This window comes from Streptomyces sp. NPDC085927, from assembly GCF_044540975.1.
Taxonomy (GTDB): domain Bacteria; phylum Actinomycetota; class Actinomycetes; order Streptomycetales; family Streptomycetaceae; genus Streptomyces; species Streptomyces hirsutus.
In genome coordinates this window covers 424,491-538,278 of sequence record NZ_JBITSN010000002.1, presented here as the reverse complement: position 1 = coordinate 538,278, position 113,788 = coordinate 424,491, and the positions used below count along the sequence as shown (strand labels likewise).

The 113,788-nt window shown below is 71.7% G+C and carries 95 protein-coding genes, 5 pseudogenes and 1 riboswitch (2 of these 101 only partly in view); of the genes and pseudogenes, 52 read left to right on the top strand and 48 right to left on the bottom strand.

Annotation, left to right across the window (positions count from 1 at the left end; all coding sequences use genetic code 11):
* Nucleotides 1-446: the final stretch of a glycosyltransferase 87 family protein gene (locus ACIF80_RS07400; RefSeq protein WP_399800515.1), read on the top strand. Its footprint begins 832 nt before the window's first position; 446 of the gene's 1,278 nt are visible here — the last part of the coding sequence; the start codon falls outside the window, past its left edge; its stop codon occupies nt 444-446.
* 89 nt (nt 447-535) lie between these two features.
* Here ACIF80_RS07400 and ACIF80_RS07395 read toward each other — a convergent pair whose 3' ends face one another.
* The 5 genes from ACIF80_RS07395 to ACIF80_RS07375 form a co-directional block, all read right to left on the bottom strand.
* Nucleotides 536-1,741, bottom strand: a complete 1,206-nt coding sequence (locus ACIF80_RS07395) for a hypothetical protein (protein ID WP_399800513.1) — start codon at nt 1,739-1,741, stop codon at nt 536-538.
* A gap of 105 nt (nt 1,742-1,846) precedes the next feature.
* Complete coding sequence (locus ACIF80_RS07390) at nt 1,847-2,866, bottom strand: NlpC/P60 family protein (RefSeq protein ID WP_399800510.1); 1,020 nt, start codon at nt 2,864-2,866, stop codon at nt 1,847-1,849.
* Between the two features lie 266 nt (nt 2,867-3,132).
* Nucleotides 3,133-4,200, bottom strand: a complete 1,068-nt coding sequence (locus ACIF80_RS07385) for an NlpC/P60 family protein (protein ID WP_388433099.1) — start codon at nt 4,198-4,200, stop codon at nt 3,133-3,135.
* Between the two features lie 328 nt (nt 4,201-4,528).
* Nucleotides 4,529-5,878 (bottom strand): NYN domain-containing protein, encoded by a 1,350-nt coding sequence (locus ACIF80_RS07380; protein ID WP_399800507.1) that lies wholly within the window; start codon nt 5,876-5,878, stop codon nt 4,529-4,531.
* Nucleotides 5,879-5,941: 63 nt separating this feature from the next.
* The gene (locus ACIF80_RS07375) at nt 5,942-6,181 is read right to left on the bottom strand and encodes a hypothetical protein (RefSeq protein ID WP_042165845.1); all 240 of its coding nucleotides are present in this window, start codon (nt 6,179-6,181) and stop codon (nt 5,942-5,944) included.
* 156 nt (nt 6,182-6,337) lie between these two features.
* Here ACIF80_RS07375 and ACIF80_RS07370 point away from each other — a divergent pair, with 156 nt between their 5' ends.
* The 3 genes and pseudogenes from ACIF80_RS07370 to ACIF80_RS07360 all read left to right on the top strand — a co-directional run.
* On the top strand, nt 6,338-7,072 hold the full coding sequence (locus tag ACIF80_RS07370; RefSeq protein ID WP_399800505.1) for a rhomboid family intramembrane serine protease: 735 nt from the start codon (nt 6,338-6,340) through the stop codon (nt 7,070-7,072).
* Nucleotides 7,069-7,350, top strand: a complete 282-nt coding sequence (locus ACIF80_RS07365) for an Lrp/AsnC family transcriptional regulator (protein ID WP_055596069.1) — start codon at nt 7,069-7,071, stop codon at nt 7,348-7,350. The genes ACIF80_RS07370 and ACIF80_RS07365 overlap by 4 nt, the downstream gene beginning before the upstream one ends.
* A gap of 482 nt (nt 7,351-7,832) precedes the next feature.
* A pseudogene (locus ACIF80_RS07360) lies at nt 7,833-8,531 on the top strand (glycerate kinase); the annotation flags it as partial.
* On the opposite strand, the gene ACIF80_RS07355 reads toward ACIF80_RS07360, so the two are convergent.
* The 6 genes from ACIF80_RS07355 to ACIF80_RS07330 form a co-directional block, all read right to left on the bottom strand.
* On the bottom strand, nt 8,486-9,916 hold the full coding sequence (locus ACIF80_RS07355) for an aminotransferase class V-fold PLP-dependent enzyme (RefSeq protein ID WP_399800502.1): 1,431 nt from the start codon (nt 9,914-9,916) through the stop codon (nt 8,486-8,488). The pseudogene ACIF80_RS07360 and the gene ACIF80_RS07355 overlap by 46 nt on opposite strands.
* Before the next feature lie 202 nt (nt 9,917-10,118).
* A riboswitch (SAM riboswitch) is annotated at nt 10,119-10,235 on the bottom strand.
* Between the two features lie 106 nt (nt 10,236-10,341).
* Entirely contained in the window at nt 10,342-11,406 is a 1,065-nt protein-coding gene (trpD, locus tag ACIF80_RS07350; protein WP_399800499.1) for an anthranilate phosphoribosyltransferase, read from the bottom strand.
* A 173-nt stretch (nt 11,407-11,579) separates the two neighbouring features.
* The gene (locus ACIF80_RS07345) at nt 11,580-13,241 is read right to left on the bottom strand and encodes a cytochrome bc complex cytochrome b subunit (RefSeq protein ID WP_399800497.1); all 1,662 of its coding nucleotides are present in this window, start codon (nt 13,239-13,241) and stop codon (nt 11,580-11,582) included.
* Nucleotides 13,238-14,296 carry a Rieske 2Fe-2S domain-containing protein gene (locus tag ACIF80_RS07340; protein ID WP_399800495.1) on the bottom strand — a complete coding sequence of 353 codons (1,059 nt, stop codon included), beginning with the start codon at nt 14,294-14,296 and terminating at the stop codon, nt 13,238-13,240. Before ACIF80_RS07340 ends, ACIF80_RS07345 begins: the two co-directional genes overlap by 4 nt.
* Nucleotides 14,293-15,105, bottom strand: coding sequence for a c-type cytochrome (locus tag ACIF80_RS07335; protein ID WP_399800492.1), 813 nt, complete (start codon nt 15,103-15,105; stop codon nt 14,293-14,295). The genes ACIF80_RS07340 and ACIF80_RS07335 overlap by 4 nt, the downstream gene beginning before the upstream one ends.
* Before the next feature lie 79 nt (nt 15,106-15,184).
* A complete protein-coding gene (locus ACIF80_RS07330; protein ID WP_399800490.1) occupies nt 15,185-15,796 on the bottom strand; it encodes a heme-copper oxidase subunit III in 612 nt (203 codons plus the stop codon).
* 201 nt (nt 15,797-15,997) lie between these two features.
* On the opposite strand from ACIF80_RS07330, the gene ACIF80_RS07325 reads away from it, so the two are divergent.
* Nucleotides 15,998-16,399 (top strand): hypothetical protein, encoded by a 402-nt coding sequence (locus ACIF80_RS07325; RefSeq protein WP_399800487.1) that lies wholly within the window; start codon nt 15,998-16,000, stop codon nt 16,397-16,399.
* A 15-nt stretch (nt 16,400-16,414) separates the two neighbouring features.
* Here the strand turns inward: ACIF80_RS07325 and ACIF80_RS07320 are convergent, their stop codons facing one another.
* From ACIF80_RS07320 to coxB, 4 genes are all read right to left on the bottom strand, one after another.
* Nucleotides 16,415-17,689, bottom strand: a complete 1,275-nt coding sequence (locus ACIF80_RS07320; RefSeq protein ID WP_399800484.1) for an Ig-like domain-containing protein — start codon at nt 17,687-17,689, stop codon at nt 16,415-16,417.
* Nucleotides 17,690-17,850: 161 nt separating this feature from the next.
* Nucleotides 17,851-18,249 carry a cytochrome c oxidase subunit 4 gene (locus ACIF80_RS07315; RefSeq protein WP_399800481.1) on the bottom strand — a complete coding sequence of 133 codons (399 nt, stop codon included), beginning with the start codon at nt 18,247-18,249 and terminating at the stop codon, nt 17,851-17,853.
* On the bottom strand, nt 18,246-19,982 hold the full coding sequence (gene ctaD / locus ACIF80_RS07310; protein ID WP_399800479.1) for a cytochrome c oxidase subunit I: 1,737 nt from the start codon (nt 19,980-19,982) through the stop codon (nt 18,246-18,248). The genes ACIF80_RS07315 and ctaD overlap by 4 nt, the downstream gene beginning before the upstream one ends.
* Nucleotides 19,979-20,938: a cytochrome c oxidase subunit II gene (gene coxB, locus ACIF80_RS07305; RefSeq protein WP_399800476.1), complete on the bottom strand. Its 960-nt coding sequence runs from the start codon at nt 20,936-20,938 to the stop codon at nt 19,979-19,981. The genes ctaD and coxB overlap by 4 nt, the downstream gene beginning before the upstream one ends.
* Nucleotides 20,939-21,308: 370 nt before the next feature.
* Here coxB and ACIF80_RS07300 point away from each other — a divergent pair, with 370 nt between their 5' ends.
* Nucleotides 21,309-22,739, top strand: a complete 1,431-nt coding sequence (locus ACIF80_RS07300; RefSeq protein ID WP_399800474.1) for a cysteine desulfurase/sulfurtransferase TusA family protein — start codon at nt 21,309-21,311, stop codon at nt 22,737-22,739.
* A 110-nt stretch (nt 22,740-22,849) separates the two neighbouring features.
* Here the strand turns inward: ACIF80_RS07300 and ACIF80_RS07295 are convergent, their stop codons facing one another.
* A complete protein-coding gene (locus ACIF80_RS07295; RefSeq protein ID WP_399800472.1) occupies nt 22,850-23,824 on the bottom strand; it encodes a carbohydrate kinase family protein in 975 nt (324 codons plus the stop codon).
* Nucleotides 23,825-23,954: 130 nt separating this feature from the next.
* Between ACIF80_RS07295 and ACIF80_RS07290 the strand changes: the two genes are divergently transcribed.
* Nucleotides 23,955-24,164 (top strand): hypothetical protein, encoded by a 210-nt coding sequence (locus ACIF80_RS07290; RefSeq protein ID WP_399800470.1) that lies wholly within the window; start codon nt 23,955-23,957, stop codon nt 24,162-24,164.
* Between the two features lie 882 nt (nt 24,165-25,046).
* A complete protein-coding gene (locus tag ACIF80_RS07285) occupies nt 25,047-26,597 on the top strand; it encodes a hypothetical protein (RefSeq protein WP_399801233.1) in 1,551 nt (516 codons plus the stop codon).
* Between the two features lie 123 nt (nt 26,598-26,720).
* On the opposite strand, the gene ACIF80_RS07280 is transcribed toward ACIF80_RS07285, so the two are convergent.
* Nucleotides 26,721-27,077: an iron-sulfur cluster assembly accessory protein gene (locus ACIF80_RS07280; RefSeq protein ID WP_055574575.1), complete on the bottom strand. Its 357-nt coding sequence runs from the start codon at nt 27,075-27,077 to the stop codon at nt 26,721-26,723.
* 394 nt (nt 27,078-27,471) lie between these two features.
* Between ACIF80_RS07280 and nadA the strand changes: the two genes are divergently transcribed.
* Nucleotides 27,472-28,656 (top strand): quinolinate synthase NadA, encoded by a 1,185-nt coding sequence (gene nadA / locus ACIF80_RS07275; protein WP_399800467.1) that lies wholly within the window; start codon nt 27,472-27,474, stop codon nt 28,654-28,656.
* Nucleotides 28,657-28,739: 83 nt separating this feature from the next.
* Here the strand turns inward: nadA and ACIF80_RS07270 are convergent, their stop codons facing one another.
* The 5 genes from ACIF80_RS07270 to ACIF80_RS07250 all read right to left on the bottom strand — a co-directional run bounded on the left by ACIF80_RS07270 (nt 28,740) and on the right by ACIF80_RS07250 (nt 35,505).
* The gene (locus ACIF80_RS07270) at nt 28,740-31,880 is read right to left on the bottom strand and encodes an efflux RND transporter permease subunit (protein ID WP_399800464.1); all 3,141 of its coding nucleotides are present in this window, start codon (nt 31,878-31,880) and stop codon (nt 28,740-28,742) included.
* Between the two features lie 238 nt (nt 31,881-32,118).
* Nucleotides 32,119-32,805 carry a response regulator gene (locus ACIF80_RS07265; protein ID WP_399800461.1) on the bottom strand — a complete coding sequence of 229 codons (687 nt, stop codon included), beginning with the start codon at nt 32,803-32,805 and terminating at the stop codon, nt 32,119-32,121.
* A gap of 49 nt (nt 32,806-32,854) precedes the next feature.
* Nucleotides 32,855-34,120 carry a sensor histidine kinase gene (locus ACIF80_RS07260; RefSeq protein WP_399800458.1) on the bottom strand — a complete coding sequence of 422 codons (1,266 nt, stop codon included), beginning with the start codon at nt 34,118-34,120 and terminating at the stop codon, nt 32,855-32,857.
* 223 nt (nt 34,121-34,343) lie between these two features.
* On the bottom strand, nt 34,344-34,655 hold the full coding sequence (locus ACIF80_RS07255) for a hypothetical protein (protein ID WP_399800456.1): 312 nt from the start codon (nt 34,653-34,655) through the stop codon (nt 34,344-34,346).
* Nucleotides 34,656-34,719: 64 nt separating this feature from the next.
* On the bottom strand, nt 34,720-35,505 hold the full coding sequence (locus ACIF80_RS07250; RefSeq protein WP_399800454.1) for a PspA/IM30 family protein: 786 nt from the start codon (nt 35,503-35,505) through the stop codon (nt 34,720-34,722).
* Nucleotides 35,506-35,776: 271 nt separating this feature from the next.
* Here ACIF80_RS07250 and ACIF80_RS07245 point away from each other — a divergent pair, with 271 nt between their 5' ends.
* Nucleotides 35,777-36,412 (top strand): DUF3043 domain-containing protein, encoded by a 636-nt coding sequence (locus ACIF80_RS07245; protein ID WP_399801231.1) that lies wholly within the window; start codon nt 35,777-35,779, stop codon nt 36,410-36,412.
* Nucleotides 36,413-36,537: 125 nt separating this feature from the next.
* Nucleotides 36,538-37,257 carry a class I SAM-dependent methyltransferase gene (locus ACIF80_RS07240; RefSeq protein ID WP_399800451.1) on the top strand — a complete coding sequence of 240 codons (720 nt, stop codon included), beginning with the start codon at nt 36,538-36,540 and terminating at the stop codon, nt 37,255-37,257.
* Between the two features lie 94 nt (nt 37,258-37,351).
* Here the strand turns inward: ACIF80_RS07240 and ACIF80_RS07235 are convergent, their stop codons facing one another.
* Entirely contained in the window at nt 37,352-37,564 is a 213-nt protein-coding gene (locus ACIF80_RS07235; protein WP_042173605.1) for a hypothetical protein, read from the bottom strand.
* 162 nt (nt 37,565-37,726) lie between these two features.
* On the opposite strand from ACIF80_RS07235, the gene ACIF80_RS07230 reads away from it, so the two are divergent.
* Nucleotides 37,727-38,926 carry a bifunctional adenosylcobinamide kinase/adenosylcobinamide-phosphate guanylyltransferase gene (locus tag ACIF80_RS07230; protein WP_399800449.1) on the top strand — a complete coding sequence of 400 codons (1,200 nt, stop codon included), beginning with the start codon at nt 37,727-37,729 and terminating at the stop codon, nt 38,924-38,926.
* A 52-nt stretch (nt 38,927-38,978) separates the two neighbouring features.
* On the opposite strand, the gene ACIF80_RS07225 is transcribed toward ACIF80_RS07230, so the two are convergent.
* A complete protein-coding gene (locus ACIF80_RS07225; RefSeq protein ID WP_399800447.1) occupies nt 38,979-40,094 on the bottom strand; it encodes a methyltransferase domain-containing protein in 1,116 nt (371 codons plus the stop codon).
* A gap of 265 nt (nt 40,095-40,359) precedes the next feature.
* Here ACIF80_RS07225 and cobT point away from each other — a divergent pair, with 265 nt between their 5' ends.
* Nucleotides 40,360-41,535 (top strand): nicotinate-nucleotide--dimethylbenzimidazole phosphoribosyltransferase, encoded by a 1,176-nt coding sequence (cobT, locus tag ACIF80_RS07220; RefSeq protein ID WP_399800444.1) that lies wholly within the window; start codon nt 40,360-40,362, stop codon nt 41,533-41,535.
* A gap of 43 nt (nt 41,536-41,578) precedes the next feature.
* Here cobT and ACIF80_RS07215 read toward each other — a convergent pair whose 3' ends face one another.
* Nucleotides 41,579-42,343 (bottom strand): hypothetical protein, encoded by a 765-nt coding sequence (locus tag ACIF80_RS07215; protein ID WP_399800442.1) that lies wholly within the window; start codon nt 42,341-42,343, stop codon nt 41,579-41,581.
* A gap of 60 nt (nt 42,344-42,403) precedes the next feature.
* On the opposite strand from ACIF80_RS07215, the gene ACIF80_RS07210 reads away from it, so the two are divergent.
* Complete coding sequence (locus ACIF80_RS07210; RefSeq protein ID WP_399800439.1) at nt 42,404-43,195, top strand: adenosylcobinamide-GDP ribazoletransferase; 792 nt, start codon at nt 42,404-42,406, stop codon at nt 43,193-43,195.
* A 38-nt stretch (nt 43,196-43,233) separates the two neighbouring features.
* On the opposite strand, the gene ACIF80_RS07205 is transcribed toward ACIF80_RS07210, so the two are convergent.
* Entirely contained in the window at nt 43,234-44,064 is an 831-nt protein-coding gene (locus tag ACIF80_RS07205) for an endo alpha-1,4 polygalactosaminidase (protein WP_399800437.1), read from the bottom strand.
* Nucleotides 44,065-44,316: 252 nt separating this feature from the next.
* Between ACIF80_RS07205 and ACIF80_RS07200 the strand changes: the two genes are divergently transcribed.
* The 7 genes from ACIF80_RS07200 (at nt 44,317) to ACIF80_RS07170 (ending at nt 55,319) form a co-directional block, all read left to right on the top strand.
* Entirely contained in the window at nt 44,317-45,864 is a 1,548-nt protein-coding gene (locus tag ACIF80_RS07200) for a leucyl aminopeptidase (protein WP_399800434.1), read from the top strand.
* 359 nt (nt 45,865-46,223) lie between these two features.
* The gene (gene lpdA / locus ACIF80_RS07195) at nt 46,224-47,612 is read left to right on the top strand and encodes a dihydrolipoyl dehydrogenase (RefSeq protein ID WP_399800432.1); all 1,389 of its coding nucleotides are present in this window, start codon (nt 46,224-46,226) and stop codon (nt 47,610-47,612) included.
* 60 nt (nt 47,613-47,672) lie between these two features.
* Entirely contained in the window at nt 47,673-49,496 is a 1,824-nt protein-coding gene (sucB, locus tag ACIF80_RS07190) for a 2-oxoglutarate dehydrogenase, E2 component, dihydrolipoamide succinyltransferase (protein WP_399800429.1), read from the top strand.
* Between the two features lie 395 nt (nt 49,497-49,891).
* Nucleotides 49,892-50,515, top strand: a complete 624-nt coding sequence (locus ACIF80_RS07185; RefSeq protein WP_055607884.1) for a GntR family transcriptional regulator — start codon at nt 49,892-49,894, stop codon at nt 50,513-50,515.
* Between the two features lie 370 nt (nt 50,516-50,885).
* A complete protein-coding gene (gene aceE, locus ACIF80_RS07180) occupies nt 50,886-53,588 on the top strand; it encodes a pyruvate dehydrogenase (acetyl-transferring), homodimeric type (protein ID WP_399800427.1) in 2,703 nt (900 codons plus the stop codon).
* A 94-nt stretch (nt 53,589-53,682) separates the two neighbouring features.
* Nucleotides 53,683-54,747 (top strand): helix-turn-helix transcriptional regulator, encoded by a 1,065-nt coding sequence (locus ACIF80_RS07175; RefSeq protein ID WP_399800425.1) that lies wholly within the window; start codon nt 53,683-53,685, stop codon nt 54,745-54,747.
* Between the two features lie 53 nt (nt 54,748-54,800).
* A complete protein-coding gene (locus ACIF80_RS07170) occupies nt 54,801-55,319 on the top strand; it encodes a DUF4240 domain-containing protein (RefSeq protein ID WP_399801229.1) in 519 nt (172 codons plus the stop codon).
* A gap of 15 nt (nt 55,320-55,334) precedes the next feature.
* On the opposite strand, the gene ACIF80_RS07165 is transcribed toward ACIF80_RS07170, so the two are convergent.
* A complete protein-coding gene (locus ACIF80_RS07165; RefSeq protein WP_399800422.1) occupies nt 55,335-56,171 on the bottom strand; it encodes a peptidoglycan recognition protein in 837 nt (278 codons plus the stop codon).
* A gap of 308 nt (nt 56,172-56,479) precedes the next feature.
* Between ACIF80_RS07165 and ACIF80_RS07160 the strand changes: the two genes are divergently transcribed.
* Nucleotides 56,480-57,664, top strand: coding sequence for a MarP family serine protease (locus ACIF80_RS07160; RefSeq protein ID WP_399800419.1), 1,185 nt, complete (start codon nt 56,480-56,482; stop codon nt 57,662-57,664).
* A gap of 45 nt (nt 57,665-57,709) precedes the next feature.
* Here the strand turns inward: ACIF80_RS07160 and ACIF80_RS07155 are convergent.
* Nucleotides 57,710-58,183: pseudogene (locus tag ACIF80_RS07155) on the bottom strand (GNAT family N-acetyltransferase); the annotation flags it as partial.
* 70 nt (nt 58,184-58,253) lie between these two features.
* Here ACIF80_RS07155 and ACIF80_RS07150 point away from each other — a divergent pair.
* On the top strand, nt 58,254-59,156 hold the full coding sequence (locus tag ACIF80_RS07150; protein WP_399800417.1) for a TIGR01777 family oxidoreductase: 903 nt from the start codon (nt 58,254-58,256) through the stop codon (nt 59,154-59,156).
* A 257-nt stretch (nt 59,157-59,413) separates the two neighbouring features.
* Nucleotides 59,414-60,808: an NAD(P)/FAD-dependent oxidoreductase gene (locus ACIF80_RS07145; protein ID WP_399800415.1), complete on the top strand. Its 1,395-nt coding sequence runs from the start codon at nt 59,414-59,416 to the stop codon at nt 60,806-60,808.
* Nucleotides 60,809-60,945: 137 nt separating this feature from the next.
* Here the strand turns inward: ACIF80_RS07145 and ACIF80_RS07140 are convergent, their stop codons facing one another.
* Nucleotides 60,946-62,412, bottom strand: coding sequence for a regulator (locus ACIF80_RS07140; protein WP_399801227.1), 1,467 nt, complete (start codon nt 62,410-62,412; stop codon nt 60,946-60,948).
* Between the two features lie 406 nt (nt 62,413-62,818).
* Between ACIF80_RS07140 and lipB the strand changes: the two genes are divergently transcribed.
* The 4 genes from lipB to ACIF80_RS07120 all read left to right on the top strand — a co-directional run bounded on the left by lipB (nt 62,819) and on the right by ACIF80_RS07120 (nt 66,080).
* Nucleotides 62,819-63,616, top strand: a complete 798-nt coding sequence (lipB, locus tag ACIF80_RS07135) for a lipoyl(octanoyl) transferase LipB (RefSeq protein ID WP_399800413.1) — start codon at nt 62,819-62,821, stop codon at nt 63,614-63,616.
* A gap of 150 nt (nt 63,617-63,766) precedes the next feature.
* On the top strand, nt 63,767-64,732 hold the full coding sequence (gene lipA, locus ACIF80_RS07130) for a lipoyl synthase (RefSeq protein ID WP_399800410.1): 966 nt from the start codon (nt 63,767-63,769) through the stop codon (nt 64,730-64,732).
* A gap of 272 nt (nt 64,733-65,004) precedes the next feature.
* The gene (locus ACIF80_RS07125) at nt 65,005-65,208 is read left to right on the top strand and encodes a hypothetical protein (protein WP_381215988.1); all 204 of its coding nucleotides are present in this window, start codon (nt 65,005-65,007) and stop codon (nt 65,206-65,208) included.
* Nucleotides 65,209-65,378: 170 nt separating this feature from the next.
* Complete coding sequence (locus ACIF80_RS07120; protein ID WP_399800407.1) at nt 65,379-66,080, top strand: DUF4191 domain-containing protein; 702 nt, start codon at nt 65,379-65,381, stop codon at nt 66,078-66,080.
* A 105-nt stretch (nt 66,081-66,185) separates the two neighbouring features.
* On the opposite strand, the gene ACIF80_RS07115 is transcribed toward ACIF80_RS07120, so the two are convergent.
* Complete coding sequence (locus tag ACIF80_RS07115) at nt 66,186-66,653, bottom strand: RDD family protein (RefSeq protein ID WP_399800405.1); 468 nt, start codon at nt 66,651-66,653, stop codon at nt 66,186-66,188.
* Nucleotides 66,654-66,918: 265 nt separating this feature from the next.
* On the opposite strand from ACIF80_RS07115, the gene glnA reads away from it, so the two are divergent.
* On the top strand, nt 66,919-68,328 hold the full coding sequence (gene glnA, locus ACIF80_RS07110) for a type I glutamate--ammonia ligase (RefSeq protein ID WP_399800402.1): 1,410 nt from the start codon (nt 66,919-66,921) through the stop codon (nt 68,326-68,328).
* A 457-nt stretch (nt 68,329-68,785) separates the two neighbouring features.
* On the top strand, nt 68,786-69,046 hold the full coding sequence (locus ACIF80_RS07105; RefSeq protein WP_399800399.1) for a hypothetical protein: 261 nt from the start codon (nt 68,786-68,788) through the stop codon (nt 69,044-69,046).
* Nucleotides 69,047-69,291: 245 nt separating this feature from the next.
* Here ACIF80_RS07105 and ACIF80_RS07100 read toward each other — a convergent pair whose 3' ends face one another.
* Nucleotides 69,292-69,603, bottom strand: coding sequence for a hypothetical protein (locus ACIF80_RS07100; protein ID WP_399800397.1), 312 nt, complete (start codon nt 69,601-69,603; stop codon nt 69,292-69,294).
* Between the two features lie 232 nt (nt 69,604-69,835).
* Between ACIF80_RS07100 and ACIF80_RS07095 the strand changes: the two genes are divergently transcribed.
* From ACIF80_RS07095 to ACIF80_RS07060, 8 genes are all read left to right on the top strand, one after another.
* Nucleotides 69,836-70,195 carry an arsenate reductase family protein gene (locus ACIF80_RS07095; protein ID WP_399800395.1) on the top strand — a complete coding sequence of 120 codons (360 nt, stop codon included), beginning with the start codon at nt 69,836-69,838 and terminating at the stop codon, nt 70,193-70,195.
* A gap of 115 nt (nt 70,196-70,310) precedes the next feature.
* On the top strand, nt 70,311-70,985 hold the full coding sequence (locus ACIF80_RS07090) for a hypothetical protein (RefSeq protein WP_399800393.1): 675 nt from the start codon (nt 70,311-70,313) through the stop codon (nt 70,983-70,985).
* Nucleotides 70,986-71,437: 452 nt separating this feature from the next.
* On the top strand, nt 71,438-72,475 hold the full coding sequence (glnII, locus tag ACIF80_RS07085; protein ID WP_399800391.1) for a glutamine synthetase: 1,038 nt from the start codon (nt 71,438-71,440) through the stop codon (nt 72,473-72,475).
* A gap of 389 nt (nt 72,476-72,864) precedes the next feature.
* On the top strand, nt 72,865-73,551 hold the full coding sequence (locus ACIF80_RS07080) for a winged helix-turn-helix domain-containing protein (RefSeq protein ID WP_399800388.1): 687 nt from the start codon (nt 72,865-72,867) through the stop codon (nt 73,549-73,551).
* 69 nt (nt 73,552-73,620) lie between these two features.
* Complete coding sequence (locus ACIF80_RS07075) at nt 73,621-74,670, top strand: SDR family oxidoreductase (RefSeq protein ID WP_399800386.1); 1,050 nt, start codon at nt 73,621-73,623, stop codon at nt 74,668-74,670.
* A 187-nt stretch (nt 74,671-74,857) separates the two neighbouring features.
* On the top strand, nt 74,858-76,114 hold the full coding sequence (locus tag ACIF80_RS07070) for a sensor histidine kinase (protein WP_399801224.1): 1,257 nt from the start codon (nt 74,858-74,860) through the stop codon (nt 76,112-76,114).
* The gene (locus tag ACIF80_RS07065) at nt 76,099-76,752 is read left to right on the top strand and encodes a response regulator (protein WP_399800383.1); all 654 of its coding nucleotides are present in this window, start codon (nt 76,099-76,101) and stop codon (nt 76,750-76,752) included. Before ACIF80_RS07070 ends, ACIF80_RS07065 begins: the two co-directional genes overlap by 16 nt.
* 224 nt (nt 76,753-76,976) lie before the next feature.
* A complete protein-coding gene (locus tag ACIF80_RS07060) occupies nt 76,977-78,572 on the top strand; it encodes a DUF1996 domain-containing protein (protein WP_399800381.1) in 1,596 nt (531 codons plus the stop codon).
* Nucleotides 78,573-78,719: 147 nt separating this feature from the next.
* Here the strand turns inward: ACIF80_RS07060 and ACIF80_RS07055 are convergent, their stop codons facing one another.
* On the bottom strand, nt 78,720-79,199 hold the full coding sequence (locus ACIF80_RS07055; protein WP_399800379.1) for a hypothetical protein: 480 nt from the start codon (nt 79,197-79,199) through the stop codon (nt 78,720-78,722).
* Nucleotides 79,200-79,328: 129 nt separating this feature from the next.
* Here ACIF80_RS07055 and ACIF80_RS07050 point away from each other — a divergent pair, with 129 nt between their 5' ends.
* From ACIF80_RS07050 to ACIF80_RS07040, 3 genes are all read left to right on the top strand, one after another.
* Nucleotides 79,329-81,362, top strand: a complete 2,034-nt coding sequence (locus tag ACIF80_RS07050) for a hypothetical protein (RefSeq protein WP_399800377.1) — start codon at nt 79,329-79,331, stop codon at nt 81,360-81,362.
* An 87-nt stretch (nt 81,363-81,449) separates the two neighbouring features.
* Nucleotides 81,450-82,169, top strand: a complete 720-nt coding sequence (locus tag ACIF80_RS07045) for a TetR/AcrR family transcriptional regulator (protein WP_399800374.1) — start codon at nt 81,450-81,452, stop codon at nt 82,167-82,169.
* Entirely contained in the window at nt 82,166-82,621 is a 456-nt protein-coding gene (locus ACIF80_RS07040) for a hypothetical protein (RefSeq protein WP_399800372.1), read from the top strand. The genes ACIF80_RS07045 and ACIF80_RS07040 overlap by 4 nt, the downstream gene beginning before the upstream one ends.
* 24 nt (nt 82,622-82,645) lie before the next feature.
* On the opposite strand, the gene ACIF80_RS07035 is transcribed toward ACIF80_RS07040, so the two are convergent.
* From ACIF80_RS07035 to ACIF80_RS07005, 7 genes are all read right to left on the bottom strand, one after another.
* Complete coding sequence (locus ACIF80_RS07035) at nt 82,646-83,014, bottom strand: 5-carboxymethyl-2-hydroxymuconate Delta-isomerase (protein WP_399800369.1); 369 nt, start codon at nt 83,012-83,014, stop codon at nt 82,646-82,648.
* Nucleotides 83,015-83,079: 65 nt separating this feature from the next.
* Nucleotides 83,080-88,506 carry a pullulanase-type alpha-1,6-glucosidase gene (gene pulA / locus ACIF80_RS07030; RefSeq protein ID WP_399800367.1) on the bottom strand — a complete coding sequence of 1,809 codons (5,427 nt, stop codon included), beginning with the start codon at nt 88,504-88,506 and terminating at the stop codon, nt 83,080-83,082.
* Nucleotides 88,507-88,713: 207 nt separating this feature from the next.
* Nucleotides 88,714-90,087, bottom strand: a complete 1,374-nt coding sequence (locus tag ACIF80_RS07025) for an alpha-amylase family protein (RefSeq protein WP_399800364.1) — start codon at nt 90,085-90,087, stop codon at nt 88,714-88,716.
* A 190-nt stretch (nt 90,088-90,277) separates the two neighbouring features.
* Nucleotides 90,278-90,970, bottom strand: coding sequence for an HNH endonuclease (locus tag ACIF80_RS07020; protein WP_399800362.1), 693 nt, complete (start codon nt 90,968-90,970; stop codon nt 90,278-90,280).
* Between the two features lie 44 nt (nt 90,971-91,014).
* On the bottom strand, nt 91,015-92,391 hold the full coding sequence (locus ACIF80_RS07015; RefSeq protein WP_399800359.1) for an AAA family ATPase: 1,377 nt from the start codon (nt 92,389-92,391) through the stop codon (nt 91,015-91,017).
* Between the two features lie 89 nt (nt 92,392-92,480).
* Nucleotides 92,481-92,666, bottom strand: a complete 186-nt coding sequence (locus ACIF80_RS07010; RefSeq protein ID WP_399800356.1) for a DUF397 domain-containing protein — start codon at nt 92,664-92,666, stop codon at nt 92,481-92,483.
* On the bottom strand, nt 92,663-93,511 hold the full coding sequence (locus ACIF80_RS07005) for a Scr1 family TA system antitoxin-like transcriptional regulator (protein WP_399800353.1): 849 nt from the start codon (nt 93,509-93,511) through the stop codon (nt 92,663-92,665). Before ACIF80_RS07005 ends, ACIF80_RS07010 begins: the two co-directional genes overlap by 4 nt.
* Nucleotides 93,512-93,630: 119 nt before the next feature.
* Between ACIF80_RS07005 and ACIF80_RS07000 the strand changes: the two genes are divergently transcribed.
* Nucleotides 93,631-93,915, top strand: a complete 285-nt coding sequence (locus tag ACIF80_RS07000) for a hypothetical protein (protein WP_399800350.1) — start codon at nt 93,631-93,633, stop codon at nt 93,913-93,915.
* A gap of 71 nt (nt 93,916-93,986) precedes the next feature.
* Here the strand turns inward: ACIF80_RS07000 and ACIF80_RS06995 are convergent, their stop codons facing one another.
* The 4 genes from ACIF80_RS06995 to ACIF80_RS06980 form a co-directional block, all read right to left on the bottom strand.
* Nucleotides 93,987-95,681 (bottom strand): glycoside hydrolase family 13 protein, encoded by a 1,695-nt coding sequence (locus ACIF80_RS06995; protein WP_399800347.1) that lies wholly within the window; start codon nt 95,679-95,681, stop codon nt 93,987-93,989.
* Nucleotides 95,682-95,846: 165 nt separating this feature from the next.
* The gene (locus ACIF80_RS06990) at nt 95,847-96,764 is read right to left on the bottom strand and encodes a sugar ABC transporter permease (RefSeq protein ID WP_399800344.1); all 918 of its coding nucleotides are present in this window, start codon (nt 96,762-96,764) and stop codon (nt 95,847-95,849) included.
* A 13-nt stretch (nt 96,765-96,777) separates the two neighbouring features.
* The gene (locus ACIF80_RS06985; protein ID WP_399800343.1) at nt 96,778-97,782 is read right to left on the bottom strand and encodes a carbohydrate ABC transporter permease; all 1,005 of its coding nucleotides are present in this window, start codon (nt 97,780-97,782) and stop codon (nt 96,778-96,780) included.
* 97 nt (nt 97,783-97,879) lie between these two features.
* Nucleotides 97,880-99,151, bottom strand: coding sequence for an extracellular solute-binding protein (locus tag ACIF80_RS06980; protein ID WP_399800340.1), 1,272 nt, complete (start codon nt 99,149-99,151; stop codon nt 97,880-97,882).
* A gap of 473 nt (nt 99,152-99,624) precedes the next feature.
* Here ACIF80_RS06980 and ACIF80_RS06975 point away from each other — a divergent pair, with 473 nt between their 5' ends.
* Nucleotides 99,625-100,659: a LacI family DNA-binding transcriptional regulator gene (locus ACIF80_RS06975; RefSeq protein WP_326752298.1), complete on the top strand. Its 1,035-nt coding sequence runs from the start codon at nt 99,625-99,627 to the stop codon at nt 100,657-100,659.
* A 324-nt stretch (nt 100,660-100,983) separates the two neighbouring features.
* Here ACIF80_RS06975 and ACIF80_RS06970 read toward each other — a convergent pair whose 3' ends face one another.
* Both ACIF80_RS06970 and ACIF80_RS06965 read right to left on the bottom strand, forming a co-directional pair.
* Nucleotides 100,984-102,189, bottom strand: a complete 1,206-nt coding sequence (locus tag ACIF80_RS06970) for a PP2C family protein-serine/threonine phosphatase (RefSeq protein ID WP_399800337.1) — start codon at nt 102,187-102,189, stop codon at nt 100,984-100,986.
* Nucleotides 102,186-103,793: an ATP-binding protein gene (locus ACIF80_RS06965; protein ID WP_399800334.1), complete on the bottom strand. Its 1,608-nt coding sequence runs from the start codon at nt 103,791-103,793 to the stop codon at nt 102,186-102,188. The genes ACIF80_RS06970 and ACIF80_RS06965 overlap by 4 nt, the downstream gene beginning before the upstream one ends.
* Before the next feature lie 108 nt (nt 103,794-103,901).
* On the opposite strand from ACIF80_RS06965, the gene ACIF80_RS06960 reads away from it, so the two are divergent.
* Together ACIF80_RS06960 and ACIF80_RS06955 are read left to right on the top strand one after the other, a co-directional pair.
* Entirely contained in the window at nt 103,902-104,672 is a 771-nt protein-coding gene (locus ACIF80_RS06960; protein ID WP_399800331.1) for a response regulator, read from the top strand.
* A 176-nt stretch (nt 104,673-104,848) separates the two neighbouring features.
* Complete coding sequence (locus ACIF80_RS06955) at nt 104,849-105,925, top strand: phosphatase PAP2 family protein (protein WP_399800329.1); 1,077 nt, start codon at nt 104,849-104,851, stop codon at nt 105,923-105,925.
* A 182-nt stretch (nt 105,926-106,107) separates the two neighbouring features.
* On the opposite strand, the gene ACIF80_RS06950 is transcribed toward ACIF80_RS06955, so the two are convergent.
* On the bottom strand, nt 106,108-109,110 hold the full coding sequence (locus ACIF80_RS06950) for a bifunctional [glutamine synthetase] adenylyltransferase/[glutamine synthetase]-adenylyl-L-tyrosine phosphorylase (protein ID WP_399800327.1): 3,003 nt from the start codon (nt 109,108-109,110) through the stop codon (nt 106,108-106,110).
* A 152-nt stretch (nt 109,111-109,262) separates the two neighbouring features.
* On the opposite strand from ACIF80_RS06950, the pseudogene ACIF80_RS06945 reads away from it, so the two are divergent.
* The 4 genes and pseudogenes from ACIF80_RS06945 to ACIF80_RS06930 all read left to right on the top strand — a co-directional run.
* Nucleotides 109,263-109,358 (top strand): annotated as a pseudogene (locus ACIF80_RS06945) (pyridoxamine 5'-phosphate oxidase family protein); the annotation flags it as partial.
* A gap of 53 nt (nt 109,359-109,411) precedes the next feature.
* Nucleotides 109,412-109,858: a VOC family protein gene (locus tag ACIF80_RS06940; RefSeq protein ID WP_399801221.1), complete on the top strand. Its 447-nt coding sequence runs from the start codon at nt 109,412-109,414 to the stop codon at nt 109,856-109,858.
* Between the two features lie 188 nt (nt 109,859-110,046).
* A pseudogene (locus tag ACIF80_RS06935) lies at nt 110,047-110,921 on the top strand (helix-turn-helix domain-containing protein).
* On the top strand, nt 110,918-111,133 hold the full coding sequence (locus tag ACIF80_RS06930; protein WP_399800324.1) for a DUF397 domain-containing protein: 216 nt from the start codon (nt 110,918-110,920) through the stop codon (nt 111,131-111,133). Before ACIF80_RS06935 ends, ACIF80_RS06930 begins: the two are co-directional and overlap by 4 nt.
* 45 nt (nt 111,134-111,178) lie before the next feature.
* Here the strand turns inward: ACIF80_RS06930 and ACIF80_RS06925 are convergent.
* Nucleotides 111,179-111,355, bottom strand: a pseudogene (locus ACIF80_RS06925) (glutamine synthetase); the annotation flags it as partial.
* A gap of 192 nt (nt 111,356-111,547) precedes the next feature.
* Here ACIF80_RS06925 and ACIF80_RS06920 point away from each other — a divergent pair.
* The 3 genes from ACIF80_RS06920 to ACIF80_RS06910 are packed head-to-tail and all read left to right on the top strand — an operon-like array spanning nt 111,548 to nt 113,269.
* Nucleotides 111,548-112,219, top strand: coding sequence for a hypothetical protein (locus ACIF80_RS06920; protein WP_399800321.1), 672 nt, complete (start codon nt 111,548-111,550; stop codon nt 112,217-112,219).
* Nucleotides 112,220-112,229: 10 nt separating this feature from the next.
* Entirely contained in the window at nt 112,230-112,643 is a 414-nt protein-coding gene (locus ACIF80_RS06915; protein WP_399800319.1) for a phage holin family protein, read from the top strand.
* Nucleotides 112,619-113,269, top strand: a complete 651-nt coding sequence (locus tag ACIF80_RS06910) for a DUF3618 domain-containing protein (protein ID WP_399800316.1) — start codon at nt 112,619-112,621, stop codon at nt 113,267-113,269. The genes ACIF80_RS06915 and ACIF80_RS06910 overlap by 25 nt, the downstream gene beginning before the upstream one ends.
* Nucleotides 113,270-113,365: 96 nt before the next feature.
* Here ACIF80_RS06910 and ACIF80_RS06905 read toward each other — a convergent pair whose 3' ends face one another.
* Nucleotides 113,366-113,788 carry the 3' portion of a glutamine synthetase family protein gene (locus ACIF80_RS06905; RefSeq protein ID WP_399800315.1) on the bottom strand. Its footprint extends 939 nt past the window's final position, so 423 of the gene's 1,362 nt are visible here — the last part of the coding sequence; its start codon lies off the right edge, out of view — the gene reads right to left on this strand; the stop codon is at nt 113,366-113,368.

Sequence of the window (113,788 nt, the reverse complement as noted above, 5' to 3'; positions counted from 1 at the left end):
GGGCGGCGCTGGCCTGGCTGCTGCTGTGGCGGCTGACGGCCCGCCGTTTCGAGCCGCACACCTTCGTCGACGCCGCGTTCGTGGCGGTGCTGATGTTCACCGTCACCAGCCGGGTGATCAGCCCGCAGTACGTGGTGTGGCTGGTCGGGCTCGCCGCGGCCTGTCTGTGCCACCGGGCGAGCCGGATGCGGGTGCCGGTGGCCCTGGTGCTGGTCGCGTCGTTCGTGACGGTGCTGGAGTTCCCGCTGTGGTTCGCGCACGTCGTGGCCAGTGACGCGCTCGGGGTCACCCTGCTGTTCGTGCGCAACGGCCTGCTGGTGGCGGCCACGTTCCTGGCCGCCCGCACGCTGTGGCGCTCGACGGTCACGCACGGGCTTCCGGCCGGTCCGGCCGGCCCGGCTCCCGCTCCGGAGGCCCGCGCCGCGAAGGCGCCGGTCTCCCCCTGACCCTCCCGCCGGTCCTGCCCCTGTGCCTGCCCCTGTGCTTGTCCCTGTGCCTGTGCCTGCGCCTGTCCCTGGTCCTGTGATCCGGGTCCTCAGCCGAACTGCTCGCGCAGGTAGCCCTGCCAGCGCGTGGTGAACTCCTCCGGTGTGGTGCCGAGGACCCGCTGCATCGCGTCCTCCACCGCGCCGTCCCGTTGCCCGTGCGCGCCCACGGCCCGGTAGAAGGCGCCGAGCCGTTCCTCTCCCCAGTGCTCGGCGACGAGGCGGCAGGCCATCCAGCCGCTCTCGTAGGCGCGGGCGAGGCCGTCGGTGTCGGCGGTGAAGCCGAAGTCGTCGTCGGCCGGCAGCCCGGAGGGCACCTCGCCGTGACTCACCGCGCGGGCGAGCTCCGGTGCCACCTCGGCCGGGACGTGGTCGCCGCCCCGGTAGCCGACCCAGTCGGCGAAGCCCTCCGACAGCCACAGCGGGGTCGCGGCGGTGGTGTGGGCCCGGGTGGCGACGTGGGTGGTCTCGTGGGTGACGACGACCTGCCGGCCCGAGTCGCCGAGCAGGCCGAAGGCGTCCGGGTTGACGACGACCCGGTCCGCGGGCGCCCGGGCGTCGGCTCCGGTCTCGCCGGTGGTGACGGCCGCGATGCCCCGGTAGGAGGAGGCGGGCGAGCCCAGCAGTCCCGCCATGTCCTCCAGGGACCCCGGGACCAGGACGACGACCCGCCGCGCCCAGCGCGGTCCCCACGCGTCCGACACGGCGGGCACCGCCCGGTCGGCCAGCGCCGCGTAGTCGCGCAGCTTCACGTCGGTCTGCCCGACGCCGAGCACCAGGCTCCGTTCTCCGTGCACGGCGCGCACCGCGCCCTGGTCCCACAGTTGGCGGCCGGACTTCCCGGCCGGCCGGTCGGAGACGACGGTCCACCGGCCGTCCTCGTCCCGGCTCAGGCGCAGGGTGCGGGCGGTGGTGACGGGGGCCCGGTCGTAGCCCTCGACGCGGTAGCCGAGGTCGGCGTCGACGGTGGCGGTGTCGCCGGTGCGGTGCACGGCGTTGACCCGGTAGCTCCAGTCGGCCAGCGGCACCTCGCGCAGACTGTCGTATCCGGCCCGGGTGCCGGTACGGGCGTAGGCGGCGGCGTCCTCGGCGAGGACGGCGTCGGCCCGCCGGTCGAGCAGGGCCTGCACCTCGGCGCGGGCACCGTCGACGGCCGGCCCTCCGCCGCACGCGACCAGGGCGACGAGCAGGGAGACGAGCAGCAGGCACCGCACCGCCGCCACCGGCTCCCCGGGCACCCACCTTCGATCAGCCATCCTTGTGAGGGTACGGGCGCCGGGCCATTCGGGTCAGACCGCCTGGAGCGACGGCCCCGGCCGGCCCCTCGCGACCGGCCGGCCCGTCGGGGCCGCCCGTTCCGGTCAGACCCTGGTGACCGACGAGACGGGCATCATCCCGACCGGGTCGTAGCGGACGGGGGCACCGGGATAGGGCGCGTGGATCACCTGGCCGTTACCCATGTACATGCCGACATGACTGGCGTCGGCCCGGTAGACGACCAGGTCGCCGGGCCGGACCTGGGAGAGCGGGACCTGCGTGCCGGCGTACCGCTGGGCCTGCGAGGTCCGTGGGAGGGCGACCCCGGCCTGTGCGTACGACCACTGCATCAGGCCGGAGCAGTCGAACCCGAAGGGCCCGTTGGCGCCCCAGGCGTAGGGCTTGCCGAGGGCGGAGCGGGCGGCGGCGACGGCGGCTGCCGTACGGCCGGAGAGGGCGGTGACGCCGTCCGGGCCGGGCAGGTCCGCGCCGCGTCCGGAGCGGGTGGCCCTCTCGTGGGCGGCCCGCTCGGCGTCGGGGAGGGCGTTGATCAGCCACCGGGCCCGGGCGAGCTTGCGCTCGACGGTCTTCTTGTGGGCGGCGACCGCCTTGCGGCTGCGGTCCAGCTCACCCAGCTTGCGGGAGGTCTCCGTACGGTCCTGGTCCAGGGTGCGCACGGCTTCCTGGAGCCGCTTCAGCTCGCCGGCCCGGCGGGCGGTGAGCCGGTCGAGCACCGAGGCCCGCTCGAGGTAGTCCTCGGGGTCGTCGGAGAACAGCAGCGCGAGGGACGGGTCGAGTCCGCCGGAGCGGTACTGGGCGCCGGCCAGCGAACCCAGCGACTCTCGCATGCCGTTGACGCGCTCCTGCTGCCGGGCGATCTCGTCCTGGGCGGCGTTGACCTGCTCCCGCAGGGTGTCCGCGCGCTCGTCGGCCTTGTTGTACGCCTCGGTCGCCCGCTCGGCCTCCGCGTAGAGGCGGTCCACCTCGGTCCTGGGGTCCTCGTGCGGGGTGGCCGTGGCCGGTACGGCGCCGAGGGCGGCTGCCGCCACGGACAGGAGGCCTACGGCGACGGTGGTGCCCCGGTCGGGACCCGGGGACGGTGCAAGGCGGCGATGGGACCCCACGGGGAACCGCGCTCCTTCCGCTGACGGACGGGGAAACGCGGGAGACAGTAGCCGTGGGGCGGGCGGCCGACCCATGGCCTCGGCGGCCACACACGGTGACGCCCCGCCTCCGACGCAGGTCACAGGCGGGGCGTGGGGCCGGGCGGCGGTCGCGCGATTCCCCCGAACGGGGGCACGCGTCCGGGTCCGGAAGCGGTCGGGAGCGGTCGGGCAGGACCGGTGCGCGCCCTGAGCCGGCCCCGGCCGGGGCCGGCTTCGGCGGAACGTCAGACGCGGACGCCGAACATGAACGGGCCGCCGATGGTGTTCATCGACTCGTAGCGGACGACGGTGCCGCTGCGCGGGGCGTGGATGACCTGGCCGTTGCCCGCGTAGAGACCCACGTGGTGCAGGTCGTTGAAGAAGAAGACCAGGTCGCCGACCTGGAGCTGGCTGGCCGAGTAGATCTTGGTGCCCGCGCCGGTCTGCGCCTCGGAGGTACGCGGGATGGAGACGCCGGCCTGGGCGTAGGCCCAGGAGGTGAGGCCCGAGCAGTCGTAGGAGGACGGGCCGGTGGCGCCGTAGACGTACGGGGTGCCGAGCTTGCTCTGGGCGGCGGCGAAGGCGGCGCCGGCGCGGCCGGAGCCGCTGCCGACCGAGGCGGAGCTGCCGGTGTCGGTGCTGGTGGCCTTGAGGACCTCCCGCTCGCTGGCGCGGGTGGCGCGCTCCTCCTCCTCGGCGAGCTGTGCCTTCTCCTCGGCGGTGAGGGTGTTGAGCAGCTTCTGCGCGGCACCGAGCTTGTTCTGGACTTCCGTCTTCTTCTTGCCCAGTTCGGTGCGGGTGGAGGAGAGGTCCTTGAGCTTCTCGGAGGCCTCGGAGCGCTGCTGGGCGAGCTCGCGCTGCTTCTCCTGGATCTCCTTGAGCGCGTCGACCTGCTGGGTGCTCAGCTGGTCGAGGGCGGACGCCTTGTCGAGGTAGTCGTCCGGGTCCGCGGAGAGGAAGAGCTGGAGCGAGGGGTCGATGCCGCCGCTGCGGTACTGGGCGCTGGCCATCGAACCGAGGCCGTCGCGCAGCTCGTTGAGCTCCTGCTGGCCCTTGGCGACGTTGTCCTGGATCGTGGAGATCTCCTTCTGGAGCTTCTCCTGCTTCTCCTTGGCGCCGTTGTACTTCTCGGTGGCCTGCTCCGCCTGCTGGTAGAGCTTGTCGACCTTGGCCTTCACCTCGCCCTTGCTCGGCTTCTCGCTGGGGGCCGCGTTGGCGGCCTGCGAACTCAGGACGACGGCAGCTGCGGCAGCGGTGGTGAGCACTGTGACACGTGCCCGGTTCGGCTGCTTGGGACGACGGTGGGACGCCACGGAGGCGAGCTCCTTCTTCCTCCAGCCGCCTACCGAGACGCCGGTGGGCGGGGCCTCCGCCGTCGCCACCCCATGTGAACGATCACCCGAGCGGAGGTTCGAGCCCCGACCCTAGTGATTCTCTTGTGATCAGTTCAAATCCCCGGACATGAATTCTCGGTCACAGTATGTTTCTTTGCCTTCAACTCACCTGCAGTGACGCTTCCTTGACACTACGTTGCGTCAATACCGCGTCAATCCGGGCAATCGGCGGGTATGTTGCGGTTGGGTCTTACGTTCCGGATGGGGCGTACCGCGCTTTGCGCCCCGCGGGGCCGGCGCGGGCCCTCTAGGCCCGGGAGAACCGCTTCAGCAGGACCGCGGAGGCGACCGGGCGGGCGCCCGCGCGGGCGACTCCGTCGGCGACCTCGCGGTCGGTGGAGACGACGATGACGGGCCGCCCCGGCGGCTCGGCGCGGACCAGCTGGCGGATCAGTTCGTCGGCGGTGACGCCCGGCTTGGAGAACAGCACACGCACCCCGCGCGGCGGCGCGAGCAGGACGGGAGCGGCCAGTTCGGCCCCGTCGAAGACGCAGGTCACCTCGGCGCCGGTCTGCGCGGCGAGCTGGGCGAGTTGGCCCAGGATCCTCAACCGCTGCTTCTCCAGGGGCATCTGGGGATAGCCGGTCTTGGTCACGTTGTAGCCGTCGACGACGAGATGCGCCTGCGGCAGCGCCAGCAGCTGGTCGAGGATGGCCGGGTCGCCCTCGGACAGCGCGCGGGCGGCGATGTCCTTGGGGGACATGCTGCCGGGCTCGACGGCGTCCACGGTCTCCGCGGGCCGGACGGACACGGGAGGCAGCGCGAGTTCGCGACGGAGCCCCTGGGCGGCGTCCAGTACGGTGTCCAGGAGCAGCCGTACCCGCATGTCCTCGACGCTGCGCCCCTCGCGGGCGGCCCGCCGGGCCGCCTCCAGAGCGGCCTCCGACTCACCGAGGCGCGCCTTGAGCCGCCGGGACTCGCTCTCGGCGGCGGACACCTGGGCCTGCCCGTCCGCGCGGACGGCGTCCATCTCGTTCTGCAGCTTGCGCAGCGCGGCCGCACCGCGCTTGACGTCGCTGAGCGCGGACCGCAGCTTGCGGTGCAGGGAGTCGGCTTCCTTCCTGGCGGCTTCCAGGTCGGTACGCAGCCGCTCGGTCTCGGACCTGGTGTGCTCACGGGCACGGGCGAGCTCCCCGCGCAGCCGTTCCAGCTCGGCCCGGGTCTCCTCGTCGGCACGCTCGGCGTCGGCCCGCTGGGCCTCCTCGCCGGCGGCGGTCACCAGTTTCACCCAGCCGGGAGGCCGCATGACATAGGCCGCGGCCGCCACGTCCAGCGGGTCCGCGGCCGGGGGCGGGGAGCCTGAGTCGAGGGCGCCGGCCAGTTCCGGCTGGGCCTCTCTCAGCCGCTCCCCGATGCGCTGGCGGAACAGCGGCTCGGTCTCCAGGGCGGCGGCCATCGCGTTGCCGGCGAACTTGGCGCGGCGGGTCGGGGTGAACCGGGCGTACTGCCTGAGCTGGGCGGGCAGCTCGGAGACGGTCAGTCCGCCGAAGCCGTCGGAGACGAGCTGGACGACCCGGCGGCGCACGCCGTCGGGCAGCGGACGGTCGAACACCTCGGCGGTGCCGTCCTCCGACCCTCCGTCCGCGGTCTCCACCATCGGTCACACCCCATGCCTGTGTCCGACCCCGCGTACGGGGTCCCCTGGGCGGGGCCCGCTCCCTCAGGAGCCGGCGCCCGGCCTGTCGACGAGTTCCACCTGATCCACGGCGTTGCACCAGCGGCACCGCACCGACTCGATCGTCTCACCGAGGACCTCGCGCTCCTCGACCTTCGGCTCTCCCGCCAGGTCGAGGTGGACGTACTCCACGACCTTGGACGAGCGGGTCACGTCGAAACGGGTCAGGTTGCCGCAGAGGGTGCAGCGCCACCGCGTCGAGGCAGTCGGCAGGGGAACCGTCATCGTGGCTGTTCGCCTTCCTTCCAGTGTCCGTGACGCGGCGGGCACCCGGCGCGTCTGGCACGTAACCCTACGGCCTGGCGGGTCTTCGCCGCCCGCCCGTCCACGGCGGCGAGGCGGTCTGTGCTGGTGCGTCCGGTTACGTCATGCTCTGTGTTCATGATCCGTAACTGGGGCGCGGCGGCGGCCGGGGTGCTGAGGCGCCCGTCGGCACCGGTGACCCACACCCTCATCGCCGTGTGCTGCCTGGTCTTCCTGATCGGGCCGGCCTCGGGACTCGATCCGGGGTACGGGACCGGGGACGAGCTGCTCGCCGCGCAGCGCGGCTACTTCCGCCACTGGGGGGTGATTCCCGCAGACGTGTTCGAAGGGTCCCCGTGGAGCGCCCTCACTCCGGCCACGGCCCTGTTCGTCCACGGCAGCTGGGTGCATCTGCTCGGCAACATGCTCTTCCTCCATGTCTTCGGGACGATGACCGAGGCACGCATGGGCCGCCTGCGGTTCACCCTGTTCTACGTCGGCTGCGGGTACCTCGCCCTGCTCGGGTACGCCGTCGCCAACGCGGACTCCGAGCAGTCCCTGGTCGGTGCCTCGGGGGCGATCTCGGGGATCCTCGGCGCGTTCCTCCTCCTGTTCCCCCGGGCGCGGGTGACCAGTCTGCTGCCGTTCCTGTTCTTTCTGCCGGTGCGCTTCCCGGCGTGGGTGGTGCTGCCGTTCTGGGTGGTGCTGCAGTGGCTGGCGGCGGGGCAGGCCTCCGACGGGCCGGGGGTGGCGTATCTGGCCCACCTGGTGGGCTTCGGGCTGGGCTTCTGCTGGGCGTGGGCGCGTTTCACGGGGGCGACTACAGTGAGGAGCGCACCGGCTCCGGCCCCCGAGGGAGAGAACCAGCAGTGATCACCGCGATCGTCCTCATCAAGACCAGCGTGGACCGGATCCCCGAGATCGCGGAGCGGATCGCCGCGCTGGACAGCGTCAGCGAGGTCTTCTCCGTCACCGGGACCTACGACCTGATCGCCATGGTCCGGGTCAAGGAGCACGAGGACCTGGCGGAGGTCATCCCGGGCCGGATCAACAAGATCCCGGGCGTGGAGGGGACGGACACCCACGTGGCGTTCCGCACATACTCGCAGCACGACCTGGAGGCCGCGTTCGCGATCGGCCTCGACAACTGACCGGCCCGGACCGGGAGGGCCCGCGCGGCGGGAGTGCCGGGACGTCCGAGGCGTCCCGGGCAGCCGCGAAGGGCCGAAGGTGAAGAGTTCTTCATCCGGGGCTCATCCATGCCGTCCGGTCCGGCCCGCAGGATCGGTTCCATGGTTTTTACTCGCCGGATGGCGGCCCTGGCCGTCGTCGTACTGATCCCGCTGGGTGTCGCCGCGACCAGCTACGCGCTCTCCGACAGCCCCGCGCAGCCCACGGTCCCCTCCGCCGCCAGCTCCCGCAGTCCTCCGTCCACCCCTCACCCCGCCCCCTCGGCCCGGCCCGGAAAACTTGCTCACCCCACCCAACGAGCACCACCCGCCAAGGTCACGCATTCGGCAGGCGAACCCCCATTCCCCTCTCCCGGCAGGACAGCACCCACTCCCGGCCGTGACCCTGCACCCACCGATACCCGCCCGAACACACCCGTACTCAGTCAAGCTCAGCAGTTCTCAACCCCTTCAACGTGCTGTGCGGGGAGCGGGGCGTGGCCCGGGTGTTCGGCCCGCAGAAGGGTGCGACCCCGGCGCAGGTCGAGGAGTTGTCGGCGGGACTGGAGAACTGGGCACGGATCCTCACCCGCGACCTCGGCGTCACCGGCACCGATCTGCGGCTGGCCCCCGGCACGGGTGCCTCGGGCGGTCTGGGCGCCGGTCTCGCGGCGCTCGGCGCCCGTCTGCTGCCCCGCTTCGACGTCCTGCTCGACCATCTCGACCTGGACGCCCGGCTGGCCCGCGCCGACCTGGTCGTCACCGCCGAGGGCGCCCTGGACCACCAGACACCGCGCGGGAAGGTCCCGGCGGAGGTGGCCCGCCGCGCCAAGCTGTACGGGCGGCCGGTGCTCGCCCTGGCCGGGACGCTCGGCGAGGGCGCGCACGACGTGCCGGGCGTGGACGCCTTCCACGGCATCCTCCCCGCCCCGATGCCTCTCGCCGAGGCCCTGGCCCGCGGCGCCGAACTCCTCACCGACGCCACGGAACGCGCCTTGCGCATGATCGTCCTGGGCACTCGCCTGCCCTCCCCCGCTGCCCCCGCCGTCCCCGCTGCCCCCGCCGTCCGGCAGGCGGTACCCGGCAGGACGCACGTACCGGGGCGGGCGACCGGGGCTCAGGCGGAGGTGTCGGGCACGCAGCGGCCGTCGACCGTCCGGTAGCTCCAGCGGGCGCCGCCGCGCACGAGTTCCCGGACGGCGCGGACGAAGCGCTCCACGTGTTCGTCCGGCGTGCCCGCGCCGAAGCTGACGCGGATCGCGTGGAGGGACGTCTCGCCGGGCGCCGCCTCGGGGGCGCCGCACTCGCCCCGGCCCCGCGGATCGGCGCCGAGCAGGGCGCGCAGCAGCGGGTGGGCGCAGAACAGCCCGTCCCGTACGCCGATGCCGTACTCGGCGGAGAGGGCCGCGGCGAAGTGGGAGCTGTTCCAGCCGTCGACGACGAAGGAGAGCACGCCGACGCGCGGCGCGTCGTCCCCGAACAGGGACAGGAACCGCACCTCGGGCACGTCCGCGAGCCCGTCCCGCACGGCGCGGATCAGCCGTTCCTCGTGGGCGGCCAGTGTGCCGAACCCGGTCTCGGCGAGCGCCTTGCAGGCCGAGGCGACGGCGTAGGCGCCGATGACGTTGGGCGAGCCGGCCTCGTGGCGGGCGGCGCCGTCGTGCCACTGGACGTCCACTCCTCCGTCCTCGCGCCGGGCGACCTTGCGGCTGGCGCCGCCTCCCGCGAGGTAGGGCTCGGCCTCCCGCAGCCAGTCGGCACGGCCGGCCAGGACGCCGGCGCCGAACGGGGCGTACAGCTTGTGCCCGGAGAAGGCGACCCAGTCGACGTCCAGCTCGCGCAGGCTCACCGCGTGGTGCGGGGCGAGCTGGGCGGCGTCCAGGACGATCCGGGCGCCGTGCGCGTGGGCGGCGGCGGCCAGCTCGCGCACGGGCCACAGCTCGCCGGTGACGTTGGAGGCGCCGGTGACGCAGACCAGGGCGGGGCCATTGGGGCCTCCCCTGCTCGAGCGAAGCCGAGAGCTTGGGGAAGAGTCGCGGGCGGCGAGGGCGTGTTCCAGGGCCCGGACGGCCTGCTCCGGGCTGTCCGGGGCGTCGAGGAAGGTGACGCGGGCACCGCGCCAGGGCAGCAGGGCGGCGTGGTGCTCGGTCTCGAAGACGAAGACCTGGCAGTCCTCCGGGAGGACGGCGGCGAGCAGGTTGAGCGAGTCGGTGGTGGACCGGGTGAAGACCACCTGGTCCCCGTCGCGGCAGTCGAGGAACCCGGCGACGGTCCGGCGGGCGTTCTCGAACAGCTCGGTGGAGAGCCGGGAGAGGTGTCCGGCGCCGCGGTGGACGCTGCCGTAGTAGGGCGCGTACGCGGCCACGTCGTCCCACACGCGCTGGAGCGCGGGGGCGCTGGCGGCGTAGTCGAGTGCGGCGTAGGTGACCTCTCCGCCGGTGACGAGCGGAACGGTGACGTCCCTACCGAGCACGGGCAGCGGGGGGCAGCCGGACGGGGCGGCGGCGGCAGGGGCGGTGGAGACGGCGGCGACGGTGGAGACGGACATGGCTGAACTCCCGTGGAAGCAGGCGGAATCACCACGCGAGCGCGCACGGCTCGAGCGTGGGAGAAGGTGGGGAAGGATCTGCGGAGGCGGGGCCTGCGGCCTCGAAGGGCACGTCAGAAGCGCCCTAACGCATTCGCTTGCTCAACGGAAGGCTCCCTCGAACGACCAGGACCCCTGGTGTCTCACTCGATCGAGTGCGAGGGGTCCGCGCTTGCCGTGAGCCCTGCTGCTCACGGCCTGGTCCTCACCCGGGGCACCCCGCCACGGACGGAGGGTTGCCGGACAGCCGGCCGGGGCCTGATGGCTGTCGCTCATGACCTGGTTCCACATCCTGCCACACGGGCCCGCGGCACGCGCAAGGCGCGGTCCGGATCCTGGACGGACCGGACCGCGCCCTCACACCCGCCGTACCGCTCGGACGCGGCTCACGCGTTGCTGACCAGCACCCAGCGCTCCAGGACCCGCCGGGCGGCGCCCGAGTCGATCGACTCGGCGGCCTTGGCCATCCCTGCCCGGAGCTGCTCCGCCAGCGTCCCGGTGCCCGGTTCGAGCGCCACCAGCGCCGCCGCCGAGTTCAGCAGCACCGCGTCCCGCACCGGGCCGTGCTCGCCGTCCAGCACCCGCCGGGCGACCTCCGCGTTGTACGACGCGTCGGCGCCGCGCAGGGCCTCCAGCGGCACGGTCTCGAGGCCGACGTCCCTCGGGTCGAAGCGCTCCTCGGTCACCTTTCCGTCCCGGACCACCCACACCGTCGAAGGCCCGGTGGTGGTCAGCTCGTCGAGGCCGTCGTCGCCGCGGAACACCAGCGAGGAGTGGCCGCGGCCGGCGAACACGCCGGCCATGATCGGGGCCATCCTCGGGTCGGCGACCCCGACGGCCTGGGCCCTGACCCGGGCGGGGTTGGCCAGCGGGCCCAGGAAGTTGAACACCGTCCGGATGCCCAGCTGGCCTCGCGCGGCCGCCACATGGCGCAGCGCCGGGTGGAACTTCACCGCGAAGCAGAAGGTGATCCCGGCCTCCTCGGCGACCTCGGCGACCCGCCGCGGGGACAGCTCCAGGTTGACGCCGAGCTTCTCCAGGACGTCGGAGGCGCCGGACGCGGAGGAGGCGGCCCGGTTGCCGTGCTTGACGACCTTCGCCCCGGTGCCGGCGATGACGACGGAGGACATCGTGGAGATGTTCACCGTCCTGGCGCCGTCACCGCCGGTGCCGACGATGTCCACGGTCTCCCCGGGCACCTCGATGCCGATGGCGTGGTCGTACATCGCCCGGACGCAGCCGGTGATCTCCTCGACGGTCTCGCCCTTGGCCCGCAGGGACACGGCGAACCCGGCGATCTGCGCGTCGGTGGCCTCACCGCGCATGATCAGGTCCATCGCCCAGGCGGTGTCGTCGGCGGACAGGTCGTGGCCGTCGAGCAGGCCGTTCAACAGGGCGGGCCAGGAGCGGCCCGCCGCGGTGTTGCCTCCTGCGGGGGTCACAGCGCTCATCAGCCGCTCCTGGGTCCTCGACGTCTTCGGCAGACGGATGGGTAGGGGGTTCGTCCCCACCCTATCGATCCCGGGGCACGACGAAGGGCCCCCGTCCGGTCCTCGGACGGGGGCCCTTCGCAGTCGTGTGGCGACTCGGTTGCCTTGGGAAGGCGGTTGAGGCGGTGCGGGGATCAGTGGTGGCCGTGGCCGCTCGTGATCTCCTTGTACTCCTCGACGGTCGGCTTCGGAATCTGGGACTCCTCGCCGTAGTAGCCCTTGCTGAGCTTGGCGCGCAGCTTCTCGAGCGGCTTCACCTTGCGCTCGACACCGTTCTCGTCGACGAGCGGGCCGATCTCGGCCGGCTTGTACTGCTCGTGCGCCGTGAGGGTGTGCAGCTGCTCCTGGCTGAGCGGCTCGTGGACCTCGATGAACTCACCGTGCGGCAGGCGCTTGATGATGCCCGACTCGCGGCCGTGCAGCACCTTCTCCTTGTCCCGGCGCTGGAGGCCGAGGCAGATCCGCTTGGTGATGACGAACGCGACGACCGGTCCGGCGAAGAATCCGATCCGGACGAACCAGGTGACCGCGTTGATCGAGAGGTTGAAGTGCGTGGCGATGATGTCGTTGCCGCCACCGATCAGCATGATCACGTAGCCGGTGACCCACGCGACACCGAGCGCCGTCCGGGTCGGGGCGTTGCGCGGACGGTCCAGGATGTGGTGCTCGCGCTTGTCCCCGGTCACCCAGGACTCGATGAACGGGTAGAGCGCGATCGCCGCGAGGAAGACCCCGAAGAGCACGAGTGGGATGAAAACGCCCAGGACCAGCGTGTGGCCCCAGAAGTTGATCTCCCAACCGGGCATGGCACGGACCAGGCCCTCGGCGAAGCCCATGTACCAGTCGGGCTGGGCTCCGGTGGAGACCATGTCCGGCCGGTAGGGGCCGATGTTCCAGATCGGGTTGATCGTCGCGATCGCCGAGACGATGGCCAGCACACCGAAGACCAGGAAGAAGAAGCCTCCGGCCTTCGCCATGTACACCGGCAGCAGCGGCATGCCCACGACGTTCTTGTTGGTCTTGCCGGGACCCGCGAACTGCGTGTGCTTGTGGTAGAAGACCAGGATCAGGTGCGCCACCACGAGACCGAGCATGATGCCCGGCAACAGCAGGATGTGGATCGAGTAGAACCGGGCGACGAAGTCGTCCCCCGGGAACTCTCCGCCGAACAGGAACATCGAGATGTACGTACCGACGATCGGCACGGACAGGATCGCGCCCTGCGTGAAGCGGACACCGGTGCCGGAGAGCAGGTCGTCCGGGAGCGAGTAACCGGTGAAGCCGGTGAACATGCCGAGGACGAACAGCAGGAAGCCGAACAGCCAGTTGATCTCACGCGGCTTGCGGAACGCGCCGGTGAAGAAGACGCGCATCATGTGCACGAACATGCCGGCGAGGAAGACGACGGCCGCCCAGTGGTGGATCTGCCGGATCAGCAGACCGCCGCGGATGTCGAAGCTGATGTCGAGCGTCGACTTGTACGCCTCACTCATCAGCTGGCCCTGCATCGGGATGTAGCTGCCGTGGTACTCCACCTCGTTCATCGAGGGGTGGAAGAACAGCGTCAGGTACACACCCGTGAGGATGATGATGAGGAAGCTGTAGAGGCAGATCTCACCCAGCATGAACGACCAGTGGTCGGGGAAGATCTTGCGCATGTTGGCCTTGGCCAGGGAGTAGATCCCCAGCCGGCCGTCGGCCCAGTCTGCGACCCTTTCACCGGCCGGGGCCTTCCCGCGGGAGCGGCCCGGCCCCTCGGCGCCGGACGGATTCGTGGTGCTGGTCGTGGTACTCATCCGCGCTCCCAGAAGGACGGACCGACGGGCTCTTCGAAGTCGCCGAGCGCTTCGAGATATCCCTCGTCGTTCACACCGATACGCAGCTGCGGCAGGGCGTGACCGGCGGGGCCGAAGATGACCCGGGCCCCGTCGGAGAGGTCGAAGGTGGACTGGTGGCAGGGGCACAGCGCGTGGTGCGTCTGCTGCTCGTACAGGGAGATCGGGCAGCCGACGTGGGTGCAGATCTTCGAGTACGCGACGATGCCCTCGTGCGACCACTCGAGCTCGCGCTTGTCCTTGATGTTCTCCGGCTGGATACGGACGATCATCAGGGCGGCCTTGGCGATCTCGTTCATGAACCCGTGCTCGTGCGGGTCCAGGCCCTCGGGCTGGGCGAAGGTCAGCGAGCCCACGATGATGTCGGACGGCCGCATGGGCTCGTTCGTGTTCATGTTGACGAGCAGCTTGCCCTTTTTCCACGCCGTGTGGCGGAGCTTGGTCTCGGGCAGCGGACCGAGGTCGCGCAGCAGGACCACGCCGGAGAGCGGGAACAGGGCCAGCGCGCCGAACATCGTGTTGCGGATCAGCTTGCGCCGTCCGATCACGGACTCCTTCGCGCCCTGGCGGAAGTCGTCCATGACCTTCTCGCGGACCTCCGGCGAGGCGGCGACCGGGTGCCGCTCGTCGGCGATCTCGTGGTCCGACATCAGCGTGCGGGCCCAGTGGACCGCGCCGGCGCCGATGGCGAACAGAGCGATGCCGAGGGTCATGCCGAGCGCGAAGTTCAGCGCGCCGATGTGACCGAGCGGGAAAACATAGATCGACTTGTCGTTCGGGATCGCCACGAACGAGACGATGAAGCCGACAGTGGCCAGCATCGACAGCGTGAACAGCAGGGCGACCGTACGCTCGGACCGCTTGGCGGCCCGCTCGTCGATGTCCTGCACCCGCGGCTCGTGGGGCGGCAGTCCCGGGTCGGCGAGCGGGTTCTTCTCGTCCGCGACGCGCACCGCGCCGTACGCGGTGTCCTGCCCTGCGGGCAGTTTCTCTTCGGGATTCTCTTGGGTACTCATGACTTCCTGGCCTTTGCGGTCCGAGCTGCAACCCACACGGCTACGGCGATGCAGGCACCGAGTCCGAAGATCCAGCCGAAGAGGCCCTCACTGACCGGACCGAGCCCGCCCAGCGACATACCGCCGCGACTCACGGTCTCATCGCCGTTCACCGTCTTCACGTAGGCGATGATGTCCTTCTTGTTCTGCTCCGACAGCGAACCGTCGGGGAAGGAGGGCATGTTCTGCGGACCGGTCAGCATGGCCTGGTAGATGTGCTTGGGGTCCACGCCATCGAGGTTCGGGGCGTACTTGCCGTGCGTGAGCGCACCGCCCTTGCCGGTGAAGTTGTGGCACTGCGCGCAGTTGTTGCGGAACAGCTCACCACCCTTGGCGATGTCGGCGCCCTCGGGGCCGTACTGCTCCTCGGTGGGAACGGCCGGGCCGGCGCCCAGGGAGGCGATGTACGCCGCCAGCTGGTCGATCTCGGCCTGGGTGTAGACGACCTTCTTCTTCGGAAGCTGCGCGGCCTGCGAGGTGGCGGCCGGCATACGGCCGGTGGCCACCTGGAAGTCGACGGCCGCTGCGCCCACGCCCACGAGGCTCGGACCGTCGGTGGTGCCCTGCCCCCCGGTGCCGTGGCAGCTGGCACAGCCGACCGCGTAGAGCTTCTTGCCCTCCTCGATGGTGAGGGATTGGGCGGTTTCGTCGGCCTGCGCCTTGCTCGCGGGTGCGAGCACGGCGTACAGCCCCCCGGTGCATGCCAGCGCGAGGAGCAGAACGACGAGCGCCGCCAACGGGTGGCGTCGTCGTGCGGAGAGCTTTTTCACGGATTACCCCGGTGTCAGGATCTTCTGCGTCGATGCTTCTGGTGGGTGCGCTTCTTCGAGCGCGCGGATTCGGGTCCGCCTACTTGATCATGTAGATCGTGGCGAAGAGGCCGATCCAGACGACATCGACGAAATGCCAGTAGTAGGACACGACGATGGCTGCCGTCGCCTGGTCATGGGTGAACCTCCGAGCCGCGTAGGTCCGGCCGAGGACGAACAGGAAGGCGAAGAGACCTCCCAGCACGTGCAGGCCGTGGAAGCCGGTGGTCAGGTAGAAGACCGAGCCGTAGGGGTCCGAGGAGATGGAGAGCCCCTCGTGCTTGACCAGCTCGGTGTATTCGAGGACCTGACCACCGACGAAGACCGCGCCCATGATGAACGTGACGATGAACCACGCCCGGAGCTTCTTCACGTCCCCGCGCTCGGCGGCGAAGACGCCGAGCTGGCAGGTGAGTGAGGAGAGCACCAGGATCGTGGTGTTCGTCAACGAGAACGGGAAGTTCAGGGCGTCGGCCTTCTCCGACCAGAAGTCGGGTCCGGTCACCGATCGCAGGGTGAAGTACATCGCGAAGAGGGCCGCGAAGAACATCAGCTCGGAACTCAGCCAGATGATGGTTCCGACGCTGGTGAGGTTCGGTCGATTGACCGACGGGTGCGCGTGCCCGGTATCTACTGTCGTTGCTGTCGCCACGCCGACATTATGTCGGTCGCTTATCCCGCCCTCACCCCGGGGGGTGCCGTTCGGTGTGTTCGCCCGTCGTGTACTGCCCGTATGGCCCATCGAAGTGATGTCCGAACCAGTGTTGACCAGCTGCCGGAAGGGGTAGCATCCGCGCCATCGGCACCGCTGGTGCCGGACGATGCCGTGCCCCCTCGGAAGCGTGGAGGAACAATGCAGGCGACCGCCACGGTGCTGGTCTACAGCGACAACTCAGGCACCCGGGAGCAGGTGCGGCTCGCCACCGGCCGGCGGCCGGCCCCGGACGTGCCCGTCGTGGAGTTCGTGGAGTGCGCGACCCTCCCGGCCGTCCTCGAGGAACTGGAGCGGGGCGGGATCGACGTCTGCGTCCTGGACGGCGAGTCGTCGCCGGTGGGCGGCATGGGCGTGTGCCGGCAGATCAAGGACGAGATCTTCGAGTGCCCGCCGGTACTGCTGCTCATCGGCCGGCCCCAGGACGCCTGGCTGGCCACCTGGAGCCGTGCGGAGGCCGCTGTGACCCTGCCGGTGGAGCCGGTGGAGTTCGCCTCGGCCCTGGCCTCCCTGCTGCGCCGGAAGCACGCCCTGAGCGTTTAGGGCCCGTCCGGCGGGTCAGGCCGGCTGGGGGCGCAGGCGGGCCTTCTCCTCGGGAGCGGGACCGGACCCGGCGCCGCCCGTCAGGGCGCTGCCCTCGCGCCATTGCTCCCAGCTGAGGTTCCAGTCGCCGAAGCCGTTGCCGAAGGGCTCCATGGTGGCGCCGCCGGAGTTGACGACCTCGACCAGGTCGCCCTGGTTGAAGGTGTCGAAGAACCACTCGGCGTCGCCGGTGCTCATGCCGACGCAGCCGTGGCTGACGTTGTCGTAGCCCTGGGAGCCGACGGACCAGGGGGCGGCGTGCACGTACTCGCCGCTCCAGGTCACCCGGGTGGCGAAGTGGACGGGCATGTCGTACGACTCGGCGGAGCCCTCGGCTATGCCGATGGTGGTGCTGAGCATGCGTACGAGGCGTTCCTTGGCGAGGACGACCTTGACGCCGTTGCGGGTCTCGAAGCCGGGCTTGCCGGCGGTGACGGCGATCTTCCTGATCTCCTTGCCGCTCTTGTAGACCGTCAGCCGGTGTGCGGCGACGTCGGTGACGGCGATGACCTGGTCGCCGGTGGTGAGGGTCAGTGGTGCGGCCTTGCCGCCCTTCAGCCGGTCGCCGATCCTGATGCCCTCCAGGGTGCTGCGCATCCTGACGGTGGCGTTCTCTGGCCAGTACCCCCTCGGGCGGAAGTGGAGCTTCTTGTCGTCCACCCAGTGCCAGGCGCCCTCCACCGCGGGCGTGGAGGACACCTTCAGGCCGCGCTCCACGACGGCGCGCTGGGCGGGGTCCTGGACCGGCGCGCTCAGCTCGGCGGTGAGCGGCTGGCCGACGCCGTAGGTGCCCGCTCCGGGGCCGAAGGTGACGCCGAGGCTCTTGGCACCGCTGCTCTTGGTGGCGGTGGACTTGCCCGTGGTGAAGGTGAGGACCTTGCGGCCCCGGGCCCCGTCCTCGTCCTCGGTGCTGACCCGGACCGTGTAGTCGGTGTCGGCGACGAGTGGGGAGGTGCTGTGCCAGCGGCTGCCGTCGGCGTCGAGTTCGCCCGCCACGTGGCGGCCCGCGGCGTCCACCGCCGTGACGTCGGTGATGCGCCCGTCGGAGTACTCGGCGACGATCTCCAGGGGCGTGTCCGGGTCGGCCTTCTTGCCTTCGGAGAGGCCGGTGAAGCTGATCCGGTCCGCGGCGTCGTAGGGCTCGGCGGCCAGTGGGTCCCCGCCGGAGGAGCAGCTGAGGACGCCCGCACCGAGGGCGATCACCAGCAGCGTGCAGCCGACGACAGTGCGGTTTCGGGGAGCACGTCTCATGGCCTCACGCTAGGGAGCCTCGTCAACTGCGGCACGCCGTAAGACTCGAACGAGTGACATTCTTTGGGCCGGACGCGCCGCAGGGCCCGGACCCTCCTGAGGGAGTGTCCGGGCCCTGCGCGGGTCGCCCGTCCTACCGGTGCGTACTGCCGGGTCGCGTCCTACTGGGTGCGGTTCTCACCGCGGTAGTACTCGAAGACCCAGCCCCAGAGGCTGAGCAGGATCACCGGTGCCGCGAAGTACATCAGCCACCAGCCGACGGCGACGGACAGGAAGACGATCGCGGCACCGAGGCCGAGACCGAGCGGCTGCCAGCTGTGCGGGCTGAAGAACCCGACCTCGCCGGCGTCGTCGGCGACGTCCGCCTCCTTGTTGTCCTGAGGACCCACGTCGACCCGCCGGGCGGTGAAGCCCAGGTAGAAGCCGATCATGATGCTCAGGCCGAAGGCCAGGAAGAGGGCCGTGGTGCCGGCCGGCTCCTTCGACCACACGCCGTAGACGACCGCCACGACGAGCAGGAAGGCGCTCAGCCAGATGAACATCTTGCCCTGGATCTTCACTTGCCGGCCTCCTTGCCGCCGGAGAGGACCTTCTCACCGTGACCGGTGTTCTCGAGCTGGTCGAGCGCGGCGATCTCCGGGTAGTGCAGGTCGAACGCCGGGGATTCGCTGCGGATCCGCGGCAGGGAGGTGAAGTTGTGGCGCGGCGGCGGGCAGGAGGTGGCCCACTCCAGTGAACGGCCGTAGCCCCACGGGTCGTCGACCTCGACCTTCTTGCCGTACTTGGCCGTCTTCCAGACGTTGTAGAAGAACGGCAGCATCGACATGCCGAGCAGGAACGACGCGATGGTCGAGACGGTGTTCAGCGCGGTGAAGCCGTCGGCCGCCAGGTAGTCCGAGTAACGGCGCGGCATGCCCTCGGCGCCCAGCCAGTGCTGGACCAGGAAGGTGCCGTGGAAACCGGCGAACAGCGTCCAGAAGGTGATCTTCCCGAGCCGCTCGTCGAGCATCTTGCCGGTGAACTTCGGCCACCAGAAGTGGAAGCCGGCGAACATCGCGAAGACCACGGTGCCGAACACCACGTAGTGGAAGTGCGCCACCACGAAGTACGAGTCCGAGACGTGGAAGTCCAGCGGCGGCGAGGCCAGGATGACGCCCGTCAGACCACCGAAGAGGAAGGTGACCAGGAAGCCCGCCGACCAGAGCATCGGTGTCTCGAAGCTCAGCGACCCCTTCCACATGGTGCCCAGCCAGTTGAAGAACTTCACACCGGTGGGGACCGCGATCAGGAAGGTCATGAAGGAGAAGAACGGCAGCAGCACACCGCCCGTGACGTACATGTGGTGCGCCCACACCGTCACCGACAGACCCGCGATCGCGATGGTCGCGCCGATCAGGCCCATGTAGCCGAAGATCGGCTTACGGGAGAAGACCGGGATGATCTCGGAGACGATGCCGAAGAACGGCAGCGCGATGATGTACACCTCGGGGTGGCCGAAGAACCAGAACAGGTGCTGCCACAGCAGCGCGCCGCCGTTGGCCGCCTCGAAGATGTGGCCGCCGAACTTCCGGTCGTACTCGAGCGCGAACAGCGCCGCCGCGAGCACCGGGAAGGCGAGCAGGACCAGCACACCGGTCAGCAGCACGTTCCAGGTGAAGATCGGCATGCGGAACATCGTCATGCCGGGAGCGCGCATGCAGATGATCGTGGTGATGAAGTTGACCGCACCGAGGATCGTGCCGAAGCCGGAGAGGACCAGGCCCATGATCCACATGTCGGAGCCGATGCCCGGCGAGCGGATGGCGTCCGACAGCGGGGAGTAGGCGAACCAGCCGAAGCTGGCGGCCCCGTCCGGGGTGAAGAAACCGCCGACCGCGATCAGCGAGCCGAGCGAGTAGAGCCAGTAGGCGAACATGTTCAGCCGCGGGAACGCCACGTCGGGCGCGCCGATCTGCAGCGGCATGATCCAGTTCGCGAAACCGGAGAACAGCGGCGTCGCGAACATCAGCAGCATGATCGTGCCGTGCATCGTGAACGCCTGGTTGAACTGCTCGTTCGACATGACCTGCAGGCCCGGCCGGGCCAGCTCGGCGCGCATGACGAGCGCCATCACGCCACCGATGCAGAAGAACACGAACGACGACACCAGGTACAGCGTGCCGATCGTCTTGTGGTCGGTGGTGGTGAGCCACTTGACGACCACGTTGCCGGGCTGCTTGCGCCGGACCGGCTGCTCGCTCTCGTAGGAGCCCACAGTCGCTGCGGCACCCTGGGATTCGTTGAGGATGCTCACAGGATGTTCGCCTCCCGGTTCCTCTCGTGGCTCGTCTGGTCGATGCCGGCGGGAACGTAACCGGTCTGCCCCTTCTCCGCGAGCTCCTTCAGGTGCTGCTCGTAGCGCTCGGGGGACACGACCTTCACGTTGAACAGCATCCGGGCGTGGTCCACACCGCAGAGCTCGGCGCACTTGCCGAGGAAGGTGCCCTCACGGTTGGGGGTCACCTCGAAGGCGTTGGGGTGACCCGGGATGACGTCCTGCTTCATCAGGAACGGCACCACCCAGAAGGAGTGGATGACGTCCCGCGAGGTCAGGACGAAGCGGACCCGCTTGCCCTCGGGCAGCCACAGGGTGGGGCCCGGGTTGTTGGTCTGCGGGTTCCGCGTGGAGGGGGTGCCGCAGTCGTTGACACCGCCGGCGTCGGCCGGGAACGCCTTCTTGTAGCGTTCCGGGACCGCGTCGAGTGCCTTGGCGGTCTTGGCGTCGCCGGTGGAACCCTCGACGTCCTCGATGTAGTTGAAGCACCAGCTCCACTGGAAGCCGACGACATTCACGGTGACGTCCGGCTTCGCCTCGAGCTTCATCAGCTCGGACTCGTCCCGGGCCGTGAAGTAGAAGAAGACCGAAACGATGATGAGCGGAACCACGGTGTACAACGCCTCGATGGGCATGTTGTACCGGGTCTGCGGAGGTACCTCGACCTTGGTGCGGCTGCGCCGGTGGAAGAAAGCACTCCACAGGATCAGGCCCCACACCAGCGCGCCGATGGCGAGCGCGGCGGCCCAGGAACCCTGCCACAGGGAGAGGATCAGCGGAGCCTCTTCCGTGGTGGGGGTGGGCATACCAAGGCGGGGGAAGTCCTCCCATGTGCAACCTGTGGCGGTTGCCAGGACCAGGCCCGCGGTCAGTGCCTGCAGCAGCTTCCGCCGCATCGGGCGCCGCGGCGAGCGGTCGGAGCCGTTGGGACTCACGTAGCGCCTTCCCGAGAGTCTCGCCCGCGCTGTACGGCTGCGGCCTTCTCGCTGGTCGGTCGCCGCCCTGCGTCGGGCAGGGGTTTGGATGTTTATGCGGACCAAACCCTAGCCGACGCCTTCCGGGGGGTCGCGGGGAGGGGGTCATACGCGCCGCTCGTCACCCCGAAGGGGTGGGAAGGCGGACCCAATGGCCGGGAGTGCGGCTTGTGCGGGGGCAACGGCCGGGCACGGCAGGCATGAAGGGCTCGGGGGCACTCGCGCCCTCCACTCTCCCGTTCCTCCCTCCCCCGTCTCCTCCCCTCGTCCCCTCGCTTCCCTCCCTCGTCCCCTCGCTCTCCCCGTCGGGCCCACGGCTTACCGTTGCCGTATGTCCTACTTCGACGCCGCGTCCGCAGCTCCGCTCCATCCCGTCGGCCGTCAGGCCCTGTTGGCCGCGCTGGACGAGGGGTGGGCCGATCCGGCGCGACTGTACCGGGAGGGCAGGAGGGCCCGGCTGCTGCTGGACGCGGCGCGCGAGGCGGCGGCGGAGGCGGTGGAATGCCGCCCGGACGAGCTGGTGTTCACCCCCTCCGGCACTCGGGCGGTGCATGCCGGGATCGAGGGTGCGCTGGCCGGGCGGCGGCGCGTCGGACGTCACTTGATCGTGTCAGCGGTCGAACACTCTTCTGTACTTCATACGGCTGAAGTCCACGAGGCCCTGGGCGGTTCGGTCACCGAGGTCGGGGTGGACCGCACGGGGGCCGTGGCTCCGGACGCCTTCGCCGGGGCGTTGCGGCCGGACACCGCGCTGGCCTGCCTCCAGTCGGCCAACCACGAGGTGGGGACGGTGCAGCCGGTGGCCGAGGTCGCCGAGGCGTGCCGGGCGGCGGGGGTGCCGCTGCTGGTGGACGCGGCGCAGTCGCTGGGCTGGGGGCCGGTGGCGGGCGACTGGTCGCTGCTCACGGCGAGCGCCCACAAGTGGGGCGGCCCGTCGGGCGTCGGGCTGCTCGTGGTGCGCAAGGGGGTGCGGTTCGCTCCCCGGGGGCCCCTGGACGAACGGGAGTCGGGGCGGGCGGCCGGGTTCGAGAACATCCCGGCGGTGGTGGCCGCGGCGGCCTCGCTGCGGGCGGTGCGTGCCGAGGCGGCCGAGGAGGCGGCCCGGCTGCAGGACCTGACGGAGCGGATCCGGACGCGGGTGCCCGTGCTGGTGCCGGACGTGGAGGTGACGGGTGATCCGGAGCGGCGGCTGCCGGGGATCGTCACCTTCTCCTGTCTCTATGTCGACGGGGAGACGGTGCTGCACGAGCTGGACGGCGCCGGTTTCTCCGTTTCATCCGGTTCGTCGTGCACGAGCAGCACGCTCACCCCGAGCCATGTGCTGAGGGCGATGGGGGTGCTGAGCGAGGGCAACGTCCGCGTCTCGCTGCCGCCGGGGACACCGACCGAGGACGTCGAGCGGTTCCTGACGGTCCTGCCGGGGGTGGTGGCGGGGGTACGGGAGAAGCTGGGGGCTCCGGTGACGGCCGGGGCCGTACGGGGCGCGGAGCAGGACGCCGGGGGGAGCGGTGCCCCGGCCGGGGACACTCCGGCCGGGGACGCGCTGGTCGTGGACGCGCTGGGCCGGCGGTGCCCGGTCCCGGTGATCGAGCTGGCCCGGGTGATCGGGGACGTGCCCGTGGGCGGCACGGTACGGGTGCTCGCGGACGACGAGGCGGCCCGGCTGGACATCCCGGCGTGGTGCGAGATGCGCGGGCAGGAGTACGTGGGTGAGGAGCCGGCGGACCGGGGCTCGGCCTATGTGGTCCGCCGGACCTCGTGAAGGGCGGGGGTCCGGGACCGTGAGGGCCCAGAAGCCCAGAAGCCCAGGAGCCCCGGGGCCCAGGGTGCCCGGGGGCCCTGAGACCCCCGGGTTCGTGAACCGCCGGCGTGTCAGACCAGGTGCTTCTTCACCTCGGCCGCGGGCTCGTCGCCGTAGGCCCGGGCGAAGCGCTCCATGAAGTGGGCGCGGCGCAGCTGGTACTCCTGGGTGCCGACGGTCTCGATGACCAGGGTGGCGAGCATGCAGCCCACCTGCGCGGCACGCTCCAGCGAGACGCCCCAGGCCAGCCCGGACAGGAATCCGGCGCGGAAGGCGTCGCCCACCCCGGTCGGATCCGCCTTGCGCTCCTCCTGGGCGCAGCCGACCTCGATCGGGTCCTCGCCGGCGCGCTCGATGCGCACGCCGCGGGAGCCGAGGGTGGTGACGCGGTGGCCGACCTTGCCGAGGATCTCGGCGTCGGTCCAGCCGGTCTTGCTCTCGATGAGCCCCTTCTCGTACTCGTTGGAGAAGAGGTAGGTCGCCCCGTCCAGCAGTATCCGGATCTCCTCCCCGTTCATCCGGGCGATCTGCTGGGAGAAGTCGGCGGCGAACGGAATGTTCCGGGCGCGGCACTCCTCGGTGTGCCGGAGCATGCCCTCCGGGTCGTCGGCGCCGATGAGGACCAGGTCGAGGCCGCCCACCCGGTCGGCGACGGTCTTCAGCTCGATCAGCCGGGCCTCGCTCATCGCGCCCGTGTAGAAGGAGCCGATCTGGTTGTGGTCGGCGTCCGTGGTGCACACGAAGCGGGCGGTGTGCAGCGTCTCGGAGATGCGGACGGAGGCGGTGTCGACGCCGTGCCGCTCCAGCCAGGCCCGGTACTCGTCGAAGTCGAAGCCCGCGGCGCCGGCCAGGATCGGCCGGGTGCCGAGCTGGCCCATGCCGAAGGCGATGTTCGCGCCCACGCCGCCCCGGCGTACATCGAGGTTGTCGACCAGGAAGGACAGCGAGACCGTGTGCAGCTGGTCCGCGACGAGCTGGTCGGCGAAGCGGCCGGGGAAGGTCATGAGGTGGTCGGTGGCGATGGAGCCGGTGACTGCGATGCGCACGGCGTGGACTCTCCTGAGGGAGGGGGATTGACAGTCCACGCTATCGGGTGAGGGCCGCCCGATGAAGCCCGGCAAAACTACCCGATAGTAGATCTTTCTTCGTGACCTGCGGCATGCATACGGTGCCGATATGACGAACCTCAAGGTCCACGCCCCCACCCAGGCCGACCTCGACGGCGACCTCGCGTCGCTGCGCGGCGACTGCGCCCGGATGGCTCCCCGCTGGACGACACCGGACCGGGACGCCGCCCGCCCGGTCTCCCCGTCCCTGATCCACGGCGTGTCCGTCCCCTCGTCCTCGGCCCGTCTGCTGGACGAGATGTCGGAGTACGGCGACTGAGCCGGGTTCTTCCGCGGCCGAACGGGCGCTCGGGGAACCGTGCGCTCCTCCGTTGCGTCCCATCGCTGTCCCCCGTAAAGGGGATGCGGGATACGACCCGTCAGCAGTCCCGGTGCGACCGGGCAGGGTCTTCAGGGACAGCTGTGCAGCCGAAGGAGCGATGCGGTGAACACCGAGCGACCCGACAACGACGACGCCGAGGCCCAGAACCCCGGCAGCGCGCGCGACACCGGGGGCGCTTCGGCCGGCGGTGCGGAGCGCGGCACCCCGCAGGGCGGACCCCGCGCCGACGCCGCGCCCGGCTCCTCTCCGGAAGCACCCGCCTCGGAGACCGGCGGCGCCGGCGGGCCGGAAGAGGACACCGGCGACACCACCGGGGCCGGGCGGCCGGCGGGGGACGAAGCACCGGTGAGCGGGGCTCCGGAGGCCGAGGACACGAAGGCGGACTCCTCCGTGCGGGCCGGGGCCGCCGGGCCGTCGGCCCCGAAGACCTCGGACGTGAGCGCGGCACCCGGAACGGAGCCCGAGGCTCCGGGGCCTGAGGGCGGCGAGCCCCCGGCGCGGGACGCCACGGCCTCCGGGGGCGATACCGCGGAGGCAGGCGGGAGTGAGGACCGGGCGCCGAAGAACGCGGCCGGGAAGGCACACCGGGACGAGTCCCGGGACACGGCACCCGAAGCCTCGGCGGCTGCGGGCGCGGAGACCGACGCCGCGGAGGCGGACGACGGTGCCGGGGAGCGGGCTGCGGAGAGCGGGTCCGCACCGGCTCTCCCGTCCCAGGGCGGGGAGGCGACGGCCGAAAGCCCGGAGGCCGGGGACACGGCGACCGGGGCACCCGAAGCCGATGCGCCGCCGGCCGCGGCAGTGGCGGCGCCGGCGGCCGTGGCCCCGGAAACCGACGCGGCCGACGCCGAGCCCTCCGTCGTCCGGGTCCCCGCCGACGTGCGCGGCGACGCCGGCGGTCCCGGCCAGGGTTCCGGGCGGCGGCGGTCGCCGGGGCTGGCCGCGGCGGTGGCCGCGGCGGTGCTGCTGGTCGGGGGCGGCGGGGCGTATCTCGCCGCCAGTGCCGCCGGCGGGTCGGGCGGCGGTACGACTCCGGGGGCCGACGGCGACGGCACTCCCCCGCCGCTCACCCTCGACGCCTACGCCGAGGGCGGGGCGCACGGCATCGCGCCGGGTGAGCCCAACCCGTACGGCGCCACCTACCGCGCCGACGGTCCGCTCCCCGAGGGTCCCGGCTCGGCGCCGGTGTACCGCGCCCGGGGGCAGATCACCGAGGCGCAGGTGACCGGTCTCGCGAAGGCGCTCGGGGTCGACGGGAAGCCGGTGGCGGAGGGCGGGGCCTGGCGGATCGGCGGCAAGGACGGCAGCGGGCCCACGCTGCGGGTGGACCGCAGTGCCCCCGGCACGTGGACGTTCAGCCGGTACGCGCCCGGCCCCGACGCCTGTGACGGCAAGGGCGAGACGTGCAAGGCCCCGCCGGCCGGCGGCGGCCCGGCGGTGAGCGAGGAGGCCGCGAAGAAGGCCGCCGCGCCCGTGCTGAAGGCGCTGGGCCAGGACGACGCGAAGCTCGACGCCGGCCAGATGACGGGCGTCAAGCGGGTGGTGAACGCGGAGCCCGTGGTCGGCGGGCTGCCGACGTACGGCTGGACGACCGGGGTGGTCGTCGGCGCCGGCGGTGAGGTGGTCGGCGGCAGCGGCCGGCTGTCGACGCCGGTGAAGGCGGACACGTACCCCGTGGTGGGCGCCGAGGAGGCGCTGGAACTGCTGAACACGGCGCCGGGCGCCGGTGAGCGCGCGGAGATCGGCGGCTGCGCCACTTCCGTACCGCTGGAGGGCGACGGCGGGCAGGCGCAGCAGGAGCCGTGTGCCACGGCGACGACCCTGCCCGCCAAGGACACGGTCACCGTGGAGAAGGCGGTGTTCGGGCTGGCCGCGCACTCGGTGGACGGGCAGCAGGCGCTCGTACCGTCCTGGCTGTTCGAGGTGCGGCCGACGAAGGCGCAGGACGGCGGCACGGTCACGTACCCGGCGGTCGAACCGGAGTACCTCGCCCCGCGGGCGCGGTCCGGGGAAACCGGCACGGAACCGGCGGAGCCGGGGGACGGCGACCGGCCGACCTCGGCGCCGGCCGCACGCGATGTCGCCGTCGAGGGCTACACCGCCGAGGGCAGCGAACTGACGGTGACCTTCACCGGCGGGGTGTGCGCCGACTACGAGGCCACGGCGGGCGAGAGCGGCGACCGGGTCACGGTCACCGTGACCGAGACGCCCTGGCCGGACAAGGTCTGCATCCTGATCGCCAAGCAGTACCGGCAGACGGTGCGGCTCGACGCGCCGCTGGCCGACCGCAAGGTGGTGGACGCCGACGGCGAGCCGGTGCCGCTGCACAAGGACGGCGCGCGGCTCCCCGCGGCGCCCTCCGGGAGGTAGGGGCGGCAAGAGGCCCAAAAGGCTCCGGACAGCCCGAAGGCGGCGGCCCTGTCGGACAGGACCGCCGCCTTCGTGGTGCGCCGTGCCGCCCGGGAGAGGGTCCCGGGCGGCGGTTGAGCCTGCTCAGCTGAAGGAGTCGCCGCAGGCGCAGGAGCCCGTGGCGTTCGGGTTGTCGATCGTGAAGCCCTGCTTCTCGATGGTGTCGACGAAGTCGATGGTGGCGCCGCCCAGGTACGGGGCGCTCATCCGGTCGGTGACGACCTTCACGCCGTCGAAGTCCTTCTCCACGTCACCGTCGAGGGAACGCTCGTCGAAGAAGAGCTGGTAGCGCAGGCCGGAGCAGCCGCCGGGCTGGACGGCGACGCGCAGGGCGAGGTCGTCACGGCCTTCCTGGTCGAGCAGCGCCTTGACCTTGGCCGCGGCGGCTTCGGTCACGAGGATGCCGTCGGTGACGGTGGTGGTCTCGTCCGATACGGACATCTACATCTCTCCCGGGTTGTACGGAGACTGCTTGCCGACGGTTGCAACCGGCGGGGCCGCGGATTCATTCCGGGCCGGGACTTGTTCTCTCGGCTCCGTCTTCATGCTCGCACACGCCCCGGCGAGCGGAAAACGGTCCATCCGGCCCCCTTTCGGACACCGCTCCAGAAACCGCTCGGGAAACCGCTCGGGAACCGGCCGGGCCCGGCCGGGGGAATGAACGGACCGTCGCCGGGATTCACGTCACATGGACGCTATGGCCGTCGTCAAAGTGACGCGAGCCGGATATGATAAATAGCGTCAATTCGACGAGAAGTCGAACCGGTGTCCCGCTTGTCCCGCCGGTCCGGTCCACACGGGCCCGGCGAGCCGCAGAACAGAAAGGGTGTGTGTCGTGACCACCGCCCAGACCCAGGAGCTCGACGTCCAGCCGACGCCCCTCGCCCTGTTGCTCCTCGGCCGGGAGGCCGACGCGAGGAGCGAGCGCGGGGTGGAGTGTCCCGGAGACCTCCCCTCGCCGTCCGACCCGGACCTGGTGGAACGCGCCCGCGCCGCCAAGGAGAGGCTCGGGGACAAGGTCTTCGTGCTCGGCCACCACTACCAGCGCGACGAGGTCATCCAGTTCGCCGACGTCACGGGCGACTCGTTCAAACTGGCCAAGGACGCCGCCGCGCGTCCGCAGGCCGAGTACATCGTGTTCTGCGGTGTGCACTTCATGGCCGAGTCGGCGGACATCCTCACCGGTGACGACCAGAAGGTGGTCCTGCCGGACCTCGCGGCCGGCTGCTCCATGGCCGACATGGCCACCGCCGAGCAGGTCGCGGAGTGCTGGGACGTGCTGGCCGAGGCCGGGATATCCGACCGGGTCGTGCCCGTCTCGTACATGAACTCGTCCGCGGACATCAAGGCGTTCACCGGCCGGCACGGCGGCACGATCTGCACCTCGTCCAACGCGAAGCGGGCCCTGGAGTGGGCCTTCCAGCAGGGCGAGCAGGTCCTGTTCCTGCCCGACCAGCACCTCGGCCGCAACACCGCGGTGCGGGACCTGGGGATGTCCCTGGAGGACTGCGTCGTCTACAACCCGCACAAGCCGAACGGCGGGCTGACGGCGCAGGAGCTGCGGGACGCGAAGATGATCCTGTGGCGGGGCCACTGCTCGGTGCACGGCCGCTTCAGTCTGGACTCGGTCAACGACGTGCGCGAGCGCGTCCCGGGGGTGAACGTGCTGGTGCACCCCGAGTGCCGGCACGAGGTCGTGGCCGCGGCGGACCACGTCGGGTCGACCGAGTACATCATCAAGGCGCTGGAGGCGGCCCCGGCCGGTTCCAAGTGGGCGATCGGTACGGAGCTGAACCTGGTGCGCCGGCTGGCGAACCGTTTCGCTCCCGAGGGCAAGGAGATCGTGTTCCTGGACCGGACGGTCTGCTTCTGCTCGACGATGAACCGCATCGACCTCCCCCACCTGGTGTGGGCGCTGGAGTCGCTGGCGGAGGGCAACCTGGTCAACCGCATCGAGGTGGACCGGGAGACCGAGCAGTTCGCCAAGCTGGCCCTGGAGCGGATGCTCGCGCTGCCGTAACCACGCCGACGACGACGGAGGGCTTGCCCGGAACCGAGGTTCCGGGCAAGCCCTCCGTCGTGTGTGAACGGCTCGCGGACCGGTCAGACCTGCGCCGGCGCCGGGTCGTCCGCGGACCCCGCGGACTTCTCCGACTCCGCCGGTTCCTCGGCCGCCGTGCCCTTCTTCAGTGACTTCTTCTTCGCGCGCCGCTCCTTGCGGAGCTCCAGCATCGCGTAGAGGGTCGGCACCAGGAGCAGGGTCAGCAGCGTCGACGTGATCAGACCGCCGATCACCACCACGGCCAGCGGCTGCGCGATGAAGCCGCCCTCGCCGGTGACGCCGAGCGCCATCGGGAGCAGGGCGAAGATCGTCGCCAGGGCCGTCATCAGGATCGGGCGCAGCCGGTGCCGGCCGCCCTCGATCACGGCCTCGACGACGCCGTACCCCTGGGCGCGGTACTGGTTGATCAGGTCGATCAGCACGATCGCGTTGGTGACCACGATGCCGGTCAGCATCAGCATGCCGATCATCGCCGGGACGCCCATCGGGGTGCCCGTGACGATCAGCAGGCCGATCGCGCCCGTCGCCGCGAACGGGATGGACACCAGCAGGATCAGCGGCTGGGCGAGCGAGCGGAAGGTGCCGACCAGCAGCATGAAGATGATCGCGATCGCCGCGAGCATCGCCAGGCCCAGGTTGACGAACGCCTCGTCCTGGTCCTCGGACACGCCGCCGATCTCGGCCGTCGCGCCCGCCGGGAGGGTGAGCGCGTTGATCTTCGTCTGGAGCTCCGCGCTGACCGCGCCGGTGTTGTCGCCGGTCGGCCGGGCGGTGACGGTGGCGGAACGCTGGCCGTCGATCCGGGTCATGGACACCGGGCCGTCCACCAGCTCGACGGTGGCGATGTCGCCCAGCTCCACCGGGCCCAGGCGCAGCTTCTTCAGCTCGGCCAGCGTGGTGGCCGGCTCGGCCGAGCGGATGACGACGTCCCGCTCGGTGTCGTCCAGCACCGCCTTGCCGGCCGGGGTGCCCCGGACCGCCTGGGCGACGGCGGCGCCGAGCGTCTGGTCGTTGAACCCGGCCGCGGCGGCACGGGAGGTGGCCTCGACGGAGATCCGCGGCACGCTCTGCGACAGGTCACTGGTGACGTCCGTGACGTCGTCCAGCGAGGCCACGGCCTCCTGGACCTGGTCGGCCGCCTTGCGCAGCACCTGCGCGTCGGCCGCCTTGACGACGACGCTCAGGTCCTGGCTGCCGAATCCGTCACCGCCCGCGATGGTGGTGGTGCCGATGCCGTCGAGTTCGGCGAGGCCCTTCTCGACGCGCTCCTGCACGTCCGCGGAGGACGCGGAGTCCTCCAGCATCACCTGGTAGGTGGCCTGGTTGGTGTCCGTACCGCCGCCGAAGGCCGCCATGAAGCCGGACGAGCCGATGGTGACCTGGTGGTCCTTGACGCCCTCGGTGTCGCCGAGCAGCTTCTCGACCTTCTTGGCCTGCTCGTCGGTCGCCGCGAGGCTGGTACCGGGCTCCAGCTCCTGACGGACCGTGAGGACCTGCTGCTCGCCCTGGTCGAAGAAGTTGGTCTTGAGCAGCGGCGCCATGCCGAAGGTGCCGATCAGGACGACGACCGCGATGGCGAGGCTGGCCAGCCTGCGCCGGGTGGCGAAGCCCAGGACGGAGACGTAGACGCGCTGGAGACGGCTCTTCGCCTCCTTCTCCTCGGCCAGCCGGCGCGCTTCGTCGGCGTCCTCGGGGGTGCCCTTCGGGGGACGCAGGAACCAGTACGACAGGACGGGGACGACCGTCAGCGACACCAGCAGGGAGGCGAGCAGCGCCGCGGTGACGGTGAGGCTGAAGGAGCCGAACAGCTCGCCGACCATGCCGCCGACCAGACCGATCGGCAGGAAGACGGCGACGGTGGTCAGCGTCGCGGACGTCACCGCGCCGGCCACCTCGCGGACGGCGCCCAGGATCGCCTCGCGGCGCTCCTCGCCGTAGCCGAGGTGCCGCTTGATGTTCTCCAGGACGACGATGGAGTCGTCGACGACCCGGCCGATCGCGATGGTCAGCGCGCCCAGGGTCAGCATGTTCAGCGACAGGTCGCGCGTCCACAGCACGATCAGCGCGAGCACGACGGACAGCGGGATGGACACCGCGGTGACCAGGGTCGAGCGCACCGAGGCCAGGAAGACCAGGATCACCAGGACCGCGAAGACCAGACCGAGCGCGCCCTCGATGGTCAGGCCCTCGATGGCCTTGGCGACGGCCGGGCCCTGGTCGCTGACGACGGTGAGGTCGGCACCCGAGCCGAGCGCCTCGCGCAGCTCGGGCAGCTTCTCGTCGACGGCGTCCGAGATCGCGACGGCACTGCCGTCGTGGTCCATGGTGACCACCACGGCGAGGCTGGGTTCGCCGTTGGTGCGGGTGAGGGAGTCGGCCTTGGCCTCCTGCTGCTTCACCTCGGCCACGGAGCCGAGCCGGACCGGCTTGCCCTTGCCGGGCTCGCCGGTGACCATCAGGTCCTCGATCTGCTCGAGCGAGGTGTAGCCGCCGCCCACCTGGACGGTGCGGTTGGCGCCGTCCTCGTCGAAGGAGCCGGCCGGGACGGTCGCGCCGCCCGCCTGGAGGGCCTGCATGAGCGCCTGCGCCGTGAGACCGGCGTCGGCGAGCTTCGCGTCGTCGGGGGTGACGGTGACCTGGAGGTCCCGTACGCCGTCCACGGCGACCTGGCCGACGCCGTCGATGGCCTCCAGCTCGGTGACCACGGTCCGGTCGAGCTGGTCGGCGAGGGCCTGCTGGTCCTTGTCGGAGGTGACGGCGAGGACCACGGTCGGGATGTCGTCGGTGCTGCCGGCGACGACCTGCGGGTCCACGCCGTCGGGCAGCACGGCCCGGGCCCGGTTGACGGCCTGCTGGACGTCGGCGACGAGCTGCTTGGTCTCGTTGCCGAAGTCGAAGGACGCCATGATCACGGCGTTGCCCTCGCTGGCCGTCGAGGTGACACCGGAGATGCCGTCGACGGCCTCCAGGTTGTTCTCGATGGGCTCGACGACCTGCTTCTCCACCACGTCCGGGGACGCGCCCTGGTAGGGGGCGATCACGGAGACCATGGGCAGTTCGATGGTGGGCAGCAGCTGCTGCTTGAGCTGAGGTATCGCGATCGCCCCGAACACGAGCGCGACGATCGACATGAGTCCGATCAGGGCGCGTTGCGCGAGGCTGAATCTGGCCAGCCAGGACATGGGTTACGGATCTCTCTTCTGTGAGCGTCTGCGAGCGGTGGAAGTGCGGTCGGAAGTGCGGTCGGGAGTGCGGTCACCGGCACCGTCCGACGCGCGGGCACGGGCACGGGCGGGGGCACGGCGGGCTCAGCCGGGTGCCCGGTCTACACAGTGGTGCATCGGGAGGGGCCGATCCGTAGGTCCGGAGTCCCGTTCCTCGGGGCAGCGGCTACTCCCCCCGCAGTACACGCGGTCGCCTTCAGTCCGCCCTTGGGCGGACCAGGCCGGACTCGTAGGCGGTGACCACCAACTGGGCCCGGTCGCGGGCGCCCAGCTTGGCCATGGCCCGGTTGACGTGTGTCTTCACGGTCAGCGGGCTGACCTCCAGGCGTTCGGCGATCTCGTCGTTGGAGTGGCCGCCGGCGACCTGGACCAGCACCTCGCGCTCCCGCACGGTCAGCGAGTCGAGCCGCTGCGCGCGGGCCGGGTCGTGGTCGGCGTCGTCGGACGGGCCCGCCTGGGCGAGGAAGCGGGCGATCAGCCCCTTGGTGGCAGCCGGGGACAGCAGCGCCTCGCCCTCGGCGGCGATCCGGATGGCGCTGAGCAGTTCGCCGGGTTCGGAGCCCTTGCCGAGGAAGCCGGAGGCGCCGGCCCGCAGTGACTGCACCACGTAGTCGTCGACCTCGAAGGTCGTCAGGATCACCACGCGGACCCCGTCGAGTTCGGGGTCCGCGCTGATCAGGCGGGTGGCCGCGAGGCCGTCGGTGCCGGGCATCCTGATGTCCATGAGGACCACGTCGGCGCGCTGTTCGCGGGCCAGCCGGACCGCCTCGGCACCGTCGGACGCCTCGCCCACCACCTCCATGTCCGGCTCGGAGTCGACGAGTACGCGGAAGGCGCTGCGCAGCAGGGCCTGGTCGTCGGCGAGCAGGACGCGGATGGTCATGGGGTCCCCCGGGAGCGCTGGGCACGGGCCGTCCTGGACCGCGGACGGGTCACGAACCGTCCTGGGCCGCGGACGTGCGGGTCTCGACGGGCAGGATCGCATGGACGCGGAAGCCGCCGCCGTAGCGGGGGCCGGTGGTGAGGGTGCCGCGCAGGGCGGTGACGCGTTCCCGCATGCCGAGCAGACCGTGGCCGCCGCCGTCGCGGTTGCCCCCGCCGGCACCGGCGGGGGCGTCGTGCCGGCCGGTGCCGGTGCCGGTGCCGTCGTCGAGGACGGTGATCTCGAGGTGCGGGCCCACCCGGACGACGCTGACCTCGGCCTTCGCCCGGGCGCCGGCATGCTTCTGGACGTTGGTGAGTGCCTCCTGGATGACCCGGTAGGCGGCCAGGTCGACGGCGGCGGGCAGCGCGGGGGCGTGGTCCGGGCGCTGGTCCTCGCGGGCGACCAGGACGTGCAGGCCGGCGTTGCGGAAGGTGCCGGCGAGGTCGTCGAGGCGGTCCAGTCCGGGGGCGGGCTCGGTGGGGGCCTCGGGGTCACCGGACTGGCGCAGCAGGCCGACGGTGGCGCGCAGTTCGCCGAGCGCCGAGCGGCTGGCCTCGCGGACGTGGGCGAGGGCCTCCTTGGCCTGGTCGGGCCGCTTGTCCATGACATGGGCGGCGACCCCGGCCTGGACGTTGACCAGGGCGATGTGGTGGGCGACGACGTCGTGCAGGTCGCGGGCGATGCGCAGGCGTTCCTCGGCGACGCGGCGGCGGGCCTCCTCCTCGCGGGTGCGTTCGGCCCGCTCGGCGCGCTCCCTGATGGCCTGGACGAAGGCACGGCGGCTGCGGACGGCGTCCCCGGCGGTGGCGCCGATCCCGGTCCAGGCGAGGATCCCCAGGTTCTCCTGGGCGTACCAGGGCAGCGGGCCGGCGATCATGGCGGCGCCGGTGAGGACGGTCATGGTGAGCAGGGCGACCCGCCAGGTGGTGGGGCGGTCGGTGGTGGAGGCGACGGTGTAGAGCGCGACGACCACGCACATCGCGACCGGGGCGCGGGGGTCGCCGGTGACGGACTCCACCAGGGAGACCCCGCTGGTGAAGGCGAGGACCGCGAGGGGCGCCCGGCGCCGGAGGACGAGCGCGGCGGCGCCGAGCACCATGAGGACCAGGCTGAGCGCGTCGGGCGTGCGCAGCGCCCAGGTGACGCCGTCGGGGCCGTGCGGCTCCACGAAGGACCCGGCCACGATGCACACCAGGACGCCCGCGGCCAGGGCCGCGTCCAGGGCGAAGGGGTGCGCGCGCAGCCGGCGCCGGGCGCGCTGGAAGGTGCTCACGACCGTTCACCGTACGGGGTCGCGGAAGCGTACGGGGGGCGGGCCGGTGGCGGACCGGTGGCGGGCGCCGCACCCGCCACGAACGGACCGACGGCGAACGGCCCGGATGCGGACGGTTCGGATGCGAACGGCCCGGATGCGGACGGTTCCGGTGTGAGCAGTACGCGTGCGAGCGGTGCGTGTGCGAGCGGTACGGCCGTGGGCGGCCCGGCGGGCCAGGGGCTCATGCTCCCGGGATCAGCCCGTCGCCTGTGCCCGGGATCAGTCCGTCGCCGTCGTCGCTGAGCAGCTCCCGGACCTCCTCGATGGTCGCGTCCGGGGAGGGGAGGATGAGGTCGGAGGGCTCCAGGGCGTCGTCCGGCAGCGGTTCGCCGAGCTCGTGGACCCTGTTCAGCAGGGCGGTGAGGGTGCGGCGGAAGCCGGGGCCGTCGCCGTTGTCCATCTCGGCGAGGAGTTCCTCGTCGAGTTTGTCCAGCTCGGCGAGGTGGCTCTCGGCCAGAGCCACCTGCCCCTCCCCCATGATCCGTACGATCATGTCGGCCTCCTGAGCCGCCCTGACGGGGGCTCGGTCGTCGTCGGCACGGTGTCCCGTGCGGCGGTCACTGCTTGTCGAACCGCGGGGTGTCCTGCGGCTGCTGCTGGGCCTGGGACTGCTCGCTGCCGCCCTCGATGGCCTGCTTCTCCCCGGAGGGGCCGCCGGCCAGCTCCGCCTTCATGCGCTGCAGTTCCAGCTCCACATCCGTACCACCGGAGAGCCGGTCCAGCTCGGCCTGGATGTCGTCCTTGTGCATGCCGGACTGGTCGTCGAGGGCGCCGGAGGCGAGCAGTTCGTCGATGGCGCCGGCCCGCGCCTGGAGCTGGGCGGTCTTGTCCTCGGCCCGCTGGATCGCCAGCCCGACGTCGCCCATCTCCTCGGAGATGCCGGAGAAGGCCTCGCCGATCCGGGTCTGGGCCTGCGCCGCCGTGTACGTGGCCTTGATGGTCTCCTTCTTCGTACGGAAGGCGTCGACCTTGGCCTGGAGCCGCTGGGCCGCGAGGGTGAGCTTCTCCTCCTCGCCCTGGAGGGTCGCGTGCTGCGTCTCCAGGTCCGTCACCTGCTGCTGGAGGGCGGCGCGGCGGGAGAGGGCCTCGCGGGCGAGGTCCTCACGGCCCAGCGCGAGCGCCTTGCGGCCCTGGTCCTCCAGCTTGGAGGACTGGGACTGCAGCTGGTTGAGCTGGAGTTCCAGGCGCTTGCGGCTGGTCGCCACGTCGGCGACACCCCGGCGGACCTTCTGGAGCAGCTCCAGCTGTTTCTGGTACGAGTAATCGAGGGTCTCGCGCGGATCCTCGGCCCGGTCAAGGGCCTTGTTCGCCTTCGCGCGGAAGATCATCCCCATACGCTTCATGACACCGCTCATGGGCTTCGCGCGCCCCCTTCTGACGGACTCCGGCTCACACTTCTGCGACAGAACCCACAGTACGGGCCCTGCATCCATTACCGCACTGTCCAGGGGCGGATGCGCTCATCCCCAAGGACGAGTGCGCATCCTCCCGATCCGGCGCAGGGAGTAGGTGATCCCCGGGTGCCGGCCGGACAACCCGCCCCAAGTCACACACAACGTCCCCGCTGCCTGTCCTCTACAGACGCGTGGTGTTGCCGGATCGTTCCCCCCGGGACTGTGGTCCAACCCCGGGTACCCCGTACCCTTGGGTTTTGTGTTCCGTAGCCGTGCCAAGGAAGAGAAGGCCCACGCCGACAAGGCGACGGTGACCGACTCCAAGCAGATCCGCCACCCGGAGGCCCCGAAGGGCCGTCCCACGCCCAAGCGCAGCCAGGCCCAGACCCAGCGGCGCAGCGTGGCCAATACGTCGATGACGCGCAAGGAGGCCGCCAAGCGGCAGCGTGACGAGCGCCGTACCGCGATGGAGCGCCAGCGCCAGGCGCTGGCCAGCGGGGACGAGCGTTACCTGCCGGCCCGTGACAAGGGGCCGGTGCGCCGGTTCGCGCGTGACCACGTCGACTCGCGGTTCAACATCGCGGAGTACTTCCTGCCGATGGCGGTGATCATCCTGGTGCTGAGCATGATCCAGGTGCCCCAGCTGCAGAACGCCGCGCTGCTGCTGTGGCTCGTCGTGATCGTGTTGATCGTGCTCGACTCCGTCGTGACCGGTTTCCGGCTGAAGAAGCAGCTGGCCGAGCGCTTCCCCGACGACAGGCGCCGTGGCGCCGTCGCCTACGCGCTGATGCGCTCGCTGCAGATGCGCCGGCTGCGTCTGCCCAAGCCCCAGGTCAAGCGCGGGGAACGGCCCTGAGCACCACGCCGTTCGTCGACGGCGCGGCACCGGCGACGGTGCCCGCGCAGGCCTCACCCGGTCAGGCCTCGCCCGGTCAGGGCGGGCCGTCCGGTGACCTGCGGGAAGTCGTACAGCAGGAGTTGGTGGCCCGCCAGCTCGACGAGCAGATAGTGGGACGGTTCCCGGTCGGGCGGCGGCTGCGCGTGCTGGACGTCGGCATGGGCCGCGGCACGCAGGCACTGCGCCTGGCGCGGGCCGGCCACCAGGTGACCGGTCTGGAGCGGGACGCGGAGATGATCTCCGCCGCGCGCGCGGCGCTCGCCGGGCAGCCCGAGGGCATCCGGGAGCGGGTGCGGGTCATCGAGGGCGACGGCCGCGACACCGGTGTGCACTTCCTGCCGGGCAGCTTCGACGTGGTGCTCTGCCACGGCGTACTCATGTACGTGACGGAGCCGGACCCGCTGGTGGCGGGGCTGGCCCGGATGCTCGCGCCCGACGGCCTGCTGTCGCTGCTGGTGCGCAACGGCGACGCGCCGGCGATGCGGTCCGGCCTGCGCGGGGACTGGGCCGGGGCGCTGGCCGCGTTCGACACGACGTGCCCCGCGGACGACTCGGACGCCGGGGTGCGGGCCGACCGGCTGGCGGACCTCACGGCGACGCTCGCGGGGCTCGGGGCACCGCTGCACACCTGGTACGGGGTGCGGGTCTTCACGGACACGGCGGTGGACGGGTCGCACGTCGCGCACGCCCCCGGCCGCCCCGACGACCTGGCGGCGCTCCTCGCGGTCGAGGAGCGGGCCGGCCGGACGGACCCCTACCGCGGGGTGGCGTCACTGCTCCACCTGTGCGGCGTACGGGGCTGAGCGGACGCGGGACGGGCGAGGGCCGGAGCCCCCGCCCGAAAAGCCGTGTCGCCCTCGTCCGGATTCTCACGTCCGGGGCCTCACGCCCGTGGGTTCACGCCTCTTCCGCGTGCAGGCTCATCGGCCCGTAGATCTCCGTGGTGTCCTCCAGCAGCCGTACCTGGTCGGCTCCGCCCTCCACCAGGGCCTTCCAGTTCTCCCCGATCCAGGACTCGGCGTCCCCCTGCGTGGTGAAGTCCTCCGGGGTCACCGCGGGCTCGACCTGCGTCCCGTCGGCCTTCTCGAACCGCCACGTCCATGCCGCCATGTACGCCTCCGTGGGTATGAGCACCTGCACGACAGGAGCCGGATCATGGTCCGGCTCCTGGAGCAGAGCCTAGAGCCTGTCCGGCGGATGATTCGGTGGATCATCGGCGACAGTGCCCGGCCGGGCGCGCAGGAGCCGGGGGGAGGGGCGAAAATCGGGTCCGTGGAACTCACTCTGCTCGGCACCGGTGCCCCCGCGGGCCTGCCCCGCCCCGACTGTCCCTGCGCCGCCTGCGCGTCCGCCGTCGGTCCGCACGCGCGCGCGGCGACCTCGCTGCTCGTGGACGGCTCGCTGCTGCTCGACCTGATGCCGGGCGTTGCGTTCGCCGCCGCCCGCGCGGGGCATTCGCTGGGCGGTGTGCGCCAGGTGCTGCTCTCCCATCCGCACGACGGCCCCGCGGTCGAGGTGCCCGCCGGGCTGCCGCAGCCCGGCCGGGTGCCGGACGGGCGGGAGCTGGCGCTGCTGACGGGCCACCGGGTACGGGCGATGGCGCTGGACGCGCCGGGCACCGGGTACGCGGTGACCGGTCCGGACGGGCAGCGGCTGCTGTACCTGCCGCCGGGCACGGCGCCGGCCGGTCTGGAGGAGCCGGCCGAGCCGTACGCCATGGTGCTGCTGGACGTCGTGGGGCGCCCGGACGCACTGGCGCGGCTGCGGGCGGTGGGCGCGGTGGGGCCGACGACGGACGTCGTCGCCGTGCACCTCGACCACGACGTGCCGCCGGGTGCGGAGGAGCGGCGCCGTCTCGCGGCGGCCGGGGCGCGTGCCGTTCCGGACGGGACCACGCTGGAGGTGGGCGCCTACGAGCACGTTCCCGACCTGCCGCGCCGCACGCTGATCCTGGGCGGGGCGCGGTCCGGCAAGTCGGTGGAGGCCGAGCGCCGGCTGGAGTCCCTGCCCCAGGTGCTGTACGTGGCGACGGGCGGGTCCCGCAACGGGGACACCGAGTGGGCGGCCCGGGTGTCGGCCCATCAGGAGCGGCGGCCCGGGTCGTGGCGGACCGTGGAGACCTGCGACCTGGTACCGCTGCTGAGGGCCGACGGGCCGCCGCTGCTGGTGGACTGTCTGTCGCTGTGGCTGACGGACGCGATGGACTCCGTCGGGGCGTGGGACGACGCGGAGTGGGCGGGCGGCGGGGAACGGGCCCTCAAGGAACGGGTGCGCGAGCTGACGGACGCGGTGCGCGCGACCCGGCGGACCCTGGTCGCCGTGTCCAACGAGGTGGGCTCGGGCATCGTCCCCGCCACCGCGTCCGGCCGCCGGTACCGGGACGAACTCGGGCGGCTGAACGCGGCGTTCGCGCAGGAGTGCGAGCAGGTGCTGCTGGTGGTGGCGGGCCAGGCACTGGTGCTCCGGGGGTGAACGGGCCTGACCCGGGCGAGGGCCGGGGCGGGGTCCGGGACCGGGGGCGGGGTCAGTGCGCCGGCTTTCGCGCGATGATCCGGTACGCGTTGGCGAACGGGGTGTGCCGCAGGACGGGTGCCAGCGCGAGGTCCGTCAGCGCCGCGACGGCGACCAACGGGGCGCCCGCGCGCAGCAGTACGGCGCGCGCCTGCTGCTGGAACGGGGTCGGCGGGATCGCGCGCCAGGGGGCGTCCGGGGCGGGCAGGGCGTGGGAGAGGGCCAGCGCGGCGGCACCGGCCAGGTCGTACGGGACGTACAGGGCACGGTGCCTGGACCTCGACGTGCCGGACCTGACGGAGGATCTGGTGGTGACGATCGCGCAGCCGAGGGCCTCCAGCTCGGCCCGGAGGTTGCGCGGCGGCAGCAGGTGGAGCCGGCGGGGCTGGTCGTAGGACAGCCACCGGTTGCCGAACAGGGCGGCGAACGCGCACCTGGGGTCCAGGGTCTCGATGAGCAGGTGGCCGCCGGGGCGCAGGGCGTCCAGGGCGGCGTGGAGTTCCGCCCGCGGGTCGGTGGTGTGTTCGAGGTGGTGCAGCAGGCTGACGACGTCGTAGCGGGCCGCCACCCGGGCCAGCAGTTTGGGGTCCGTCAGCGCGCCGATGTGGGCCTCCTCGACACGGCCGAGGACGCGGGCGCGTTCGACGCGCGCGGTGAGGTCGGTGCCGTCGAAGGCGGTGTAGGGGAAGAACTCCCGCGCGGTGTCCGGGAAGCGGCCGTGTCCGGTGCCGACGTCCAGCCAGCTCTCCGGTTCGCCGAAGCGCAGCATCGCGCGGGCCGTGGCCCGGCGGCGGCGCGGGGCGTCGCGCAGCGCGAGGACGTGGTCGGTGACGGTGTCCCGGGGGGCTCCGCGCGGTGTCCGGCGGTGGAAGGCCAGGCCCTCGGCGGTGAGCCGGGGGTTCTGGAAGGTGTGGCCGCATTCCCGGCACTGGTCGACGGTGAACCGCCCCGGCCGGTGCCGCCGCAGGTCACCGGTGCGCAGCCGGTTGCGCAGCCGCGTGGAGCCGCACCAGGGGCAGTCTTCGCGGCGTGGCTCGTGCACCCGCACGGAGGCCTGCTGGGCGGGGACGGCCGGAGCGCGGGGGACGGCGGACGACGGGGCGGCGGCGGGCGCGTCGGGTTCGGACATGGCGGCTCCGGGTGAGTCGGGCGGGCGAACGGGGCGGGGCGAACGGGGGCGGGAGGGGAGGGGCGTGAGCGGAACGGGTGGAACGGACTCGGTGTGCTGACTGAACGGCCGGGTGGACGGTGACGACATTCCCTTGCAAAACGTTACGGATCGGATGCCGATCCCGGGCGCAATGACGCCGGGGTGGCGTCGCCCGGTGGGCGGGATGCCGGCGACGGGCCCCAGGGCTCCGGCGTGTTCGATCCGGGCCGGTACTGTTCGGCGAATGAGCGCGCTTAATCTCGACGACTTCACCGATCTGATCGAGCGTCCGGACGGCGGGGTGCGCCGTGACGCGGAGGCGCGCCGCGAGCGCCAGATCGTGCCGCCCGGGTCACTGGGCCGCCTCGACGAACTGGGCGAGTGGCTGGCCGCCGCGCAGTCCGCGGTGCCGGTGCGGCCGGTCGAACGGCCGCGGGTCGTCCTCTTCGCCGGTGATCACGGGATCGCCCGGCAGGGCGTCTCGGCACGGCCCGCGGGCAGCGCCGGGGAGCTGGTGCGCGAGGTGCTGGAGGGCGGCCGTCCGGTGTCCGTGCTGGCCCGGCGGCTCGGGGTGCCGGTGCGGGTGGTCGACATGGCCCTGGACTGCGACCCGGACACCCTGCCCGAGGACGTCGTACGGCACCGGGTGCGGCGCGGCAGCGGACGGATCGACGTCGAGGACGCGCTGAGTCCCGAGGAGGCCGAGGCGGCGTTCCGGGCCGGGGTCGCGGTGGCCGACGAGGAGGCCGACTCCGGTACGGACCTGGTGGTGCTCGGCGATGTGAGCGTGGGCGGGACCACGGCGGCGGGTGTGCTGGTGGGCGCGCTGTGCGGGACGGACGCGTCCGTGGTCACCGGGCGCGGCGGGCTGGCGATCGACGACCTGGCCTGGATGCGCAAGTGCGGGGCGATCCGCGACGCGCTGCGGCGGGCCCGGCCCGTGCTCGGCGACCAGCTGCGGCTGCTGGCGACGGTGGGCGGGGCCGATCTCACCGCGATGACGGGCTTTCTGCTGCAGGCCGCGGTGCGGAAGATGCCGGTCGTGCTCGACGGGGTCGTGACGGCGTCGTGCGCGCTGGTGGCGCAGCGGATCGCGTTCCGGGCGCCGGACTGGTGGCTGGCCTCGCACGACAGCGGTGAGCCGGGCCAGGCGAAGGCGCTGGACCGGATGGCGCTGGAACCGCTGCTCTCCCACGGCGTCACCGTGGGCGAGGGCACGGGCGGCCTCCTGGCCCTCCCCCTGGTCCAGGCGGCGGCCGCCCTGGCCGCGGAACTTCCGGAACACCCGAAGGAGTCGGAGACACCGGAGCCCTCGGAGCCCTCGGAGCCCTCGGAGCCCTCGGAGCAGCCTGCCGAGGCGGACCGGCCGGCGGAACCGGAGACCTCGGGAGCACCGAAGCCCGAGCAGCCGGCCCCCTGACGTCTCGCGGGACAGCCCCGGGCGCGCCGCCGCCCCCGCTCCGTCACCCGCGTTCGACCGGGCGGGCCGGGTCGGGGTCGGGTTTGCCGCCGATCCAGTCCTGGACGGCGCGGCGGGGCGCCGACCAGCGGAGGTCGTGGCGGTAGGCACGGAGGACGGCTTTCGCGCGGGCGCGGGGCCTGCGCCGGTAGAAGCGTCTGGACCACGGGGAACCGGGACGGGCCAGGCGCAGCGCGCCGAACACGGCGATGACGGGGACGATCACTCCGAACACGGCGATCCTCGTCTTGCCCTTGCTCAGGGCGATGAGCGAGAAGAGGAAGTTGCCCGCGACGTTCAGGGCGACGCCGGCGCGGTTCTGGAGTTCGTCCTCGCTGAGGTCGTTGACCCCGAACGGGGAGAACCCGGCCAGCACCAGTCCGACCAGCGCGGCGGTGAGGACGACCACCTCGACGCTCCGCCGGCCCTCCTCGGTCCAGTAGACGTCGTCGAGGTGCAGGATCAGCGCGAACTCGTCCAGGACGAGACCGGCACCCATGCCGAAGACGACCGCGCTGAGCGCCGATCCGAAGCCGTGCCGGCCGCCCGCCACCGCGCCGAAGCCGCCGACGACCGTGAGGATCACGCCGGGCACGACGTGGTGGATGTGCAGACCGCCCGCCTTGACGTTGCCGAAGGGGCCCTTGCCGGCCCGGATCAGCCGGGTGACGACCCGGGTGATCACGAAGGTGAGGACGAAGGCGGCGAGGGCGAGAAGCAGCGGCAGTTTGCCCGGTTCGATGATGTTCCGCTGCAACCAATGTCCCATAGGCGCACTTTATCCACGGCTGCCCGGGGTGCCCTGCTGACCACCGGGTAACCTGCGCCGGTGCCCGCACCCTTCCCGACCTCGCTGTCCGACGGTCTGCGCTTCGCCTTCGGCACCCTGACCGTGTTCCCGGTCCGGGTGACCCGCTGGGACCGCCCGGCCGCGCGCGGCGGCATGCTGTGCGCCCCGCTCGCCGGACTGGTGGTGGGCGCCGTGGCCGCCGCCGCCGGACTCCTGCTGCTGTTCCTCGGCGCGGGTGCGCCGCTCGCCGCCGTCGCCACCGTCGCCGTACCCGCCGTCCTCACGCGCGGGCTGCACCTCGACGGGCTGGCCGACGTCGCGGACGGGCTCGGCAGCGGCAAGCCGGCCGAGGACGCGCTGCGGATCATGAAGCAGTCGGACATCGGGCCGTTCGGCGTGCTCACCCTCGTCCTGGTGCTGCTGGCCCAGGTCGCCGCGCTGGCCCAGGCGTACGGCGACTCCTGGACCCGGGGTGCGCTCGCCGCCGTGGCCGCGGCGGTCGCGGCCCGGCTCGTCCTCACCCTCGCCGCCCGCGCCGGGGTGCCGCCCGCCCGTCCGGAAGGGCTGGGCGCCGCGGTCGCCGGGGTCGTCCCGCGGGCGGGTGCGGCGGCGGTCGGGCTCGCGGTGGCCGGGGCCGCCGCGGCCGGGGGCGCCCTCCTCGGCACGGACGGCGTCGTCCGTACCGTCCTCGCGGTGCTGCTGTCGGCCGCGGCCGCGGAACTCCTCCTGCGGCACTGCGTCCGCCGCTTCGGCGGGGTCACCGGCGATGTGTTCGGCGCGCTGACGGAGACCGCCGCGACGGCCGTCCTCGTCGTCGCGGCGCTGGGCTGAACCGTCCACGGAACCCCGGGGCCTGTCCGGTAGGGGCCTCAGCAGGCCCGGCGCCAGACCCCCAGTTCGTACTTCTTCAGCAGCGAACTCAGCCCCAGCCGCCGGGAGTCCGCGCAGAAGCGGTCGGTGGGCAGTTCGTACTCGGCGTGGAAGACGGCCTTGCCGGCCTCGACGAACGGGGTGAGCCGCGCGCACTCGCCGTACTGGGCGCACTGCTCGTTGACCGCGAAGTCGTAGTCGCCGACCAGCTGCGGAATCTGGTCCAGGTCGTTCTTCAGGCCGACGGCCAGGCCGCGTTCGTGGGCGAGCCGGGCGATCAGGCGGTTGTAGCGGAGCTGGTCGGCGGCGGTGAGCGGGAAGCCGGTGCGGTTGCGGTAGCCGTCCATGTTGTCCGGCTCCACCGCGTCGAAGCCCTTGTCGCGGCACATGTCGAACCGTTCGGCCATGATCGGTTCCAGGACGTCGGTACGCCGGATGTCGAGCCAGCGCTCGCCCTCCCAGCCGTTGCCGCGGCCGATCACCTCGTCGGGGAAGTCGCCGGCGTCGGGGCGGAAGTCCTCCCAGGCGCCCGTGGACAGGTAGCAGATGACCTTCCGGCCGTCGCGGTGCAGCCGCGCGACCGTGTCCCCGGAGTGGTCGAACCCGTCGATGTCGTAGACCGGTACGTCGACAGAGGTGTCGAGGCGCCCGCTGAGCTGCCACTGCCAGTCGGTGCCGGGACGCGGCTGCCAGCGGGGACCGTCGCTCCGCCCGGTACCGGACTCGGCCCCGGAGCCGGACCCGGGGTTCGTTCCCGGGGCGCAGCCCGCGAGCAGCAGCAGCGCGCACAGGGCGAGTGGCACGGCGAGCAGTCCTGGGAGTCGTCTCATGGGTGTCTCACCTTCGCCGGCGTCCGGCAGTCCGCGGGCGGGCCCCGGCACGGCCGCCACGTCACCGACGGGTGAAGACCCGAGTGAGGGAGTGGACACGCAGACGCGCGTAGTCTCGTCCGGAGTGTCGCCGTACCGGGGACGGCCCCGCCGAGACCGTACCGCCCGGTCGCCGTTAGGGTCGGCGCCGGGCCGGTCGACCCACACCTTTCGGCCACAGCAACTTCACATCGGAAGCGAGAATTCACCACCGTGACTGCTCTCACTCTCAGCACCGCCGCGTTGCCCGGCCTGCGGGCCGACGCGATCGTGATCGGTGTCGCCAAGGGCACTGCGTCCGCGGCCGGGGGCCCGGTCGTCGTACCGGGCGCCGAAGCCGTGGACAAGGCCTACGACGGCAGGCTCGCCGACGTCCTGGAGACCCTCGGCGCTTCCGGCGCCGAGGGTGAGGTGACGAAGCTCCCCGCGCCGACCGGCTTCAAGACGCCGCTCGTGGTCGCGGTGGGCCTGGGCACCCAGCCCGAGAAGGACGCCGCCCCCGACACCGAGGCGCTGCGCCGGGCGGCCGGCGTGGCCGCCCGCGCCCTGTCCGGCTCCAAGAAGGCCGTCTTCGCCCTCCCGATGACGGACGCCGCCGACGCCGGCGCGGTCGCCGAGGGCGCGCTGCTCGGCGCGTACTCCTTCGACGCCTACAAGAACAGCGACGGCGACGGCGGCAAGGACAGGAAGAAGAACCGCAAGACGCCGCTCGCCGAGGCCGTGCTGGCCGGCGTGCCGTCCCGCGACAAGGCGTTCAAGGCGGCCGTGGAGCGTGCCACCGCGGTGGCCGAGGAGCTCAACCGGGCCCGCGACCTGATCAACACCCCGCCCAACGACCTCGACCCCGAGGCGTTCGCCGCCGTCGCGCAGGTGGCGGCCAAGGAGCACGGCATCAAGGTGCAGGTGCTCGACGAGAAGGCGCTGGCCAAGGGCGGCCACGGCGGCATCCTCGGCGTGGGCGCCGGCTCGGCGGCGGGTCCGCGGCTGGTGAAGCTGTCGTACACCTCCGCCAAGGCGAAGAAGCACCTCGCCTTCGTCGGCAAGGGCATCACGTACGACTCGGGCGGCATCTCGCTGAAGCCGGCCGGGCACAACGAGACGATGAAGTGCGACATGAGCGGTGCCGCCGCCGTGTTCGCCGCGGTCGTCGCCGCCGCCCGTCTCGGCCTCGCGGTCAACGTCACCGGCTGGCTGGCCCTGGCCGAAAACATGCCGTCGGGCTCCGCCACCCGTCCGGGTGACGTGCTGCGCATGTACAGCGGCAAGACGGTGGAGGTGCTCAACACCGACGCCGAGGGCCGGCTGGTCCTCGCGGACGCCCTGTGGGCCGCCTCGGAGGAGAAGCCCGACGCGATCGTGGACGTCGCGACGCTGACCGGCGCGATGGTCCTGGCGCTGGGCAACCGCACCTTCGGCATCATGGCGAACGACGACACCTTCCGCGCCTCGGTGCTGGAGGCCGCCGAGGAGGTCGGCGAGCCCGCCTGGCCGATGCCGCTGCCGGAGCACCTGCGCAAGGGGATGGACTCGACCGTCGCCGACATCGCGAACATGGGCGAGCGGATGGGCGGCGGACTCGTCGCCGGTCTCTTCCTGCGCGAGTTCGTCGGCGAGGGCATCACCTGGGCCCACCTCGACATCGCGGGGCCGGCCTTCAACGAGGGCGGCCCCTTCGGGTACACCCCCAAGGGCGGTACGGGTTCGGCGGTACGGACGCTGGTCCGCCTCGCGGAGCAGACGGCGGCCGGCGAGCTGGGCTGAGCCGGCCGGTCACCGGCGGGACCCCGTGCGCGGACAGGACGGGGCCCCGCCGACCGCCGGCCGGGTCACGCCCTGCCGTGCCGTGCCGTGCCGTGCCGTTGCCGTGCCCTGCCGTGTCGTGCCGCGGTGGCGTGTCGTACGGGTCGTCACACGTGCTCACCGCGCCCGCGACGGGCGGGTGTTCGAACGTGGGACGCCTCACACCGCTGCCCCACGTCTCGTTCCGCTCCGACAAGTGCGAGGATAGGGCTCGGCAGGACAGGGCCCCACCGAAGGGCCGAAGGCAAAAAAGCGGCCGGACACCAGCCGCCGACCGGTCGCTGGAGACCGGCGTGGCGCACATGCATGGAGGACGTGACGTGGCGAACGACGCCAGCACTGTTTTCGACCTAGTGATCCTCGGCGGTGGCAGCGGTGGTTATGCCGCGGCCCTGCGCGGGGCGCAGCTGGGCCTGGACGTCGCCCTGATCGAGAAGAACAAGGTCGGCGGTACCTGCCTGCACAACGGGTGCATCCCCACCAAAGCCCTGCTGCACGCGGGCGAAATCGCCGACCAGGCCCGCGAGAGCGAGCAGTTCGGTGTGAAGGCCACCTTCGAGGGCATCGACATGGCGGCCGTCCACAAGTACAAGGACGACGTGATCTCGGGCCTGTACAAGGGTCTGCAGGGTCTGATCGCTTCCCGCAAGGTGACCTACATCGAGGGTGAGGGCCGGCTGTCGTCGCCGACCTCCGTCGATGTGAACGGTCAGCGGGTCCAGGGCCGCCACGTCCTGCTGGCGACCGGCTCCGTGCCGAAGTCGCTGCCGGGCCTGGAGATCGACGGCGACCGGATCATCTCCTCCGACCACGCCCTCGGCCTGGACCGTGTGCCGAAGTCCGCGATCGTGCTGGGCGGCGGCGTCATCGGCGTCGAGTTCGCCTCCGCGTGGAAGTCGTTCGGCACCGAGGTCACCATCGTCGAGGGCCTCAAGCACCTCGTCCCGGTCGAGGACGAGAACAGCTCGAAGCTGCTGGAGCGGGCGTTCCGCAAGCGGGGCATCAAGTTCAACCTGGGCACCTTCTTCCAGAAGGCCGAGTACACCCAGGACGGCGTGAAGGTCACCCTCGCCGACGGCAAGGAGTTCGAGGCCGAGGTCCTGCTCGTCGCCATCGGCCGCGGCCCGGTCTCGCAGGGCCTGGGCTACGAGGAGGCCGGGGTCGCCATGGACCGCGGCTACGTCCTGGTCGACGAGTACATGCGGACCAACGTCCCGACGATCTCCGCGGTCGGCGACCTCGTCCCGACGCTCCAGCTCGCGCACGTCGGCTTCGCAGAGGGCATGCTGGTCGCGGAGCGGCTGGCCGGTCTGAAGACCGTTCCGGTCGACTACGACGGCGTGCCGCGGGTGACGTACTGCCACCCGGAGGTCGCCTCCGTCGGCATCACCGAGGCCAAGGCCAAGGAGATCTACGGCGCGGACAAGGTCGTCGCCCTGAAGTACAACCTGGCGGGCAACGGCAAGAGCAAGATCCTCAAGACCGCGGGCGAGATCAAGCTCGTCCAGGTCAAGGACGGTGCGGTGGTCGGCGTCCACATGGTCGGCGACCGTATGGGCGAGCAGGTGGGCGAAGCCCAGCTGATCTACAACTGGGAGGCGCTGCCTGCCGAGGTCGCCCAGCTGGTCCACGCCCACCCGACGCAGAACGAGGCGCTCGGCGAGGCGCACCTGGCCCTCGCGGGCAAGCCCCTCCACTCCCACGACTGACCTCTTCGGTCACGGGCGCGACGACACAGACTTCCGCACTTCTAAGGAGCAACCGAAACCATGGCGGTTTCCGTAACCCTTCCGGCGCTCGGCGAGAGCGTCACCGAGGGCACTGTCACCCGCTGGCTGAAGGCCGAGGGCGAGCGCGTCGAGGCCGACGAGCCGCTGCTCGAGGTCTCCACCGACAAGGTCGACACCGAGATCCCCGCTCCGGCCGCCGGCGTGCTGTCCTCCATCAAGGTCGCCGAGGACGAGACCGTCGAGGTCGGTGCCGAGCTGGCCCTGATCGACGACGGCAGCGGTGCCCCCGCCGAGGCTCCGGCCCCGGCCGCCGAGCAGCCCGCCGCACCGGCTCCCGAGCCGGCTCCGGCCGCCGAGCAGCCCGCCCCGGCCGAACAGCCCGCCCCGGCCGAACAGCCCGCGGCCGAGCAGCCCGCGGCGGAGGCCCCCTCCGGGGGTGCCGCCGAGGGCACGGACGTGGTCCTGCCCGCGCTCGGCGAGTCCGTCACCGAGGGCACCGTCACCCGCTGGCTGAAGTCGGTCGGTGACAGCGTCGAGGCCGACGAGCCGCTGCTCGAGGTCTCCACCGACAAGGTCGACACCGAGATCCCGGCGCCCACCTCGGGTGTGCTGCTGGAGATCACGGTCGGCGAGGACGAGACCGCCGAGGTGGGCGCCAAGCTCGCCGTCATCGGCGCTCCGGGTGCCGCTCCGGCGGCGGCCGAGCAGGCTCCGGCCGCCCCGGCACAGCCCGAACCCGCTCCGGCCCCGCAGCAGGCCGCCCCGGCCCCGGCCCCGGCTCCGGCTCCGCAGCAGGCCGCTCCGGCACCTGCTCCGCAGCAGGCCGCTCCGGCTCCGGCTCCCGCCCCGCAGGCCGCCCCGGCCCCGGCCGCTGCCGCTCCGGCCCCGGCCGCTGCCGCTCCGGCTCCGGCCGCTGCCCAGCCGACCGACGAGGGCGCCTACGTGACCCCGCTGGTGCGCAAGCTCGCCGCCGAGCACGGCGTCGACCTGTCCACCGTCAAGGGCACCGGCGTCGGTGGCCGTATCCGCAAGCAGGACGTGGTCGCCGCGGCCGAGGCCGCGAAGGCCGCCCCGGCCGCCGCTGCTCCCGCGCCGCAGGCGGCGCCCGCCGCCAAGCGGGCCCCGGTCCTCGAGGCCTCGCCGCTGCGCGGCCAGACCGTGAAGATGCCGCGGATCCGCAAGGTCATCGGCGACAACATGGTCAAGGCGCTGCGCGAGCAGGCGCAGCTGTCCTCGGTCGTCGAGGTCGACGTCACGCGGCTGATGAAGCTGCGCGCGCGGGCCAAGGACTCGTTCGCGGCCCGTGAGGGCGTCAAGCTCTCCCCGATGCCGTTCTTCGTCAAGGCCGCCGCCCAGGCGCTGAAGGCCCACCCGGCCGTCAACGCCCGGATCAACGAGGCCGAGGGGACCATCACCTACTTCGACACCGAGCACATCGGTATCGCGGTGGACTCCGAGAAGGGCCTGATGACCCCGGTCATCAAGAACGCCGGTGACCTCAACATCGCCGGTATCTCCAAGGCCACGGCCGAGCTGGCGGGCAAGGTCCGGGCGAGCAAGATCACCCCGGACGAGCTGTCCGGCGGGACCTTCACCATCAGCAACACCGGTTCGCGCGGTGCGCTGTTCGACACGATCATCGTGCCTCCGGGCCAGGTCGCGATCCTCGGCATCGGTGCCACGGTCAAGCGTCCGGCCGTCATCGAGACGGAGGAGGGCACGGTCATCGGCGTCCGCGACATGACGTACCTGACGCTGTCCTACGACCACCGTCTGGTGGACGGTGCCGACGCGGCCCGTTACCTGAACTCGGTCAAGGCGATCCTGGAGGCGGGCGAGTTCGAGGTCGAGCTCGGCCTGTGATCCACGGCCGCTGAAACCGGGTCGCCGACCCCGGTCATCGGTGCCCCCGTCCGGAACTCTCCGGGCGGGGGCACCGTCGTGTGCGCGGTGCGTGGTCCGCGGTGTGCGGCCCCGCAGGGGGCCCGGCGCGGGGCCCGGCGCAGAGGCCGCGCGGGTCCCGGCCGTACGGCTCGTCCGGGAGTCGGCGCATACGCCGCGGGACGTGCCGTATGCGCCGTGTAAGCCTCGTCTCACCTGCTCCAAAGCACCCTGTGCGCCCCTCCCGGACGGTGTCACGGCCGTATTGTCTAAGGGTCAAACGCCCTCAAGGGTCCTGTCCGTCGTCCGTCCGCCGCCCTCGACGGGGCCCTTCGGGCGGCTGCCTCGGATTCACGAGTCCTGTTCAAGGAGCCCTCATGACCGCGCCCGTCGTCCACTCGCTGCGCGAACAGATCCGCGAGCACATCCTGGAAGGGATCATCAGCGGACGCTGGCAGCCGGGCGAGCGGATCGTGGAGCGGCGCATCGCGACGGAGCTGGAGGTCAGCCAGACGCCGGTGCGGGAGGCGCTGCGCGAACTGGAGTCGCTGCGGCTGATCGAGTCGGCGCCCAACAAGGGCGTGCGGGTGCGGAACCTCTCGGCCACCGACCTGGAGGAGAGCTACCCGGTGCGGGCGGGTCTCGAGGCGATCGCCGCGGAACTGGCGGCGGACCGGCTGGCGGAGGACTGCTCGGCGCTGGAGCCGCATGTCGCCGCGCTGTACGAGGCCGACCGCGTCGCCGACGGCACGGGCCAGGTGCGGCACACGGTCGCCTTCCACCGCGAACTGGTCCGCGCGGCCGGCAACTCGGTGCTGCTGCACACCTGGGAGGGGCTGGGCATCGAGGTCTTCACCGCCCTGTCCATCCGCTGGCTGGGCACGGTCCAGCAGTCCTACGCGGAGGAGCACCAGGATCTGGTGGCCGCGTTCCGCCGCCGCGACCCGCGGATCGCGGAGATCGTGAAGGCCCATGTGCTGGGGTGCGCGCCCCGGGCGTGAGCCCTGCACGGGAGGCGCGCGAGCCCGGCACGGACGCCGGACGGCAGGCGCGCGGACCCGTACGGGGGGCGCCCGGACGTGTGCCGGGGGACACGCCGGGACCCGTGCGCCGCACCTGCGGAGACCCACGCTCACCTGCGAAAACACCCCCTTTTTCACGTCACTCGGTGCCACTTCCCCGGGCACCGCGTGCCGACTTTCTTGAAATCAAGAGATTTTCACCTGAACTCTTTGATCGATCATCGATCAGCAGGTTATTGTCACCAGCGGGGTCTCCATCAGAGACCTCAGCCCTGTCCTGCCAAAGACCAAGGGCACCCCCGAACCCTTACCGATGAGGGAACCCCCTTCGACTGAGGAAGGCGGCGACATGACCGACCCCAAGGCCATCCAGCCGAGCGAGCTGGACCAGCTCCCGGACCGCGACCCCGAGGAGACCGCCGAATGGCAGGCCTCGCTCGACGCCGTCGCCAAGGCGGCCGGACCGCACCGGGCCGCGTACCTGATGCGCCGTACGCTGGAGCGCGCCGAGGGCGCCGGCATCGCACTGCCGCAGCTCCTCGAGACCGACTACGTCAACACCATCCCCACCGCCGCCGAGCCCGCCGTGGACGGCGACGAGGCGATGGAGTCCCGCATCACCGCGTGGAACCGCTGGAACGCGGCGGCGATGGTGAGCCGCGGCAGCAAGTACGGCGTCGGCGGCCACATCGCCACCTTCGCCTCCGCGGCCTGGCTCTACGAGACCGGCTTCAACCACTTCTTCCGCGGCAAGGAGGGTGACGGCTCCGGAGACCAGCTCTACATCCAGGGCCACGCCTCCCCCGGCATCTACGCCCGGGCCTTCCTCGACGGCAGGCTGACCGAGGCGCACCTCGACAACTTCCGCCGCGAGGCCGGCGGCGACGGACTGCCGTCCTACCCGCACCCGCGACGCCTGCCCTGGCTGTGGGAGTTCCCCACGGTGTCGATGGGCCTGGGCCCGATCTCCGCGATCTACCAGGCGCGGTTCAACCGCTATCTGACCAGCCGCGGCATCAAGGACCTGTCGAACTCCCACGTGTGGGCGTTCCTCGGCGACGGCGAGATGGACGAGCCGGAGTCCACCACCGCGCTCACCCTCGCCTCCCGCGAGGGCCTGGACAACCTGACCTTCGTCATCAACTGCAACCTGCAGCGGCTCGACGGTCCGGTCCGCGCCAACTTCAAGATCGTGCAGGAGCTGGAGGCCCAGTTCCGCGGCGCCGGCTGGAACGTGATCAAGAGCCTGTGGGGCTCCGCCTGGGACGAGCTGTTCCAGCTGGACACCACCGGCGCGCTGGTCCGCCGCCTGCGCGAGGTACCCGACGCGCAGGTCCAGACGTACCAGACCCGCGACGCCGCCTACATCCGCGAGGACTTCTTCGGCAAGGACCCGGCGCTCGTCGAGATGGCGAAGCTGCTGAGCGACGACAAGATCGTCGAGTGCTTCCAGCTCTCGCGCGGCGGCCACGAGGCCCGCAAGGTCTACGCCGCCTACCGCGCCGCGCTCTCCCACACGGGCGCGCCGACCGTGATCCTGGCCCAGACGGTCAAGGGCCACACGCTCGGCGACGGCTTCGCGTCGAAGAACGCCAACCACCAGATGAAGAAGCTGTCGGCGGACGAGTTCAAGGCGATGCGTGACCGCCTCGAACTGCCGATCAAGGACAGCGACTTCGTCGACGGCGTGGTCCCCTACGGCCACCCGGGCGCCGACTCCCCCGAGGTCCGTTACCTCCAGGAGCGGCGCGTGGCCCTCGGCGGTCCGGCCCCGGCCCGCCGCGTCCACCCGGTCGCGCCGCTGCCGGCTCCGGCCGAGAAGGCGTTCACCGCCTTCGACAAGGGCTCCGGCTCGCAGAACGTGGCCACCACCATGGCGTTCGTCCGCCTGGTCAAGGACCTGGTCCGCGACAAGGAGACCGGCAGGCGCTGGGTGCCGATCGTCCCCGACGAGGCGCGCACCTTCGGCATGGAGTCGCTCTTCCCCTCGCTCGGCATCTACTCGCCCAAGGGTCAGACGTACGAGCCGGTCGACCGCGACCAGCTGATGTACTACAAGGAGGCCAAGAACGGCCAGATCCTCAACGAGGGGATCACCGAGGCCGGTTCCATGGCCGACTTCATCGCCGCCTCCACGTCGTACGCGACGCACGGCGAGCCGATGATCCCGTTCTACATCTTCTACTCGATGTTCGGCTGGCAGCGCACGGCCGACCAGATGTGGCAGCTCGGCGACCAGCTCGGCCGCGGCTTCCTCGTCGGCGCCACCGCCGGCCGCACCACGCTCACCGGTGAGGGCCTGCAGCACGCCGACGGCCACTCCCCCGTCATCGCGGCGACCAACCCGGCCGCGCTGAGCTACGACCCGGCGTTCGCGTACGAGATCGCCACCATCGTCAAGGACGGTCTGCGCCGGATGTACGGCGAGGCGGCCCCGGGCGAGGACCAGGACGTCTTCTACTACCTGACGGTCTACAACGAGCCGGTCCAGCAGCCGGCCAAACCGTCGGCCGCCGGGATCGACGAGGGCATCCTCAAGGGCCTGTACCGCTTCAACACGGCGGAGTCGGCCGGGCTCACCCCCGCGGCCAACGCCGTGCGGATCCAGCTGCTCGGCTCCGGTACGGCGATCCACTGGGCGCTGAAGGCGCAGCGGCTGCTCGCCGAGGAGTGGGGCGTGGCGGCCGACGTGTGGTCGGCGACGTCGTGGACCGAGCTGCGCCGGGACGCGCTGGAGGCCGACGCGGCGCTGCTGCGCGGCGAGGAGCGGGTGCCGTACGTCCGGCAGGCGCTCCAGGGTGCCGAGGGCCCGGTGCTGGCGGTGTCCGACTACATGCGCCAGGTCCCCGACCAGATCGCGCAGTGGGTCGAGCAGGACTACTCCTCGCTGGGCGCCGACGGCTTCGGCCTGTCGGAGACCCGTGAGGCGGCCCGCCGGCACTTCGGTGTCGACGCCGAGTCCATCGTCGTCGCGGCGCTGGCGCAGCTCGCCCGGCGCGGCGAGGTGCAGGCGACGGCCGTGAAGGAAGCGCGCGAGAAGTACGGCCTGTGACGAGGCACGGCCTGTGACAGGGCATCCGGTCCTACGGACCTGACGGCAGGAGGTCCCCGCTGCGGCGGGGGCCTCCTGCTGCATCATGGGGCGCATGCGTGCTGCCCGGCTGATCAAGATGGTGCTGCTGCTCCAGTCCCGGCCCTCCATGACCGCCGCCGAACTGGCGCGTGAGCTGGAGGTGTCGGAGCGGACCGTCACCCGGGACGCGCAGGCGCTGTCCGAGGCCGGGGTGCCGGTGTACGCGGACCGGGGGCGGGTCGGCGGGTACCGGCTGGTGGGCGGGTACCGGACGAGGCTGACGGGGCTGGCCCGTGGCGAGGCGGAGGCGCTGTTCCTGTCCGGGGTGCCGGGCGCGCTGCGCGAGATGGGGCTGGAGGACGCGGCCTCCGCGGCCCGGCTGAAGGTGTCGGCGGCGCTGCTGCCCTCCCTGCGGGACGCGCCGAGGACGGCGGCGCAGCGGTTCCACCTGGACGCCCCGGGCTGGTTCCGTGAGGCACCGGCGCCCGAGCTGCTGCCCGCGGTGGCGGACGCGGTGTGGGACGACCGCCCCGTCGTCGCACGCTACCGGCGCGGGGACACCGAGGTGGAACGGGAGCTGGAGCCGTACGGGCTCGTGCTCAAGGCGGGGGTCTGGTACCTGTGCGCGCGGGTGCCGGGGCAGGGGGTGTCGGAGCAGAAGGCGTCGGAGCAGGGAGCATCGGGCGCGGGGGCCTACCGGGTGTACCGGATCGACCGGTTCACGGCGGTGGAGGCGGTGACCGGAGCGGGCGGAGGAACGGGTGCGGGGGCGGGTACGGCACGCTTCGAGCGCGACCCGGAGTTCGACCTGCCCGCGTTCTGGGCGGAGCGCGCGGAGCAGTTCGCGCGCTCGATCCTGCGGGCGGAGGCGGTGGTGCGGCTGTCGCCCGAGGGAGTGCGCGCGCTGCAGCACGCCGTGGACGCGGCCGCCGCGCGGGAGGCACTGGCCGAGGCGGCCGGGACCGGAGCGGACGACGACGGGTGGGTGACGGTGACCCTGCCGGTGGAGTCCGAGGAGGTCGCCCGCACCCAGCTGACGGCGCTGGGCCCCGAGGTGGAGGTGCTCGCGCCCGCCTCGCTGCGGGAGTGGTTCGCCGCCCAGGCCGTACGGCTGGCCCTGTTGTACGGGCGGAAGTGATCCGCGTATTCCGGGGTGCGTCCCGGGGTTCCAGGGCCGATGCTTGACGCGTGATGGACGAGACGGAGTTCTGGGAGCTGGTCGACACCGCCCGCGAGGACGCCGAGGGCGACCCGGAGGAGCAGGCCGACCTGCTCGTGGAGCGGCTCGCGCGGCTGGACCCGGAAGCCGTCCTCGACTTCGCCCGGCACTTCGAGTCCCGCTACCACCGCGCCTACCGCTGGGACCTGTGGGGTGCCGCCTGGGTGCTCCTCGACGGGGCGAGCGACGACGCCTTCGACTTCTTCAGGTGCTGGCTGATCGGCCAGGGCCGCGAGGTCTACGAGGGCGCGCTGCACGACCCGGACGCGCTGGCCGGTCTGCTGGACGAATTCGACGAGGAGATCGACGGCGACGGCGAGGAGCTCGGCTACGCGGCGGACGAGGCGTACGAGCAGCTCACCGGCACCGTGGCCCCCGACCTGGACCTCCCGGCGGGCCCGGCCGAGCCCGAGGGCACGCCCGTCGACTTCGAGAACGACTCCCTGCTGGCCGAGCGCTATCCCCGGCTCTGGGACCGGTTCCGGCCCTGAGCCCCGCGGGCCCGCTCACCTCGGAATCCCCGCGATCCGGCCGTTCTCCCCCTGCGCCTTCTCCTGCGCCTTTTCCTGCGCCTCCTGCTGCTGCTCCTGCCGGCCTCCGGCGTCCGGCCGGCGGCCCTGCAGCTTCGCCGCCGTCTCCCGGATCCTTGGCAGGCGGGCTTGCAGGGCGGCACCCGGACAGCTGGTCATGAAGCCGTCGCTGTGGCCCGCGAGGGCCGGCAGCATCGCGGTGGTGCCCGCCGCGTACCGGCTGCCGCCGTTGCTGGAGACCAGCCGGACGTCGGATCGCGGGTCGGTGCCGGACAGGCCGAGCTTCCAGGCGGCCAGCGCGGCGATCGCGCGCTCCATCGCGGGCGGCACGGGCACCCCGGCGGTGAAGGTGCCGAGCGCGGCGACGCCCGTGCTGCGGTGGTTGAAGCCCTGGGTGTGGGCGCCGGTGACGGGGCGGCCGGTGCCGCCCGCGCGGCCTTCGTAGATGGTGCCGCAGCGGTCGACGACGAAGTTGTAGCCGATGTCGTCCCAGTCCCGGGCGGTGGTCTGGCCCTCGTAGAGGCTGCGTATGTGGGTGGGGGCCTCGGCGCAGTCGTAGTCGTTGGGCGAGTCCGTGTGGTGGACGAAGACGGCGACGACCTTGTCGTCGTAGCGCGGGGGCGGCTGTTTGCGGCCGTCGTCGCCCACCCAGGCCGTTCTCGACACGATGGGCGGCCTGGGCGCCGTGTGGGCGGCCGTCTCACGGGCGGGGGCGGGGACGGCGGCCGAGGGCTCCGCGGCCCGTTCGACGCCGTACGCGCACAGCACCAAGGCGACCGCCGCGGCGACGCCGGGCAGGCAGCCGAGCAGCACTTTGACGCTCCTCGGCAGGGCCCTGCGACCGGTTCCGCGGGATATCCGGGGAGCATGGCGCGGCCGCGCTCCCCTTGGTCTTCTGAGGACACGCATGTCTTTCACTGTGGGTCGGATCGAGCGGGCCCGCGACGTGACCGCGCCAACCGGTGGACCCGCCGTCCGGCCCACGGCGGAACCATCGTCCGGTTCTCCGGCGTTCTTCCGGGTACACGCGCGTGCGGCTGCTTCCCGGTGGTCACCCGCGCGTGGCTGATCACCGGGCCTCTCCCCCACGTATGAGAGGGCCCGAGAGAAAGGCGGCGTGCGTGGACCTGCTCGACATCCTGCTGTTGCTGGTCGTCCTGGCCTACGCGGCGTCCGGCTACCGGCGCGGTCTGCTGGCCGGCTGCGTGTCACTGGCCGGTTTCGTGGGCGGTGCCCTCGTCGGCGTGTGGATCCTGCCCTGGGTGATGGACCTGGTGACCCCGGGGACGACCGGGGCCACGGTGACGGCCCTGGTCACGGTGCTGCTGCCGGCGGCCGCGGGCCATGAGATGGCGGGCCGGCTGGCGCTGCGGCTGCGACGGGAGCTGGACCGGGGGCCGCTGCGGGTCGCGGACGGGATCGGCGGGGCGGTGGCCAACTCGGCGGCCGTGCTGATCGTGGCCTGGGTGATCGCGTCCGTCCTCGGCGCCTCCTCCTCCCCGCTGATCACCTCCTCGATCCGGGACTCGCGGCTGCTCGGCGCCGTCCACGAGGTGATGCCGGACACCACCCCGGCGTGGTTCTCGCGGGCCACCTCGGCACTGACCGAGGCGGGTTTCCCACAGGTCTTCAACCCGTTCGAGAACGAGTCGACGGCCGAGGTCGCCGAGCCCTCCGGCGACAGCGTCACCGCCGCCGCCACCCGGGCCGCCCAGCGGAGCACGGTGAAGGTCGAGGGCGTCGCGGGTCTCCAGGGCCGCGAGGGCAGCGGCTTCGTGTACGCGACGGAGCACGTGATGACCAACGCCCACGTGGTGGCCGGCATCGACGAGCCGACCGTGCGGGTCGGCGGTGTCGGGCGGGCGTACGAGGCCCGGGTGGTGCTGTTCGACCCGCAGAAGGACGTGGCCGTGCTGTACGTGCCCGGACTGCGGGCGCCCGTCCTCCGGTTCGTCGACGACGCCGACCGCGGCGACTCGGCGGTCGTCGCGGGCTACCCGCAGGACGGCGACCTGAACCTCCAGGCGGCGACGGTCGCGAACCGGGTGCAGGCGCGGGGACGGAACATCTACGGGGACGAGGTCGTCACGCGCGAGATCTACTCCATCCGCTCCACCGTGCGCCCCGGCAACTCCGGCGGACCGCTGCTGACCACCGACGGCCGGGTGTTCGGCGTGGTGTTCGCCCGGTCCACCTCGGACACGGAGACCGGGTACGTCCTGACCGCGGCCGAGGTCGCCGACGACGCGGAGCGCGCGGCGGACGCGACGGCACCGGTGGACACGGGGGACCTGGTGACGTCGTAGGCGGCGGCGCGGGGCCGGGCGGGCCGGCGCGGACTGCCGTCGGAGCAGGGACCGGCCCATCAGTACGTCGTCGACGTACCGGCCGTCCAGGAAGAACTCCTCCGGCTGGACGCCCTCGGCGACGAAGCCCTCGGACTCGTACAGCACGCGGGCGGTGGTGCTGGGGCCGAGGACGCGCAGGGTGACGCGGCGGGCGCCCCGGTCCCGGGCCTCCTGGACGGCCGCCCGCACCAGGGCCCGGCCCGTGCCCCTGCCGCGGACCTCCTCGGACACGGCGAGTCCGAGGATCTGCTGCACGTGCGTGTGGGAGGCGAGTTCGGTGGGACAGCCGAGCCGGATGGAGCCGACGACGCGTCCCTCGTGCTCGGCGACGAGGTGGGCCCGAGGGCCGAACCGTCCGCGGAAGAACGGCTCGTGCGGCGGGCCGACCGCGTGCGGGTGCGACCAGGTGGCGCGGTCCAGCAGAACCGGTTCCTGCTCGTCGGAGTGGCGTGCGGCGCGGCTCGGCAGGTCGGGCATGGGGGCACTTTACGGCCGGGTCCGTCGTGTGCTCGCCGTGATGTCCGGGCGGCGGGGCAGGATGTGAATCATGGAACCTTCCCGAATCGCGGTGGCCGGTGCGTCCGGCCTCATCGGCGGCGCACTCGTACGGTCCCTCACCGCCGACGGGCACAGGGTGGTGCGCCTGGTGCGCAGGCCGCCCCGCTCGGAGAACGAGGTGCGGTGGGACCCGGAGCGGGGGTCCGTGGACGCGGCCGGGCTCACCGGGTGCGACGCCGTGGTCAATCTCGCCGGCGCCGGAGTGGGCGACCGCCGCTGGACACCCGAGTACAAGGCGCGGATCCGCGACGGCCGGGTACGGGGGACGGCCGCGCTCGCCGAGGCGTTCGCCGGGATGGAGCGGGACCTACGGCCGCGGGTGTTCGTGAACGGCAGCGCGATCGGCTACTACGGCGAGACCGGCGACCGGACGGTCGACGAGAGCGCTCCGGCGGGCTCGGGCTTCCTGCCGGAGCTGTGCGTCGAGTGGGAGGCCGCCGCGGCACCGGCCCGGGAGGCGGGCGTGCGGACGGCGTTCGCCCGGACCGGGCTCGTGGTGGCCCGCGGGGGCGGGGCGTGGGGCAGGCTCTTCCCGCTGTTCCGGGCCGGGCTGGGCGGGCGGCTGGGCGACGGGCGGCAGTACTGGTCGTACGTCGCCCTGCACGACGAGGTGGCCGCCCTGCGTCATCTGCTCGACACCGACGGGCTGTCCGGGCCGTTCAACCTGACCGCGCCGCACCCGGCGACCAACCGTGAGATCACCGCGGCGATGGCGCGTGTGCTGCGCCGGCCGGCGGTGTTCGCGGTACCGGCGCCGGTGCTGCAAACGGTGCTCGGCGAGATGGCCCAGGACGTGCTGGGCAGCGCCCGGGTGCTGCCGGCCCGGCTGCTGGAGTCGGGGTTCCGGTTCGCGTTCCCGGACATCGAGGGGGCGATCCGCGCGGCGCTGTGAGGGGGCGGCCGGGGCGGAGGACATCCCGGGCCGGGGCGGTGAGGCCGGGGAGGCGGGACGGCCGGGGCGCGGTGTGCCCTCGGTGACAGCGGCGTGCCGTCCGGCGGGCGTATGCGACCGCCGTGCGCCCGTGCCCCTGCCGATGCGCGACTCCCCGGGCGCATTCCCGGACCTAATCTCGAGCAGAACTCGCGTATTCCTGGGGCCTGTTGGGGGCATGACGTCTCCAGCGTCCGCGCAACCTCGAGGAGGGGCACGTGCTTGAGCCCACGTACCAGGCGGACGTCGTCGTCGTGGGGTCCGGGATCGCCGGACTCTCCGCGGCGCGACGGCTGACCGGCGCAGGAGTCACCACCGTGGTCCTGGAGGCCGCCCACGCGGTGGGCGGCCGGATGGCCACGGAGAAGGTCGACGGCTTCCGGCTCGACAGAGTCGGGCAGTTGCTGTCCACGGCGTATCCCGAGCTGCGGCCGGCCGCAGGCCTGGACGGACTCGTCCTGCGCCCGTTCGCGCCCGGGGTCCTGCTGCACAGCGACGGACGGCACCACCGCGCGGGCGTGTCCGCCGGCGCGAGGGGCGCAAGGGGCGCACTTCATGCGGCGCGCGCCCTTGCGAGCGCCCCCCGGGCGGGGTCGGCGCCCAGGAGGCCGGTGGCCGTCCCCGGACGGCAGGTGTCCGCGCCCCGGAACCGGACCGGTGCCCCGCTGGGCACCGCCGTCGACCAGGCCCGGCTGGGTGCCGCGTTCACCCGGCTCGCGGGCACACCGGTGGAACGGCTGCTGGCCCGGCCGGAGACGACCGCCGCGGAGGCGCTGGCGGCCCGGGGCCTGCCGGCCCGTACCGTCGACGGCTTCCTCCGTCCGCTGCTCGCCGCGCTGTTGTGCGACCCGGACCTCACCACGTCGAGCCGGTGTGCGGATCTCGCGCTGCGTGCCTTCGCCGCCGGGCGGCTGTGTCTGCCGGAGGGCGGCGCGGAGGCGCTGCCGGAACTGCTGGCGCGGGGGCTGCCACCGGGCACGGTGCGCACCGGCGTCCGGGCCACCTCCGTCTCGACGACGTCGGTGACCACCGCCGAGCACGGTGAGTTCCGCTGCCGCGCGGTGCTGATCGCGACGGACGCGCGCGCCGCCGCGCAGTTGCTGCCGGGCCTGCGGGTGCCGGACTTCCACCCGGTGACGGTGGTGCACCACGCGACGGACGAGCCGCCGGAGACCGGTGCCTCGCTGCTCCTGGACGCCGACCGGGGCGGCCCGGTGGCGCACACGGCGGTGGTCAGCCGGGTCGACCCGTCCCGGGCCCCGGCGGGCCGCGCGCTGGTGTCGTCCACGGTCCTGGGCCCGCCCGGGGCCCAGGTGGACACGGACGTACGCGTGCACCTGTCCAGGCTGTACGGCATGTCGACGGCGCGCTGGGAGACACTGGCGGTCCACCACACCGCCGACGCCGTGCCGGCGACGCCTCCACCGCACGATCTGCGCCGCCCGGTACGGCTGCTGGCGGGCCTGTACGTGTGCGGCGACCACCGCGACACCAGCACCGTGCAGGGCGCCCTGCACTCGGGCCGCCGCGCCTCGGCCGCGATCCTGGCGGACCTGGGCGCGGACCGCCCCCTGCACACGGCCGACCCCCTCCCTACGGCCCGGGCGGCCTGACCCTCCCGGTGGGCGGCGCCCCGCGCCGCCCACCGTCTCCTTGCCGAAGCCCTCGCCCTCCACCGGCGCACAGTGTGCTTCTCCGGGCCCGCGCCCCCTCGACCCGTGCCCTTTCGATCCGCGCCTCTCGCCGCCGCTCAGCCGTACGCCGCGATCCTCTCCCGGTAGACGCGGACCGGGGCCGCGTCGCGGTAGGGCTCCAGGCGGCGTTCGAAGTCGCGGACGTACTCCACGGCCCGTACCGAACGCATCTCGGCCGCCTGGCCCGCCGCCTCGGCGGCGAGGAGGCAGGCCTGGTCGAGTTCACCGAGACCGAGGCGGGCGGTGGCGAGGACGACCCGGCAGAACAGGCGGCTGCGGGCGTAAGCGGGGGCGCGCAGTTGCAGCGAGCGCTCCGCGTGCTGGGCGGCGGCCCGGAACTGCTGGAGGTCGCGGTGGCAGTGGCCGAACTCGTCGGCGAGCTGGGCCTCGTCGAAGAAGCGCACCCAGTGCGGGACCTCGTCGCCGGGCCGGGCGCTCTCCAGGGCGCGCTCGGCGCGCACCAGCGCCGCGGTGCAGGCGCGGACCTCACCGAGCACCCCGTGCCCGCGCGCCTCCACGGCGTGCAGCAGGGCCTGCACCAGGGGCGGGACGGAGCCGCCCGCGCCCTGCTGGGCCACCCGCGCCAGCTGCACGGCCTCCCGGCCGTGGCCCAGATAGACGGCCTGCCGGCTCATGGTGACCAGGACGTACGCGCCGTAGGTCCGGTCCGCGGCCGCCTGGGAGAGGCGGAGCGCCTGGACGAAGTAGCGCTGGGCGAGCCCGTGCGCGCCGATGTCGTACGACGTCCAGCCGGCCAGCCGGGTCAGGTCGGCGACGGCGGCGAACAGGCGGCGGCCGGTCTGTTCGCCGTAGCTGCCGCGCAGCATCGGCTCGCACTCGTGCTCCAGGTAGCGCACCAGGGCCTGTCGGGCGTGGCCGCCGCCGTAGGCGTCGTCGAGGGTGCGGAACAGCTCGCCGACGGAGCGCAGGGCGGCGATGTCACCGCCGGTGACCCGCTGGCCGGGACCGCGTTCGGCGGCGTGCCGGCGGCGGGCGGCGAACCCGGGCGGCCGCCCCGCCGGCCCGTCCGCGGAACGGATCTGGGCGGGGACGCGGACCGGCGGCTCGGGGCGGGCCACCTTCTCGTCGGCGCGGCCGATGAGCCAGTCCCGGCTGGGCACGACGAGCCCCGCCGAGGTGAAGGCGATCTTGCGCAGCTCGGCATGGCTGCCGGAGTCCTTGCGCCACAGCCCGCCGACGATGTCGACGGCCTCGTCGGGGGTGGCGGCGAACTCCAGGCCCGCGTAGACGGGGGCACAGGCGTCCAGGCCGAGGTCCTGGGCGGTGAGCCTGCGGCCGAGGCGCCGGGTGAAGACCTCGGCGATGAGGGCGGGTGTGGTCCCCCTGGGCTGCTGCCCACGCAGCCAGCGGGTGACGGAGGTCTTGTCGTATCTCAGGTCGAGCCCGTGTTCGAGCCCGAGCTGGTCCACGCGACGGGCGAGTCCCGCGTTGGAGAACCCCGCTTCTGCGATGAGCGCGGCGAGCTGGCGGTTGGGGGTGCGCTGCGCGGGTCGTTCCGACATCTGCGGTGCGGTCTCCTGCCTTCCGGCGAACGTGGTGGTGCCCGGATTGCCCGTGAGCAGCCCATGAGCAGCTCTTATGGGCTGCTGGACGGCGCGAATGTAGCGGAGAGTAAACACCTGGTTGCAGTCTTCGATCCGCATTCATCCGATCGTGTGAGGATTAATGTCGTGGCTGACGACGGGCGGCGGCCGGGGACCGTGGACCGGCGCGGAACCGGCGCCCGCCACGGGCACCGGGAGAGCCGCCGGAACAGCGGTCCGCCCGGGCGCCGGAACGGCGACCGGCCGTACGGTCGTACAGTGGCTTGGGCACGTTTCGCGCCTTACCGCGTTTCCGCCCGGCCGCTTGTTTGCCGTACTGCCGTACTGCCCCACTGCCTTACTACTGTCTGCGGAGGCGCTTGCCGTGAGTGAGTTGCGGTTCGTCCGAATGGGTTTCGGGACCGAGGCCGTCGACTACCAGGTGGCCTGGGACGAACAGCGCCGGGTGCACGCGGCGCGGTTCGCCGACGAGGTGCCCGACACCGTGATCCTGCTGGAGCACCCCCCGGTCTACACGGCCGGCCGGCGCACCCAGGACAGCGAGCGTCCCCTCGACGGCACCCCGGTCATCGACGTGGACCGCGGCGGCAAGATCACCTGGCACGGCCCCGGCCAGCTGGTGGGCTACCCGATCCAGAAGCTGCCCCGCCCGGTGGACGTGGTGGCGCACGTGCGGCGTCTGGAGGAGGCCCTGATCCGCACCTCCGCGGAGTTCGGCGTGACCGCCACCCGCATCGAGGGCCGCAGCGGGGTGTGGGTGCTGGGCGACCCGGTCGAACAGCGCCCGGCGCTCGGCGGCCTCTCCCTGGACTTCGACCCCCGCCTGACCGACGAGGAGTTCGACCCGCGGCTGAACGGCCCCGAGTACGCGCCCTCCAACGCCGGCCAGCGCCGCGAGGACCGCAAGCTCGCCGCCATCGGGATCCGGGTGGCCAAGGGGGTCACCATGCACGGCTTCTCGTACAACGTGCAGCCGGACAACAAGTGGTTCGACCGGATCATCCCGTGCGGCATCCGCGACGCGGGGGTCACCTCCCTCGCGGCCGAACTGGGCCGCGACATCACGATCGACGAGGTGCTCCCGGCCGTCGAGCGCCACCTGCGCGACATCCTGGAGCACGCCGACCCGAAGCCCCGGGAGATCGTCCGCGCGAGCGCCTGATCCGGCCCGGCACCGGTCCGCTCCGGACGCGAGGCCCCGGCCTCGCGTCCGGGAATGAGCCCCGTGCCTCGGAGGTTGGCCTGACCGGCAGGCCCAACAAACACGGGCGTACCCTGGTGTACGCCGAAGAATCGAAGCTAGGGAGCCGATGTGTCCGCAGTCGCACCCGACGGACGCAAGATGCTGCGCCTGGAGGTCCGCAACAGCCAGACCCCCATCGAGCGCAAGCCCGAGTGGATCAAGACGCGGGCGAAAATGGGGCCCGAGTACACGAAGATGCAGAACCTCGTGAAGAGCGAGGGCCTGCACACGGTCTGCCAGGAAGCCGGCTGCCCGAACATCTACGAGTGCTGGGAGGACCGCGAGGCGACCTTCCTCATCGGCGGCGACCAGTGCACCCGGCGCTGCGACTTCTGCCAGATCGACACGGGCAGGCCCGAGGCCCTCGACCGTGACGAGCCGCGCCGCGTGGGCGAGTCCGTGGTCACCATGGACCTGAACTACGCCACCATCACCGGCGTCGCCCGCGACGACCTGGAGGACGGCGGCGCCTGGCTGTACGCCGAGACCGTGCGCCAGATCCACGCGCAGACCGCCGCGCGCGAGACCGGCCGCACCAAGGTCGAGCTGCTGGCCCCCGACTTCAACGCCGTCCCGGAGCAGCTGGCGGAGGTCTTCTCCTCCCGCCCCGAGGTGTTCGCGCACAACGTCGAGACCGTGCCCCGCATCTTCAAGCGGATCCGCCCCGGCTTCCGCTACGACCGCTCCCTGCAGGTCATCACCGCCGCCCGGGACTACGGCCTGGTCACCAAGTCGAACCTGATCCTCGGCATGGGCGAGACCCGCGAGGAGGTCGGCGAGGCGCTCCGGCAGCTGCACGACGCCGGCTGCGAGCTCGTCACCATCACGCAGTACCTGCGCCCGTCGGTGCGCCACCACCCCGTCGACCGCTGGGTGAAGCCGCACGAGTTCGTGGAGCTGAAGGAGGAGGCCGAGCAGATCGGCTTCTCCGGCGTGATGTCCGGCCCGCTGGTCCGCTCCTCGTACCGCGCCGGCCGCCTCTACCGAATGGCGGTCGAGAAGCGCGGTACGTACGTCGCGGCGCAGGCCGTCTGACGCGACGCCCCCCGCTCGTGCCGGCACCGGACGAGGCATGCGTGTGAACTCGCGCACAAGATACTACTGACCAGTAATGGCCGAGAAAACGCGGTCCCGGCCGTCCTCGCAGATGAGGGCGTACGCCGGGACCGTGTCGGCTTTCGCGGGGCCCGAACCTCGGCTTCATGTCCGTTTGACCGGCGGGTCATGCCCTGGTAACACCAATCAGTGACCCTGGAATCACGCCACGTACTCCCGTACCCGAAGACGTTTCGAAGGGGACCTCCACGATGCAGGCCGCGCCCGTCCGCGCCACCGCCATCCCGTCCTTCGGCACCGCCCTGCGTGCCGTCGAGTCGCTTCTGATGAGCGGCGGCCAGCGCACCGCCCGCCGCAACGCCTGGACCTCCGTACTGGAGGACCGCCGCCGCGCCAAGGACCGGGTCGAGGCACAGCGCGTGCTCGACCAGTCCCCGACCGTCACCAGCCTCTGACCCCTCCCCCCTGCTTCCCGGACTCCACCCGCCCCCACCGGGTTCCGCCCCGACGGCGGTCCCGCGCCCGCTCCCCGCGCGGCGCCCGTCCGTACCCCTCGCGTCCCCCGTCCGGCCCCTCCCGGACACTGCCGTCGTCCTCGCTCCCGGGGGCACGTAGACTTCGTGCCATGGCGAGGAAGGAAACCGCAGCGGACGCTGCGAACCCCGGGCGACTGAAGCAGATTGCCCTGACCTACAAGATGACCCGCAGGGCCGACAAAAAGATCGGTCTTGTACTCGCGGCTATCGGAATCGTCACCTTCGGTGTCTTCCTCGCGATCGGTTTCTTGATCGGTCACCCCATCTATCTCGGCATCCTGGGCTTCCTGCTCGCCTTCCTCGCGACGGCGATCGTGTTCGGGCGCAGGGCCGAGCGAGCGGCCTTCGGGCAGATGGAGGGACAGCCGGGCGCTGCCGCGGCCGTACTGGACAACGTCGGCCGGGGCTGGACCACCACCCCCGCCGTGGCGATGAACCGCAACCAGGACGTGGTGCACCGCGCGGTCGGCAAGGCCGGCATCGTGCTGATCGCCGAGGGCAACCCGAACCGGGTGAAGAGCCTGCTCGCCGCCGAGAAGAAGCGGATGAACCGCATCGTCGCGGACGTCCCGGTGCACGACATGGTCGTGGGCACGGGCGAGGGCCAGGTCGAGCTGAAGAAGCTGCGCACGACCATGCTCAAGCTGCCCCGCGTCCTCACGGGCCCGCAGGTCACCGCGACCAACGACCGGCTGCGCGCGCTGGGCGACCTGATGAGCAACATGCCGCTCCCGAAGGGCCCGATGCCCAAGGGCATGAAGCTTCCCAGGGGCGGCCCGAAGGCCCGCTGAGACCCGTATACGACTGCGAACGTCCGTACGAAGAGGGGGCGCCCGGAATCATTCCGGGCGCCCCCTCTTCGTCGTACCGGCTTCGTCGTGCCGGCGCCGCCGGCGTCAGATCCGTACCTCGACCGTGCGGGCGAGCCGGTCGTGCAGGCCGCGGCCGTCGCGGTCCCAGATCAGCGCGGGGACGGCCAGGCAGAGCAGCGCCGAACGGACCAGAGCGCGCACCGGCTGGACCCGGCCGCTCCCGAGGGCGACGACGCGCAGGCCGAAGAGGCGCTTTCCGGGAGTGAAGCCGACCGTGCCGACGGTGAGGACGCTCAGCACGAAGAACAGCAGGAGCGCCCAGTTGCTGGTGCTCTGCCCGTAGCCGTCGGTGATGAGGCCGTATGCGATCAGGAGGCACAGCGCCCAGTCGACGGCCAGGGCGCCGATCCTGCGCCCCGGACGGGCGATGGAGCCCGGTCCGTCCTCCGGCAGCCCCAGCTGCTTGCCCCGGTATCCGAACTCGGCGCCGGCCTCTTCCAGGGCCGCGCGCGGCCCGGAGAGCCACGATCCGATTGCCTGCCTGTTGTCCACCCGACCACGGTACTGCGCCCGCACCCGGCCGGCGGAGGGAGGGGTGGACCGGGGAGGGAACGGCGCGGGACCGGGGAGAACAACGGTGCGACGGTGGGGGGTGACCGGGCTACCGTGAGAGATGAGCCGGTTAACTTGTGCGAAACAAATGGGTCACGCCCGAGAAATCACCCCTGCCTAGGGTCGGGTGCAGCGTGGGCCACCCGCACTGGCCGCACGAACGATCTACCACCCCGGCGGGACGGTCGGGAGTAGGAGGAGCTGGATGTTCCAGAACGCCGACGAGGCCAAGAAGTTCATCGCGGACGAGGACGTCAAGTTCGTCGACGTCCGCTTCTGCGACCTCCCGGGCGTGATGCAGCACTTCACGGTGCCTGCTGAGGCGTTCGACCCCGATGAGGAGCTGGCCTTCGACGGATCCTCGATCCGCGGCTTCCAGGCCATCCACGAGTCCGACATGGCGCTGCGCGCGGACCTGACGACTTCCAGGGTCGACCCGTTCCGCCGTGACAAGACGCTGAACATCAACTTCTTCATCCACGACCCGATCACGGGCGAGCAGTACTCCCGCGACCCGCGCAACGTCGCCAAGAAGGCCGAGGCCTACCTCGCCTCCACCGGCATCGCGGACACCGCCTTCTTCGGCCCCGAGGCCGAGTTCTACGTCTTCGACAGCGTGCGGTTCAGCACCTCGGCGAACGAGTCCTTCTACCACATCGACTCCGAGGCGGGCGCCTGGAACACCGGTGCGCTGGAGGACAACCGCGGCTACAAGGTCCGCTACAAGGGCGGTTACTTCCCGGTCCCGCCGGTCGACCACTTCGCCGACCTGCGCGCCGAGATCTCCCTGGAGCTGGACCGGTCCGGCCTGAAGGTCGAGCGCCAGCACCACGAGGTGGGCACGGCCGGCCAGGCCGAGATCAACTACAAGTTCAACACCCTGCTCGCGGCCGCCGACGACCTGCAGCTCTTCAAGTACATCGTGAAGAACGTCGCCTGGCGCAACGGCAAGACCGCGACCTTCATGCCGAAGCCGATCTTCGGCGACAACGGTTCGGGCATGCACGTCCACCAGTCGCTGTGGACGGCCGGCTCCCCGCTGTTCTACGACGAGCAGGGTTACGCCGGCCTGTCGGACATGGCCCGCTACTACATCGGCGGCATCCTCCGGCACGCCCCGTCGCTGCTGGCCTTCACCAACCCGACGGTGAACTCGTACCACCGCCTGGTGCCGGGCTTCGAGGCCCCGGTGAACCTGGTGTACTCGCAGCGCAACCGTTCCGCCGCGATGCGCATCCCGATCACCGGCTCGAACCCGAAGGCCAAGCGCGTCGAGTTCCGCGCCCCGGACGCCTCCGGCAACCCGTACCTGGCGTTCTCGGCGCTGCTGCTCGCGGGCCTGGACGGCATCAAGAACAAGATCGAGCCGGCCGAGCCGATCGACAAGGACCTGTACGAGCTGGCCCCCGAGGAGCACGCCAACGTGGCGCAGGTCCCGACCTCGCTCGGCGCCGTCCTCGACCGTCTCGAGGCCGACCACGAGTTCCTCCTCCAGGGCGACGTCTTCACGCCGGACCTGATCGAGACCTGGATCGACCTCAAGCGCACCACCGAGATCGCCCCGCTGGCCCTGCGCCCGCACCCGCACGAGTTCGAGCTGTACTTCGACGTGTAGGAGGCGGGTCGGGGGGTGCCGAGTGCGCACCATTCCCTGACGTGATGCCAGATGTCGGAACGCGGCGAGGGCCGCTCCCCCGTGGTCGGGGGAGCGGCCCTCGCCGCGTTCCGGCGGCCGGGCAGGACGATGCCGCCGGCGCAGTGCCGTGCGAATCCGGGACCGCCCCCGCCGACTCGCCCCGGTCTGTTGACCGGTACCTCCCGCACAGTGCGCTGACGGCGGGCGGGTTGGCCGGCGGCCGGCTCGCGGTGAACCGCGTCGGTCATCGCCCGTCCGGGCATGTCACATCGCATCGGCCGAGGACGTGTCGTGTCCGCTCCGGTGGCGTTCGGAGCCGCGAACCGTCCGGCCCCTGCCGGGAGCGGGGCCCCGCGCGTGTCCGGAACCTGCTTCCCCCGTCGAGCCCGGCGAGAGATGATTGAGCCGACACTGTTGTTCGAGAGAGGTCACGGGGATGTCCGAGAGGGACGACGAGGAGCGCGAGTTCGACATCAAGTGGGCGGACACGGCCGAGCACAAGGAGCCGTCGGCCCGGGCCCGCATGCTCGCCGCGCGCTGGAAGGACAACCCGCCCGGCCCGGTCCCGTTCCGCGGCGAGCCGGAGCACAGGGCGTCCCGTCGCTCGTCGTCCTCCTGGGTCTCCACCGCCGTGGTCCTGGGCTGCGTCGCCGCAGTGATCGTCTTCCTCGGTTACGTCAACTTCCGGCCGTACTGATCACGCAGCGGCCGGGGGCCCCCCCCCGGGGGGGGGGGGCCCGCCCCGGGGGGGGGGGGGGCGGCGGCGGGGGGGGGGGGGGGGGGGGGGGCGCCCCCGGGGGGGGGGGGGGGGGGGGGGGGGGGGGGGGCCCCGCGGGTTCGGGCCAGGGGGGTTCCGCCCCGCGGGGGGGGGGGGGCCCCCCGCGGGGGGGGGGCCCCGGGGGGCGGGGGGGCCCCCCGCCCGCTGCGTGATCGGGGACCGGCTCAGCGGTTGTAGCGCATGAAGGCCCGGACCATGTGGCAGGTCGTGTCCGACGGCTGGTGTACGCCGATCAGGTTCGCCATGCCGCGTATCGTCTCGTTGCGGGCCTGGTCGGGGAAGTAGACGCCGGAGTCGAGCAGGGCGATGGCCAGCCGCATCGCCTTGAGGCGGCGGTTGTGCGTCACGTACCACTCCCGCGGGCGGCCCGGCGGCAGCGGCCGCTTCGCCACGGGCGCGCAGGGCATTTCGAGCTGGACGGCACGCTTCTTCGCTGTGGGCTGGGTGGGCATCGGCTTGAGTGCGGCAGCGGGCACGGGCATCCTCCTGTCGCGGTCAGGGTGTCCACCGGGATCCACGACGGCCCCGGCAACATCCTCGAACACTGCTTACAGTTTACTGCCCGGCACTGACATCCGGGGAGCCTGAAGCAGTCATCGAACGCCCAGGTGAGGCGGCACATCGTGACCATGGAACAGCCGGTTCGGAGGGGGTGCGTGAGGCCGGGGGGAAATCGAACAGAGCCGGGCCGGGCGTACTGTGGGCGGCATGGAGATCTGGATCAATCCGGCCTGTTCCAAGTGCCGGAGCGCCATCAGCCTGCTGGACGCCGAGGGCGCCGGCTACACCGTCCGCCGCTACCTGGAGGACGTACCGAGCCCGGACGAGATCCGGGAGGTGCTGGAGCGGCTCGGGCTGGAGCCGTGGGACATCACCCGCACCCAGGAGGCCGCCGCCAAGGAGCTCGGACTCAAGGAGTGGCCGCGGGACGACGGATCGCGTGAGCGCTGGATCACGGCGCTCTCCGAGCACCCCAAGCTGATCCAGCGCCCGATCATCACCGCCGAGGACGGCACGGCGGTCGTGGCCCGCACCGACGAGGCAGTACGGGACGCCCTGTCCCGCTGAAGACCAACCCCCTTGTGACGCAGGCCACTTCGGAGAGTTGACCGGAGCGCTGAGCAACTCCGTTCGGGATCTCGTACATAGCGGCGTACGCTCCCCCACCGCTCAGGAGGCAGGCATGTCGCGCAGGAGAACGCTCGGCCCCAAGAAGAAGCTCGCGCTGCTGGTGAGCGCGGTGACGGTGGCCGGTGGCGGTGCCTTCGTCATGGCGAGCACGTCGAACGCCTCCCAGGCGCCCACCACCAAGTCGGCGGCCGACTCGACCGTCTGTCAGGGCCTCGCCACCGCGCTCGGCAACAACCAGAAGTTCATTGAGGGGCAACGCGCCGATCCCGACGCCCAGTCCGAGGCACGGATCGCCAACCGTGAAGCGGTCATCGCCGAGATCGGGCTCAAGCAGAAAGCGTCCGGGTGCACGGTTGGGGAGTCGGCTCAGGACTCCCAGCCCGCACAGCCCGCGCAGCCCGCACAGCCCGCCCCGGACGAGCAGGCCGGCGGGGACGACGCCGCACAGAACCCGGGCGGCGACGGCGCCGCGGCCTCCGGTGAGCAGGTGTGCAACGGCTCCACGGTCACCCTCTCCGGCGAGGACGGCGCCCCGGCGGCGTCCAGCAACCAGTTCCCGGCCGGGACACGGCTCAAGGTCACCAACCTGGACAACAACAAGTCCACGACCGTCGAGGTCACCGGTGTGTCCGGCAGCTGTGCCCTGCTCAACAACGCGGCCTTCGAGCAGGTCCGGGAGCCCGGCAAGTTCCTGATCCGCCGGGCGCTCATCGAGAAGGTGGGCTGAGGACCGGACCCGGAAGCACTCACGAACCCCCTGAGGCGCAGACCGAGTTCGGGGGGCGGGGCGTGCCGCAGCGCGTCCCGGCCCGGTCGCGCCCGGGGTGGGAGCCCTCCTCCGCTCGACCGCCGTCGAGAGCGGGGGAGGGCTCCCTGTCGTGTACGGCCCCTCCGTACGGGTCCGGCCGGGTACGGCGGGGCCCGTCGTGCCCGGCCCCTCCCATGGCCCCGTCGCATACGACTCGCCCCCGCCGCGCCGTGCTCACAGGGTGGTCCGGGGCGCGGTGGTCGCCGGTAACACGAGGTTCACACCCGGGCAACGGCCGGGAAATCGCCTGTTGACAGGCTGCGTGTCATCGCGAGCGGGGCGCCGTGCCGGCCTCCCGGTACCGGCGTGGCGCAGCGCCGGAGCGTGCAGCACCCGCACCTGCGCACCGACCCACCCGGAGGAAGTGGACCGTGAGCTTCAAGGCTGAGTACATCTGGATCGACGGCACGGAGCCGACGGCCAAGCTGCGTTCCAAGACCAGGATCATGGCGGACTCCGAGAAGACGACCGCGGTCGCCGCGCTGCCGATCTGGGGCTTCGACGGGTCGTCCACCAACCAGGCCGAGGGCCACGCCTCGGACCGCGTGCTGAAGCCGGTCTTCGTCTGTCCCGACCCCCTCCGCGGCGGGGACGACGTCCTGGTCCTGTGCGAGGTCCTGAACACGGACATGACGCCGCACGAGTCCAACACCCGGGCCGCGCTGACCGAGGTGGCCGAGCGGTTCGCCGCGCAGGAGCCGCTCTTCGGCATCGAGCAGGAGTACACCTTCTTCAAGGGCGCCCGTCCGCTCGGCTTCCCCGAGGGCGGCTTCCCGGCCGCGCAGGGCGGCTACTACTGCGGTGTCGGCTCGGACGAGATCTTCGGCCGGAACGTCGTCGAGGCGCACCTGGAGAACTGCCTGAAGGCGGGCCTGGGCATCTCCGGCATCAACGCCGAGGTCATGCCGGGCCAGTGGGAGTTCCAGGTCGGCCCGCTGGCGCCGCTGGAGGTCTCCGACCAGCTGTGGGTGGCCCGCTGGCTGCTCTACCGCACCGCCGAGGACTTCGACGTCTCCGCCACCCTGGACCCCAAGCCGGTCAAGGGCGACTGGAACGGCGCGGGCGCGCACACCAACTTCTCCACCAGGGCGATGCGTGAGGGCTATGCCGCGATCATCACCGCGTGCGAGTCGCTCGGTGAGGGCTCCAAGCCGCTCGACCACGTCAAGAACTACGGCGCCGGCATCGACGACCGCCTCACCGGCCTGCACGAGACCGCCCCGTGGAACGAGTACTCCTACGGCGTCTCCGACCGCGGCGCCTCGGTCCGCATCCCGTGGCAGGTCGAGCGGGACGGCAAGGGCTACATCGAGGACCGCCGTCCGAACGCCAACGTGGACCCGTACCTGGTGACGCGTCTGATGGTCGACACGTGCTGCTCCGCGCTGGAGAAGGCCGGCCAGGTCTGAGCCGTCCCTCTCCCCCCAACATCCGCTGGTGAAGCGAGGGGTGCCCGTCCACCGGGTGCCCCTCGCTTCGCCGGGTTCCGGGCCGCCTCGGGCGTCCACGCTGTGAACGAGCCTCCTGCTGGGGCGCGGGGTCTGCTTCAATGGGGGCATGGACGGTTTCCGGGAGCTCATCACGACAGGTCGCCATGACCTCGAGCCCTTCTGGCCCTCCCGTCAGCACGACGACTTCGACCGGGAGTGTTGCCGCGCGACGACCGCGCCGGCCCTCTGACGCCGTACATCCCGGCCTTCCACCGGCGCGAACCGCGTACGTCCTCGACGAGCCCGACCACGATCTCGCGGCCGTCGAGCATCTCGACGAACCCTTCGCGCGAAAGAGCTGACCTCTCATGGCGACCACTCGTCCTTTCTCCGCCGCGGCCAACGCGGCCACCACCGTCTCCGCGAACCCCTCCACCTCCCCCGCTCCGCTGGGCGCCCCCCTCGGCACCTCACCCCACGCGTCCCGTACCGCACCGGTGAACGGTCATCCGCGCCACCGGCTGCGGGCCGTCGCACCGGACGAAGTGGTGACGGTCGCCGACCTGCTCCCGCCGGGGGCCACCTGGCTGCCCGCGCCGCAGCACACCCTGCCCGCCCTGCCCGGACATCCGCCGATGGTCGGCTACCTGGTGCTGGTCCCCGCCGACCAGCGGCCGCCGTTCCCGGTGGCGGTCCCGGGCCCCGGAACCGCCCAGCACCCCGGCACGGCTTCCGAGGCCGCACCCGGCGCCGCCGACGACACCGCTGCCGCCGGCCGGCGGATCCGGGTCGACACCGTGCAGCGCACCGCCGAAGTGGAGGGGCGTCAGCTCGACCTCACCTACCTGGAGTTCGAGCTGCTCGCCCATCTCGTGGCCCACCCGAACCGGGTGCACACCCGCGACCACCTGGTCGCCACGGTGTGGGGCTACGGCCATGTGGGCGACGGACGCACCGTCGACGTCCACATCGCCCGGCTGCGCCGCAAGCTGGGCACCGGGCACCGGGGCACGATCCAGACCGTGCGCCGGGTCGGTTACAAGTACGCACCCTGAGCCACCGCCGCTCTGCCCTCGGCAGATCCCTGTTCCCTTCACGCCACCCGGTCCGGCAGAGTCCGGTCCATGAAGCTTCTGGTGCTGGGTGGTACGGAGTTCGCGGGACGGGCCGTCGTGGAGGCGGCGCTGGGGCGGGGCTGGGAGGTGACCGTCTTCCACCGGGGGCGGCACGCGGCCGTGCCGGGCGTGCGGTCGCTGCTGGGCGACCGCACGGCCGACGGCGGCCTGGCCGCCCTGGAGGGGACGGACGGCACGTGGGACGTCGTCGTCGACACCTGGTCGGCGGCCCCGCGTGCCGTCCGCGACACGGCGCAACTGCTGCGGGACCGCGCCGGCCGGTACGTGTACGTGTCGAGCCGCTCGGTGTACGAGTGGCCCGCGCCCGCCGGAGCCACCGAGGAGGCCCCCCTGGTGGCGGACGCCCGCGCGGACGCCGGTCTCACCGACTACGCGCGGGACAAGCGGGGCGGCGAACTGGCCGTCGTGGACGCCTTCGGCGCCGACCGGTCGGTGCTGGTACGGGCGGGGCTGATCCTCGGGCCGTACGAGAACGTCGGCCGGCTGCCCTGGTGGCTGAACCGGATGGCCCGCGGCGGCCCGGTCCTCGCCCCGGGGCCGCGTGACCTGGCCCTCCAGTACGTCGACGTCCGCGACCTCGCCGAGTGGATCCTCGGAGCGGCCGAGCAGGGGATCGGCGGGCCGTACAACCTGACCGGCCCGCAGGGGCACGAGACGATGGGCACGCTGCTGGAGGCGTGCGCGGAGGTGACGGGAGGCACGGCCGAGCTGCGGTGGACCGCACCGGAGACGATCCTGCGGGCGGGCATCGAACCGTGGACGCAGCTGCCGGTCTGGGTGCCGCCGGGCGGCGAGATGCACGACGCGCTGCACGCCTCGGACGTCTCCCGGGCGCTCGCGACGGGGCTGCGCTGCCGTCCCGTCACCGAGACCGTGGCCGACACCTGGCGCTGGCTCCAGGGCCTCGACGGGACCGCGCCCCAGCGCCAGGACCGGACGGTCAAGGGGCTCGACCCGGAGACGGAGGCGAAGGTCCTCGCGGAGATCCCGGAGATCGGAACGGCCCGGGAGCCGGGCGGGGGCGAGGAGGGGGTGTAGGTAACACCACCCCCGCGTCGGGGGGTTCGGCCCCGTGACCGGGTGCCGCCCGCTCGGCCAGACTGACGTCATGACCACGGAGCGCATGAGCACGGGCCGCACGAGCGGTGACACGAGGACCCCGGACGTCACGACCCCGGCCACCACGAGCGCGGAGGCCATGGGTCCAGGGGCCGGGAGCGGGGGTATGGAGAGGGACGGCGGGCGCGAACGGCACACCAAGGGCCTGCTGAAAGGAGCGCTGCGGGGACTGGGACTGGCGCTGGTCTCACTCCCGCTGTCGGTGATCGCCTTCAGCCTGACCCTGGTGTCGATCGCGCTGATCCCGATCGGCGTCGGCATCGTCACCACGCCGTACGTACTGAACGGGGCCCGGACCTACGCGAACTGGCGGCGGGTGCTGGCCGCGGAGTGGGGCGGGGTGCGCATTCCGCCCGCGTACCGGCCGGTGCCGAAGGACGCCAACCCGTGGGCGCGCACCTTCGGGATGCTCCGCGACCCGGCGACCTGGCGGGAACTGCTGTGGCTGCCGGTCGACATGACCGCGGGGTTCGTCACCGCGCTGCTGCCGGCCGGGCTGCTGCTGTACCCGCTGGAGGGGTTCGCGCTGGCGGCCGGGCTGTGGCGGGTGATGCCGGACCCGTACTGGTACGGCTTCGTCCCGGTGAGCGACGGAACGACCGCGCTCGGCGCCGGAGCCCTGGGAATCGGACTGCTCTTCTTCGCCCACTTCCTCTCCCCGAGCGTGCTCGCCGCGCACTACCGGCTCACCCGTGCCGTCCTCTCCCCCGGTCAGGGTGAACTGGAGGAGCGGGTGAGGGTGCTGACGGAGACGCGGCGGGACGCGGTGGACACCTCGGCCGCCGAGCTCCGGCGCATCGAGCGGGATCTGCACGACGGGGCGCAGGCCCGGCTGGTCGCGATGGGCATGGACCTGGGGACCATCGAGACGCTGCTCGACAAGGACCCGGAGAAGGCGCGGCAGTTGATCGCGCAGGCCCGCAAGTCGTCGGTGGAGGCGCTGGCGGAGCTGCGTGAACTGGTGCGCGGCATCCATCCGCCGGTGCTGGCGGAGCGCGGCCTGGGCGACGCGGTGCGGGCGCTGGCGCTGCGGCTCCCGGTGGCCACCGAGGTGAACGTGGACCTGCCGGGGCGGGCCGAGGCGCCGGTGGAGTCGGCCGCGTACTTCGCCGTCAGCGAGGTGCTCACCAACGCGGTGAAGCACGCGGAGGCGGACCGGATCTGGGTCGACCTGCACCACACCGGGGGACATGTGCGGGTGAGCGTCACCGACAACGGCAAGGGCGGGGCGGCGATCGGGGCCGGCTCGGGGCTGGCCGGGGTGGAGCGGCGACTGGGTACATTCGACGGCGTCCTCGCCGTCAGCAGTCCCGCGGGCGGCCCCACCATGGTCACCATGGAGATCCCTTGCGAGTTGTCCTAGCCGAAGACCTGTTCCTGCTGCGTGACGGACTGGTCCGGCTCCTCGAGGCCCATGACTTCGAGATCGCCGCGGCGGTGGAGTCCGGGCCCGAGCTCAGCCGCGCGCTGGCGGAACTGGACCCGGACGTCGCCGTCGTCGACGTCCGCCTGCCGCCGACGCACACCGACGAAGGGCTGCAGTGCGCGCTCGAAGCGCGCCGCCGGCGGCCCGGACTGCCGGTGCTGGTGCTGTCGCAGCACGTCGAGCAGTTGTACGCGCGGGAGCTGCTGGCCGACGGCAGTGGCGCGGTGGGCTACCTGCTGAAGGACCGGGTGTTCGACGCGGGGCAGTTCGTCGACGCCGTACGGCGGGTGGCGGCGGGAGGCACGGCGATGGACCCGCAGGTGATCCAGCAGTTGCTGGCGCGGAAGTCGGGCGACGACCGGCCGCTGGCGCGGCTGACGCCCCGGGAGCGGGAAGTGCTGGAGGAGATGGCTCAGGGCCGGTCCAACGCGGCCATCGCCGGCAAGCTGGTGGTGACGGAACGGGCCATCGCCAAGCACACCGCGAACATCTTCGCCAAACTGGGCCTGGAGGTCTCGGACGACGACAACCGGCGGGTACTGGCGGTTCTCGCCTATCTCGACCACGGCCGGTGAAACCGGACCGGCGGCCCCCGCGCCCCCTCACCGGATGCGGTTGATCAACAACTCCCCGTGTTCCAGGGGCTGTTGAAACCGGAGTGCCGCGAGAACTTCTCATCAATTTCCGGGACGGCTGAACACCCGTGGGGCGGTCCCCGTACTCAAGGGAGCCGCTTCACTCCTGTCGGGCGCCTCGATGCCCCGCAAGGGATGCCCCGCAAGGAAGTCAGAGGAGTTCCATGGGACGCAATACAAGAAAACGCCGTATGCCGTTGGCCACCAAGGCCGTGGCCGCATCGGCGGCCCTAGCGCTCGGTGGGGGCGGGCTGATCTGGGCGAACTTCTACGCTTCGGCCGGCGAGTCGAGCCAGTCGCAGAACCGGACGAAGTCGAACGCGGCGCAGCAGATCGCCACGATCGACTGCCCGGACGTGGGCCAGCAGCTCTCCGACGTACCGGACCCGGCCCGCGGCGAGGTCGACGGTGAACTGGCCTCGATGGACCAGCAGATCACCGACGCCTACCAGCGCCTGGTCACCACGCGCCAGGCGCAGGCCGGGGACTCGCAGTACGTCCGGAATGCCATTCTGGGTCCGCTCAAGGACCGGCGTAAGGTGCTCATCGACCGGATCAAGCTGGAGATCGACCGCGCGGGCGGCCAGGCTCCCGGGAACCTGGACGAGCTCGCCTCCTGCTCCGGTCGCCCCGCCGACCAGCCGCAGCCGACCGACGGCCAGAACGGCGACGGTCAGGACGGCGACGGTCAGAACGGCGACGGTCAGAACGGCGGTGGCCAGGACAACGGCCAGGACGGCGACGGTCAGGACAACGGCCAGGACGGCGGCGGTCAGAACGACGGCGGCCAGGACAACGGCGAAGGCCAGGCCCCGACCGACAACGGCAACGGCGCCGCGGGCCCGTTCGCCGAGGACTTCATCGACATCAACGACGTCCAGCCGAACTCGCGCAACCTGCCGAACGGTCTGGCCGCCAACGGCAGGTCCGGCTCCAAGGGCAGCTTCACCACGAAGTGCGGTGTCAACGAGAACGAGCTGTACAACAGCGACAACATCATCGTGGCCCCCGGTGTCGCGAACGGCGCGCACCACATGCACGACTACGTCGGCAACCAGAGCAACAGCTCGCTCTCCAGCGACGACGACCTGGTCGTCGCCGAGACGAGCTGCCAGAACCAGGGCGACAAGTCCTCGTACTTCTGGCCGGTGCTGCGCGTGCAGGACGGCACCCAGGAGTTCGACGCGGCCGACCAGGGCGGCGGCGCCGAGGGCAACGTCGGCAGGATCCTGCAGGCCCAGGAGGCCCAGCTCCGGTTCGTCGGCAACATGCGGAGCAAGGTCGTCGCGATGCCGAAGCTGATGCGCATCATCACCGGTGACGCCAAGGCGTTCACCAACGGTCTGGCGAACGCCAACACCTCGTACAGCTGCACCGGCTTCGAGGACCGGCAGTCCACGGACAAGTACGTGCTGTGCCCCGAGGGCAGCCAGCTCGTGCGCACGTCCAACTTCCAGAGCTGCTGGGACGGACAGAACGCCGACAGCGCCAACCACCGTACCCATGTGGCGTTCGTCCAGGCGGACGGCAGCTGCGCGAACGGCTTCAAGGCCATCCCGCAGCTCCAGGTCCGCCTGGTGTACGACGTTCCCACCCCGACCATCGAGAACGGTCAGGTGAAGAACCCGTACGCCGTGGACAGCTTCCCGGAGCAGCTGCACAAGCCGATCACCGACCACAACGACTTCATCAACGTCATGGACGAGAGCCTGATGAACAAGGTGGTCAAGTGCATCAACAAGGGCAAGAAGTGCACGTAGTCCCCTCGGTCGTCCACTGAGCAGGACCGGTGCGGAGGAAGGGCCGGTGGCGGGATTCCCGCCACCGGCCCTTTCCGTGTTCCCGGTACTCCCGGTTGTCCGGCGTGCTCGTTCGGGCGCCGTGCCCGGCCGGGCACGGCCTCGGCCCTAGTGCCCGGAGTGCCCGCCCGTTCCCTCCCCCGCCCGGCCGGACGGGTGCGCACCGCCGCCGTGGTCCATGCTGCTGTGGTCGATGCCCTCCTCCACGTCGCCGCCGAGCCGGCCGCGCAGGTCCTCGAGCACGTTCTCCTCACCGACGGCGACCCACTTGCGGCCGACGAGGTAGAAGCCGCCGTAGTCCTTGGCCGTCTCGATCCACTCGCGCTGGCCGCGGTCGGTGGCGAAGGTGGCGAGGACGTACTTCTCCTTGCCCTTCTTGCAGATGGCCTGGCGGATCGTGTCGGCGTCGGTCTGCATGTTCGGCTCGCACTTCACCTCGGCCGCCAGGTGCTCCAGGCTGCCGGTGGCCATGACCGGTGCCTCGCTCTTCCCGTCGCCGTTCGTGTCCTCACCGCCGGACCCGCAGCCCGCCAGCGCCAGTACCGCCACCGCGCCGGTCAGCGCGAGCATCGGTCGGGTCAGCCTCATGAGTTCCTCCGGTCCTTCCGGCGACATGCCGCACGGAGCCCCGGCGCGGGGCTCTCCGCCTTCGATACGGCCCGGGGGCCCGGAGTGCTCAATCGGTGACCTGCGGGCGCATCGCTCGTTCTGCCTGATGTGCAGTCACAGCATGCCGCCAAGCGCCCCGCACCCCCTTCCTCCGACGGACCGCTCGTCGACGTCGGGCAGGCCGAGGCCGCCCTCGTCGAGCACTATCCGCGGCTCGTCCGGCTCGCGTACCTGATGCTGCCGCCGGAGCCCGCCGGCCGGGGCCGGCGGGTGCTGACCGCGCACGCCCTGGTGCAGCGCGCGCTGCCCCGCGGCCGCACCGCGGCACCGGCGATCCCCGCCCAGCCCCGGCGGTCCGCCGACGGCCGGGCCGCGCACTCCGCCCGGTCCGGGCGGCGGCCGGACCGGGCCACCCGAGCCGCCCGGACCGTGCGGGCCGACGACGGGGACGGCGGCCCCGGGTACGCGCTGGTCCGGCTCCAGGTGGTGCGGACCGCGCTGCGGGCGTGCCCGTCGCGCAGGCGCGGGGCACGGCGCAGGCGGGCCGGGCTGCCGGCCCTGCCCCCGCTGCCTCCGCCGCTGCCCCAGGTGTGGGGGCTGCGCCTGTTCCCCCGGTCCGGGGGTGCCGACGAACTCGCCCTGGAGCAAAGGCTGTCCGCCCTGTCCGGTCCGGCCCGCGCCGCCTGGGTGCTGCGCGGTCTGGAGCGGCTTTCGGACGACGACGTCCGCGCGGTCCTCACCGACGCGGGTGCGGCCGACGCCGCGGGGGCGCTGCGCGAGGCCGACCGGGTGCCGGCCGAGTACCGGATGCTCGGCTCCCCCGAGTTCGACCCCTGCTCGCTCCAGGCCCGGCCCACCGATCTGGTGCGCCGCCGCCGGCGTCTGAAGGCCGCACTGGCCGCCGGGGCCGCACTCGTCGTCTGCGGTGCGCTGTTCGGGCTGCCGGACGACGGCTGGGGCCCCGACGGTGCCGCCGCGCCGCCGTACGCGCTGAACCGGGCCGCGCAGGCCGCCCTGGACCCGGGGAAGCTGGCCCGGGTCTCCCCCGTCCTCTGGAAGACCTCCGCGCGTACCGACTTCTCCGTGTGGCCGGCCCGCGGTGACCTGGCCGGCGACGCGGTCCTGCTGCGCCGCGCCCTCGCCGTGTGGGCCCGGCCCGGTGCGCGGGTGCGGGTGTCGGCGACGCCGGGCACCCCGTCCGGCGGTCCGGCCGGACCGCCACAGTTGCTGTACGCCGGGACGGTCGACAACGCGCGCGTGGTGATCCTCCACGACGGTCTGCGCATCACCAGGTACGCCGAGCCCCTGACCGGCGCCGAGGGCGCCGCCCTCGACTTCGCCCGGGTCGACGGTGCGGACCGGGCCGGGGCCAGCGCGCTGGTGCTGGGCCGCTCCGACGGCAACGTCCGTTATCTGACGGCCCCCTGGGTCCGTTCGGCCGGTGCGCGGGACCTGCGCGAGCCCGGCGCGGACACGGCGGACCTCCCGCTCACCGACGGCGTGACCTCGCCGCTGGCCGGTCCGGCCCTGAAGCCCGGCTCGTGCACCTCGTGGAACGTGCTGGAGCTGACCGACGACACCGGCACCCGGCTGGTGACCGACCTCGGCGAGCTGGTCCCGGCCGTGCTGACCGCGGGGCGGCCCGGGACGGCCGGTGAGGCCGCCGGCGCCAAGGCGTTGCGCACGTGGTCGCCGTTCGCCTGCTCCCTGGCGTCGATGCGCTCGGCGGGCGTACGGAGCGTGAACGCGTGGGCCTTCGCCGAGCAGCCGCTGCCGGACGCGAGCGGTTCGGCGGCCTGGGTGTGCACCCGGGCCGAGACCTGGCGGGGCGGCGGTACCCGGGTGCAGGCCCAGTTCCACACGCCGGGCGGACCGTTCGGGGCGGTGGCGGCCCGGGCCGAGGACGTGCCGCAGTGCGGGGAGCGTGAGCCCCGGGTGCTCGCCGGGGTGCTGTGGAAGTCCGGGGCGGGCACCTGGTACCTGCTGGCCGCCGGCAGCCGCGGCACCACGTCGGTCACCACGACGGGCGGGGTCGAGGGCACCGCGCAGGGCAACCTGCTGACCCTCGAGGCCGAACAGGGCGCCCAGGCCGACCTCGAGGGCACCCTGGAGAACGGGGACCCGGTCACCGGGCTCCGCTGACCCGGGGCGGGCCGGCCGGCGGTCCGGACGATCGCTGCCGTCCGGTCCGGACCGTTCACGGCCGGATTCGATCGGTAGGCTGTATGTATGACTACCGGGGTACGCCGCAGAATGGGAGTCGAGGAGCGACGGCAGCAGTTGATCGGCGTCGCCCTCGAACTGTTCAGCCGTCGCTCGCCCGACGACGTCTCCATCGACGAGATCGCATCGGCGGCCGGCATCTCACGCCCGCTGGTCTACCACTACTTTCCCGGCAAACTCAGCCTCTACGAAGCCGCGTTGAAGCGTGCCGCGGACGATCTGGCGTCGCGGTTCGTGGAGCCGCGCGAGGGCCCGTTGGGGGCGCGGCTGCTGCGGGTGATGGGCCGGTACTTCGACTTCGTCGACGAGCACGGGCCCGGTTTCTCCGCCCTGATGCGCGGCGGCCCGGCGGTCCCCGCAGGCGGAGCCTTCTCGATGAAGACGGTCTCGACCACCAACGCGCTGGTCGATTCCGTGCGGCAGGCGGCGTACGAACAGATTCTGTCGCACATGGGCGCGGTGGATCCGCCCGCGCGGCTGGAACTGGTGGTGCGGTCCTGGATCTCGCTCGCCGAGTCGACGGCGCTGATCTGGCTGGACGGCCGGCGTATACCGCGGGACGAGCTGGAGGCCCAGTTGGTGCACGACTTCGCCGCGCTCTGTGCCGTGGCCGCGGCCCACGACGAGGAGTTGGGCGTGCTGCTGCGCGACCTGCTGAAGGACGAGCCGGGCGACGGACCGTTCACCGACCTGGTCACCCGGCTCATCGCCCTGGCGTCCCGGTGAGCACCGTGACGACGTGGGGGCTGGTCGTCGAGACGACCATGGGTACCGGGGAGCGCAAGCACACGGAGGCGCATGTGGTGGCGCACGTCACCGGCTCCCGGACGGAGGCGCTCGCGGAGCTGGAGCGGCGGGCCCGGAACCACGTACCCGTGCACCCCCTGAGCCCCAAACGCCGTCGCCTCCTGCGGGCCGGCGACGGGTTCCTGCTCGTCGTCGACGGGGCGTGGCAGTCGTTCGTGACTCGGTTCACCATGGCGGAACTGCTGGAGGACTCCGCCGCCTCCCCCGCCCCGGAACCCGTGGCCGGGGCGCCGGCCCCGGCACCGGCCGCCCCTGCCGCTCCCCCGGGTGAACCGGCGGAGCAGCGGGTCGAGGCCGAGTCGGCCGTCGGGCTGGACGAGGACGGCGTGCCGGTGCGGCCTGCCTGGCTGGGCCGCGCCGACCTGACGTGAAACCGTCCGCCGGCCGGTGAGGACCTACTCGCCCTCGAACTTCCGGTAGGACGCGTCGAGCTCGCGTACCTCGGCGGAGGCGTGCAGGGTCAGGTCGCCGACCGCCCGCACGTGCCGCCGCACCAGTTCCAGGACGGCCTCGGTGAGCCGTGCCCTGGTCTCCTCGGTCCGCCCGGGGAGCAGGGCGATGTGGACGTGCACCAGGGCGTGGTCCTCTGCCGGCTCGTGGCCGACGAAGACGTCGCCGGTCGGGCGCAACCGGGTCTTGCACGCCGGGAGCTTCGCCCCCGCGATCTCCACCACGGCGCTGTGCAGGTCCCGGACGAAAGCGGGCCAGTCGCACGCGAAGAAGGACTCCACTTGTGCGGAGTGGTCGACGGTGATCTGCGGCATGGGTGGGCCCTCCGGTTCCGGGTCGGAGGGCCCACCCTAGCTTCCGCGGTGGTGCGCCCGGCCTCTCAGCCGGCCGCGGTGAACACCGCGACCGACCGGGCCGGGACGGTGAAGGTGCCGGTGTCCGACGCGTAGGACGAGGTCTTCACCACCGTGTCCGAGCCCGCCGCCTGCACCGGGTGCAGCCGGTGGCCCGTGCCGGCGAGGGCGCCGACGCGCTGTTCCTGCCGGTCCGGCGTGGCGTTGAGGACGACGACCAGGTCACCGAGGCGCATGGTGATCACGCCGGGTGTCTCGTCCTTCCCGGACAGCGGGAAGGACAGCGCGGACTGCACCTGCCCCGCGGTGTCGAGGGAGAAGGCCCGCTCCGTCGTACGGATCCTCAGCAGGTCCCGGTAGGCGGCCGAGGTGCCCTCGATCTGCGGGCACCCGACCCGCACCGCGCCCAGCAGGGGCTTGGCGTAGGACCACTTGTCGGCGTTGTCGGCGGCCGGCGGCAGGCCGCGGCCGAAGCCGTTGCCGTCGGCGCAGTTCCAGTGGATGGCGTTGAACCAGTCGCCGCTGTCGTAGGAGTTGCGGTCCAGGGACTTGGAGCGCAGCAGGTCGGTGCCGGCCTGGGAGAGCGCCGGGCCCTGCGACAGGGCGGCGGTCGCCATGGCGAGGACCTGCATGCGGGCCCGGTCGTCGGCGCTCGCGGACGCCGGCAGCTTGAACGCGAGCGCGTCGAACAGCGACTCGTTGTCGTGCGCGTCGGCGTAGGCGAGGGCGTCTCCGGGAGCGTGGGCGTATCCGGCCGGTGAGCCGTTGTAGTCGACCTGGGAGCCCTTGACCTCCTTGCCGTCGGTGTCGGTGAAGCGGTACTCGGCGAGGTTGCCGCTCAGACCCACCTTGATGAGGTCCTGGTAGTGCAGGAGCCGGGCCTTCTGCTCGGCCCTGGTGCCGTTGCTCTCCGAGGAGTTCGGGTCGGTGTAGAGGCCGGAGGCGAAGCCCTGGACGCCGGGGTCCTCGTCGAAGGGGCCGCCGCCGCGGACGGCGTCACGGGCCCGGTCGGAGAAGGTGGCGATGCCGGTGCCGGCCATGTTCTGCTGCGTGGCCTGTTCGAAACGGGCGTCGTCGGCGATCTCGCCGAAGTTCCAGCCCTCGCCGTACAGGATGATCTTCTTGCCGTCGACGCCGTCCTTCTTGAGGGTCAGCGCGTCGAGGGCCTTGCGGACGGCGAGGATGTTGGCCTTCGGGTGGTGGCCCATGAGGTCGAAGCGGAAGCCGTCGACCTTGTACTCCTTGGCCCAGGTGACGATCGAGTCGACGACGAGCTTGCCCATCATGGCGTTCTCGGGCGCGGTGTTGGCGCAGCAGGTGCTGTTGGCGACGGAGCCGTCGGCGAGGAGCCGCTGGTAGTAGCCGGGCACGATCCGGTCCAGGACGCTGGTGCCGGCCTGGCCACTGGCCGCGGTGTGGTTGTAGACGACGTCCATGACGACGCGCAGGCCGTCCTCGTTGAGTGCCTTGACCATCTTCCGGAACTCGACCGTGCGGGCCGTGCCGTCCGGGTCGGTGGCGTAGGAGCCCTCGGGGACCGTGTAGTGGTACGGGTCGTAGCCCCAGTTGTAGGCGTCCTTGGCGGCGGCCTTCGCCACGCACTCCTGCTGCTTGTCGGAGTCGGCGGGGTGGGCGGCGAGGTCGCAGTCGACGGTGGACCGGTCGGACTTCCTCTCGGGGATGGTCGCGATGTCGAAGGCGGGCAGCAGGTGCACGTACGAGGTGCCGGCCTGCGCCAGCTTCCGCAGGTGCCTGGAGCCGTCGCTGTCCTTGTCGGTGAAGGCGAGATAGGTTCCGGGCCGCTTCGCCGTGCGGTCCTCGACGGAGAAGTCGCGGATGTGCAGCTCCTGGATCTGGGCGTCCTTGAGGGGGACGGCCTTCGGCTTGTCCAGGCCCGACCAGCCCGTGGGGGCGAGGTCGCGGTCGCCGAGGTCGACGACGAGGCTGCGTGCGGAGTCGGTGGTCAGGGCGACCGAGTAGGGGTCGGTGACCTTGTTGGTGACGAGCTCGCGGGTGCTGGGCGCCCACACCTTCACCGCGTACCGGTAGGGCTTGCCCTTCCAGGACTTGGGGCCGGTGACGGACCAGACGCCGGTGGCGTCGTCGCGCTGCATCCGGGCGGTGGAGCCGCCGATCTCCAGCGAGACGCTCTGCGCGGTCGGCGCCCACACGGAGAGCGTGGGACGGCCGTCGCGGAGGACGGGGCCGAGTTCCGCCTTCGCCGCGCCGGCCGCGTACAGGTCGTCGAGGACGCCTGCGGTCTGCACGCCGGTCGCCGCGAGGACCGCGCCGTTGGCGGCGCGCTGGGCGGCGACGACCTGGCCGCGCAGGGCCTCGCGTACGCGGTCCCGGTCGCGCGGGTCGACCGAGTGGGCGGTGCCGTCCTTCAGGTGCGGGAACTTCTCCTTCTGCGCGTCGGTCAGGGCGGCCGGGAGCAGCCGGATCACGCGCGTGTCGTCACCGAGGACGAGCGTGCCGTCCTGCGCCTTGACCGAGCCGGTGCGGGAGGCGAGGAGCTGGGTGGAGGCGGCGCCCGCGGAGCCGTTCCAGACGACGGTGTCCCGGTCGATCCAGACCGCCTTCGAGGTGGCCAGGTCGACGGCGGCGGCCGAGCCGGGCGGCTGCGGCAGCAGGTACTTCGCCTCGCCGCTCAACAGCCACACCTCGTGGCCGTTCGCCTTGAGGTCGAGCGACTGGTCGGAGGGGAGGTCCTTCTCGTCGCCCTTGTGGATGATGTAGCTGAGGCTGGTGGCACCCTCGGTGAGCGGTACCTCGAAGACCGCGCCATAGGGATCAGTCTTCACCGGCTTCAGGGGTTTCGACCAGTCGGTGGGCTCGGCGGCGCCGGTCCACACGTGCAGGCCCCAGCCGTCGTAGTCGCCGTCGGCGCGCTGGTAGTGCAGCACCGCCTTGCTCTTGTCCTGCGCGGGGTACTCGGGCCGTTCGGTGGTGACGGTCTCCTTGCCCTGCTCGATCCAGATCTCGCCGGTCTTCGTGACGTCGATGGTGCGGTCGGTGGAGACGTCCTTGTTGCCGTCCTTGTCGACCACCAGGAAGCCGACGTCCGAGGCGCCGGGCTTGAGCTTGACGTGGGCGAAGGCGCCGTAGGCGTCGCGGCCGGTGAAGGGGTGGCCGGCCGGCCACTCGGTGGCCTCGCCGTCGGCGAGGTCGCCCCAGGCGTACAGGCCCCAGTCGTCGTAGTCGCCGTCGGCGCGGTTGTAGTGGACGATCGCGTAGTCGCGTGAGGCCGCGCCGGGCAGCTCCTCCACGGGCGGGGTGCCGGTGGTGGAGGCGGCCAGGGCGCTCGCGGTGCGGCCGGCCGCGTCGATCGCGACGGCCTTGTAGCGCAGGGCGGTGCCGGCGGGCACGTCGTCGCCGATGGTGTGGGTGACCTTGTGGGGGGCGTGGTCGGAGGAGCCGAGCGTGCGCCACTTCCCGGTGCCGGTCTGGGCGGCGAAGACGACGCGGTTGAGCTGCCCGCCCTCGACGTCGGCGGTGAGTTCGACGGTGCCGGTGGCGCCCGCTTCGGGGGCCTTGAGGGTGACCGTGGGCTTCGCGGCGGGCTCGGCGAGCCTGCCGGACGCCTTGAGGACGACCGCGGAGCCGGCCGGGACGGTGACGGTGATCTTCCGGTCGGCGCCGCTGGTGACGGAGGCGTCGGTGCCGTGGACGCCGCGGAAGGTCATGCGGGCCGAGTTCGTGGCGAAGGTCGCCCTCTTGGCGTCGTCGGCGTTGTTGAAGGCGACCACGTACTCCGTGGTGTCCTTGCCGGTCGCGGTGCGGGAGAAGGCGTAGACGCCGGGGCCGTCGGCCGCGTACCGCTCCTGCTGCACACCGTCGGTGAGGGCGGGGTGGGCCTTGCGGAGCTTCGCGAGGGCGCTGATCTGCCGGTAGAGCGGGGCCTTCGTGTCGTAGGCGTCCTCGGCGTGGGTGCGGTCGGTGCCGATGAGGTCGTCGTCGAGGTAGTCGGCGGTGCGGGAGGCGAACAGGGTCTGGCGGGCGTCCTTGTCGCCGCCGGCGCCGGTGAAGCCCTGTTCGTCGCCGTAGTAGACGACGGGGTTGCCGCGGCTGAGGAACATCAGCTCGTTGGCGAGCATGTCCTTCTTCAGCAGTTCGGCGTCGGACGCCTTCGGGTCGTCCTGCTTCAGGAACGTCCCGATGCGGCCCATGTCGTGGTTGCCGAGGAAGGTGACCTGCTCGTAGGCGTTGGCCCGGTCGGTCGTGTACTTGTGGTCGTCGCCGAAGACCGCGGCGAGCCGGCCGGCGCCGCCGCCCTGGGAGGCGTACTGCCGGGCCGCTTCCTGGAAGGGGAAGTCGAGGGTGGCGTCGAGACGGCCCTCGGTGACGTAGGGGGCGGTGACGTCGGTGTCGGCGGAGTAGACCTCGCCGAACATGAAGAAGTCGTCGCGCCCCTTCTTCGCCGCGTAGGCGTCGAGGGCGGTGGCCCACTGGGTCCAGAACTCCATGTTGACGTGCTTCACGGTGTCGATCCGGAAGCCGTCGATGTCGAAGTCCCGCACCCACCGCTGGTAGATCTTCTCCATGCCGTCGACGACCTCGGGACGCTCGGTCCACAGGTCGTCGAGGCCGGAGAAGTCGCCGTACTCGCTGGACTCGCCGGCGAAGGTGGAGTCGCCCCGGTTGTGGTACATCGCCGGGTCGTTGAGCCACGACGGGGCCTTGAGGTCCTTCTTCGCGGCGGGGACGGCCGGGGTGCGCGGGAAGGACCCGGCGTCGACGCGCGGGAACGCGCGCGAGCCGTCGGCGTAGTCGGCGTCGTCGAAGGGCTTCCCGTCCTTGGTCAGGTAGGGGAAGGCGCCCTTGGAGAGGTAGTCGTAGGACTTCTCCTCGTAGTCGACGACGTCGGCGGTGTGGTTGGTGATGACGTCGAAGAAGACCTTCATGCCCTTGTCGTGGGCCTTGTCGATGAGGGTCTCGAGGTCCTTGTTGGTGCCGAAGTGCGGGTCGACCTGGGTGAAGTCGGTGATCCAGTACCCGTGGTAGCCGGCGGACGCGTCCTCGCCGGTGCCCTGGACGGGCTGGTTCTTGAAGAGGGGCGCCATCCAGATGGATGTGGTGCCGAGCCCCTTGATGTAGTCGAGCTTCCGGGTGAGGCCCTTGAGGTCGCCGCCCTGGTAGAAGCCCTTGTCGGTGGGGTCGTACCCGGTGCTGAGCCGCGAACCGGTCAGCCCGCCCCGGTCGTTCTTCGTATCCCCGTTGGCGAAACGATCCGGCAGGACGAAGTAGAACTGCTCCCGGGTGAGATCGTGCCGCGCGGGGGCCTTCGCCAGTGTGGCGTCCGACGGAGGCGCGGGGGGCGTGGCGGCCTGAGCTGCCAGGGGCTGTACGAAGGTGGCGGCAAGGGCGGCGGCGAGCGCTGCCGCGGTGACCGCGGCCACCCGCCTGCCCTGCGTGGTGCGGCGCGCCGGGGGCGCGGGCCATCTGGGTATCAAGGCGTGAACTCCTTGCGATTACGGCTCATTCGGGGTCCGACCCCACGCCACGGCACGGCCTGTTCCGGCCATGTCACCGAGGCACCGGCGTGACCGTATCGCCGCTGAAAGCTTTACAGCAAGGGTTGTGAAAGTAACGGTAAGGACTTACAGCCGGACGCCGGCCGCGCCGCTCCCCCCGTGAAGGGCGGCGCGGCCGGCGCGCGTTCAGCAGGACGACTTGCCCGCGTACACCGCGAGGGCCGTGTTCGAGCCCAGGGTGGCGGTCAGCTGTCCCGAACCGTTCACCGTCACCTGCGTGTTGTTCTGGACGTTGCAGTACGTGCCGGAGGGCAGCGAGGTCTGGTAGGTGCGGGTCAGGGAGCCCGACTCGTGGTTGACGGCCACGAAGCCCTTGTTGCCCCGGCCGAAGGCGATGGCGTCGTTCCCGTTGTTCCACCAGTTCGTCACGGCCTGGCCGCGCGTGGCGTTGCGGAAGGCGACCATGGACTTGATCTCCGGCCAGGCGTGCTGGCACTTCCAGCCGTTCTGCCAGCAGGCGTTCACCTGGCCGCCGTTCGGCGGGCCGGCGTCGTGGTCGGAGAACTCGTAGCCGGAGTTGATGTCCGGGGAGCCGTAGGGCCAGGCCAGCATGAAGACGTTGGCCAGGGTGTAGTTGGCGTTGTCCTTGTAGCTGAGCGTGGAGCCGTTGCGCTCGGTGTCGTGGTTGTCGACGAAGACGCCCGAGACACTGCTGTTCATGTAACCCCAGCCCTCGCCGTAGTTCTTCAGGTAGGCGAGGTTCTCGTTGGTGAAGACCCGCTTGAGGTCGTAGGCGTAGCGGAACTCCTGGACGTCGCCGGTGCCGGTGTACTCGCCGGGCTGGACGGCCTCGCCGGCGCCGTAGATGGCCTCCTGCTTCCAGTACACGCCGGGGTTGCTCAGGCGGGACTTGATGTTCGCCAGGTCGGCGGCCGGCATGTGCTTGGCCGCGTCGATGCGGAAGCCGTCCACCCCGAGGGAGAGCAGGTCGTTCAGGTACCCGGCGATGGCCCTGCGGACGTACTCCTCTCCGGTGTCGAGGTCGGCGAGACCGACCAGTTCGCAGTTCTGGACGTTCCCGCGGTTGCGGTAGTCGGTGATCTGCGAGGTGCAGTTGTCGAAGTCGGGCGCCGAGTACAGGCCGGGGTAGTTGTACTTGGTGTACGACGAGCCGCCGGTGCCGGTGCCGTTGCCCGCGGACATGTGGTTGATGACCGCGTCGGCGACGACCTTCACGCCGGCCGCGTGACACGTGTTCACCATGTTCCGGAAGGCGGTGCGGTCGCCGAGCCGGCCGGCGATCTTGTAGCTGACGGGCTGGTACGACGTCCACCACTGCGAGCCCTGTATGTGCTCGGCGGGCGGGGAGACCTGGACGGAGCCGTACCCGGCGGGGCCGAGGGTGTTCGTGCACTCGCGGGCGACCGAGTTGAAGTTCCACTCGAAGAGGACGGCGGTGACGTCCTTGTTCCCGGGCGGTGCGGCCTGCGCGACAGTCGGGGTCATGACAACCGAAGCGACCGCGAGCGCGGCGACCCCGGCGAGGGTTCTGCGTGCCATGTGGGGTTCCTTCTTCATCGAAGGGTGTGGGGAGTGCGAAGGCCTCTGAAGCTTCTTGCTGAAACCTTCAGAAACCTTGCGGTGACGCAGATGTTAAAGCTTCACCCTCCGAAAGGGCAGCACCCCGTACGAAGTTGCGGCAAAAAATGACGCGCTCCCGGAAGCCTGAAGACGGCCGGTGCCCCCGGGGTCAGCTGAGCAGCCCCGCCCTCACCCGCTCATCCGTCAGCAGTTGCAGCACCCCGGGGTCATCGGCGAACACGTCTTCCGCTCCAGGCGCCATCGCCTGGTGGAACATCGCGTACACCACATCGGCGGTCGGCTGTTCCCATACGGTGCTCGTCCACTCCAGCACGCCCTCGTCGTCGCCCTTCTCGTGGGCGCGCAGCCACTCCTCGATGCACAGCCGCGTGATCCGGTAGACCTTCCGCCGGCCTCGTACCAGCACGCCGCGGTTGAGCCCGAAGACCTCACAGGTCGCCTCCCCCTTGGGCGTCAGAGGCAAGTACTCACCCGCCGCGAGCACCAGATGAAGGTGCCGAGCGGGATCCTCACTGCTGGGATCGATCAGCAGAGGACGCCCTCCGGCGTCGACAGGGAAGGCCTCCCGCTTCTGGTGGCTGTTGCAGAGGGAACAGGCGAGCAGGTGGTTACTCCAGTCGAAAGTGCGCAGCGGGGCACGGCTCAGCGGCTCGAAGTGGTCGATGTCCGTCCCCTGGTTGTCGCCGCAGTACATGCACCGTTCGATGCCGGGTGCCATCCCCGCCAGGGTCTCGCTCAGCACGGTGTGGACATGCCGACGTGCGGTGGTGTGCTTCCACAGACTTCGGGCACGGTCCACCGGTTTCCCGGCCTTGCCTATCTCCTGTGTGTACACGGTCATACGTCGACGCGTCTGCTGCGGCAGACCGGCTCGCTGAATCCTGATCACGACGGCCACTCGTCGTCGGCCCGGTGACGCAGCCGCGCGGCCACCTCGTCAACACGGGTCGCCGGGGAGCTCACCAACTTCCGCTTCAACTCCCGGTATCGCCTGCGCTGTTCATCGCTCGCCCGGCCCCGCAGCACACTGATCTCCAGCGCCACGAGTTCGCTTCGCTTCCGCTCGGCCTTCTCGGAGTAGGGCGTGTCGAGCCCGAAGAGGTACGACAGCACGGCGTCGTCCCCGCTTCCATATACGACCCTGTCGTACACATCGGGCGAGACCTTCTCGACCTGCCCCTCCTCCTCCGTGCCCGGAAGCCGGATGAGACCTCCTGGGTCGGCCGACTGGCAGATGTACGGGCTGTGGGTGGTGACGATGAACTGGATGCCGGGAAAGTGGGAGGTCAGCCAGCTGCCGATGCGTCTCTGCCAGGACACATGCAGGTGAGCGTCGATCTCGTCGATGATCACGACACCCGCGTAGTCGGCGGTCGGGATCTCGGTCTCCTCGTCGTAGAACACGAGCAGTTCCCCGTAGGCGTCATAGATCTGTTTGAGGATATCCACGACCAGGGCGGCCACGGCCCGGTAGCCGTCGCTCATTTCCCTCAGAGGGAAGCGGCGCCCCTGGTGCGTCACCCACAGTCCCTCGGAGTCGACGGTCTCGATGCAACAGCCGTCGGGCAGAAGGTCGTCACCAAGGATCTCCAGCGCAGCGGCCAACAGTTCGTCGGCCCCTTCTCGCCGCTCGAGCGCCCGGAGGTGCTGTTCAATGAGCCATGTCACGCCCTCGGAGAGCGAGGCGTCCTCGTGGAACAGGCTCGCCTGCCGGGCCACCGGCCCCGATGCCAGCATGAGCCGCTGCACCTCCCCCGACCCTCCGACCAGCCGCCGAAACGGCCCGTACGCAGCGCAGAACCAGCCTTCGGGATTGTCGGCCCAAGGGCCTCGTTGAGCAGTTATCGTCTTGGCGCCGGTGTAGTTGACGGCCTCCAAGGACGGCTGTACCACTCTGCCCGGCTTGCCCTTGCCTCCGCCCGGCTCCGGGGGAAGCTTCCACTCCAGCCCCGCCCAGAACGTCCCCGACGGCCGACGTCCCTGCGCGAAGCGGTCATACCGGGGATCGTGCGCCAGCTCCACCTCTACAGAGGCACTGCGTTCACCGTGCGCGACCCAGTTCTCAAACCCGGGCATCAGACTCCGAGAGGCGGCGGGACCGCTCACGGCCAGGGAGATGGCCCGCAGCAACGTGGTCTTCCCCGACCCGTTACGACCGGCGAGCACCGTCCACCCCGCGTACGAGCCGTCGGGCCGGACCAGTTCGAGGTCCACCTCGTCAAAGGGCTTGATGTTGTGCAGGTAGACCCTGGAGAGATACATGATCCGATCCGCCCGATCCGCCGTGTGCCGGGTGCCCACGCTGTTTCACCACGTCAGCCTAGAGGAGGCGGGGCCGCGGCAGTGGTCGGTCAGTCGCCGCCCCGTATGCCGGTGACGAAGGCGCCCCATGCGGCAGCCGGGAACAGCAGCGTCGGACCACTGGGATTCTTGCTGTCACGGACGGGGACGGTGCCGGGGATGTTGTCGGCGAGTTCGAGGCAGTCTCCGCCCTGCCCATTGCTGTACGTGCTCTTACGCCATGTGACGTTGTTCATGTCGGTTCCTGCGGGGCGCATCTGCTGAACTCCTCCATCGCGGAACGGATCAGGACCAGGGACTCATCAGGAGGCAACGCTTTGGCCTGGAGCAGATCGTAGGCCAGGGCATACGCGGCCACGTCCTCCGAAGTCTCCGCCAACTCGCCGGAGTGCGAGCTTTCGATGTAAGCCACGTCAGGCCCTCGCTCGAAGCTCAGGAGAGTCAAGGAACCGCCCATGACCGGGTGCTCGCCCTGCTCGAAGGGCAGGAGCTGCACCACCACGTGCGGCGTTCGCGCCATGCTCAGCACGTGCGCCAACTGCTCGCGCATCACTGCCCGGCCTCCCACAGGACGTCGAATCACCGCCTCGTCCAGGATGCACCACAGCAGGGGCGGAGAACCACGCTGGAGGATGGTCTGCCGTTCCAGTCGGGTGGCCACGAGGTCTTCGATCTCCGCGCCTGTGTCGCGAGGGCGACTGATACGCAGCAGGGCTCGAGCGTATGGCTCGGTCTGGAGGAGGCCGGGCACGATGTGCGCCGTGTACTTGAGCATCTTGACCGCCCTGGCCTCGTACGCCACGAACTTCCGCGCCCAGTCCGGGATCGGGGTCCGCTTGATGTGGGTCCACAGGTCGACCAGGTCGCCGTCGGCCTCCAGGATCTCGTCCAGCCTGGCGTTGACGTCCTCGGGCGGGGTCTCCTTGCCCAGTTCGAACTGGGCGATACGGCTGTGAGCGATGGGAAGGCGATCGCCGAGTTGCCGTTGGGTGAACCCGGCGCGGACGCGGAGCTTGCGCAGCTTCACGCCGTACAGCGCCGACAGGGACGCGGACGGGTCGAGTTCCTTCGGCGCGGGCATCGCCTGTCCCCCGTTTTCGATTCGGCGCAACGAAAATCGTCACCCCTGGTGAGCGTAGCGTCACGTACCGATGATCGTGGGGAGAGTCGGGATCATCACGAAGGAAGGGCACCGCACTCATGGCACCACAGGAACGTACGAGGCGCGCAGCCGCGATCCAGGACGCCGACGAGGCCAGGAACGAACTCTCCTCGGCGCTGGACGGCGCGGGCGTGCTCCTGCCCTCGCTGGGGCTCGACACCATCTCGCTGGCCAGTGGCTATCTGCCGCCGTTGGTGGATCTCGGACGCTGCAATCCAGGCACGGCACGCAAGCTGGCGGAAGTGCTGCGGGAGGGCCGCGCCACCGAACTGACCGCCAGGGTGCGTGAGGTGAACCAGCGGAGCGAGCAGCGCATCAGGTAGCACCCGCAACGGGCGAGGGCCCGCCACTCCCTGTCAGGAAGCGGCGGGCCCGGTGCCCGGTCCGTGAGCCATCAGCCCGTGGTGAACCACACCGTCGTGTCGCCCGGCACCTTCGCCTTGCCGTCCGCCCCGCCCACATCACCGCTGGCGAGGAGCACCCGCCCGTACGCCTCGGTGGTCACCGTCTCGCCCGTCGTGTTCGCGACGCACACGAACTCCCCGCGCCGGAAGGCGAGGACGCCTTCGGGGGCCGACAGCCACTCCACCGATTCGCCCGCGCCCAGGTCGGCCTGCTCCCGGCGCGCGGCGAGTGCGGCGCGGTACAGCTCCAGGGTCGAGCCGGCCACTCCGGTCTGCGCCTCGACGCTCAGCTCGCTCCAGCCCTCCGGCTGCGGCAGCCAGCTGCCGCCGCCCCCGAAGCCGTACGAGGAACCGGTGCGGGTCCACGGGATCGGCACCCGGCATCCGTCGCGGAAGCCGTCCTGGCCCGCGCCCCGGAAGTACGCCGGGTCCTGGCGCACCTCGTCGGGGAGGTCCACGACGTCCGGGAGCCCCAGCTCCTCGCCCTGGTAGACGTAGGCCGAGCCGGGCAGCGCCAGCATCAGCAGCGTCGCCGCGCGGGCCCGGCGCAGACCGAGTTCGCGGTCCCCGGCCTCCCGGATCTGGGTGCCGAGGCCGGGCGGGTTGCCGAAGCGGGTGGCGTGCCGGGTGACGTCGTGGTTGGACAGCACCCAGGTCGCGGGGGCGCCGACCGGGCGCATGGAGTCCAGCGTGCGGTCGATGACCACGCGCAGTTCCTCGGCGTCCCAGTGGGTTCCCAGGTACTGGAAGTTGAACGCCTGGTGCAACTCGTCCGGGCGGACGTAGTTGGCGGTGCGCTCCACGGTCGGCGTCCACGCCTCGGCGACGAAGATTCGCTCACCCGCGTACTCGTCGAGGACGAGCCGCCACTGCCGGTAGATGTCGTGGACGCCGTCCTGGTCGAAGAACGGCATGACATCGTTGCCCAGCAGCTTCAGCTGCTCGTGGTCCCCCAGGTCGGGCAGTCCCTCGGCCTTCACCATGCCGTGCGCGACGTCGATGCGGAAGCCGTCCACGCCCATGTCGAGCCAGAACCGCAGGATGGAGCGGAACTCGTCGCCGACGGCCGGGTGCTCCCAGTTGAAGTCGGGCTGCTCGGGTGCGAACAGGTGCAGGTACCAGTCGCCCGGGGTGCCGTCGGGTTCGGTGACCCGGGTCCAGGCGGGGCCGCCGAAGATCGACTCCCAGTCGTTGGGCGGGAGTTCGCCGTTCTTACCCTTGCCGGGGCGGAAGTGGTAGCGGTCGCGCGAGGGCGAGCCGGGGCCCTCGGCGAGCGCCCGCTTGAACCACTCGTGCTGGTCGGAGGAGTGGTTGGGCACGATGTCGACGATGATCCGCAGGCCCAGTTCGTGGGCGTCCCGGATCAGCGCGTCCGCGTCGAGCAGGGTGCCGAACATGGGGTCGACGGCACGGTAGTCGGCGACGTCGTAGCCGGCGTCGGCCTGCGGGGAGGCGTAGAAGGGGCTGAGCCACACGGCGTCCACCCCGAGGTCGCGCAGGTACGGCAGGCGGGAGCGGATGCCCTCCAGGTCGCCCATGCCGTCGCCGTTGCTGTCGGCGAAGCTGCGCGGATACACCTGGTAGATCACCGCGTCCCGCCACCAGTCGTGGCGCCTGGCGACGGTGGCTACGGCAGCGTCGGTCGTCGGGGTGGGGGCCGGGGCGGCGGCGTGCTGCTGACTCATGTCGTCCTTGAATACGTGGGGTCGGTCAGGGAGGCGAGTGGGGCCGAGGCCGAGGAGGAGGGACACGGGAGACGAGGCGGCCGCGGTGCCGGCGGGGTCGGATGTCTGTGCACCGCGACCGCCTCCCCGCGCGCGGTGAGGCGCGCGGGAGTCCTGCGGAGGGCGTCAGCCCTTCGTGCCGCCCGCGGTGAGGCCGGCCACCAGGTTCTTCTGCACGAGGTAGAAGAACGCGGAGACGGGTATCGCGATCAGGACCGCCGTGGCGGCCATGAGGTTGCGCTGGGCGTCGTGCTCGCTGACGAAGCTCTGCAGACCGACCGCGAGCGTGTACTTCTCGTCGTCCAGCATGAACGTCGTGGCGAAGGCGACCTCGCCGAACGCCGTGATGAAGCTGTAGAAGGCGGCGACCGCAAGGCCCGGCTTGGCGAGCGGCAGGATCAGCCGCACGAACGTGCCGAACGGGGACAGCCCGTCGACCCGGCCCGCTTCGTCGATCTCGAACGGAATGGTGTCGAAATAGCCCTTCATCAGCCAGGCACAGTACGGCACCGCGGTCGAGCAGTAGACGAGGATGAGGCCGAAATAGGTGTCGATCAGCTGAAGGTCGGACAGGATCTGGTACATCGGGACCATCAGGACGGCCACCGGGAACATCTGGGTGACCAGCAGGACCCACATGAACTTCTTGTACCCGGGGAACCGCATCCGGGACACCGCGTACCCGGTGGTGGCGGCGACCAGGACGCCGATGACGGTGGTGCCGAGCGAGACGATCAGCGAACTCTTCAGCCAGTCGAAGAAGTTCGTGTTCTGCAGCACGAACGTGTAGTTGTCCAGCGTCATCTTGCCCCAGATACCGCTGGGGCGCAGATAGTCGTCCTTGTCCGGGCCGAGGGACAGGAAGACCAGCCAGGCGACCGGGAACAGCGCGATGAGGCTCGCCACGATCAGGATGCCGTGCGAGGCGAGGGCGCCGCCGCGGCCGGTCTCGCCGCGCCGCCGCGTCCCGGGCCGGAGGGGCGTGGTCCTCCCGGCCGGCTTGCCCGTCACCACGGCCGGCGGTGGGGTGTCGAGGGTACTCATGGGGGCTCCTGCCTCAGATCGCGAGCTGCTGCTCATTGCGGTTCAGCCAGCGGCGGTAGAAGGAGGTGAAGACGATCAGGATGGCCAGCAGCAGCATGCCGTAGGCCGCGGACTGCGCGAAGTCGCGCGGCTGCTGCCCGAAGCCGAGTTGGTACGCCCAGGTGACGAGGATCTGGGCTTCCGGGGCGGTGTTGCCGAACAGCAGGAAGATGACGGCGAACTGGTTGAAGGTCCAGATGATGCCGAGCAGCACGACGGTGGAGCTGACCGAGCGCAGGCCCGGCAGGGTGACGTGGCGGAACCGCTGCCAGGCGTTGGCGCCGTCCATCTCGGCCGCCTCGTACAGGGTGCCGTCGATCGACTGGAGGCCGCCGAGCAGGGAGACCATCATGAACGGCACACCGCACCAGGTGTTGACCATGATCGCGGCGAACCGCTGCCAGAAGGTGTCCTCGAGCCACAGCGGCGTCGGCAGGCCCAGGGACTCCAGGCCCGAGTTGATGATGCCGCTGTCGGCGAGCATGAACCGCCAGCCGAAGACGGTGACGAAGGTCGGCACGGCCCACGGGAGGATCAGGATCAGCCGGTAGAAGGTGCGGCCGCGCAGCTTCTGGTTGAGCAGCAGGGCCAGGCCCAGACCGATGGTGTAGTGCAGGCCGACGCAGGCCGCCGTCCAGACGATCGTCCAGATGAAGTGCGACCAGAAGCGGTCGTACGACGTCTCGCCCCAGAGGATGTCGGCGTAGTTGTCCAGGCCGATGAACTTGTACGTGGCCTCGATCTCGTTGACGCCGATGGTGCGGGCCGAGTTGAGGCTGTTGGCGTCGGTGAGGGTGAGGTAGAAGCCGTACGCCAGGGGATACAGCACGAGGACGCCGAGCACGACGACCACGGGCACGATCATGGCGAAGGCGTACCAGTGCTTCTGGTAGGCGTGCTTCAGGCGGCTGACCCGGCCGGCGCGGGGCGGGCGGTCACCGCTGCGCTTGCCGGTCGCGCGGTCGATGGCGACTGTCATGGTTCGGCACCTTCTGGATGATCAAGGGGTTCGGCACACAGGCCGGTGGCCGCCGGATCCTCCCCTCCCGGAAAGGGACCCGGCGGCCACGCGGGCTCTACTTGCTGAAGTCCGGCACCAGCTTCGCGATGGCGGTCTCGGCATCGCCCAGACCCTTGTCCAGGGACTCCTTGCCGCCCGCGATCTGGGGCAGCTCGTCATCAAGCGGTCCCCACAGCGAGCTGTACTCGGGCAGGGCCGGGCGCGGCTGGGCGGCCTCGAGGACCGTCTGGTAGCCGGCGATGCCCGGGTCGGCCTTGACCTTGTCGGTGTAGGCGTCGTCACGCGTGGGCAGCGTGGAGTTCTTCAGGGCGATGGTCTCCTGGGCCTTGGCCGAGGACATGAAGTTCACGAACTTCAGCGCGGCCTCCTGCTTCGCCGCGTCGGAGCCGGCGTAGACGGAGAGGTTGTGGCCGCCGGTCGGAGCGCCCGCCGTGCCGGCGGAGCCGGCCGGGACGGTGGCGATGCCCAGGTTGTTCTTGTCCTTGAAGGCCGAGCCCTTGTAGAAGTTGGTGATCTCCCACGGGCCCTGGATGATCGCGGCGACCTTGCCGTTGACGAACGCGTCCTGGATGTGGGCGTAGGCGTCGGCGGTGGTGTCGGCCTTCTTCAGGCCCTTGCCGTCGAAGAGGTCCAGCCAGGTGCCGTAGGCCTTCTTGGCCTCGGGCGACGTGACGGTGATCTTCTTGGCGTCGGCGTCGACCGTGTCGGTGCCCTCGCCGTAGAGGAAGGACTGGGCGTAGTAGGCCTGGGTGGAGCCCCAGTAGCCGTCGACGCCGGTCTTGTCCTTGATGGTGGCGGCGGCCTTCTTCAGGTCGTCCCAGGTCTTGGGGGCCTCGACGCCGGCCTTCTCGAAGAGTTCCTTGTTGTAGACCAGTGCGAGCGTGTCCGTGACGAACGGGACGCCGTAGACCTTGTCCTCGTACGTCGCCTGCTCGATCAGGTTGGACTTGAACTTCGCCTGGTCCTTCAGCGCCTCGGTGCCGTCCAGCGGCAGGAAGAAGCCCTTCTTGGCGAAGGCGGGGGTCCAGCCGACCTCGGAGCGCAGCACGTCGGGGGCGCCCTTGGAACCGGCGGCGGTGTCGAACTTGTTCTGCGCCTGGTCGAAGGGGACGTTGACGTACTTGACCTTGACGTCCTTGTTGGCGGCCTCGAACTCCTTGACCAGGGCCTGGTAGGTCGGCGCCTCGTTGGTCGCGTTGGAGGTGTCCCACCAGGTGATGGTGACCGGGCCGTCGGCCGAGTCGCCGCTGTCGCTGTCTCCGCCGCAGGCCGTCGCCGTGAGGGCGAGGGACGCCACCAGCGCGGTGGCCGCTATGCCACGCCGCATGAGTTCTCCTTGAGGGTGAAAGCCCGTATGTGCAGGTGCGGCCCCGTCTGCCGACCTGCCTCTTCGCCGACCGCGCCGATGGGGCCGCCGGGCGACGTGAACGTAACAGCGATGCAACCGATCCGAAAGACCTTGCTGAAAAATTTTGCAAGGAAGCCCGACGGTTACCCCGTCGTGACCTCTCCTTGACCCCCTCCCCGTGGTGCCCCGATCGCTGTGCCACCGCCGATTTTCCGGTGTCAGGACAGGAGTTCGGACAGTTGTGCAAGACTCTGCAAGTACTTGCCATCCGTTTCCGTCGGGGGAATCATCCGTTGCGGTACGGAACGCCGAGCACCCCTGCCGAGCACGACCGGCCGACCACGACATGAGGGACCGCGATGACCCAGCAGCCCGCGACGGGCCGTTCGACCGCACGCGCCAGGCGTCCGGCCGGTGTGCAAGGAGCGGGGCGGCCGATAGGGTCCGGTGCTGTGACCACACGTCTTGCCGACATCGCTGCTCAGGCCGGGGTGAGCGAGGCGACCGTCAGCCGCGTGCTCAACGGCAAGCCGGGCGTCGCCGCCACCACCCGCCAGTCCGTCCTCGCCGCCCTCGACGTCCTGGGCTACGAACGCCCGGTGCGGTTGCGGCAGCGCAGCGAGGGCCTGGTGGGACTGATCACTCCCGAGCTGGAGAACCCGATCTTCCCGGCGCTGGCCCAGGTCATCGGGCAGGCACTGACCCGCCAGGGCTACACGCCGGTGCTGGCCACCCAGACCCCGGGCGGGTCCACGGAGGACGAGCTGACGGAGATGCTGGTCGACCGCGGGGTGGCCGGCATCATCTACGTCTCCGGACTGCACGCGGACACCACGGCCGACATGCAGCGCTACGAGCGGCTGCGCGCCCGGGGGGTGCCGTTCGTCCTGGTCGACGGCTTCTCGCCGAAGGTGCAGGCGCCGTTCATCTCGCCCGACGACCGGGCGGCGATGGCGCTGGCGGTCACGCATCTCGCCTCCCTCGGCCACACCCGGATCGGGCTGGCGCTGGGGCCGAAGCGGTTCGTGCCGGTGCAGCGAAAGATCGAGGGCTTCGTCCGCACCGTGCAGGAGCAGCTGGGGCTGGCCGCCGAGACCGTGGAGACGGAGCTGGTCCAGCACTCCCTGTACACCCTGGAGGGCGGCCAGGCCGCCGCCAGCGCGCTCATGGACCGCGGGTGCACGGCGGTGGTGTGCGCCAGCGACATGATGGCGCTGGGTGCGATACGGGCGGCCCGGCAGCGCGGTCTCGAGGTGCCGACGGACATCTCGGTGGTCGGCTTCGACGACTCCCCGCTGATCGCCTTCACCGACCCGCCGCTGACCACGGTCCGCAAGCCGGTCCCGGCGATGGGCCAGGCCGCGGTGCGCACCCTGCTGGAGGAGATCGGCGGGACGCCCGCCCCGCACAGCGAGTTCGTGTTCATGCCGGAGCTGGTGGTCCGGGGCTCGACGGCCTCGGCGCCCGGGGAGCGGAACCGCCCCTAGGGGGCGGTCCGGCGCCCCCGCGTCTTCGGCACGAGCCGCCGGACCGCTCTCCGGGCTCTCCGGGCTCTCCGGGCAGAGGTATCCCTAGCCGCGTCGTCGTCGCTCTCCTGCGCCTCGTGACCGCACGCACCGGACCCCTCTCACCCCGGCCGGAAAGTCGCCGCGGGTCACCTCCTGCCCGACCCGCCGGACGGGTCCGGCCGGGGCGCGGCGAGGGCAGCCGCCGGACCGCTCGTGCTCCCCGCCCCTGCGCACACCGGCGAGCGGCCCCGGGGCGGCGTCGCGGCTGCCGCGGTCGCCGCCCCCTGCCGGTGCACGGGGTCCTCAGAGGAGGGTGGGCCGATCGCCCCAGTCGAGGCGGAGCACGGCCAGGTCGTCGGAGTGGCGGCCGGCGTTCAGCGCGTGGGTTTCCTTGATGAGGAGGTCGACCTGGTCCGCCGGGTCCGCCGACGGCAGCTTCCCTATCAGCGCGAGCAGCCCTTCGACGCCGAGCCGCTCGCCCTTCGTCCCGTTGTGTCCTTCGATGAGGCCGTCGGTGTAGATGGTCAGGGCTCCGGCGGCCGGGAGCGGAACGACCGTGGAGGGCCAGCTGCACTCTCCGGGGACGATGCCCAGGGCGATGCCGTGTTCGGCGCTCACCTCCCGGGTGCCCTCGGCCGTGGTGAGGAGGGGCTCGTGATGGCCCGCCAGGTGGAGCACGGCGGTGCCGGAGCGCTGGTCGAGGGTGAGGAGCGTGCAGGTGGCGAACAGTTGCTGGTTGTCGCGTTCGGCGATCAGGAGGCGTTCCATCAGGTGCAGCAGGTCGTCTCCGCGGTGCCCGCCGAGCACCAGGGAGCGCCAGGCGATCCGCAGACAGACACCGAGCGCCGCGGCGTCGGGACCGTGGCCGCTGACGTCGCCCACGACGGCGTGCAGCAGCCCGTCGTCTCCCTCCACCACGTCGAGGAAGTCCCCGCCGAGCAGGGCCATCTCGGCACCGGGCAGGTAACGGGACGTCACCTTCACCGTGGAGGTGTCGAGCATCGGCTGGGGCAGCAGACCGCGTTCCAGGCGGGCGTTCTCCTCCGCCCGCAGCCGGGTGGCCTGGGCTTCGGCGCTCGCGCGTTCCGTCCGGCTCCGGTAGACGGCGTAGCGCAGCGTCCTTCGCAGCAGGTCCGCTTCGACCTTGCCCTTGACGAGGTAGTCCTGCGCTCCGGCGGCCATGGCCTCGGTGCCCGCCCGGTCCTCGGACAGCCCGGTCAGGACGATCACCGCGGTGTGCGGGGCCAGCCCGCGCACGGCCGTGACCGCGTCGACGCCCGACACGTCGGGCAGGTGCAGGTCGAGGAGAACGCAGTCGATCGGGCTGCCGGCCAGTTCGGCGCGCGCCTCGGCCAGACTGGTCCGGATGGTCAGCGCGAACCTCATCCCCGTGTCGTGAAGGAGTTCCTCCACGAGCAGGGCGTCGCCCGGGTCGTCCTCGATCAGCAGGATGCGGTACACCGGCCCCTCGGAGGAGGCTTCCGGCACGACCGCCATGACCTCGGTCATCGCGCCGGCTCCGCGTCGGCGCGGTCGGCCTCCGGCAGGGCGGGCAGGGCGGGGGTCTCCGGCGGCTGGGGAGCGAGGGTGAAGGTGATGCGCGTGCCGTCGTGGTATTCCGGGTCGACCTCGATGGCGCCCCCGTGGAACTCGACGATCTTCTTGCACATCGCGAGGCCGATTCCGCTGCCGGTGTAGGTGTCCTTGGTGTGCAGCCGCTGGAAGATCACGAACACCTTGTCGGCGTACTCCGGTGCGATGCCGATGCCGTTGTCGGTGACGGTGAACCGCCACAGCTCGCCTTCCCGGGCCGCCGTGACGTGGATCTCCGGCGCTTCGCCCGGCCGGCGGAACTTGACGGCGTTGCTGATCAGGTTCTGCCAGAGCATGCCCATCTGGGTGGGGTCGGCGACCAGGGTCGGCAGCGGATCGTGGGTGATCTCCGCTCCGGCCTCCTCGATGCCGACGCTCAGCTCGGACAGGGTCCTTTCCAGCACCTTGTCCAGGTCGACGCTCTGGTGGGAGTTGTGCAGCCGCCCGACCCGGGAGAAGTCGAGCAGGTCGTTGATGAGGGTCTGCATGCGGTTCGCCCCGTCGACCGCGAAGTCGATGTACTGGTCGGCCCGGCTGTCGAGCTGCCCTCCGTAGCGCCGCTGGAGGAGCTGGGTGAAGCTGGAGACCTTGCGCAGCGGCTCCTGCAGGTCGTGGGAGGCCACGTACGCGAACTGCTCCAGCTCGGCGTTGGAGCGCTGGAGGTCCGCGGCCTGCGCGTCCAGCCGCAGCCGTGTGTCCTCGCTGAGGGCCAGTTCCTGTACGAGACGCTGCCGCATGAAGTCGATCTCACGGCTGAGGTGCCGCAGGTCGGCGGGACCGGTCGGGGTGATGGGGTGTCCGAAGTCACCGCCGGCGACGGCGCGGGCGTCCGCGCTGAGCCGCTCCAGCGGCGTGTTGATGCCGCGGCGCAGCCCTTCGAAGATCAGGGCCGTGAGGACGGCGATGACCACCGCGATGGCGCTGAACACCCAGTTCCTCAGAACCATCGTGTCCATCAGGTCGTCCCTCGTGCGTACGCGGTCCGCGCGCAGCCGTTCCTGCTGGCTGCTCAGGGCGGCACGTACGTCGTCGAAGGCCTCTTTGCCCTCCGCCGCCCGTCGGGTGGCCATCGGTGAGGGCGAGCCGGCGGGCGCGGCGGCGATGGGCCGGGCGATCCTCTCCTGCCACCTCTCCACGGCGCCCTGCACCGCCTTCAGGTCGTCCAGACCCGCGCGGTCCTCCTCGAGCAGCCTGTTGAGCTGCGCAAAGCTCGCTTCCTGCTCGGTGAGCCCCTGCTTGTAGGGGGTGATGAACTCCGACATGCCGGTGAGCCCGTAGCCGCGGATTCCGGTCTCCTGGTTGAGCACGGCGGCTTCCAGGCGGATCGCGACGGTCAGCGCGGGGGACCGCACGTCCACGAGGTCGTCGCTGATCGTCTGGGTCCGTCCCAGTACCCATGCGCCCGCGGTCCCGAGCAGGGTCAGAACCACGAGGGACACGGCCACCCCCACGCGAAGCCACCGCCTGGTCGTCCAGGTGGAAAACCCTCGTATGTGCGATTGCCTTTCGTCGGCAGTCATCCTGTGGGCTCCTCATTGCGGCAATCACCTTGAAAGTTTGGCCAGCACACTTTAGAGGGCGACAACCCTTGTTGTCGCGGAGGTGCTCCTGGACCTAGAGTGCCGGGCATGCCTGGCAAGGACTTCGTATCGCGGATCACCCCGCAGGAGACCGCCTCCCTCACGGACGCGGCCGTCAGTGATCTTGCGCAGCGCCTCGCCCGCCGGCTTCTGGGAGCCCCCCCGCACCCGGCACCGGACGACCCGGCACAGGCCCTGGCTCTGCTCCGCGTACTGGATCACCTCAAGCAGGCCACTGAACGGCTCCAGCAGGAGGCCGCCGTGGCTGCCGCCCGCGCAGGTGCCGGCTACCCGCAGATCGGGGCCGCCTGCGGTATGACCCGGCAAGGTGCCCGGCGCCGCTGGCCGGGGCTTTTCCACCATTCCACCGAGAAACCCACGGAGCGTCCGACAATGACCACCCCCGCCCGTCCCTTCGACGTCCTGCTGGTCGAAGACGACATTGCCGACGCCATGCTCATCGAGGAAGCCCTCTCCGAGCGCGGAGCCCGCAACCTCGTCCAGGTCACCGACGGAGTCGCCGCGCTGGAACACCTGCGGACCCCGGGCACTCCGCGACCCGACCTCATCGTCCTCGACCTGAACATGCCCCGGATGAACGGCCGGGATCTGCTCAAGGTCCTGAAGAACGACGACGACCTGCAGACGATCCCCGTGGTCGTGCTGACCACCTCCACCGCTCCGGACGACGTCACGGGCGCGTACAGCAGTCACGCCAACGCCTACGTGACCAAGCCCGTCAACCTGGAGGAGTTCGAGCAGGCCGTCCAGAGCATCGACTCCTTCTACCTGGACACCGCCACCCGGCCCCGTCTCTGAACCGCCCGGGGCCCGGGCTTCCCCGGATGGCCGTCTCGTCCACAGGTCGCAGGCGGCGGGTCCTCGCGCCCTGCTCCGGGAGGAGGCGGCGCGGCCCCTTCCCGGAGAGAACATGCGGGTCGGCTGCCCCTGGGGGAGGATCTCCCCCAGGGGCTTTTCTGGCAGACTCTGTGCCCATGGGCGAAACGACGGTGACCACGCTGGAAGGTCGGCACCAGACCGCAGCGCACCCCGTCGAGGACCGGACGGGGCAGCGACTCCTGCGCCGTCTGCGCACCCCCCGCCGGCCGCGGTTGTGGTTCGAGATCCTGCTGATCGCGGTGAGTTACTGGACGTACTCGCTCGTCCGCAACGCCGTGCCGGAGCAGAAGTCCGAGGCACTGCGCAACGCGGACCGGCTCTGGGACCTGGAGCGACAGCTCGGTCTCGCCTTCGAACAGTCGGTCAACCACGCCGTGAACTCGGTGACCTGGCTGGTCGTCGGTATGAACTACTACTACGCCACACTGCACTTCGTGGTCACGCTGGGTGTTCTGGTGTGGCTCTACCGCAGCCACCCCGGCCGTTACGCGGCGACCAGACTGGTGCTGTTCTCGACCACCGCCGTCGCCCTGGCCGGGTACTACCTGTTCCCGCTCGCCCCGCCGCGCCTGATGAACGGCGGCGAGTTCATCGACACCGTGATGGTCCACGAGACCTGGGGTTCGATGGCTTCAGGTGACCTGAAGAACATGTCCAACCAGTACGCCGCGATGCCGTCGATGCACATCGGCTGGTCGGTGTGGTGCGGGCTGACCATCTTCGCGCTGGCGACGGTCCCGTGGGCGAAGGTCCTGGGCCTGCTGTACCCGGCGGGCACGCTGGTGGTCATCGTCGCCACCGCCAACCACTTCTGGCTGGACGCGGTGGGCGGCGTGCTCTGTCTCTCCTTCGGCTACGCGCTGGCGGCCCTCTGGTACGGGAGCAAGCCGTACGCGCTGCCCCGAGAGGCGCCGGACGGCGGGGGCGGAGGCAGCCGGTACGGAGGCGGCTGGAGCAGGGCCTTCCCCGGCAGAGGTTTCCCGGGGAAGGGCTTCCCGGGCCGGCGCGGCACGGACGGGGCCGTCGCGGGTTCGGACGGTGGGGGCGCGGGCCACACGAACGCGGGCGTCGTGAGCCCGCGCGCCCCGGACGACTCCCCCGGCCCTCGCACGGCCGACGGCGCCCCCGCCGCGAGCGCCTCCGCGCACGCGCCGGACACCCCGCGCCACTGAGGCGTTCGTCACCCCCCGGGGAAACGTCCCGGCACCGGGGAAGCACCGCCTCGCCGAGGAGGCGCCCCGTGCCACTGCGGCACCCCGCGCGCTCCGGCGACCGCGCCCACCCGCCTTGTGCCGGGTGCCCGCCTCGGATGTCCGCGCCGGATGTCTGCGCCGGGTGGCTGCGGCCCCGGCCCCTACGACCCGCCGTAGAACAGCTCCTCCACCACGCCCCGCGCCCTGCGGGCCGTGCGCCGGTACACGTCGAGCATGTCTCCGGCGTGGCCCGCGCCGTAGCCGAGGTAGCGGCCGACCGCGGCCAGGTCGCGGGGGTCGGCGGGGAAGGTGTCCCCGGCCCTGCCCCGGACCAGCATGACCGCGTTGCGCACGCCGGTGGCCAGCACCCAGGCCTCGTCGAGGACGGCCGCGTCGTCCGCGGAGATCAGTCCGGCCTCCTGGGCGGCCGCCAGCGCCTCACGGGTACGGGTGGTGCGCAGTCCCGGCTCGTGCGCGGCGTGCCGCAGCTGGATCAGCTGGACGGTCCACTCCACGTCGGACAGGCCGCCGGGACCTAGCTTGACGTGCAGCTTGGGGTCGGTGCCGCGCGGCAGCCGCTCGGACTCCATGCGGGCCTTCAGGCGCCGGATCTCGCGCACGTCGTCCTCGCCGAGCCCGGCGGGCGGGTAGCGCAGCGGGTCGATCAGCTCGACGAAGCGGCGGCCGAGGTCCTCGTCGCCGGCCACGTGCTCGGCGCGCAGCAGCGCGTGCCGCTCCCACACCAGGGACCAGCGGCGGTAGTACGCCTCGTACGACCCCAGGGTGCGCACCAGCGGTCCGGACCGGCCCTCGGGGCGCAGGTCCGCGTCGATGAGCAGGGGCGGGTCGGCGCTGGGGGCCTGGAGCAGGCGGCGCATCTCGGCGACGACCTTGCCGGCCGCGTCGGCCGCCTCCCGCTCGTCCACGCCGTCGCGCGGCTCGTGGACGAACAGGACGTCCGCGTCGGAGCCGTAGCCCAGCTCGTGTCCGCCGAAGCGGCCCATCCCGATGATCGCGAAGCGGGCGGGCAGGTCGTCCCCCCAGCCCTCCCGGACGACGGCGCGCAGCGTGCCGGCGAGGGTGGCGGCGGTCAGGTCGGACACGGCGCCGCCGACCAGGTCCACCAGGGCGCCCTGGTCGGCCTCGGCGGGCTGGGACTCGGTGCCGTAGGAGCCGATGATGTCGGTGGCGGCGGTGCGGAACAGTTCGCGGCGGCGGATTCCGCGGGCGGCGGCGACGGCCTGGGTGGCGCCGTCGGCGCGGCGGACGGCGGCGAGGACCTCCTGTTCCAGGTGGGCGCGGGTGCGGGGCCTGAGGCCGCCGGCCTCCCCGTCGCCGAGCAGGGCGACCGCCTCGGGGGCGCGCAGCAGCAGGTCGGGGGCGAGCCGTCCGGCGGACAGGACGCGGGCGAGGTTCTCGGCGGCGGCGCCCTCGTCGCGCAGCAACCGCAGGTACCAGGGGGTCCTGCCGAGCGCGTCGGAGACCTTGCGGAAGTTGAGCAGGCCGGCGTCCGGGTCGGCGGATTCGGCGAACCAGCCGAGCAGCACCGGCAGCAGGGTCCGCTGGATGGCCGCCTTGCGGGTCACGCCGGACGCCAGGGCTTCCAGGTGGCGCAGGGCGGCGGCCGGGTCGGCGTAGCCGAGGGCGACCAGCCGTTCGCGGGCCGCCGCGGCGCTGAGCCGGGCCTCGCCGGGGGCGAGCTGGGCGACCGCGTCGAGCAGCGGCCGGTAGAACAGCTTCTCGTGCAGCCGCCGTACGACGGAGGCGTGCCGCCGCCACTCGCGGGTCAGGCTCGTCACCGGGTCGGTGCGCAGGCCCAGGGAGCGGCCGATGCGGCGCAGGTCGGCGTCGTCCTCCGGAACGAGGTGGGTGCGGCGCAGCCTGAAGAGCTGGATGCGGTGTTCCAGGGAGCGCAGGAAGCGGTAGGCGTCGTCGAGCTGGGCGGCGTCCGCGCGGCCGACGTAGCCGCCGGCGGCGAGGGCCTTCAGCGCGTCGAGGGTGGTGCCGCTGCGCAGGGAGGTGTCGGTGCGGCCGTGTACGAGCTGGAGCAGCTGCACGGCGAACTCGACGTCGCGCAGCCCGCCGGGGCCGAGCTTGAGCTGGCGGTCGACCTCGGCGGTGGGGATGTTGTCGATCACCCGGCGGCGCATCTTCTGCACGTCGGCGACGAAGTTCTCCCGTTCGGCGACCTGCCACACCAGCGGTCGCAGGGCGGCGACGTACTCCTCGCCGAGGGCGAGGTCGCCGGCCACCGGGCGGGCCTTGAGCAGCGCCTGGAACTCCCAGGTCTTGGCCCAGCGCTGGTAGTAGGCGCGGTGCGAGGCGAGGGTGCGGACGAGCGGGCCGTTGCGGCCCTCGGGCCGCAGGTTGGCGTCGACGGGCCAGATGGTGCCCTCGACGGTGTTCTCGGAGCAGATCCGCATCATGTGCGCGGCCAGCCGGGTGGCGGCGCGCAGGGCCTTGTCCTCGTCGGCGCCGTTCACCGCCTCGGCGGCGAAGATGACGTCGACGTCCGACACGTAGTTCAGCTCGTGCCCGCCGCACTTGCCCATCGCGACCACCGCGAGCCGGCACAGGGCGGCGTCCTCGGGCGCGTCGGCCTCGGCGAGCGCGAGGGCGGCGCGCAGGGTGGCGGTGGCGAGGTCGGCGAGTTCGGCGGCGGTCTCGGACACCTCGATGGTGCCGCAGACGTCGCGGGCGGCGATGGACAGCAGGCAGCGCCGGTAGGCGACGCGCAGCGACACGGGGTCGGTGGCTTCGGCGAGGCCCTGCTCGAACTCGGTCACGCCGGGGTGCAGGTCCCGCGCCTCGTACGTGACCAGCGCCTGCCAGTCGTCGGCATGCCGGGCGAGATGGTCGGCCAGGGCCTCGGAGGCACCGAGCACGCCGAGCAGCCGGTCGCGCAGCGGCTTGGCGGAGATCAGGGTGTCCAGCAGCTCCTGCCGGCCGGTGGCGCCGGTCTGCGCCTCCAGCAGCCGGACCAGCCCCAGCAGCGCGAGGTCGGGGTCGGCGGTGCCGCCGAGCGCCTCGAGCAGTACCGGGTCGTCGCGCACCGCGGCCAGCTCGGGGCCGTCCAGAAGCCGCTCGGCGGCCGACGGGTCGGTGAAACCATGCCGCAGCAGCCGCGTGAAGGTACTGCTCCTGCGCCCCGGCACCGACGTCATCCCCGGTCTCCCTCGGTCCTCGGCTCGCATCGAACTCACCACGAGCCCACCACAAGCTCATCCAGGCAACGAGCCTATCCGCCCCACCGCGCCCCGGCCCCGGGACGGCCGTGCGCGACGAGTTCCGGGGCGGGCGGACGGGGACGAACCTTCCGGGGCACGCTGTCGTGTTTTCGGTGGCGCCGCGCACGGTTTTCGGATTCGGTGAGGGAGAGCCGTTCAGCCAGACCGGATGGCGGTTCGCGTGACACCGAGAGCCCGAACCGACCGCACCGACTCAGCCGGAGGCACCCCGATGAACATGGACATGACCCTCGAAGTGCTCCCGCTGCCCGTCAGCGACATCGACCGGGCCAGGGACTTCTACCGGGACAAGGTCGGCTTCCACGTCGACATCGACCAGGAGGTCATACCGGGCATGCGCATCGTCCAGCTGACGCCCCCGGGCTCCGGCTGTTCGATCGCGCTGGGCGACAGCATCTGGGAGATGGCGGGCGGCGCCCGCCCGGCCCCGGGCTCGTACCAGGGCCTGCAGCTGTGCGTCGCCGACATCAAGGCGGCCCACGCCGAACTGACCGCCCGCGGCCTGGAGATCTCCGAGCCGGTCGTGTACGCCCCGGACGACGGCGCCACCTTCATGCACTTCAAGGACCCGGACGGCAACGGCTGGGCCGTCCAGGAGTACCGCCGCCGCGCCACCGAACCCCTCCACCAGCTCCTGACGGACCTGGCGGAACGCCAGAAGTAACGCACGGCAAGGACATTCACCGGCGCCGATGACGCGATCAGGGACCGTCGGGAAGGGGCCGGAAGCACCCGTACCGCCCTGATCACCCGTAGGTGTACCGCGCGCCGCTTTCCCTGCCCGCCGTCGCCGCCGCGCCTACCGTGAAACGCCTCGCGATACGACGCGACGCGTACGACGGAGGGGTGCGGATGTCGGTGGACGGTGAGGCGGTACAGATCAGGGGCGAGGCGGACGAGCCGGGGTGGGAGGTCGATCAGGACGACGAGTGGGGAGTGGCCGTCATCACCACGGTGGGGCGGCAGTTGAAGCTGCGGCGGGAGTCCGTGGGCATGCGGGCCGCCGACTTCGCGGTGGCGATGGGATACGGGGAGGACCTGGTCTACAAGATCGAGGCCGGCAACCGCATCCCCCGCGCCGAGTACCTGCTGAAGGCCGATGAAGTGCTGGGCGCGGGCGGACTGCTCGCCGCGATGCGGGAGGACGTGGCGAAGGTCCGGTACCCGAAGAGGGTGCGGGAACTGGCGAAGCTGGAGGCCAACGCGGTCGAGATCGGGCTCTACAGCAACCACAACATCCACGGCCTGTTGCAGACCGAGGAGCACATGCGGGCACTCTTCGACGTCTGGCTTCCGGCTCACACCGAGGAGGAGACGGAACGCATGGTGGCCGCCCGGCTGGCCCGGCGCACGGTCTTCGACAGGTCCCCGGCACCCGCCCTCAGCTTCGTCCAGGAGGAAGTGACGCTCCGCCGTCCGGTCGGAGGCACAATGGTGTGGCGTCGGCAGCTCGAACATCTGCTGGAACTCGGAAAATTGCGGCACGTGTCGATTCAGGTGATGCCGACGGCCTGTGAGGACCACTTCGGGACGGGCGGGCTGATCGAGGTGTTGAAGTTCCCCGACGGAACGGCGGTCGGACGCTCCGACGGGGCGTTCGCCGGGCGTCCGGTGACCGACCCGAAACAGCTGAGGATCCTCGAACTCCGCTATGGAATGATCCGCGCCCAGGCCCTTACGCCCGAGAGTCAAGGGCCCTCATCGAGCAGATGCTTGGAGAGTCATGACCGGCACCCCTCCCGCCCGGACCACCACCGCACCTGCCTGGTTCAAGAGCAGCTACAGCAGCAGCGGCGACGGCAACGACTGCGTCGAGGTCGCCATATCCCCCGGCGCCGGCACCGTCCTCGTCCGGGACAGCAAGAACGCCCAGGGGCCGCGGCTCAGTGTCGCCTCGGCCGCCTGGGCGGACTTCCTCAGGGGCACGGGCCGGGAGTGACGGCCAGGGCCCTCGCTCCCGCCGCGCCGCAGCGGAGCGTCGCGGCACCGGCAGGTTCTTGCGCAGCTTGAGAGCGGTGGCCTCGGAGCGGTGCGCCTCCCCTTTCCCGTCCCCTTCCTGGCGCTTGTTGCGCAGGAAGAAGTCGAAGACGTGTTCGCCCTGGGTGCGGAGCGCGGCATCGGGCGGGAGTTCGTAGTTCTCCTCGACGTTCTTCGGGCCGGCGATCCGACCAGGGCCGGCCCGGTGACCTCCGGCTGAAGATCCTTACGGACAAAGTGTGTCAAGTATGTGCGAATGGCCACTCGGGGCGGGACGGACGGTCACGTGGGACGCCCGGTGTACGACCTCCGGCAAACGCCGGGTCGTCCGGGACACGGGGCCTCGCGCAGGACATCCGATGAGGAGAAGTCGCCGATGAGCGAGTCCGTAGACACCGGAACCAGGGATACCGGAGAAAAGGTCAAGGCAGAGGCCTCCGCGACGGCCGGCCAGGCCAAACAGGCTGCGGGCCAGGTCGCGGACACTGCGGCGGAACAGGCCCGGACCGTGGCGAGCGAGGCTCGGCAGCAGGCCGGTACGGCCGTCCATGACCTGCGGGGCCGGGCGATGGAGGAGGCCGAGGAACAGGCCAGGCGCGCGGCCGGAGCACTGCGGGGGTGGGCGGGCGACCTCGCCGACCTGGCCGACCACGCCCGGAACGACTCCGCTGCCCGCGGTTTCGCGGCCCAGGCGGCCGACCGGGGCCACCGTGCCGCCGACTACCTGGAGGAGCAGGGCGTCGAAGGTCTCGTCTCCGACCTCCAGGGCTTCGCCCGCCGGCGTCCCGGAGCCTTCCTCGGCGGCGCGCTGCTGGCCGGACTGGCCGTCGGGCGGCTGGCGAAGGCGTCGGGCACCGCTTCCCAGGCCCGGTCGCGGTCCGGCGGGCCCGGGTCGGGGCAGGGACAGACCTCCGGGTCCCAGGGGTGGGACGGGCTGGGCCCGCCTCCCACCCAGCCGCTGCCTCCCGGCCCCCCGCCGGCCGGTCCTCCGCCGGCCCCGGGAACGCCGCCGGCCGGTGGGCCGGGCAGCACACATCCGGAGGTGTGAGATGTCCTCCATGTCACCCGTACCCGGACCGACCGGGCCGCAGGAGCAGGAGCAGTCCGTGGGCCAGCTCCTCTCCGGCGTGACCGCCGACCTCCAGACCCTCTTCCGGCAGGAGGTCGAGCTGGCGAAGGCCGAGATCAGGGAGGAGGGGACCAGGGCGGGCAAGGCCGCCGGGATGTACGGGGGTGCCGGTTTCGCCGGTTACCTGGTGCTGCTGTTCCTGTCGCTGGCCGCCGTACTGGGGCTGGCCAATGTGATGGACGGTGGCTGGGCCGCGCTGATCGTCGCCGCGGTGTGGGCCGTCGTCGCGGCCGTGCTGTACCAGAAGGGCCGCGCGCGGATGCGCACCGTCTCCCCGAAGCCCGATCAGACCGTCGAGACCATGAAGGAGAACGCGGAATGGGCACGTCACCCGACCAGGTGAGGGCCGAGATAGAGGCCACTCGCGAACAACTCTCCACGAACGTGGACCAGCTCGCCGAGCGGACCAGCCCCGGCCGGGTGGTGCGCCGCCGCGCGGACCGGATGCGCGACAGGGTGTCGGGCGTCCGCGACCGGGTCATGGGCACCGCGTCGCAGTCCGCGCACGAGGTGGCGGGCACCGCGCAGTCGGCGGCCGGCTCGGTGCAGGAAGGCGCCGGGAAGGCGGCCGATTCGGCTCGCGCCGCGGCCGGCCAGGCGGGAGACGCCGTGCAGCAGGCGCCCGCCCTGGCCCGTCGGCAGACCCGGGGCAACCCGCTGGCCGCCGGTCTGGTCGCCTTCGGCGTCGGTCTGCTGGCGTCCTCGCTGCTGCCCGCGTCCCGGACCGAGCAGGAGAAGGCCGCCGAGCTGATGGAGCGCGGCGGCGAGGCCCTGGAGCCGGTGAAGCAGGCCGCCGCGGAGTCCGCGCAGCACCTCAAGGAAGGCGCCCAGGAGGTGACGCAGAGCGCGGCCGCGGAGGTGAAGGACACCGCGGCGCAGGCCGCGCGCACCACCCAGGACGAGGCACGCGACCGGGCCGGCGAGGTCACCGAGCAGGCGCGTGACTCCGGCAAGCACCTCAAGGAATAGGCCCGGCAGCGCTCCGGTCCCTCCTGAGGCCTCCGAGGAAGGGAGCCCTGTTCTCCGGCCCGCACACGGTCCGGGGCACAGGGCTCCCTTCGAGCGTCACAGCACCGGCAGCAGGTTCTTCAGCTCGAAGGCGGTGACCTCGGAGCGGTACTCCTCCCACTCCTGCTTCTTGTTGCGCAGGAAGAAGTCGAAGACGTGCTCGCCCAGGGTCTCGGCGACCAGGTCGCTGCGCTCCATCAGGGTCAGGGCCTCACCGAGGTTCTGCGGGAGGGGTTCGATGCCGAGGGCGCGGCGTTCGGCGTCGGAGAGGGCCCAGACGTCGTCCTCGGCGCCGGGCGGGAGTTCGTAGCCCTCCTCGACGCCCTTCAGGCCGGCGGCCAGGAGGAGCGCGTACGTCAGGTACGGGTTGGCGCCGGAGTCGATCGAGCGGACCTCGACGCGGGCCGAGCCGGTCTTGCCGGGCTTGTACATGGGGACGCGGACCAGGGCCGAACGGTTGTTGTGGCCCCAGCAGATGTA

Excerpts from the sequence above, each read along its gene's own strand:
- ACIF80_RS07015 (WP_399800359.1), bottom strand. The coding sequence starts at position 92,391 with ATGTATCTCTCCAGGGTCTACCTGCACAACATCAAGCCCTTTGACGAG.
- ACIF80_RS06970 (WP_399800337.1), bottom strand. The coding sequence starts at position 102,189 with ATGACCGAGGTCATGGCGGTCGTGCCGGAAGCCTCCTCCGAGGGGCCG.
- ACIF80_RS06940 (WP_399801221.1), top strand. The coding sequence starts at position 109,412 with ATGGACATGACCCTCGAAGTGCTCCCGCTGCCCGTCAGCGACATCGAC.
- ACIF80_RS07280 (WP_055574575.1), bottom strand. The coding sequence starts at position 27,077 with ATGTCCGTATCGGACGAGACCACCACCGTCACCGACGGCATCCTCGTG.
- ACIF80_RS06980 (WP_399800340.1), bottom strand. The coding sequence starts at position 99,151 with ATGCGGCGTGGCATAGCGGCCACCGCGCTGGTGGCGTCCCTCGCCCTC.
- ACIF80_RS07095 (WP_399800395.1), top strand. The coding sequence starts at position 69,836 with ATGGAGATCTGGATCAATCCGGCCTGTTCCAAGTGCCGGAGCGCCATC.
- ACIF80_RS07185 (WP_055607884.1), top strand. The coding sequence starts at position 49,892 with ATGACCGCGCCCGTCGTCCACTCGCTGCGCGAACAGATCCGCGAGCAC.
- ACIF80_RS07175 (WP_399800425.1), top strand. The coding sequence starts at position 53,683 with ATGCGTGCTGCCCGGCTGATCAAGATGGTGCTGCTGCTCCAGTCCCGG.
- ACIF80_RS07255 (WP_399800456.1), bottom strand. The coding sequence starts at position 34,655 with ATGATCGTACGGATCATGGGGGAGGGGCAGGTGGCTCTGGCCGAGAGC.
- ACIF80_RS06995 (WP_399800347.1), bottom strand. The coding sequence starts at position 95,681 with ATGAGTCAGCAGCACGCCGCCGCCCCGGCCCCCACCCCGACGACCGAC.
- ACIF80_RS06960 (WP_399800331.1), top strand. The coding sequence starts at position 103,902 with ATGCCTGGCAAGGACTTCGTATCGCGGATCACCCCGCAGGAGACCGCC.
- ACIF80_RS07215 (WP_399800442.1), bottom strand. The coding sequence starts at position 42,343 with ATGGGACATTGGTTGCAGCGGAACATCATCGAACCGGGCAAACTGCCG.
- ACIF80_RS06930 (WP_399800324.1), top strand. The coding sequence starts at position 110,918 with ATGACCGGCACCCCTCCCGCCCGGACCACCACCGCACCTGCCTGGTTC.
- ACIF80_RS07010 (WP_399800356.1), bottom strand. The coding sequence starts at position 92,666 with ATGAACAACGTCACATGGCGTAAGAGCACGTACAGCAATGGGCAGGGC.
- sucB (WP_399800429.1), top strand. The coding sequence starts at position 47,673 with ATGGCGGTTTCCGTAACCCTTCCGGCGCTCGGCGAGAGCGTCACCGAG.
- ACIF80_RS07345 (WP_399800497.1), bottom strand. The coding sequence starts at position 13,241 with ATGAGTACCACGACCAGCACCACGAATCCGTCCGGCGCCGAGGGGCCG.
- ACIF80_RS07035 (WP_399800369.1), bottom strand. The coding sequence starts at position 83,014 with ATGCCGCAGATCACCGTCGACCACTCCGCACAAGTGGAGTCCTTCTTC.
- ACIF80_RS07300 (WP_399800474.1), top strand. The coding sequence starts at position 21,309 with ATGTCCTACTTCGACGCCGCGTCCGCAGCTCCGCTCCATCCCGTCGGC.
- ACIF80_RS07020 (WP_399800362.1), bottom strand. The coding sequence starts at position 90,970 with ATGACCGTGTACACACAGGAGATAGGCAAGGCCGGGAAACCGGTGGAC.
- ACIF80_RS07105 (WP_399800399.1), top strand. The coding sequence starts at position 68,786 with ATGTCCGAGAGGGACGACGAGGAGCGCGAGTTCGACATCAAGTGGGCG.
- glnA (WP_399800402.1), top strand. The coding sequence starts at position 66,919 with ATGTTCCAGAACGCCGACGAGGCCAAGAAGTTCATCGCGGACGAGGAC.
- ACIF80_RS07225 (WP_399800447.1), bottom strand. The coding sequence starts at position 40,094 with ATGTCCGAACCCGACGCGCCCGCCGCCGCCCCGTCGTCCGCCGTCCCC.
- ACIF80_RS06915 (WP_399800319.1), top strand. The coding sequence starts at position 112,230 with ATGTCACCCGTACCCGGACCGACCGGGCCGCAGGAGCAGGAGCAGTCC.
- ACIF80_RS07150 (WP_399800417.1), top strand. The coding sequence starts at position 58,254 with ATGGAACCTTCCCGAATCGCGGTGGCCGGTGCGTCCGGCCTCATCGGC.
- ACIF80_RS07205 (WP_399800437.1), bottom strand. The coding sequence starts at position 44,064 with ATGAGACGACTCCCAGGACTGCTCGCCGTGCCACTCGCCCTGTGCGCG.
- ACIF80_RS06985 (WP_399800343.1), bottom strand. The coding sequence starts at position 97,782 with ATGACAGTCGCCATCGACCGCGCGACCGGCAAGCGCAGCGGTGACCGC.
- ACIF80_RS07395 (WP_399800513.1), bottom strand. The coding sequence starts at position 1,741 with ATGGCTGATCGAAGGTGGGTGCCCGGGGAGCCGGTGGCGGCGGTGCGG.
- ACIF80_RS06990 (WP_399800344.1), bottom strand. The coding sequence starts at position 96,764 with ATGAGTACCCTCGACACCCCACCGCCGGCCGTGGTGACGGGCAAGCCG.
- ACIF80_RS07045 (WP_399800374.1), top strand. The coding sequence starts at position 81,450 with ATGACTACCGGGGTACGCCGCAGAATGGGAGTCGAGGAGCGACGGCAG.
- cobT (WP_399800444.1), top strand. The coding sequence starts at position 40,360 with ATGAGCGCGCTTAATCTCGACGACTTCACCGATCTGATCGAGCGTCCG.
- ACIF80_RS07355 (WP_399800502.1), bottom strand. The coding sequence starts at position 9,916 with ATGTCCGTCTCCACCGTCGCCGCCGTCTCCACCGCCCCTGCCGCCGCC.
- ACIF80_RS07000 (WP_399800350.1), top strand. The coding sequence starts at position 93,631 with ATGGCACCACAGGAACGTACGAGGCGCGCAGCCGCGATCCAGGACGCC.
- ACIF80_RS06920 (WP_399800321.1), top strand. The coding sequence starts at position 111,548 with ATGAGCGAGTCCGTAGACACCGGAACCAGGGATACCGGAGAAAAGGTC.
- ACIF80_RS07250 (WP_399800454.1), bottom strand. The coding sequence starts at position 35,505 with ATGAAGCGTATGGGGATGATCTTCCGCGCGAAGGCGAACAAGGCCCTT.
- ACIF80_RS07325 (WP_399800487.1), top strand. The coding sequence starts at position 15,998 with ATGCAGGCGACCGCCACGGTGCTGGTCTACAGCGACAACTCAGGCACC.
- aceE (WP_399800427.1), top strand. The coding sequence starts at position 50,886 with ATGACCGACCCCAAGGCCATCCAGCCGAGCGAGCTGGACCAGCTCCCG.
- trpD (WP_399800499.1), bottom strand. The coding sequence starts at position 11,406 with ATGAGCGCTGTGACCCCCGCAGGAGGCAACACCGCGGCGGGCCGCTCC.
- ACIF80_RS07265 (WP_399800461.1), bottom strand. The coding sequence starts at position 32,805 with ATGACCATCCGCGTCCTGCTCGCCGACGACCAGGCCCTGCTGCGCAGC.
- ACIF80_RS07070 (WP_399801224.1), top strand. The coding sequence starts at position 74,858 with ATGGAGAGGGACGGCGGGCGCGAACGGCACACCAAGGGCCTGCTGAAA.
- ACIF80_RS07090 (WP_399800393.1), top strand. The coding sequence starts at position 70,311 with ATGTCGCGCAGGAGAACGCTCGGCCCCAAGAAGAAGCTCGCGCTGCTG.
- ACIF80_RS07270 (WP_399800464.1), bottom strand. The coding sequence starts at position 31,880 with ATGTCCTGGCTGGCCAGATTCAGCCTCGCGCAACGCGCCCTGATCGGA.
- ACIF80_RS07375 (WP_042165845.1), bottom strand. The coding sequence starts at position 6,181 with ATGACGGTTCCCCTGCCGACTGCCTCGACGCGGTGGCGCTGCACCCTC.
- ACIF80_RS07080 (WP_399800388.1), top strand. The coding sequence starts at position 72,865 with ATGGCGACCACTCGTCCTTTCTCCGCCGCGGCCAACGCGGCCACCACC.
- ACIF80_RS06950 (WP_399800327.1), bottom strand. The coding sequence starts at position 109,110 with ATGACGTCGGTGCCGGGGCGCAGGAGCAGTACCTTCACGCGGCTGCTG.
- ACIF80_RS07005 (WP_399800353.1), bottom strand. The coding sequence starts at position 93,511 with ATGCCCGCGCCGAAGGAACTCGACCCGTCCGCGTCCCTGTCGGCGCTG.
- ACIF80_RS07025 (WP_399800364.1), bottom strand. The coding sequence starts at position 90,087 with ATGGCACGCAGAACCCTCGCCGGGGTCGCCGCGCTCGCGGTCGCTTCG.
- ACIF80_RS06965 (WP_399800334.1), bottom strand. The coding sequence starts at position 103,793 with ATGACTGCCGACGAAAGGCAATCGCACATACGAGGGTTTTCCACCTGG.
- ACIF80_RS07140 (WP_399801227.1), bottom strand. The coding sequence starts at position 62,412 with ATGTCGGAACGACCCGCGCAGCGCACCCCCAACCGCCAGCTCGCCGCG.
- ACIF80_RS07075 (WP_399800386.1), top strand. The coding sequence starts at position 73,621 with ATGAAGCTTCTGGTGCTGGGTGGTACGGAGTTCGCGGGACGGGCCGTC.
- ACIF80_RS06910 (WP_399800316.1), top strand. The coding sequence starts at position 112,619 with ATGGGCACGTCACCCGACCAGGTGAGGGCCGAGATAGAGGCCACTCGC.
- ACIF80_RS07320 (WP_399800484.1), bottom strand. The coding sequence starts at position 17,689 with ATGAGACGTGCTCCCCGAAACCGCACTGTCGTCGGCTGCACGCTGCTG.
- ACIF80_RS07125 (WP_381215988.1), top strand. The coding sequence starts at position 65,005 with ATGCAGGCCGCGCCCGTCCGCGCCACCGCCATCCCGTCCTTCGGCACC.
- ACIF80_RS06955 (WP_399800329.1), top strand. The coding sequence starts at position 104,849 with ATGGGCGAAACGACGGTGACCACGCTGGAAGGTCGGCACCAGACCGCA.
- ACIF80_RS07290 (WP_399800470.1), top strand. The coding sequence starts at position 23,955 with ATGACGAACCTCAAGGTCCACGCCCCCACCCAGGCCGACCTCGACGGC.
- ACIF80_RS07055 (WP_399800379.1), bottom strand. The coding sequence starts at position 79,199 with ATGAGGCTGACCCGACCGATGCTCGCGCTGACCGGCGCGGTGGCGGTA.
- ACIF80_RS07120 (WP_399800407.1), top strand. The coding sequence starts at position 65,379 with ATGGCGAGGAAGGAAACCGCAGCGGACGCTGCGAACCCCGGGCGACTG.
- ACIF80_RS07170 (WP_399801229.1), top strand. The coding sequence starts at position 54,801 with ATGGACGAGACGGAGTTCTGGGAGCTGGTCGACACCGCCCGCGAGGAC.
- ACIF80_RS07370 (WP_399800505.1), top strand. The coding sequence starts at position 6,338 with ATGATCCGTAACTGGGGCGCGGCGGCGGCCGGGGTGCTGAGGCGCCCG.
- ACIF80_RS07380 (WP_399800507.1), bottom strand. The coding sequence starts at position 5,878 with ATGGTGGAGACCGCGGACGGAGGGTCGGAGGACGGCACCGCCGAGGTG.
- ACIF80_RS07235 (WP_042173605.1), bottom strand. The coding sequence starts at position 37,564 with ATGGCGGCATGGACGTGGCGGTTCGAGAAGGCCGACGGGACGCAGGTC.
- ACIF80_RS07340 (WP_399800495.1), bottom strand. The coding sequence starts at position 14,296 with ATGAGTACCCAAGAGAATCCCGAAGAGAAACTGCCCGCAGGGCAGGAC.
- ACIF80_RS07060 (WP_399800381.1), top strand. The coding sequence starts at position 76,977 with ATGGGACGCAATACAAGAAAACGCCGTATGCCGTTGGCCACCAAGGCC.